We start from the raw sequence: 115,343 nt of genomic DNA on the forward strand, positions 1-115,343 counted from the left end.
CTTTTGCAATGTTTTTGCGAATTTCTGGATAGCCAAGAGTTAGGCGATTATCACAATAGATTGGAGATTTGATTCCTGATGCCCAAGTAAATGGATTTTCAGGTTGAAGGCTTACTGCCCCAATGCTTAGTAAGTTTGCTGCGATATTTTTTTTCATATTGTTACGCCCTCCCATTGTGCTACTATTTCTTCATATGCTTCTACTGGATTTTCGCTTTTTGTAATACTGCGTCCTACTACAATATAGCTACTTCCTAATTGTCTAGCTTTCGCTGGTGTTGTTACACGTACTTGATCGTCTACACTATTGTCTGCTAGACGAATGCCAGGTGTTACAGTGATAAAGTCGCCTTCTACTGCTGCTTTTACTAACTCTACATCTAGTGGAGAGCAGACTACACCATCTAGTCCACTTTCTTCTGTAATAGCAGCATAAAGTTTAATTGAATCCTTTAATGATGAAAGTCCTTGTTCGTGGATTACTTGCTCTTCTGATGTGCTTGTAAGTTGTGTTACAGCAATTAGTAGAGGTCTTTTTTTACCGGCAGGCGTGCCTTCTTCTAGTCCTTCTAATGCTGCTTTCATCATTTTCGTTCCACCAGCTGCATGGACATTCGTCATATCGACTTCTAAAGATGCGATATTTTTCATTGCATGTTTTACTGTATTTGGAATATCATGAAGCTTCAAATCTAAGAAGATTTGATGTCCTAATTCTTTTAGTTCCGTAATGATCGCTGGACCCTCTTTGTAAAATAACTCCATCCCTACCTTTACATATAGAGACTGTTGAAATTTTTTTACAAAATTCATAACTTCATCTTTTGATGAAAAATCAAGCGCGATGACCACTTGTGATGACATGTTGTTTCCAGCTCCTTCCAATACATTCTTCAATCGACTGATATCCATATTTGTGTAGTACTTCTGGTAGTTCTTCAATGATAGTTGGACAAGCGAATGGATCAACAAAGTTTGCCGTTCCTACACCGATTGCACTTGCTCCTGCTAGGAAAAATTCTAGTGCATCTTCTGCGTTCATAACGCCACCCATTCCGATAATCGGGATGTTTACTACTTGACTTACATCATGAATCATTCGAATTGCTACTGGTTTAATTGCAGGACCAGATAATCCACCAGTTTTATTTGCAAGAATCGGTTTTCCCGTTCTTAAATCTAGTCTCATTCCTAGTAATGTATTGATCATTGTTAAACCATCTGCACCTGCATTTTCAATTGCTTTTGCGATCTCAACAATGTTCGTTACATTAGGTGATAATTTTACGTAAAGCGGAACTTCGCTTACTTCTTTAACTTTCTTTGTCACTTCTGCCGCTGTTGCTGCATCTGTTCCAAATGCAATCCCACCACATTTTACATTTGGACAAGAGATGTTTAATTCTAATGCTTTTACATTACTTACTTTTGATATTTCTTTAGCAACTTTTACGTAGTCTTCTATAGTAGATCCAGCAATATTTGCTACGATCGGTACATCATAATTTGATAACCATTTTAATTCTTCGTTAATTACTTTTTCTAAACCAGGGTTTTGAAGTCCGATTGCATTTAACATCCCCGCTTGCGTTTCAGCTACACGAGGTGTTTCATTTCCGTATCTTGTTTCAACTGTTGTTGCTTTTATCATAATCGCTCCAAGAATGCTTAGATCGTATAGATTTGCAAACTCTCTACCAAAACCGAAGCAACCAGAAGCTGGCATAATAGGATTTTTTAAATCTAAGCCAGGAAGTTTTGTTTGTAATGAAATCATAGTACTACCTCCTCAGCTTGGAATACTGGTCCATCGCTACAAATTTTACGATATGAACCGTCTTCAGTATGGCATACACATGCGAAACAAGCGCCAATTCCACAGCCCATGCGTTCTTCAAGTGATATAAAGCCATCTTTCATACCTTTATACTGCTGTTGTAATGCTTTTAACATTACTGTTGGACCACATGCAAAGTATTGATCAAATTGAAGTCCTTTTTCACGAATTACATCTGTTACGAATCCTTTCGTACCTAAAGTTCCATCTACTGTTGCCATGTAAGTTGGACCTAATTCTGAGAACTCTTTTTCATAAAAAGCTACATTGCTTGATGCAAATCCTAGTACATGAATGACATTTACACCACGTGCTTTAAATTGCTTAGAAAGTTCATACATTGGAGGTACTCCAATTCCACCACCAACAAGTAGTGCTGTATCTCCTTCTGAAAGAGTTTCAACATCATACCCATGACCTAGAGGACCTAATACATCAACCTGTTGTCCAACGCTTGCTTCTTTTAAAAGTTTTGTTCCTTCACCTTCTGCGCGGAATATCATCGTGAACTCACTTTTCTCTTTGTCGATCGAACATATACTGATTGGTCTTCTTAATAGTGGTGTTAGTCCACCAGTCACTTTTATATGGACGAACTGCCCAGGAGAGTGCATCTCCTGAACAAGTTCACCTTTTAATGTCATTTCGACAATTTGATGGGCAATTTCTCTGTTTGAGACAATTGTCATGAGTTCTTTTTTTATCATACTAATACGCCAGCCTTCATTTCTTTGTTTGTTAGAGCAGCAGTTGAGAATGTTAAGCTTTCAATTACTGATAGAATCGCAGTTGCTGTATCTAGTGAAGTTAAGCAAACAACTCCATTTTCAACTGATTCACGGCGAATTCTGAAACCATCACGAGCTGGTTTTTTACCTTTTGTTAAAGTGTTGATAACAAACTGTGCATCTCCGCGCTTAATCATGTCTAGCATATTGTCTTCATGCTCATTAATTTTATTTACTGCTTTAACTGGTACACCGTGGTTTTCTAAATGATTTTTAGTTCCTTCTGTACCGAATACTGTAAATCCAATTTCATGGAAGCGTTTTGCGATATCTACTACTTCTTCTTTATCTTTATCAGCTACTGTAATGATAACTGATCCGTGAGTTGGGATTTGCATTCCAGCAGCTATTAATGCTTTGTATAATGCTTTTTGAAGACTTACATCTTTACCCATTACTTCTCCTGTTGATTTCATTTCAGGGCCTAATGTTATATCTACTGAGCGTAGTTTAGCGAAAGAGAACACTGGTGCTTTTACATAAACTTCATTTCCTTCTGGGTGATAGCCTGTTGCATATCCGAATGATGCTAATGTTTGACCAAGAATTACTTTCGTTGCAATATTCGCCATTGGTACATTTGTAATTTTACTTAAGAATGGTACTGTACGGCTTGATCTTGGGTTTACTTCTAGTACGAATACTTCATCTTTATCTGTTACAACAAACTGGATGTTTAGTAACCCTTTGATATTTAAGCCTTTTGCTAGTTTAATTGTGTATTCGATTAATTTTTGTTTCGCAGCATCTGATACATTTTGTGTTGGATATACTGCGATTGAATCTCCAGAGTGAACTCCAGCTCGTTCGATATGCTCCATAATACCTGGGATGTATACATCGATTCCATCTGAAATTGCATCTACTTCAATTTCTTTACCAGTTAGGTAACGGTCAACTAGTACTGGGTGTTCTGGATTAATTTTTACTGCATTTTGCATGTAGTGAAGAATTTCTTCACGGTGATATACAATCTCCATTGCACGCCCACCTAGTACATACGATGGTCTTACTAATACTGGGTAACCAATTTCATCAGCGATTGCCGCTGCTTCTTCAGGTGTCATTGCTGTTTTACCTAGAGGTTGTGGTACACCTAATTGTTGAAGTGCCTCTTCAAACTTGTCACGGTCTTCTGCACGATCTAAATCTTCTAGTGAAGTTCCAAGAATTTTTACACCACGTTCTACTAATTTAGCTGCTAGGTTAATTGCTGTTTGACCACCGAATTGTACGACTACACCCATTGGTTTTTCTAAATCGATAATGTGCATTACGTCTTCAATCGTTAAAGGCTCGAAATAAAGTTTGTCTGAGATACTGAAGTCAGTTGAAACTGTTTCTGGGTTGTTGTTGATGATGATTGCTTCGTATCCAGCTTCTTTAATTGCTCTTACACAATGTACTGTTGCATAGTCAAATTCAATACCTTGACCGATTCGAATTGGACCAGATCCTAGTACTACTACACTTGTTTTATCCGTTACGATTGATTCGTTTTCGATTTCATATGTTCCGTAGAAGTATGGAGTTGTAGATTCAAACTCAGCAGAACATGTATCAACCATTTTATATACTGGAACGATTTGATTTTGTTTTCTAAAGTCGTAAATTTCTCTATTTGTTGCATTCCATTTCGCTGCGATGTAATCATCACTGAAGCCCATTTTCTTAGCTTTTAAAAGTACATCTAGTTCAAAATGGTTTTCTTCAATTTGTTTTTCCATTTTAATGATGTTTTCAATTTTGTGTAGGAAGAAGAAATCAATTTTTGTAATTGAGTGTATTTCTTCTAATGTCATACCAGTTCTCATTGCTTCAGCAACAATGTATAATCTTTCATCGTCAGCTTTTGCCATGCGAGCAATCTTTTCTTCTTTAGACAGTTCTTTTACTGCGTTAAGTTCGATGTGACTTACTCCTAATTCTAGTGAGCGAACCGCTTTTAATAATGACTCTTCAAGTGTTCTACCGATCGCCATTACTTCTCCAGTTGCTTTCATTTGTGTTCCTAACTGACGGTTTGCAGTTTCGAACTTATCAAATGGCCAACGTGGAATTTTTGATACAATATAGTCTAATGCTGGCTCGAAGCAAGCATAAGTTTTCTTTGTAACTGGGTTAATCATTTCATCTAGTGTTAAGCCTACTGCGATTTTCGCTGCTAATTTTGCAATCGGGTAACCTGTTGCTTTTGAAGCTAGTGCACTTGAACGTGATACACGTGGGTTTACTTCGATTACATAGTATTGGAAGCTATCCGCATCTAGTGCAAGCTGTACGTTACATCCACCTTCGATTCCTAGTGCACGAATGATTTTTAATGATACATTTCGTAGCATTTGATATTCGCGGTCACTTAATGTTTGAGATGGAGCTACTACGATTGAATCTCCTGTATGAACACCAACTGGGTCGATGTTTTCCATGTTACATACTACAATCGCATGGTCATTTGCATCGCGCATTACTTCATACTCAATTTCTTTGAAACCAGCGATACTTTTTTCTAATAAACATTGTGTTACTGGGCTATTTTTTAATCCACTTGCTACGATTTCTTTTAAATCTTCTTCATCATTACAAATTCCTCCGCCTGTTCCTCCAAGAGTAAAGGCAGGTCTTACGATAACTGGGTAGCCAATTTCTGCTACGAAGTCATATGCTTCTTCTAAAGTATGGATGATTACACTTTCTGGTACTGGCTCGTTTAAGTCGTTCATTAACGTTCTGAATAGATCGCGGTCTTCTGCACGGTTAATCGCTTCTAGAGTTGTTCCTAATATTTTTACTCCACACTCTTTTAATACGCCAGATTTATCTAATTCTACCGCTAGATTAAGTCCTGTTTGACCACCTAATGTCGGTAATAGTGCATCTGGGCGTTCTTTACGAATGATTCGACTAACGAAATCTACTGTTAGTGGCTCGATGTATACTTTATCTGCTGTTTGTACATCTGTCATAATTGTTGCAGGGTTTGAGTTTACAAGAATTACTTTGTATCCTTCTTCTTTCAATGCCTGACAAGCCTGAGTTCCAGCATAGTCAAATTCTGCTGCTTGACCGATTATGATTGGTCCTGATCCGATTACTAAGATTGTTTTTATGTCTACGCGTTTTGGCATTGTAAGTTCCCCTCTCTCTTCTGTGCTTCCATCATGCTAATAAATTCGTCAAATAAGTAGTTTGCATCTTCAGGTCCTGGTGATGCTTCTGGGTGATATTGTACTGTGAAAGCTGGGTATTTCTTGTGTTTAAGTCCTTCTACTGTTCCATCATTTAATGCAACATGTGTTACTTCTAAGTCAGTTCCTTCAATTGACTCTGTTTCTACAGCATAACCGTGGTTTTGTGAAGTGATTGCTACTTTTCCTGTTTCTAAATGCTTAACTGGATGGTTAGCTCCACGGTGTCCGAATTTAAGTTTTGAAGTATTTCCTCCATTTGCTAGAGCGAATAATTGGTGACCTAAGCAAATTCCGAATAATGGTACTTTACCAACTACTTCTTTAATCATTTCGATTGCTACTTGAACATCTTTTGGATCTCCAGGTCCATTACTTAACATAATTCCATCTGGAGCTAGTAAGAATATTTCTTTTGCCGATACATTATAAGGCACAACTGTAACGTCACATTTACGATTTGTTAATTCTCTTAAGATACCGTGTTTCATACCGAAATCTACTAAAACCACTCGGTGTCCTCTACCTGGACTTCTATATGGTTTGTGTGTAGAAACTCGCTCTACATGATTTGTGAATAACGGTGTGTTTGCTAATTCTGCAACTACTTCATCAACATTTGCTTCCATGCTGCAGAACTTACCTTTCATCGTTCCAACTTCACGTAACTTTTTCGTTAACATACGTGTATCGATTCCTGCTAGACCTGGGATTCCTTTGTCTTTACAGTATTGATCTAAGCTCATTTTGTTTCGGAAATTTGATGGGTGCTCAGCATATTCCTTTACAATTAAGCCGTGAACTGCTGGTACGATACTTTCAAAATCCTCTAAATTGATTCCGTAGTTACCTACTAATGGGTAAGTGAATGTTACGATTTGTCCACAGTAAGATGGGTCAGTTAATACTTCTTGATATCCTGTCATACCTGTTGTAAATACTATTTCTCCTGTTGTTTCAACTTCGCTACCAAATCCTTCTCCTACAAAAACTGTACCGTCTTCTAATATTAATTGACGCATCATACTGTTAGTTCCTCTCTTTCATATACTAATTTGCCATTTACCATTGTCATTACCGGCCAACCTTTACAATTCCAGCCATCAAATGGTGTGTTTTTACCTTTTGAAAGGAATGTTGTTGAATCGATTTCCTCTTCTAACTCTAAGTCGATTACAGTTAAGTCTGCCACCGCTCCAACTTCAATTTTTCCTCTGTTTAAGTTAAAAACTTCAGCAGGTTTAGTTGTTAAAAAGTTGATTAATTGCTGTAATGTCATTTTCCCTGTTTCAACAAAGTGTGTGTTTAATAATGGAAATGCTGTTTCTAATCCTACAATTCCAAATGGTGCTAATTGCATTCCTTGTGCTTTTTCCTCAGCTGTATGAGGTGCATGATCTGTTGCAATCATGTCGATTGTTCCATCCATTAATCCTTCAATTAATGCGTCTCTGTCGATTGCACTTCTTAAAGGTGGATTCATTTTGAAATTTGTATCTAAGCCTGGGATATCATCTTCACAAAGAATTAAATGGTGTGGAGAAACCTCAGCAGTTACATTTATACCAGCTCGTTTAGCATCGCGTACTACTCTTACTGATTCTTTTGTACTGATATGGCAAACATGATAATGACATCCTGTAGCTTCAGCTAGTAAAACATCTCGAGCAATTTGAACACTTTCACAAATTGAAGGGATTCCATTTAAGCCATTTTCTTTTGAAAACTTGCCTTCGTGAACACAACCTTTTTGAATTAGTGTGTTTTCTTCACAGTGTGCAACGATTGATACGTTTAGCTCTGCAGCTTTTTGCATTGCTTTGTACATCATTTCAGCAGATTGAACTCCTACACCATCATCTGTGAAAGCAAATGCTCCATTTTCTTTTAAGCCTTCAAAGTCTGTTTGCTCTTCACCAGCTTGTCGTATTGTAATTGATGCATATGGTAATACGTTTACAACTGCTGTTTCTTCTATTTTCTTATTTAAAGCTGTTAAGTGTTCGATTGTATCTGGTACTGGACGAGTATTTGGCATTGCTGCAATTGATGTAAATCCACCTCTTGCTGCTGCTTTGGTACCTGTTTCGATTGTCTCCTTATGTTCACCACCTGGCTCGCGAAGATGAACATGAACATCTATTAAACCGGCTGAAAGTAATTTGCCGTTTAACTCAATTTGTACTGCATCTTCATCAACGATTGTTTCAGCGATCACTGAAATTTTTCCATTAACGACTAATACGTCTCTATTTAGAAGTTCACCATTTTCTTGTAAGATGACACCGTTTTTAAACAAGTACTTCATTTTTCATCTCTCCCCATACTGTTGGTAAGGCTCTTTTTAAAACAGCCATTCGTACATATACACCATTTTCCATTTGCTTAAAGATTCTTGATCGCTCGCACTCTACTAATTCACTCGCAATTTCTACATCTCGATTAAATGGAGCTGGATGCATGATGATACTATTAGGTTTCATTTTTGCTTCTCTTTCAATTGTTAGTCCATGGTTTTGTAAGTAATTTTCCATTATGTGATTAGTTTTTCCGTCATGCCTTTCATGCTGTACTCTCAGTAGCATCATCACATCAACTTCTTCAACTAATTCGTCTAAATTTTTATATGTTCCATAAGTATTTTTATCGTCTTTCCATTCATCTGGACTTGCGAAGTATACTTTTGCTCCAAGTCTCGTTAGTGCTTCAGCATTAGAGCGAGCAACTCTTGAATGTCTTAAGTCCCCAGCTATTGCTACTTTTAATCCTTCAAAGCTACCAAATTCTTGTTTGATTGTTAGTAAGTCAAGTAAGCATTGTGTTGGGTGATTTCCACATCCATCGCCGGCATTCAGGATTGGCATTCCAGCATCTTTAATTTCTTGAAAATACTCGTCTTCAGTGTGACGTATTACAACTGCTTCAACTCCAATTGCTTGAAGTGTTTTAACTGTGTCATATAAAGTTTCACCTTTTTGAATACTTGAGCTTTCAACAGCTAAGTTAATGACCTCAAGACCAAGTTTCTTCTGTGCTACTTCAAAACTGAAGCGAGTTCTCGTACTATTCTCAAAAAACAAATTTGCAACAAATGTCTGACGTTTCAGGCTACTTATTTCTCCATTTGCAAAGTTTTGAGCTTGGTTTAGCAAATCTTGAATTTCTTCTATTGTTAAATCAGACATGGTTAATAAATGATTCATCCGTCTTCCCCCTAAATGAATTTCATCCGTTTTATTTCTGGAGCACTCTATTCTTTGTAAGAATGCCCCACTTAATTGTCATTTATGAAGCTAAGCTATTATCGTTTTGATCTTTTTCAATTTTACGATCGCCACCAATATTTTCTGGTAGTACTAAATTTAGGACTACTCCGATTAGAGCTGATAATGCCATTCCTTCTAGTGCGAATGTCTTACCAATGTGTATTGCTGCTCCACCAATTCCTAGTACTAAGATTACTGAAGCGATGATTAAGTTACGTTGTTTCGAGAAATCTGTTTTGTTTTCTACAAGTACTCGTAATCCGCTTGAAGCGATGATTCCGAAAAGTAGGATTGAGATACCACCCATTACAGGTGTTGGTATTGAGCTAATCACTGCTGATATTTTTCCGATGAATCCGAATACCATGGCGAAGGTTGCAGCACCTATGAACAGGTATACGCTGTATGCTCTTGTAATTGCTAGAACTCCGATGTTTTCACCGTAAGTTGTTGTTGTAGGTCCACCGATTAGACCTGCAATCATTGTTGAAACTGCATCCCCGAATAATGACTTATCTAATCCAGGATCTTTAATTAAATCTTTATTTACAACACTTCCAAGTACTACTTGGTGTCCTATATGTTCTGAGATTGTCACGATTGCTACTGGTACAAAGATCATTAGTAACTGGAATGTGACATGTGGTGTGTAGTTAACAAACGGTACCGAGAAATCGGGTACTGCTATCCAGTGTGCTTTTTCAATTCCTGTGAAATCTACTACTCCAAAGAAGATTGAAGTAATATATCCACCGATAATTCCTACTAGTATTGGTATGACTGATAAGAAACCCCTTGTGAATAATGCTGTTATGATTGTGATTGCTAGTGTTATTAATGCGATTGAGATTGATGTTGAGCTGTATTTATGATTTGCTCCGTTCATTGCCATTCCAACTGCTACCGATGATAAGCTTAAACCGATTACGATGATTACCGGTCCAACAACGATTGGTGGTAATACTCTGAACAACCATTTCACGCCTACTTTGTTTATGATCAGTGCGATGACTGCGTAAATAATACCTGTAATGAAAACTCCTACGAACGCTGCACCAGGTTCTAAATTTGTTTTCGCATAAATCATTGGAGCTATGAAAGCGAATGATGACCCTAGGTATGATGGCACTTTTCCTCTAGTGATTAGGACGAATACGATTGTTCCAATTCCACTTGATATTAGTGCGATTGAAGGATTAATTCCGATTAAGATTGGCGCTAACACTGTAGAACCAAACATTGCGAATAAATGTTGTAAGCTCAGGAAAAACCATTGACCTAAATTCGGTTTTTCATTTATCTCAAGTACAGGTTTTTGTTTTATCATGTTGATTCCTCCATTTTTCCCAATAAAAAAACTCTTTGTGATTATACACAAAGAGTCCAATACGTTGCTTAGAAGGCAGCAACTAACTAGACCCTTTGTTAGCCTCTCTGGACCAAATTTAAAAGGGACTTTTATTTTTCAAATATACTTACTTTATCGTGGTCATCTGTTTCCTTTAAAGCTACGACTACTTTTTCATTACTCGATGTTGGAATATTTTTACCAACATAGTCAGCTCTTACTGGAAGTTCACGGTGTCCTCGATCTACTAATACTGCTAATTGAATTTGTGCCGGTCTACCTAGGTCCATAACAGCGTCCATTGCGGCACGAACTGTTCTACCAGTGTAAAGCACATCATCAACTAAAATTACTTTTTTGTTTGTTAGGTCAACAGGAACATTTGAACCCCTCACTAATGGTTCTTTGTTTTCTGTCTTTGTTGATAAATCGTCTCGATAAAGTGTAATATCTAAATCACCCATGATTACATCTTTACCTTCAATTTGTTTAATTCGATCTGCAATTCGTTTTGCTAAATAAACACCTCTTGTTTTAATTCCTACTAAAACAATGTTTTCAATGCCTTTGTTATTCTCTAGCATTTCATGTGCAATTCTTGTTAGACCACGTCTAATTGCAAGTTCGTCTAAGATGATTGCTTTTTCAGTCATTTACCTTACCTCCTACTTTTAATTTGTAGAAGCAAAAAACCCTCTTGCCCGATGGACAAGAGGGTAGCGTAAAAGGATACAATTATCCCTTTTCATTTTTTCCGCTTCCTTCTCAACCTCACGGGGTTGTGTTAAAGGTTCATTCAACTGTCCTCATTATGACCTATGCCACAATGATTGTCAACAGTTATCTACGTAAATGTTCAATAATATTTTCTAGTACTTTTGGAATAGGTGATGAGAACTCTAAATACTCATTTGTTCTAGGATGTTTAAATCCTAACACAGCTGCATGTAGAGCTTGACCATCAATATCTAATGTTTTACGTGGACCATATTTAGGATCACCAGCTAATGGGAATCCAATGTATTTCATATGAACGCGAATTTGATGCGTACGACCTGTTTCAAGCTGACATTCTACTAATGTAAACTCTTCAAAGTGCTCTAAAACTCTAAAATGAGTAACTGCTTCTTTACTATTTTCATCAGTAACTGTCATACTTTGACGATCACTCTTATCTCGTCCAATTGGTGCATCAATTGTGCCTTCCTCATGAGGAATAACGCCATGTACAATTGCAATATATTTACGTACAGTCGTTTTTTCACGTAATTGCTCTGCAAGCTTTTCGTGAGCTACATCATTTTTGGCAACCATTAATAATCCTGAAGTATCTTTATCAATTCGATGAACAATACCAGGTCTTAATATACCGTTAATACCAGACAAATCTTTACAATGATACATTAGCGCATTAACTAAAGTACCCGTTTCATGACCTAATGCAGGATGCACAACCATACCACGTGGTTTATTTACAACGATTACATCAGAATCTTCGTAATAAATTTCCAGTGGGATATCTTCAGCTATCACTTCTAATGGCTTCGGATCAGGTACTGAAACTGATATTTCATCGCCTTGTTTTACTTTATAATTACGTTTAATTTTATCACCGTTCACTAATACAAAATCTTCTTTTAACCATATTTGAACCTGCGATCTTGACCACTCATCATTTTTGGCCGCAATAAATGTATCGATTCTTTCTAAATGTTGATCCTCTTGAACTGTAAAAGCAAAAACTGTCATTTCTTAACTCCTCTTTTATCTTCCAATAAAGTAATAATAAATAATAAAATAACTCCTACACAAAGAGCTGAATCTGCGATATTAAATACTGGGAAATCATAATTGAAAATATAAACATGAATAAAATCAACTACTTCTTTTCTAAAGAAACGATCAATGAAATTACCGATTGCTCCTCCTAATACCAATCCTAACGATAGACCTAGGAAACGATGTCCCTTTGCGTGCTTTTGAATAAAATAAATCACCGCTACTACAAAGACTAATGTGATTAAATAAAAGAATCCCATTTTACCTTGGAGCATTCCCCATGCCGCCCCACGATTGCGATGTGAAGTTATGTAAAAGAAATTTTTAATAATTTCAATATTTTCTCCATAATACATCTTCTTTAAAACCGCAAGTTTTGTCAGCTGATCAATTAAAATGACAATGAATGCAATAATATATGCCATATTTATCCCCTACCTTATTAGATATCTCATAAAATTTTAGCATAGGGGAAACTTTTATACAATGAATAGTATTAGTAATGATTTCTCACAAAACTAAAATCCTCCATGGTTCGACCTGTTGGTAGGATTTTTAACTTATCAATTGGAATAGATTGCCCAGTTACTTCACAATAACCATACAATCCATTATCAATTTTTTGTAAAGCAATCTCAATATCATATAAGTCATTTTGCATATCTTCAACTAGCATAAGATGCTTATTTGTCTCTTCATAAATAGAATGGTGATACTCAATCACCGAAGAGCTTATTGGTTCAGAAAATAAACGATGCAGCAATTCATTTTTAATTACTTCGAGCTCTTGTTTAATATAGAAAATTTCATTGCTCCTCATCTTCTTCACTCCCAATTATTAATGTACCAATACTTTTCCCTCAAATCGAAATCGATAATAGGTGAAACTTTTTCCTGTAAAGGAAATTGAAAAAGATATTTCCATTAATAAATGAAATGTTAGTAAGATTTTCTTTTAAATTAAAAGCTCAATCATAAGGGAGTATTGTTTCTTACTTCTTTAGAAACTTAATTAGAATGAAGGATGAATTTGACAAAGAATATTTTTCGTTCTATGAACAAAGATAAAACTAATTGTGTTGATATTAATGTTTAGGAGAATTTAAATTGAAAGGTAAACGTAGACTATTCATTTTATTTACTTTCATATTTGTTATTTTCTGCATTAGCGAGGTATACCCATACCATAAAAGAGCTTATTCATATACGATAAAACAAAAAACCGAAACTCTTGAACAAAACAATAAACATACAAATCCATATGATTGGGTAGAAGGTAACAAATTCATAGCACATGGGTTAGGTGGTTTAGAAGGAACTAAACGAGTTACAAATAGTAAAGAAGCTTTAGAAAACAGTTACAAAAATGGTTATCGAATTGTAGAAGTAGATTTTGTTATTACAACTGACGGTCAATTAGTAGCAAGGCACGATTGGAAAGAATATATGTTTGCATTTTTAGGTCAACATGTCACAACTGATAAACTTGGTAAACCATTAAATTTGAATGAATTTAAATCCCTAAAGATTCATAAAAAATATCATCCACTTACACTTGAAGAAATAGTAAGATTAATGAAAATCTACCCCGATCTTTATCTTGTAACTGATACAAAAAGTAATTCGAAAGATGAAGTCATAAAGGTTTTTTCTAATATCGTAAGTACAGTTAATCAAATCGAACCTTCTGTTTTAGAACGTATCATTCCTCAATTATATACAATTGAAATGTATGACTTTATTAATAATATTTATCCATTTAAAAGTTATATTTTGACGCTTTATCAAGGTAATATTACAAATGATGAAGCAATTGAATTCGTTAAAGACAAAGGAATAAAGGTTGTCACAATGCCTGAGACTTTGGTAAATAAAGAATTTATTAGTCGTTTAAGACAAAATAATGTTAATGTTTATGTAAATACAATAAATGATAAATTTATTTATCATCACTATCAAATAATCGGAGTTCATGGGGTCTATTCTGATTATCTAATTCCGAATGAATATAGGACTGATTTTCTTTTTCCTCACGAATTCGAAACTAAAATAAATCCATAAGGCTAATAGATAGTCGAGATGATAAAATACACTTTTACAAATCCCTACGATAAAAAGAAAACCCACACAGGAATTAAATCCTAGTGTGGGTTTTCTTTTCTAACTAACTCTTCCTACCAACAAATCAGTCTGTAAATTGTTGTGTCCAATAAGTTCCTACTTTACCTACACCAAGTTGTTTAAAGTTAGCACTCATAATATTCGCTCTATGTCCTGGTGAGTTCATCCAATCAGTCATAACTTCTTTTGCTGTCGTTTGACCTTGTGCAATGTTTTCACCTTTATAGCCACCTTTAAAATCTAAAGTGGAATGATACATACTGTGTGCATTACTCATCGTTTGAGACCAGTTTTGTGCTGTCCCGTTTAAATAGCTCGATAGTGTTAGTGGCTTTAATCCGCCTTTACCACGCTCGATATTTACTAAATCTAAAATTTGTTGTTCGATCGAGGCATTCGTACTTGGTGGTGTGTTTGGTTTAGATGACGTTGTTGAGTTAAGAGGTGTAGTTGATGTTGATTTTACTGGTGGAACATATTTTACGTATTTTTTAAGGATGTATCTTGTTTTACCTTTGTAATTAACTTTTACATAAGTGCTATTGTAGCCTGAATAGTTTATTTTTTGATTTTTAGCAAGGTATCCAACTGTTTTTGAACTATTTGATGGTCTTTCTTTTACTGACAATTTTGTAGCTGTAACTGCTCCTGAAGTTGCACCTGCATTTGTCGCTCCTATTCCAATAACCATTGGTAATGCTACTGCGATTCCTAAAACTGTTTGAGTTACCTTTTTGAATGTATTTTTCAAATTGTTTTCCCCCAATTCGTTTTTTGTGTGCCGCTTACAAAACCAATAATACATCAATACATACATACACAATAAATATTTTAAAAAGGAAGATTTTACTATCAATCTTCCTTTTTCTTTTCTAATTTCACAAAATTACTTGAATTTCACTTTTGTTATTCATCAGTCCGTAAATTGTTGTGTCCAATATGTTCCTACTTTACCTACCCCAAGTTGTTTAAAGTTAGCGCTCATAATATTCGCTCTATGTCCTGGTGAGTTGATCCAATCAGTCATAACTTCTTTTGCTGCCGTTTGCCCTTGTGCAATATTTTCCCCTTTATAGCCACCTTTAAAGTCTAAAGTGGAATGATACATACTGTGTGCATTACTCATCGTTTGTGACCAGTTTTGTGCTGTCCCGTTTAAATAGCTCGATAGTGTTAGTGGCTTTAATCCGCCTTTACCACGCTCGATATTTACTAAATCTAAAATTTGTTGTTCGATCGAGGCATTTGTACTTGGCGGTGTGCTCGGTTTAGATGACGTTGTTGAGTTAGGAGGTGTAGTTGATTTTACTGGTGGAACATATTTTACGTATTTTTTAAGAATATATCTTGTTTTCCCTTTATAATTAACTTTTACATAAGTGCTATTGTAGCCTGAGTAGTTAATTTTTTGATTTTTAGCAAGGTATCCAACTGTTTTTGAACTATTCGATGGTCTTTCTTTTACTGACAATTTTGTAGCTGTAACTGCTCCTGAAGTTGCACCTGCATTTGTCGCTCCTATTCCAATAACCATTGGTAATGCTACCGCGATTCCTAAAACTGTTTGAGTTACCTTTTTGAATGTATTTTTCAAATTGTTTCCCCCAATTCTTTTTTTGTGTGCCGCTTACAAAACTAATAATACAACAACACATACATACATACAATGCAAAAAATAAAAAAGGAAGATTTTACTATCGATCATCCTTTTCTTCATCTAATTCTTTTTTAAATTCTTCTTTCAATATTTCTTTTACATCATCTCTTTTGACGATTTCTTTTATAAATTCTCTTATTCCTTGTTTATTAAATTCCTCAAGCATTTGATTTCGAATACCATCAATATCAACGGTCTTGTCAATTTCTTTTTTAAGGATCCCTTTAATATCCGGTTCCTTTATACCTAAAAGGAAATATGAACGTTTAATACTTTGTTGAATACTTGATCGACTTTTATGCTCTAGGTCTGCTATTTCTTGATAGCTATATCCTTTTTCTCTTAATTCAATTCTTTTTTTCATTAAATCAGTTAATTTATCCCAATTCGGATTATTTTTATAATTCATAATATATCCCTCATTTGATTTTTTCAACTAACTATACATACAATACACTAATACACCCACATTTACAAATTTGTAAAACATTATTTATGGTTGAGGTAATCGACAAATAGATAAAAAGAGCCGAAAAAATTCGACTCTTTCATTAAGTGCCTCAGGCAACTCTTCTTTTTACATATCTTTTACAACACTTGCACAACGTAAGCATAATGTAGGATGAGCTTCATCTTTTCCTACTTCTTCAGTTACAACCCAACAACGTTCACATGTTTCACCACTAGCAGGTGTTACTACAATACTTAATGTATCGAATTTTTGTGCTGATTCAGGTGCTTGTTCGTTTTGATCTGCAACTTCTACATGAGAAACGATTAATAATTGTTTGAAGTCTTCATGAATTGAATTTAATAGCTCAGCTACTTCTGCATTTGGATAAATTGTTACTGCAGCAGTTAACGATTTACCGATTACTTTTTCGTTACGAGCTACTTCTAGTGCTTTTAATACATCATCACGTAAATCCATGAATTTTTCCCACTTAGCTTCTAAGCTTTGAGTGTCTCCAAAATCTTTAACATTTGGCATTTCAGTTAAGAAAATACTATCAACTGTTGTACCTGCCATATGAGACCAAACTTCTTCTGCTGTATGAGGTAAAATTGGTGCCACTAAACGAGTTAGTGCTTGTAATGACTCATGTAACACTGTTTGAATTGCTAAACGATCTTTATTTGATTTTGGCTCAATATATAAAACATCTTTCGATAGATCAAAATAGAATGAGCTTAAATCTGTCGTACAGAAGTTTTGAATTGTATGATAAACGTTAGCGAATTCGTATTTCTCATATGATTCACGAACAGTTTTAACTACATTGTTTAATTTAACTAACATATATTGATCTAATTCACGTAGTTCTTCATATTTTAAAGCATCTTGGTCTGCGTTAAATCCATCTAAGTTTCCTAATAAGAAACGGAAAGTATTACGGATTTTACGGTATACTTCAGCTACTTGCTTCATTAATGCATCTGAAACTCGTACATCTGATTGATAGTCTACAGAAGCTACCCATAGACGTAAAATATCTGAACCATATTGATTCATAATTTTTGATGGTAAAACGATGTTACCGATTGATTTACTCATTTTACGACCTTCACCGTCTAAAACGAAACCATGGCTTACTACAGCTTTATAAGGTGCTTGACCTGTTACAGCAACACTAGTACTTAAAGATGAGTTAAACCAACCACGGTATTGGTCAGATCCCTCTAAGTAAATATCTGCTGGGAAAGATAATTCTTCACGAGTATTTAGGACAGCTTGATGTGACGAACCACTATCGAACCATACATCCATGATATCTTTTTCTTTAGTAAATTTACCATTCGGTGAACCAGGATGTGTAAAGCCTTCTGGCAATAATTCTTTCGCTTCTTTTTCAAACCAAATATTTGAGCCATTCTCTTTAAATATGTTCGAAACGTGTTCAATTGTTTCTTCAGTAATAATTGCTTCTCCATCTTCAGCATAAAATACTGGAATTGGTACTCCCCATACACGTTGACGTGAAATACACCAATCTCCACGATCACGAACCATGTTGAATAGACGAGTTTCCCCCCAATTTGGGAACCATTTAGTATCTTGAACAGCTTGCATTAATTGATCACGAATTGCTTCAATTGATGCAAACCATTGTGCAGTTGCACGGAAAATGATTGGTTTTTTCGTTCTCCAGTCATGTGGATATGAGTGTGTGATAAATTGTAATTTTAATAAAGCGCCTTTTTCTTCTAATGCATTTGTAATTTCTTTATTTGCTGCATCATAGAATAAACCTTCAAAGCCAGGAGCTTCTTTAGTTAGAACACCTTTTTCATCTACTGGACAAAGTACATCTAGACCATATTGCTGTCCAACACGGAAGTCATCTTCACCATGACCAGGAGCTGTATGAACACAACCCGTTCCAGCGTCAGTTGTTACATGATCCCCTAAAATTACGACTGAATTACGATCATATAAAGGATGTTTACATACGATGCCTTCTAGCTCAGAACCTTTGAATGACTTTTCAACTACCGCATCTTCCCATCCTAATTCTGTTGCTACAGATTCTCTTAATTCACTAGCAACGACAAATTTATCACCGTTTACAGCAACTACATCATAGCTTAATTCAGGGTGTAAACATACAGCTAAGTTAGCTGGAATTGTCCAAGGTGTTGTTGTCCAAATAATGAACTTCTCTCCACCATTTAAAACATCTTTACCATTTTCAACAGCAAATGCAACATAGATTGATGCAGAGCGTTTATCTTGGTATTCGATTTCTGCTTCTGCTAATGCTGACTCACTAGAAGGAGACCAATATACCGGTTTTAGACCTTTGTAGATTAATCCCTTAGTAGCCATTTTACCAAATACTTTAATTTGTTCAGCTTCATATTCTTTTTCAAGAGTAATATATGGGCGGTCCCAATCTCCTAAAATCCCTAAACGTTTGAATTGCTCTTTTTGGCGTTCTACTTGCTCGTAAGCATATTCCTCACAAAGTTTACGGAATTCTGCTACTGACATTTCTTTACGATTTACTTTTTTATTTGCTAAAGCTTGTTCAATTGGTAAACCATGTGTATCCCAACCTGGAACATAAGGAGAACGATATCCATTCATATTATAAAAACGAACAATGAAATCCTTTAGAACTTTATTAAGTGCATGTCCCATATGAAGATCACCATTTGCATAAGGCGGTCCGTCATGTAAAATAAATGAAGGCTTTCCTTCGTTATGCTTTTGTACAGTTGCATAAAGATCTTTCTTGTTCCATTCGTCTTGAATTTGAGGCTCACGTTGAGGTAAATTTCCTCTCATTGGAAATTCAGTTTTTGGCATAAGTAACGTATCTTTGTATTCCATTTGCTTTCCTCCATTATTAACTATTTCAAAGTTGTATCTAAAAGCTAGTTTATTAATATATTTCCTAATAGGTTTTACTAGCTTGTTTAGCATTTTAAATTCCACATTAACGCATTGTATCCATCTTACCCGCCTTTTATTAGTGGAATCATCTATTTATGAAAGCTTCAAATGTATTAATTTAAAGCTTTCGTTTCAATTTGATGGATTTTAAATATGTAAAATAAATCGTTGATGAATACAAAAAAACCTTTCGCATCCCAAAAAAGGGACGAGAAAGGTTTCCCGTGGTACCACCCTAATTGACAATAAAAAATTATTCTTTATTGTCCTCTTAGCATCCGTAACGTGAATGACACGTCTTTTCTTACTTAAGTTCAGAAAAGCACTCTAGGGTGATTTTCCTCCTAAATTCTAGATCAAGCTTACACTGTCCTTGACTCGCTAACTAGTTTTATAGAAGTACTCTTCCCTATCACCGATTTACAATTAATATCTAATAAATTATATGTAAAACTTTAGAAATCGTCAAGGCTTATGAGACTAGTTTGCAATTTCTTCTGTTTCTTTTTCATCTAAAATATGATCCCAATCTTCATGACCTAACATTTCTAATTGAGTTTCAATTGCCATTCTTAAACGTGTTCGGAAAACTTTCGATTGTTTTTTAAGTTCTTCAAACTCCATTGTGACTTTTCTAGATTTAATTAAAGCTTCATTGATAATACGATCAGCATTCTTTTCTGCTTCTTTAATAATCAATTTAGCTTCTTTCTGAGCACTACCTTTAACATCTTCAGCAGCTTCTTGGGCAATCAAAATCGACTTATTTAAAGTTTCTTCTATCGTAGAAAAATGCTTTAATCTTTCTTTCATATCAAGAATTTGTTCATCTAACTGTTTCTTCTCACGAATAACTAATTCATAATCTTTAATAACTTGATCTAAAAACTCATTCACTTCGTCTTCGTCATAACCACGAAAACTTTTGCCAAATTCTTTATTATGAATATCAAGTGGTGTTAAAGGCAATTAAGCCACCTCCATGTAAGTTCTTTATTAATAGGTTATAATAAATTTTCGACAGTTTCTACGTTTTTCCTTCTACAATTTCTGAGCTATTTTTTAACCCCGTAGTTTATCCGCCATTTTTCCTTTTTTGACAAGCCGTCAATTGATTGTAACATGCCTCTTCCAAAGCCTTTAACTGAAAACAAATCTCCTTCTTCACATATGAATGATGTAGAATCAATGATTCGCTGATTTACTTTTACATGCCCAGCTTTTATAAGCATTTGAGCTTTTTGCCTTGATATATTATAAAACTCACTTAATAAAACATCTAATCGTAATGACGATACAGTTCCATTACTAGTTTGCCAATTATCATCTGATTCAATCAGCTCTTTAAATGAAATTCCCATTAATTTAATCGGCGACTTTCCTACAGAATTAAAGTTATTTTCTACAAAACTTGCAATTTCTTCCGCAACTATTAATTGGATTTTATCATTTTTTATTAAAATATCACCAAATTTCCCTCTAGTTATCCCTAATGACATTAATGTACCTAGTACTTGTCGATGGGATAATGTATGAAATTTAGTTGCATAATTTAACTCAAATGCTTCTAAAGAATAATCTTCTTCTTCTGGCGTGTAGTAGCTTGGGTAAATAATTGCACGTTTTCGTTCACTATCTAAACGTCCACCATAAAATGCGACATGACAATCTGCTTGGTTTCCAATAACTGATTGCAAAATCGCTTGTTCCCTTAAATCGAGAAAATCGGTTAACTTTATTGAATAGCGTTCGATTACTTGTTCTTTCCAACTTAGCACTTGGTCTACGAAAACATGTTCTTCTTTGCGATAGTGATCATAAATACTCATAAATGTGATCCTCTTTTTCATTAAACTGTCATTATTAATAAAAAAAGAGAACCTGTTAGATTCTCTTTTTAGAAGAATGCTTGAATTTGTCTTATTCCGTCAATGGCAAAATTAAGCGCTATAAATGCCACAATTGGAGAAAAATCAAACATTCCAATTGTAGGTATTATTCGACGGAATGGCTCTAAATAAGGTTCTGCTAACATTCCGATAAATCTTCCAAAACCAGTTTGTCTAATTTGAGGAAACCATGAAAGTAGAATATGAATTATGATAATAATTCTATATAGCCCAATTAACTGTATTACTATATTTAATACAAAGTCCATTTAATTACCACCTTTTAATGGAATTGTCTTCCTCAAATAACATATCTGTAATTGTTCCAGAGATATCAATATTATCAGGTGTACAAATAAATGTATTCGTTCCTATTTTTTTAATATCTCCGCTGATCGCATAAACTGTACCACTTAAGAAATCAACAAAGCGTTTAGCTTGATCGATTTGCATTTGTTGTAAATTTATTACAACAGCTTTTTTAGCTCTCAAATGATCTGCAACATCTTGTGCTTCTGCATATTCACGAGGTTGCGCTAATACAACTTTTGACGTCAATGAAGCTCCTCCTGGTAAACTTACTAATTTTTGCTTTGATGCATTTCGATCATGATTAAAGTCCTCACGCGCATGTTTAGACGTTTGTTGTTGGTTTTGCTGCTGTTGTTGGTTTTGCTGCTGCTGTTGTTGTTGCTGTTCTTCGTATTCATAATCATAATCATCTTCATATTCTTCTTCCATTGCAAAAAAGTTTTTTACTTTTCCAATAATACTCATCTCTTTATCTTCCCTTTCCTACTAAATCAGTACCAATTCTTATGAATGTAGCACCTTCTTCGATTGCTATTTCAAAATCATTAGACATACCCATTGATAATTCAGAACATGGAATATTAGTAATATGTAAATTTTGTACTTTTTCCTGTAATTGCTTTAATCCTTTGAAACTACTTCTTATGATACCTTCATCCTCAGTGAATGGTGCCATTGTCATTAGCCCTACAACTTGGATTTTATCAAATTCAGAGAGTTGCCTAGCAAAATCAATCACATCACCTGGCGCAATACCATGCTTTGATTCTTCTCCTGATACATTTACCTGTAAAAAGCATTTTAATGGTACAGTTGCTCTTTTTTGAATCTCTTCTGCTAAAGATAAACGATCTAAGGAATGTAAGTAATCGATAGTATGTATGATATCTTTTACTTTTCTTGTTTGAAGAGAACCTATAAAGTGCCAAACAACGTCATTTTGGATTTGATCCTGTTTATCTTGCAGACCTTCAAAACGGTTTTCTCCTAATTGATGAATCCCTGCAGCGATTGCTTCCTTAGCTACATCTGCACTCACTTGTTTCGTCACTGCAATTAGCGTGACTTCATCGTTTCGATTAGCTCTAGCCTTAGCTGCATTTATTTGTTCGCTAATGCGTTCATAATTTTGTTTGACTGTCATGATGTTATTTCCTCCAACCAATATAACTCATCATTCTTCCAGTTTTCCCACCATCTCTACGATGTGAAAAAAAAGTGTCCGGGTTACAGCTTGTACAATAATTCGTCATACTAATATTCTCTTCACTAATGCCCGATTTAATGAGTAATTGTTTGTTTGCTTCTTTTAAATTCAATTTAAATTTCCCGTTATGTAAAGTGGTTAAAATATTACCTGGTATATTTTGTTCAAAAGCATCATTAACTTTATTCATTACAAAATCATCCACTTCATAACAACAATCACCTATTGATGGACCTATTGCAACATGGATATTTTTTAGTTGTATGTTTTCTTCAGTGATCCATTTTTCAATTAAACGACCGCCAATATTTTGCACTGTGCCTTTCCATCCTGCATGTGCTAAACCAATAAATTTACTTGTTGGATCAAGAAAATATAATGGTACACAATCTGCATAGCAAGAAGTCAATAGTATATCTTCTTCGTTAGTATAAAAACCATCAGTCGTTGGTATGCCGCTTTCGTAATCAGTAACGCCTTTACCACAATCGTTTTTTGTTACTTTTACAACGTTGTTCCCATGGACTTGTTCCGAACAAACCCATTTCGTCGTTGAAAGTTTAAGTTTTTGCGCAAGGATTTCTCTATTTTCAACTACTACATCCTTTACGTCATTTACATGTAACCCAAGATTAAAAGAAGAGAAACAACCTTGGCTAACTCCATCATTTTTTGTTGTAAACCCTGCAACTAAATGTTTATATGAGTCTTCCCAAGGTTGAATCTTAAAAGTACCTTCAGTTGATTGAATAAAACTCTCTCTCATATTATTAAGACCTCACAAAACTATTTTAGTAAATATATATGTAAACCACTTAATGGTTTCCTATATTTTACCATAGATTTCACAATTTTGATTGTTTTTGAGAAAACACGCTTATTTTTTTATGTGAATTTTACCGGACTTTCTAGATTTTCTTCTAAATCTACAGTTGAACGGTATTTTACTAGAATGACATCTTCGCCAATCTTTACAATATCTTTCCAATAAATGATCATTTCTTCTTCTTTACTAAAAAAATTCAAACCTTTTCCCGGCTTTGTTAAAACAATCGAAGTAATTTTTCCATTCACCTGATCGATATCTAAATCAACAATATTACCTAGTTTCTTTCCATCAGCAACATTCACTACATCCTTAACTTGAAAATCTGAAATTCTGGCCATTTTACTTCACCATCCTTTTTATAAATATATGAGGTAAAGGCCAAACATCATGATAAATTTAAAATAAAAATGTGTTAGACAATGTTGTTTTTAGGCTCATTCATTGTCTAACACATTAATATCTTAAAATCAGTCTTCCAGCTTAACTAATTATTTAGTTATTGGATTATTGAGATTTTATTATTGATTGGAATAGTATTTCATTAAGTATTATTGCTAATTTTTTCTAAGAAAAAGATGTATTTACGATGTCTAGCTACGGCTCCTAGCCCCTCGTGGTCATTAGTCGAAGCCCGATGAAAGTAAAAGGCAACTTTCCTCGGTCTTTGACTTATGCTTTTCGGGGCTGAACAGTCGCCTCCGCTTTTCGTTATCCTTGAATATTTTTATTCATTTGTTTTATCGCTGATTTTTCCAGTCTTGAAACTTGTGCTTGTGAGATTCCTATTTCTTCTGCGACTTCCATTTGTGTTTTTCCTTGGAAAAATCTTTTACTAATAATCATTTTTTCGCGATCGTTTAATCGCTTCATTCCTTCACGTAGTGCTAGTTCTTCAACCCATTGCTCGTCCTTATTTTTATCATCACTTAGCTGATCCATTACAAAAATAGGATCTCCGCCATCATTATATATAGGTTCAAATAACGAAACTGGATCTTGAATTGCATCTAGTGCGAATACGATTTCTTCATGTGTTACGCCTAATACTTCTGCAATTTGAACAGGAGTTGGTTCTTTTGAATTCTCTGCTAATAAACGTTCTCTTACTTGTAATGCTTTATAAGCAATGTCTCTTAATGACCTAGACACTCTTATTGGGTTATTATCCCTTAAATATCTTCTAATTTCACCAATAATCATCGGTACAGCATACGTCGAAAATTTTACATTTTGGCTTAAATCAAAATTATCAATAGACTTCATAAGGCCAATACAACCTACTTGAAATAAGTCATCCACAAATTCTCCGCGATTATTAAAACGCTGAATTACACTGAGTACCAGTCGTAAGTTTCCATTTACGATCGTTTCTCTTGCGCTTCTGTCACCGCTTTGCATTGCATGAAATAACTTACGCATCTCATCATTCTTTAAAACTGGAAGCTTTGATGTATCTACACCGCAAATTTCTACTTTGTTTCGTGTCATGATGTTCCCTCCTACTTGGAGTTGCTGTACTATAGGTAAGTATCTCCTTCGGTGGAAAATTTATGCACGAAAAAAAATATACAAAAATAATAAATTTTTGTTTAAAATGATTATTATTAATCGTCACGATCATCGCTAAAAAACCGATTAGAATGAGTATAGACTCATTCTAATCGGTTTTTACTTTAAACCATTTTATTAAACTCTTTTCGAAGTCTTTTAATGATTCGTTTTTCTAATCTGGAAATATAAGACTGCGATATCCCAAGCATATCAGCTACATCTTTTTGTGTTTTTTCTTCGGTTCCATCCAGTCCAAATCGTAATTCCATTATTTGTTTTTCGCGATCATTTAATTGATCTAATGCCTTTGTTAATAATGACTTATCAACATTCGCTTCTAAATCCTTCGTAATTATATCGTCTTCAGTCCCTAATACGTCTGAAAGTAATAATTCATTTCCATCCCAATCGATGTTTAATGGTTCATCAAACGATACTTCAGAACGATTTTTATTGTTTCGGCGTAAATGCATCAATATTTCGTTTTCGATACATCTTGAAGCATATGTTGCTAATTTAATTTTCTTTTCTGGATTAAAAGTATTTACGGCTTTTATAAGTCCAATTGTACCAATACTAATGAGGTCTTCGATATTAATGCCAGTATTTTCAAATTTTCTTGCGATATAAACAACTAATCTTAAATTTCTTTCAATTAATAGTGATCTTGCGCCTAAATCTCCATTTGGAAGTTTCTGCAATAGTTTTTCTTCTTCTTCTCTTGTCAATGGAGGTGGTAATGCTTCGCTTCCTCCAATATAGTAAACTTCATCTGCTTTCAAACCAAGTTTCACTAAGAGCTTATAAAGACCCAATTTAAGTTTTAAGAAAAATCGATTCATTTTCTACCTCCTATGCAATTTCATTAATTGTTCCTTGCATCATTTTTGGATGAAGGATACATTCATATAAATTGTCTGATGACAAAGTAACATGACTCAATCCAACTAAAACCGATCTTGTTGAATACCATTTCCCATTAATTTTCAATTTTACAACTGTAGGTTTAATAGCGATGAGGAATTGATTACTTTGACCGATACTTTTGTAAGGTATATAGGTTCCTTGAAAGAAACTTAAAACGTCTAGTGCTTCAGTATTATGTAATGAACTTGCAGAATCTCTTACTAATTTCACTAACTCTGTTGGTAGGCCATAATCATTTGTTGAACAATCTAAAATGATGACTGGTTTCCTTGATAGTGGTTCATGAAGTGAATTCCCACTATCCATTAATCCTCTTATTTTGATCGAAGTATTGCGCCATACAATTTCCATTTCATACATTTCATTCAATTTCCATTTTGTAAACGAAATTTGATTAATTGATTTCCTTGCGTAAAGTATTACGATTGGTAACATACCAATTACAAAATACCAACTTACTGGATCACCGTAAAAAGATGTTTTCGTTAAATTGGAAGAATTAGTTGCAAATAAATAATGCAGGCCTAGCAATACACCACCTAATACGAATGTAGAAAAATAGAAGATACTCAATAACTGTAAAAATGTAATAATTCGTTGACGCCCGAATGCAGAAAATACGATGAAAAATGATAATAATATTTTCATAAAGGGTGAACCTACTACATATGCATATTGAGTAAACGTCATTAAAACAACGATGGACCCGAGTAATGCCCCTAACAGTGAACGAAAAATAGATACATTTCTTTTTAGAATTAAGCCTGTCAACTGAATAATCAAGAAGTCCATTAACAAGTTTAATAACCAAACAAGATCACCATATATCACCAATTTTGTTCGCCATCCTCTATAGAATATTCATTATATGTAAGTATAGGATGAGCACGGTAAGAAGTCTGTCAAAAAAAGGAATATTCATTGAAGAGTTTTTCGACAATAAAACTACGAAATCTTGATTAGAACGGCAAGGTGAAATATGATATTCTTTGCCTACTTATCCCCTATACACGTTCTTTCTCTTAAGCCTGCCTGATAAAGGAGTGAGGATTTGGTTAAATGGATATTTAATTCTCCAATGTTCGAGTTTAATCAAACTAATCCCGCAATTAGAGAACACTCAGCTTGGAAAGGCCATGCTAAATTTGCTTACGATCTAGTCCAATTTGTAAATCCTAAAAAAATTGTAGAATTAGGGACTCATTACGGTTTTTCTTTTTTCTGTTTTTGTCAAAGTGTGAAAAACAATAATATATCAAGTGAATGTTTTGCGATTGATAGTTGGCAAGGTGATTTGCATAGTGGTTTATATAATGATGAAGTCTATAATACAGTGTATGAAGTCGTTCAAAATTATTATCAAAAAGAAGCTAAAATGCTACGTTCTTCTTTTGATACTGCAATAAAAAATTTTGAAGACGAAACAATTGATATTCTCCATATCGATGGATTTCATACTTATGAGGCTGTATCACATGATTACACAACTTGGCTTCCAAAGTTAGCGAAGGAAGGAATTGTACTAATACATGATACAGAAGTTAGATTACAAGATTTTGGTGTTTATAAATTTTGGGAAGAGATAAGACAACAGCATCCCTCTTTTGAGTTTACACACTCTCATGGTCTCGGTGTATTATTCCCTAAAGGGTGTAGCGAGAAGTTTAAAAGTGTCTTTAGTGATGTAAATACTTTACAGTTACACTATTCGAAAGAATAAAAAAAACCAAGATAAGAGATTGATCTTATCTTGGTTTTTTATTGCTTTTATTAGCGTCTTTTACGGTTACGTAAGAACGCTGGAATATCTAAGTCATCAAGACTAGTTATATTTTTAGTCGTTTCAACAACTGGAACTTCTTCGCGAATTGGTTCACGTTTAATAGTAGGCTGAGAAGTTTGAGTTGGTGTTGAAATTGTTGGTCTTGCCATTGGTTTTGGAGTAGGCGTTGTAATTACACCTTCAAAGCCAGTCGCAATTACCGTAACGATAATTTCATCTTTTAAGCTTTCATTGATTACAGAACCGAAAATCATATTTACTTCTGCATCACATGCAGTTGATACGATATCTGCAGCTTCTTGTACTTCATATAAACTTAAGTTCGAACCACCAGTAATATTCATCAATACACCTTGTGCTCCATTAATCGAAGTTTCAAGTAATGGACTTGAAATAGCTTTTTTAGCTGCTTCAGCTGCACGGTTTTCACCACCAGCAACACCGATTCCCATTAATGCAGAACCTTTATTTGACATAATTGTCTTAACATCTGCAAAGTCAAGATTGATTAATCCCGGAACAGCGATTAAGTCAGAAATACCTTGAACCCCTTGACGAAGTACATTATCCGCTTCGCGGAATGCTTCTAGCATTGGCGTGTTGCGGTCAACGATTTCTAATAATCGGTCATTAGGAATAACGATTAACGTATCAACGCTTTCTTTCATTGCAGCGATTCCTGTAGCTGCTTGAGTTGAACGCTTTCTACCTTCAAATGTAAATGGACGAGTAACTACACCTACAGTTAATGCACCTAATTCTTTTGCTACTTGTGCAATTACTGGAGCTGCACCTGTTCCTGTACCACCGCCCATTCCAGCAGTGACGAATACCATGTCTGCTCCTTTAAGAGCTTCTTGTAATTGTTCTCTACTTTCTTCTGCCGCTTTTTTACCAACCTCTGGATTAGCACCAGCACCTAAACCACGAGTAAGCTTGCCACCAATTTGCATTTTAACTTCAGCTTTTGATAGATTAAGAGCTTGCGCATCAGTATTAACTGCAATAAAGTCTACACCTTGTACTCCATGTTCAATCATTCGGTTTACAGCGTTATTTCCGCCTCCACCTACACCAATTACTTTTATTTTTGCTAAAGCATCTACATTTGTATCAAAATCTAACATGATTGATCCCCCTACTTTTCAAATTCATCACAAATTTAATCCCATAAATATTTAAAAATGCTTTTAACTTTACTCATGACGCGCTCTTCATCCTGCTGTTTTGGTTTTGTATTTGAATTTGAAACAGCCACAGGTTTTCGTTCATTTGATTCAAATGCAATATTAGAGCTAAGTTTTTTGCCACGCATTTTTGATTTATAAAAAGCATACTTAATTAATCCAACACCAGTAATGTATTGTGGTTCTCTAACACCGATATAGTCTGGTGTAGCTACCCTTACATTATTTTTAAATACTTTTTGAGCTAGATCGATTACACCTGTCATTGTAACAGTTCCTCCAGTTAGTACAAAACCACCTGGTAAATTGTTACCTCTCATTCTTACAAGTTCATTTTGAACCATTATGAAGATTTCTTCTAATCTAGCTTCAATTATGTCAGAAATTTCTTGCTGACTGAATTGTTGATGCTGCTCACTGCCCATGATTGGTACACTAAGTACTTCTTCGGATAATGCAGTATCATAAAAAGCATGTCCGAATTTCACTTTAATTTTTTCAGCATCTTCTGTGGATGTCTTAAGACCGATTGATATATCTTTTGTAATATGTTCTCCTCCAACTGGTAAAACCGAAGTCGCTATCAAAACGCCTTCTCTAAAAAGAGAAATTGAAGTTGAACCTCCACCAATATCAACTAGTGCCACACCTAAATTTTTCTCATCCTGCTTTAATGCGATCGTACTTGCAGCCATAGGTTGTAGACATATATCAGTTACTTCTAACCCCGCTCTTTCGACACAACGAAGTATATTATGTACAAGTGTTCTCGAACCGGTAATTAATGTACCCTCCATCTCAAGTCGTACACCAATCATTCCTCTTGGGTCTTTTACCTCAGAAAGGCCATCTACAATGTATTCATGTGGAACAACATCGATAATTTCTCTTTCAGGTGGTATTGAGATTACTTGAGCCTGATCCATTACCCTTAAAACATCTTCATTGTCAATTTCTTTATTTTCCTTCGAAACTGCGACTACGCCGTTAGTACTAATTAACTGCACTTGATTAGCACTAACCCCTACAATTACTTTGTCAATATGAATGCCAACCATTCTTTCTGCTTGATCAATTGCTTTTTTGATTGATTTGACTGTTTCATCTATATCAACTATTGATCCACGTTTTAATCCAGAAGATTTAACATTCCCCACTCCAATAATATTAAGAGTGTCGTTAACTAGTTCTCCTATGATTACTTTTATTGTTGAAGTTCCAACGTCAAGACTCACATAGATCTCATTGCTGTTCATGATGGCACCTCCTTTTTCTCTCTATCTATTATAATCGAACATCAATTCATTCTTTAATATCATATATGACATCTATTCAACATTTACAGGGTTTTTCCTCTTTTTTAATTTTGATTTTTCATAATCTTTTTAATTTTTTTCATCATTCTTTATTAACTACTAGTCTACACTAACATAAAAAGATAAAAAAGACTTGAACGTACATTTTACTAATTATAAAAGGCTAATTTGAGCCATTTTCACTATCTGCACTATAAGGTGAAAAGTACGCTCCAACTTCTAAGTGTATTACCCCTTTTTGATCTTTAGGTATTGACTTTAAAATTAGTGGGTAGTTTGACATCTTATTAGAGAATTTTCTTATGGTAGTTTTGACTTCATACCCTTCATTCGTAAAGAGTGTAATTAATAATGGGTCATCACTACTTGGCGTATAATCTATTTCAGAAATTGAATGAAATATGCTCGATGGCATTTTTTTCAATTCTGCAGCCATTTCCTGTAGTTCATCACCTTGTTTCCAACCAATTAATTCGGGAACGATCGTATTTCCTAGTGAATTTTTTGCTTCAATAAGTACGCCACTTTCTAATAACAAATGTTTTTTCCCGTTGAATATAGCCTGTCCTACTGGTTGAAATTCTTTTACGTCGATTTCAACTTTGTTTGGGAATCGCTTATGCACGACAACTGTTCGAATTGTATTTTGGCTTTCAAGTCTTTCTTCAACCAGCCTAGATCTAATTGTCAAAAAGTTATCATTAATGCTTAAATCGGCTAATTTTTCAATTTCTTTATCAGAATAGAGATGATTACCATTAATGACTAAATTAATTTTTGAACCAATTGATGTTTGGAAATACAATACACATAAAAGCAAAGAAAAAAACAAAAGAATTGTCACAAGTAATCGCATATTAACTTTTTTACGTTTTTTATTACGCAAAACAGGCACACGGTCTTCTAAACTAATAATCTTATTTTCCTGCATAATTATGCCTCCATTATCAATGTTCAACTAAAAATTCCTTTTTCATTACGTTTGCTTTAGAAGTAATTCAAGAATAATAAAAAATAGAACAGCAAATGAATGCCATTCTATCTTGGTCATCATATGCTATTGTAAATTATAGCATATAATTTGGTTAGTTTAGAAGAAACTTACAATTTTTTCCCAACTATTTCTACTTCTGTTTCAAGTTGGACATTAAATTTTTCTAATATAGTTTTCTTGATGAATGCTATTAAGTCAAGAACGTCTTTTGAAGTAGCATTTCCAGCATTAACGATAAAGTTGCCATGCATTTCTGAAACTTTAGCTCCACCAATTTGATAACCTTTTAACTCTGCACGTTCAATTAAATTTCCAGCGTACTGAGGTAGTGGATTACGGAAAATACTACCAGCACATGGATAATTCCAAGGTTGCGTTTCTCTGCGATAGTCTTTATTTTTTTGCATTAATGCAGTTGAAGCTTCCTTCGAACCTTCTTGTAGTTGAAGTTCTGCTTCGATAACGAAACCTTTACGTTTATGTTGTAAAACTGAAGTTCGGTAAGAAAAATCTAGTTCTTCATTCGTTAACCATTCAAATTTTCCATCAGGAAATAAAATATGAGCTCTAGCTGTAATTTTCGAGAAATCCGATTGGTGTGCGCCAGCATTCATATAGACTCCGCCACCAACGCTACCTGGAATACCACTTGCAAATTCTAATCCAGATAAACCTTTTCTACTTAATTGAGTAGCTAAACGAATAACGGAATACCCCGCACCAACAATTACTTTTGTTCCATCTACTTCGATATGGTCTAAGCAATCACTTACTTTAATTACGACACCTTCAATACCTTGATCTGAGACAAGTAAATTTGATCCTCTTCCGATCACAGTCACATTAATTCCATGTTCATTTGCAAGGTTGATAATCTCTTTAATTTCATTCACAGTTTTTGGAATCACCAAATACTCCGCTGGTCCTCCAATTTTCATCGTCGTATGATTTGCTAAAGGCTCATTTATTAGAAGACTCGAGTCATTTAATACTTCCTTTAATTTTGATTCAAACATTCGCTCTATTTCCCCCTTTAGCTTATAGTTTCCTCTGATACATTTTTATTTTTTTTCGAACTTGTTCGTGCAAGTTCTACTTACTTATTTCCTCTAATACGTTAACAAGTTTTTTTGCAGCATCCGGTACACCAATTTGTAAAGATGCATTTTTCATCTCTTCAAGTTTAATAGGATTTAGTAATACTTTTTCAATTTCATTTACTAAATATTCACTATTAAAGTTTTTTTCCAATATAACAATTGCCGCACCGTTTTTCTCAAGTGACCTAGCATTTACTTCTTGATGATTATTCGTTACATACGGACTTGGTATTAATATACTCGGTTTTCCTAATGCGGTTAACTCTGCTAAAGTAGTAGCTCCTGCTCTTGAGACAACTAAGTCTACTTCTCTCAAAACTTCCGGCATATTATGTAAAAATGGTTTAACGACCACATTACTTGGATTTCCGACTTTATTTACTTCCTCAATAACAGAATCATAGTGTACTTCTCCAGTAACATAAATCATTTGATAATCTTTTTCACCTAATTGATTTACACTTTTTAGGAAAGCTTGATGAATCGGTCTTGCTCCTCTAGAACCACCAACAATTAGAACAGTACGTTTACCTGATTCTAATCCTAACGATTCCAGTACTGTAGGGTTCGAGTTTCCAAGTACTTCAGAAGCTCTTGGGTTACCTGTGAATACTACTTTTTCTTTATCAAAGTATTCAGCAACCTCTTCAAAACAGATCGCAACTTTGGTTACATAACGATTTAAGAACTTATTTGTTAACCCCGGTATACTATTTTGTTCATGGATTACTGTTGGAATACCGAGTTTTGCTGCAGCATAAACAACAGGTCCACAAACGTATCCTCCCGTACCAACAACCACATCCGGTTTAAATTCACGAATTATTTTTTTACTATCTGATACACCTTTTAAGAATCGATAGATTGTTTTAAAGTTCTCTAGTGATAAACTTCTTTTGAATCCTGTAATTACAATAGATTTAAAAGGTATGTTTGCTTTAGAGACAATTCCTTTTTCTAATCCATTTTCTGTACCAACATATAAACATTCTACATTGGAATCTTGTTTTTTTAACTCTTTAATTAGCGCAAGTGCTGGATAAATATGACCACCAGTACCCCCACCACTAACTAAAATTTTCATAAAGATCCTCCTAAATTACAAAACATAAAATTACTTAAAACAGTTTAAGTAGTTATTATACCAATATTATCACTATCATTCTAATTGTTTTTTCTTTAAAAATAAAGAAACTCACGATTCAATGGCAGAAATCAAATGTTATAGTGATGAATTAATAAAGGATCCGCAAGAAAATGAGGATTAGTTGTGGTTTTTTTACTTTTTATTGAATAGAGATAACTTTATTCCAAAGTTTACTGCGTATTGCATGGATAATTGTTTGGTTTGAATATAGAATCACCTTAAAAAGTACTATAGCAACCTATTTTAGTATTATATCAACGAGGATTTGTGATATATCAACGAGAACTTGTAATATATCAACGGGAATTAGTGATTTATCAACGGAGTTCACAGCTTTATCAATATAGTTCACTTAGTGTTCGGGTTTATCAATAATCTGTTAATCACTTACACTTGGAGATCTTTTGCAATTCGCTCTACCAAATAAAAAGAGGTTGTCTCATAAGTGCTTTGACTTATGGGACAACCCCTTTTTCCAATTTTTAGTCGGTCTTATTAAGAGCGAGCATGTCTACTAATATTCAATAATACTCCAACTGCTAATAACATTAAGGTTAATGACGAACCACCATAGCTTAAAAATGGTAATGTAATCCCTGTAACAGGCATTAAACCAATTACAACACCTATGTTAATCATTACCTGTATCGCAATCATTGAGACAATTCCTACCGCTAAAAAAGTACCGAATAAATCAGGTGCACTTAAGGCAATTCTAATCCCTCTCCAAAGTAATAAAGAGAATAATAAAATGACAAAAGATCCACCAATAAATCCTAACTCTTCTGATAGAATTGCGAAAATAAAGTCAGTTTGTGGCTCTGGTAAGTACATAAATTTCTGTCTACTTTGTCCTAATCCTAAACCGAATAATCCACCTGGCCCAATTGCATAAAGCGATTGGATAATTTGAAATCCCGTACCTAATGGATCTGACCATGGATCTAAAAATGAAGTAATCCTTTTAATTCGATAAGGAGCAGAGGCAATCAAGGCAACAAAACCTGCAACCCCGACAATACCTAAACTCATAAAATGAGATATTCTTGCTCCGGCTACAAATATTATAATTACACATGTTCCTACCATTACAGTGCCTGTTCCTAAATCTGGTTGTAGCATAATTAAACCAAATGCAAGGAATACTAGTCCTAATGTCGGTACTAGTCCTTTTTTAAAGGAAGTAATATTCTTCTGATTATCAGCTAAATATTTTGATAGAAATACCATCATACCAAGCTTCATAAACTCAGAAGGCTGAATAGAGAATGCACCAATACCGATCCAGCTTCGTGCACCACCTCGTACTAAACCAATTCCTGGAACTAGTACAAGTACCAACAAGATAAAACAAGCGATTAATATTTTTTTTGCATGTGTTCTGAAAAGCCAGTAGTCAATATTTGAAACTACAAACATCCCCATTACTCCAACCCCAGCAAATAGTAATTGCCGCTTAGCAAAAAAGAACGAATCATGAAACTTATAAGATGCCCATATTGCACTAGCACTGTAAACCATAATCATACCTACTGTTAATAATGATAGCGTAACTAGAACAAGAATCATGTCAGGACTATTTTTTTTCTTTGTTGGCACTTTAAATACACCTCAACTTTTGAATTAAACAAGCCTTACATTAATTTATGCACTGCTTGTATAAATTTATTACCACGTTCTTCAAAAGTCTTAAATTGATCCCAGCTTGCACAAGCAGGTGACAGTAAAATAATATCTCCAACTTCTGAATGAGCGAATGCTTCATTTACAGCATCTTCAACATTATCAACCGATTTTACTACTTTCATTCCTGCTTTTTCTGCGGATTCAATTAATTTCTTAGCTGTTTGACCATAAGTGACCATTTTTTTTACATTTTTAAAATAAGGAATTAAATCATCAAAGCTATTTCCACGATCTAATCCACCAGCAATTAATATGACTGGTTTTTCAAAAGAAGAAATTGCTTTTTGTGTTGCTAAAATATTTGTAGCTTTTGAATCATTATAAAATTTTCGCTTATCTATTTCAGTTACATACTGAAGTCGGTGTTCCACACCAGTAAAAGTTGTTAAAACCTTTTCAATCGCTTCATTTTCAACATCTAGAAGCTTTGAAATTGCGACTGCAGCTAATATATTTTCTAAATTGTGTTTACCAGGTAAGACAATTTTTCCAAGTTCAATAACTTTTTTCTCTTTAAAATAAATAAAGCCATTTTGAACATATGCGCCATCTTGGACGATTTTTGTTGAAGAGAATGGAATTATTTTCGCTCTAATTTGAGAAGCCATACCCATTACATGTTCATCATCAAAATTAACGACTGCAAAATCGTTCTCAGTTTGATTTTTAAATATGTTAGCTTTTGCTTTAATATACTCATCTTTTGTACCATGATAGTCCAAATGAGCTTCAAATATATTTGTAATTAATGATATTTTCGGACGGAAAACTTCGATCCCCATTAACTGAAATGAGGAAAGCTCGGTAACAATGATATTATCTTCATTTGCTTTTTCTGCAACTTCACACGCAACTGTCCCTATATTTCCTGCTACTAATGGTTTCTTATTTCCTTCTTGTAACATATTTAATGCCAAAGTTGTAGTTGTTGTCTTCCCATTAGATCCTGTAATTCCAATGAATGGTGCTTCACTTATTAAATAAGCAAGCTCTATTTCTGTATAAACCGGAATATTACGCTTTAATGCTTCAATTAATAATGGATTTGTATAAGGAATTCCTGGATTTTTAACGATACAAACTGGTTGATCATCTAGTAATGATGCAGGATGTTCTCCGCAAACTACGTTAAATCCTTCACTTTTTAATTTTTGAGCAATTTCATTTTGTTCAAATGGAGTACGGTCATTTACTGTGACCGTTGCTCCTAACTTTTTTAATAAATGACTTGCAGCATAGCCGCTTTTGGCCATACCTAAAACTAATACTTTTTTATCTTGAAAATTCTTCACGTTTTTCAATTACATCCACACCTCGATATAGATTCCTAATAATGCAAAAAGCAATCCAACAAACCAAAATGTTACAACTACACGCCACTCAGTCCATCCAGATAATTCATAATGATGGTGCAAAGGACTCATCTTAAATACTCTTTTACCAGTTGCTTTAAAAGATGCAACTTGGATCATTACTGAAAGTGTTTCAATAACAAAAATACCTCCAATAACTACAAGTAAAATTTCTAAATGAGTAACGATCGCGATTGCAGCTAATGCTCCACCTAATGCTAATGAACCTGTATCACCCATAAAAACCTTCGCTGGGTGTGCATTAAATACTAAGAAACCTAATACAGCTCCTACAACTGCAATTGAAAATATTGCAACATCAAGCTGGTGTTGGTTGTAAGCAAGAACTGCATATGCACCAAACGCGATTGCAGCCGTACCTGATACAAGGCCATCTAATCCATCTGTTAAATTTACTGCGTTTGAAGTACCAACCAACATAAAGATGATTAATAAAACATAAATAAAGCCTAAATCAAATGAATAATTCGTCCCTGGGATCGAAATAGATGTAGAGACTCCCATTGCACGGATTGCGAAAAATACAATGATAGAGACAATTACTTGGCAAATGAATTTTTGTTTAGAAGTTAATCCTAGATTTCTTTTTTTAACAACTTTGATATAGTCATCTAAAAATCCAATTACTCCAAAACAGATTGTGACAAATAATAATACATATGTACGTGTTGATAAAACATCAAAATACATAGAAATTAAAAGTGCAGATAAACTTAAAGCAATTAATATGATAATCCCACCCATTGTTGGGGTTCCGGATTTCTTTTTATGAGATTGTGGACCTTCGTCACGGATACTCTGTCCAAATTTAAGTTTTCTTAAGTACGGTATAAAAATAGGCGATAAAATGACTGCAATGATAAATGCTGTAATCATAGCAACTAAAATTGACGGTTCTAGCATTATGCGCCCTCCTTTCTAAAGCTGTGTTTGTTTACTTAATAGTTTAATTCTTTTATACGGAATTATGAAAGCAATTTTTCACATTACAAAGAAGAGGATACTATCCTCTTCTTTGTAAAATTGCTTCTTTAGCTTCTTCAACATCATCAAAATGTGAAACATTCGTTCCAATTATTTGATATGTCTCATGACCTTTACCTGCAATAACTATAATATCATGTTTTTGCGCATTTTGAATCGCAAATGTTATAGCTTTTTTACGATCTTCTATTACCGTTATATTATTATGCTCTAATCCACGTTTCATGTCTTCTAAAATTAAATTTGGATCTTCAGTTCTTGGATTATCTGATGTAAAGATTGCTTTTGTTGAAAGATCTGCTGCAATTTTACCCATTAGAGGGCGCTTTGTTCGATCACGATCTCCACCACAACCTACAACAGTATAAATATCATTTTTTGCAAATTGTTTTACGGTATTTAATACATTTTCTAAACTATCTGGTGTATGAGCGTAATCTACAATAACTGTAAAATCTTGACCTGCGTTAACTGCTTGAAAACGTCCAGGTACACCATCAATTGTTGAGACTGCGTCTAAAATCGTGCCCATTTCTATATTTAATGCGATACCAGCACCAATTGCTGCTAACACATTATATACATTAAAAGTACCAATTAACTTCATTTCTACAACATATTGTTTATTTAAAAAGTGTAGAGTGAATCTAGTTCCAGCATTCGTTAATTCAATTTCATCTGCAAATAGATCCGCTTCCTCACTTAAGCCATAAGTTATTAGATTTGCTTGCGTAAACTTCATATATTCATCCGAAGCAGGATCATCATTATTTAGAATTGCAAATTTAGTTTTTTGTGCTACAAAGCTATTACCTAATTGAGAGAATAATAAGCCTTTAGCCTTTTTATATTCTTCCATCGTTCCATGATAGTCTAAGTGATCTTGTGATAGATTTGTAAAAACAGCGATATCATATTCACAACCATGGACACGACCTAAATGTAGTGCATGTGATGAAACTTCCATTACTGCAGTATCAACATCAGCCTCTACCATTTTGGCAAACATAGATTGTAGAGTTAAACTATCAGGAGTTGTGTTTTTTGTTTCAAAAACTTCTTCTCCAATTTTCATGCCAATTGTGCCGATCACACCCGTTTTTTTCTTATTATTTTTTACAATTTCTTCGATAATATATGAAGTCGTTGTTTTACCATTCGTACCAGTAATACCAACTAAATTTAATTTATTTGTTGGATTTCCATAAAATGCATTCCCAATTACAGCCATTGAGCGATTAGTGTCTTTTACATATGCAACCGGGACACTTGATTCGATTGTTTTTTGTGCAAGTATTGCTACTGCTCCCTTTTCAATCGCTTGATTAACATATTGATGTCCATCAACTGTATATCCTTCAATACAGATGAATAAATAACCCGGCTTAACATTTCTTGAATCCATTTCAACTCCAGTGATCTCCGGATTTTCCGATGGAAGATTCACTAAAGGATTTAATCTTGATAGTAAAGTGTGAAGTTTCATAGTAATTCCTTTCGTATTAACTAAATCAATTCTTATCTTTAGATTTAGATTTAGTTTCTTCTTTCGTTCCTAAATAAATTCTAATTTTAGAGCCTTCTTTCAGTTTTACACCTGCTTTTGGTGCTTGGTCAATGACATAATTTCCAGTGCCACTATATTCAAGTGTAAAAGTATCTAGCAAAGGTTGCAAATCTTTTTTCTCTAATCCTTTTAAATTTGGTACTTCATATGTTGGTGTATCGCCGTATACGAATTTCTTTTCAATTTGATTTTTTCTAGGTGGAACACCTAGTACTTGCATACTATCACGAATGATATTCCCTACTATAGGAGCCGCTACAACTCCACCAAATTGAACTGTACCTTTTGGATTATCAACTGCGATATAAACGACAATTTGTGGATCGTCTGCTGGTGCAAAACCTACGAATGATACAATAAAGCTACTATCGTCATATCGTCCATTTTTTACTTTTTGTGCTGTTCCTGTTTTACCACCTACACGGTATCCTTCAACAAAAGCACCTTTACCAGTACCTTGTGCGACAACACTTTCTAGTGCCAATCTAACCTTTTTAGACGTATCAGGAGTAATCACTCGCCTTTTTGCTACTGGTGTTTTCCGGCTCACGACTTCATTTGTAACGGGATCTACAAATTCTTTCGCGATATATGGTTGATATAAAATACCTCCATTTATTGCCGCTGAAACTGCCGCAACTTGCTGAATTGGTGTAACTGATACACCTTGACCGAAAGCAGTAGTAGCTGCTTCTACTGGACCAACCCTATCCATACTAAATAAAATCCCTGAAGCTTCACCTTGTAAATCAATTCCTGTTTTTTGGCCGAAACCAAAATTACGGATATATTTAAATAATCGATCTTCTCCTAGTCGATTACCTAATTCCACAAAGCCTGGGTTACATGAGTTTTGTACAACTTCTAAGAAAGTTTGTGAGCCATGTCCACCTCTTTTATGACAACGCAAACGTGCTCCAGCAACCTCAGCAGCCCCATCATCATAAAAATGATCTTTATTCAAATCAACTAAACCTTCATTTAATGCAGCTGCAAGTGTAATAATCTTAAATGTTGATCCTGGCTCATAGTTTGACCAGACCGGTAAATTTCGATTATATACTTCGGGAGAAACTGTTTTAAAATCTGTAGGATTAAAGCTTGGACGACTACTCATTGCAAGAATTTCACCAGTATTAGGATTCATTGCAATTCCAATCATTGAATCTGGATTATATTGAGCTGTTGCATTGTTCATTTCACGTTCAAGAATTGTTTGAATACGTGAATCTACTGTTAATTTTAGATTTAAACCGTTAATTGGTGGAGTATAGTCATCTGCAATATTTGGCATTCTTTGACCTTTAGCATCAGAATAAAATTGAACACTACCTTCTTCACCACTTAATTGCTTGTCATAATAAAGCTCTAAACCGTTTAGTCCTTGATTATCAATTCCAGCAAACCCTAAAACGTGAGAAAGATAATCTCCAAATGGATAATATCTTTTAGAATCCTCTGCTATGTAGACGCCTGCTATGTTTAGGTCTCGAATTTGTTTAGCTTTCTCATTTGTAATTTTAATGCCTTCAGTACGAATGTGTTCCATTCTCGATCTTTTCGTTAAAATTTTATAAAGTTTTACTTCGGAGATTTTTAAGATTGGGGCTAGTTTTTCAGTTGCTTCCTTTGGATCTTTAATTTGCCTAGGGACGACTAACACAGACGGAGCACTTTTATTCGTAGCAAGAGCAACGCCATTACGATCTAATATTTCTCCACGCTTTGGTTCGAATGGGATATCTCGACTCCATGAATTTTTTGCTCGTTCAGTTAATAGATCCCCCATACCAAACTGTACATAACCAAGCCTAGTAGCAATAATAGAAAAGATTAATAAACCACCAATAAATACAAAAAATAATCGTTTTCGAACTGTTACATTAGATACTCGCATCGAAACGAACACTCCTCTACATTATGTTCGTTTCAATATATGCTTGTACCAATTACAATAGACCTTCTAGCTTGTTATTGTCCTAGAATGGCCTATTGTGTTTTTTATTTAATTAATTGTCATTTCAGCATTTTTACTCTTGTACATCAACTTTTACATCTTCTTCATTACTCGATGATTCATTTGGTTTACTTAATTCAATACTTAAAAAGTCATTATTACGTAGCTCCGAATCTTGCTTAATACTTTGACTCGTTACAAATCCAGACCCATTTGAAGTAATTTTCAGTTTAAATAATTTACCTAAACGATCAACATCAGTTTTTGACCATCCTATGATTGAAGGCATCGTATTCGTACCGTCAGTCTTAAGATAAATATTCGTACCTCTTACAACTTGTGTTTTCGACTTAATAGATTGACCAGTAACTTCCAGTCCATTACCTAATAACACAGGTTTTAATCCAGTAGAAGTCGCCAATGATTTCGCTTCATCCAAAGTTAAACCTTTCATATTAGGGATTTCTACACTTTCTTTATCTACTAATTTATCAACATTCGCATTTTCAATTGGTTCAACCTTCATATATTCAAGTGCGCCCTTAGTAACTGTTCTAAATATTTCAGATACTCCATCAGAACCTAACTCAGTTGCTTCTAATTTTGGACGAAGCATCGCTACATAAACGACTAATTTCGGATCGTCCGCTGGCGCCATACCGATAAATGAAAATAGGTTTTCACCACGACCTTTTAAATACTTACCATGATCATCTACAACTTGGGCAGTTCCTGTTTTACCTGCTACTGTGTAACCATCAATTGCATAGTTATGACCAGTACCATGTGGCGCAGTTATAACTGTTTCTAATAGCGCTCTTTCTCTTTTAGCCGTTTCTTCAGTAATTGGATGACCAACAACTTGAGATTTATAATCTGCTACTACTTTTTTCGTATCAGGGTTAACAATCTTATCGACTATATATGGCTTCATCATTTTCCCATTATTGGCAATCGCACTAGCAGCTTGAATAATTTGAACTGCTGTAACTGTAGATCCTTGACCAAATGCCGTCGTCGTTTTTTCAAGAGGATAATTATAAACTAGTTTCCCACTTGATTCACCTGGCAAATTAATATCCGTTTTTTTAGTAAAACCAAAGTTTTTATAATATTGTAAGTATCGATCGGCACCTATTTTTTCATTTAAAAGGATTGAAATACCTACGTTTGAAGACCTTTGAATCCCCTCATCAAATGTAATAGAACCCCACCCATTTCGGTTTACGTCATGGACAGTTCCTCCTCCTGGTACTTTATATCGTCCAGATTGGAAGTATTCCCCTCCATTATAAACTCCTTCATTCATTGCAGCACCTAATGTGAATATTTTCATAGTTGAGCCTGCTTCAAATGCATAGGAAATCGGATCATTTGTATAGTTTGTAATGTCGTGAATATTAGGATTGAAGCTAGGACGATTACTCATCGCAACTATTTTTCCTGTTTTCGGGTCAGAAACGATTGCCATAATCTTTTCTGGATCATATTTTTTTTCTACGCTAGTCATTGCATCTTCTAGTAAACTTTGAATCTTTGTATCTATTGTTAAATAAATATTATCCCCATTATGTGGAGGAGTAACCTTTTCATTAACATAAGGCAAGATATTACCTTTTCGATCTCGTAAAAAGCTTCTTTTACCATCTGTTTCAGTTAACTCTGTATTCAATGATTTTTCTAATCCCATTTCTCCGATTAAATCGCCATTGTCATTACTATTTGTGTAACCTAAAGTATGAGATGCAAAGATCCCATTTGGGTAATAACGTTGTTGTGATGGAGTAAAAACAATACCAGGTAGATTTAATTTCTCAATTTGTTCTTTTTTACTTTGAGAAATGTTTCTTCCACCTGGTCCTAATTCAACTTGATATTTTGGTTTACCTAATTTTGCTAGAAGTTCAGATTCATCAATATCTAAAATTGATGATAATTCTCTTGCTGTTTTTTCTTTATCCACAACATGCCTTTTTACTCTTGAATTTTTTGAAGCACTTGGATCTAGAACTGCAGACACAGTGTAGGATGTCACTTCTTCTGCAAGAGGAACTCCATTTGAATCATAAATAGTTCCTCTTTTTGCAGGGATTTTTTGAGATGTATTATAATTCTCATCTGCATATACTTTTAAATTTTTACCCTCAACTGTATCTGATAATTGTATATAACCAAGTCTAGCTACAAGTAATGTAAAAAGGATTAAAGTACCAATAAAAAACCAACGAATACCATAGTTAGTGTACTTATTCTTTTTCTTACTCATATCACAATCTCCTACTTACTAGTATCTGTAAACTTTACATTGTTACTATCAATATTTAAGCCTAATTCTTTAGCTTTTTGCCAAATTCGGTCATATGTGCTTAATTCATCAATTTTCATTTTTAGCTCTGAGTTATGCTGTTTTTCCTTTGCAACTTCATTTTTTACATTTTGAATTTTTAAATTGGTATCGTAAATGGTTGCTTGAGTTCCAATAATTTTTGTACCCATAATGAAGCATACAATTAGAAATGAAAAGTAAAGTAGTTTTTCAAAAGGTGTGATTTTCGATACTTTCTTTTGTTTTTTCTTGTTAGAAGGTCCTTGTTGTAAATCAGTAACTTGTTTTTGTTGTAGCTTTTTTGCCAAATTACTCATTCTTTCCCCTCCTTATAATTTTTCTGCAACCCTTAACTTTGCAGATCTAGCTCGTTTATTAAAATCGAGTTCTTCTTCAGTTGGTAAAAGAGGCTTTCGTGTAACTAGCTTAAACTTCGGCTTAAACTCATCCGGAATAATTGGTAATCCAGGTGGTAAAGGCGGAAGTGAACTAGCTTCTTTAAAAATTGTTTTACAAATTCGATCCTCTAATGAATGGAATGTGATTACACTAATTCTTCCTTTTGGTTTTATAAGTGTAATTGCATCTTTTAGCGCTTCTTCAAAAACACCAAGCTCATCATTTACGGCAATACGTATTGCTTGAAAAATTCTTTTTGCAGGATGACCACCAGTTCTTCTAGCTGGTGCTGGAATAGCATCTTTAATGATATCAACTAACTCAAAAGTTGTTTCAATCGGTTTCTTTGCTCTTAACTCTTCAATTCTTCTAGCAACTTGTTTTGAGAATTTTTCCTCTCCATAGCGAAAAAAGATTTTCACTAACTGCTCGTAAGTCCACTCATTAACAACTTCATATGCAGATAGTGATTGCTCTTGATTCATACGCATATCAAGTGGAGCATCTTGATGAAAACTAAAACCACGTTCTGCTACATCTAATTGAGGTGAAGAAACACCTAAGTCAAATAAGATTCCATCAACTTCATTAATGCCTAATTGGTGAAGCTCTTCTTTAATATGTTTAAAATTACTTTTTACGATTGTTAATTGATTTTCATATTGTTTTAGTCTCTCTTTAGCGTGTTTAATTGCCGTTTCGTCTTGATCAAAAGCGATTAATCTACCTTTTGACGAAAGTTGGGATAGTAAATATTCACTATGACCTCCACCGCCAAGTGTACAATCTACATAAATTCCATCTTCGTTTATTTCCAAAGAATCAACAGTTTCCTTTAATAAAACCGTAATATGCTCAAACATGATGACTCACTACTTTCAATTTGTAAATTTTTTACAAGTCAAATCCGATTAAGTTTTCTGCCAACTCACCAAATGACTCTTCTGATTCTTTCATATATGTATTCCAAGTTGATAAATCCCAAATCTCAATCCGATTCGTAACTCCAACTACTACACATTCTTTTTCTAATTTTGCATAGCTTCGTAAATTAGGTGTTATATTAATTCTCCCCATCTTATCCATCTCACATTCCATTGCCCCTGAGAAGAAAAAACGGGTGAATGCTCTTGCATCTTTCTTGGTTAGTGGTAGTGTGCGCAGTTTATCTTCAATTACACTCCATTCGTCCAATGAATAGCCAAATAAGCATTGATCTAACCCCCTTGTAACAATGAAGGTTTCACCAAGCTTGTCTCGAAATTTAGAGGGTATAATCAGACGTCCTTTTACATCGATATTATGTTGATATTCACCGATAAACATCCTACTCCCCCACTTTCTAACACAAACTTACCACATTCCCCCACTTCTTACCACCTTTTCTAAAAAATTCTTTATAAAAACAAAAAATCCTGCTATCCATCTAGCAGGATTTCACTTTTTGTTATAAAAACTTCAGTCTTTTTCGATGCGTTGTTGTTTTTATATAAGCTATTTTAGAGTAAGTAGAATAGCGAATGGACCATCGACATATTTCCGTCCTTAAATTTTTACGATTTGATGTTCATAATCCCATGATACCTCTAAACTACAAAGCTCATGAACGAAATCAAAACCATATTTATTTAGATAGTAGAAAATATTAAGTACTCGCTCCTGAGGTTTTCCGTTTGGAGAAATTGAACAAATAATTCGATTCCATTTTTCAAGCTGCTCTTCATGTTGTTTTTCTATTGATTCATCTATTTTTCGTTCTAATAATAAAATTTGCTCTTCTATTTTTACATAGTTCTTTTTAGAGAAATCCTTTAAGTTAGGTGTAACTTCAGTCGTTACATCTTGAAGTGGTTTGTGCAGTACCTCTAATGACTTTTTTGCTTGACTAAATACTGCTTTATAGTCTAGTTTCACTTGACCTTTTACCCACTCCGACTTCATATCCTCAATCGAAGTTTGCAAAACGTCTTTTATGTTTAATGTAAAATCTTCCATTGCTGATACTATATTTCTTTCAAAAATCGTAAACATATGTCTTAAAAACACAGGAGGCATTTGCAAGTTAAATACGTTAAATATATCCTTTAATTCTGCCCAATAAGCAATTTCACCGGGTCCACCTACAAACGCTAAAGTAGGGAATAAATATTCTTGCATCACTGGTCGAGTAACAACATTATTACTTAAAAGCTCTGGTTGTTCTTGAGCAATTTTAATCAACTCAGCTTTGGAAAATTGGTAATTCTTATTTTTCGTTTGGAAAACCTCTTCACTTTCAGACAACTCTAGTAGTTGTCTACCTTCATTACTGTGGTAAAAAAGATGAATACTCTGTTCAGAAATTTGAAGAGCTTCTTGATATCCAGCTTTATTAAGTTTACTCTTTGTATCTTTAAAAACACTTCGTACGATATCTTGCTTTTGAATCATTTCTTCAAATAAAGAGGATTCTAGCTTCCTAACATTAGGGTCATCTGCATCAATTAAGACAAGACCATCGTATTTGAACAGTTTAAAAATAATTTTCGCAAAAAAATCTACATATGTAGTAGATTTATCAATGATCAAATGAAGTTCCTCTAGTAATTCCTTTGAATAATTTGTTTCTTCAAAAGTCTTAACTATTTTTTCAACCCATTTTCTCATTTCCAATTTATCGATTTCAGTTCTAGAAGCAGCATGAGCGTATGTTGTTTTTTGATAAAATGTTTGTTTTTTAACGATATTGTTCTCAATTGTGTGAACATGATTTATTTCATCGATATCGTGATCTTCTCCAGCAATCCAAAATACTGGGATAACAGTAATGTTATGCTCTCTTTCATACTTCTTAGCCAGCTGAATAATCGAAATAATTTTATGTATCGAATACAACGGTCCAGTTAATAAACCAGCTTGCTGGCCTCCGATCACAACAAATGTTTCTTTATTTAGTAATTTTTTTACATTTTCAATTGATTCATTACTTGCTTCATGTTTGTTGTGGAACTCCTCAAGCGCTTTTACTAATCCTGTGCGATTATAAGAACGTTCCATCACATTTTTTATTCTATATTCCATTTCTTCCTTCACTAATGGATTTTGACCAAAGAAAGAAGAAATTGTTTCTTTTCCATTTACAAAATCATTCAGCAAGTTATTTTGCCCGGCTAAATGGACTTTACTAATTTGCATTACGAACTTCCTCTCTCGCTCTTCAAGTTAAGCATTGTACTCAGATATTTTCAATGCTAAACCAGCCATCATAGTTATAAAATGAAGAATAATAAACATAATGCAAGACATTCTCCAAAAACCTTTAACTAGCTTAGAAAATTGTATATCCCTTTTAGCTTTCCATTGAAGAATAATACTAATAAATAAGATAACCAATAATAAATTAATTAATATCCAACCAGTTGCAGTCGGAAAAAACATACTTAATATAAAGTAAAATGAACTAATATATAGAATTGTAGATAAATCTAACGTAAAAAGCAAAAGTTTACGCTTGTTATTTTTAAAAAATATCTTCAAAAACATATAAATAAAGATTGTAGAAAAAAATGGAAATTCAATTAACAGTGAAATGAAGAAAATGAAAAATTTTTCCAAAAAGAATTACCCCTTTTTCTTTTCAAGTCCTTTTATACTATTGTACACAAGTTCAATTGTAGGTACATTTATTTTTTTCTGAATTGCCATTTTTTTAACAAACCCTAGCATACTCTCGATCTCCGTTTGTCTACCATGAAATAAATCTCGATTCATTGATGAATAGTTTTGTGCAGTTTTTTCACAGATCTCTACTACCTTTTCCCATTCTTTTTGGAGACTTAATTCTAAAACAGTTGCAACCTCGTTAAATAATAATTTACAAATTGGTAAAAAATACTCATTGTTGATTAATTCACCATTTCTAACATTAAAGATTGACGTTAAAGGGTTAATAACGCAATTAATTAAGCATTTTTGTTTAAGTATATACTCCCAATCATCTTGACTTTTGATTGGAAAATCATTTGTATGTAAACTTGATATTGCCCTTAATGCTTCTAGATTACCTTTTAAACGACCAAGTCGAATAATCCCTTTACCAGTATGCGTTATTTCATTTCCAGAAGTTTTTAATGCACCATGTTCAACAATACCTATGAAACAATTTGATATGTCTAAATTGTTAACAATATCAATATGTGACATGCCATTCTGTAAAAACAATATATTTTCACCTTCATATTGGGTTAACGTGTTTACTATTTGATCTAAGTGATATTGTTTTACACAAACGATTAATAGATCAAACACACTGATTTTAGACATTATTTTTTTGGCGTTTATACACATTTGCTTCTTTTTTTCATCTACTGATAATATAATACCTAATTCATTAATAAGATTAGCCTGCTCTTGTGTTCTTGTAAACAATGTAACATTGTGTTTATTTTCATGTAAGTATGATGCAGTTAATAGTCCGACAGCACCACCACCAATTATTCCAATTTCCATTGTATTCTCCATTCATACATTCTTTTTCCATCATGATTCTTTTGATTATAAATTTACACTGAATCTATCTTTTTTTAAATTTAATTGTACGATATAATTATATTTAAAATATTTAAAATTTACATTCTTTTTAAGGGGGAGCTTTTTTTGAACATCAAGATCGAACGTTTACAAATAAATTTTAAAACACTTGAACAATTTCAGCAATTTTCTGGTTATGGTCTACAAGAACTATCAATGTTAGAAGACCTTGAATCAAATTTAATTGACAACGAATTCCAATCTCCTTTTTATGGAATTTATTTAGGTAAAGCACTAATTGCCAGAATGAGCTTATATACACATAATGAAAATAATGAAGAAATTATCGAGATCAATAAGATGGAAGTACTTCCTTATTATCAAAAGAACGGTTACGGAAAAGAATTAGTAGAATTCGCTAAATCCTTTAATAAAACGATCAAAACGATTCCAAGAGCAAATTCAAATGAGTTTTGGAAAAAGCTAAACTTCATAGAATCTGATTCTCAATTTGTTATTTGGAAGCCTGAAACCAACTAAATACAAAAGATATTACAATTAATACTTACTTAATGAAAAAACTCAACATCCCCGATTTGGAGATGTTGAGTTTTTTATTTTACTTTTGTGTCATTTTTAGAACTCACACTTACTAATTTTCTTTTTTGATCTAAGAAATCAAATAAATGTTCATATTCATTTTGAAGTTCACTTAATTTTTCAGTTAATTGTTGTTTTTCGATTTTCAACTGCTCATTTTCTTGTTTATATTTCAATAGTTTTTTCTCTAAAGATTGAAGATCTTTTATTTTACTACCTGCATCAACTTTTAATCTTAAATACTCAAGGAATTTATAAACTGATTCAAACGTTATTTCTGATTGAACTCTTTCTGTTGTTGGTTCTACTACTTCTACATCATTAGTCTGATTAGTTATTTCTTCTACTACGAGTTCTGTTTCAGATTCAGATACAGGTTGTTTTTTACTACTATTTTTTGCATTTTCAATCTCTTCTTTATAAAACTTTCTAACAAAAGAATTCCATCGATAACCACAAGCAGCAGCTGTCCTTGATAAACTCTTTGCAACAATCTTAAATGCCATTAATTGAGTTGACCCTTCATTTATCGATTTTAAAACTACTTCAGCTAAGTAGTTATCCTCATCTTTTGTCCATGCATCCTGGCGATTTGCAACCATTTGCAATCCCCTCCAATTTCTTATGCATTAAGCAGATTTTACTAATTCATATGCACAAAAAAATGAAGGTAGAAGATTACTTTTCCAATTTTTTTGTAAATTGTTCAATATTTTTTATATGTTCATCTGAAAACCATAGTGGCATTGCGGAAATAACTTCTTCTTCCATTCGCTTCTTAAGATTTTGTTCAGTCCATTTACGAATAAGTATTTTCTTATTTTGATGATGAATTTGTGCTGGAATACCTTTAGATAAATTGATAAAGCTTTCATTATGTAAACTAGTTAAATCTTTTGATAGTTCATGTATAAAACCTATTTTCTTAGCTTGATATGCTGTGTATATATTTGAGGATGATAATAGCGTAATCCAATCTTGATGGTTCATTTTTTCTTGAAGTATAGTCCCTCCACCCCAAGATGTTGGGATCCCCATTCTACCTTGTATAAAACCTATTTTTGCATTGTCATTTGCGTATCTAAAGTCGAATGCACTTGCAAGTTCGCAACCGCCACCTAATGCATACCCATTAATAAAACAGATTGTAATTTGAGGTAACATTGCAATTTGATAAATTACTTCACACATTTTTAAATTAAAGGACTCTAATCCTTTTATATTATTTTTAAATTTCAAAATTGTATTTAAATCTCCACCGGTACAAAAATATTTCATACCTTCACCAGTTAATATAACTAGTTTACTTTGAGATTTCATTCGTATCTCTTGGATAATTTCAGAAAGTTTTTCAACAGTATCTTCATCAATGCAATTCCCGTAATTTGGCCTATTTAAAAAGATATAATCTATTTCATCACGTTGATATGTAATTACTTCAGACATTGCAATCTCACTTCCTATTCCTAATTTTCTGATAGTTTATATTATACTATACAGCAATTAAAAAAGGGCAGGTTTTCAGGAAAGGGGGATTATGGTAAATGAAATTTTTTGACAAAAGGAAAAGCACATAGTTTCCTATGTGCTCTTGAAAGACTAGCTTATTTGCTAAGTACTTGTTTTCCTTTGTAGTGACCGCATGATTTACATACGCGGTGTGCTAATGTTAATTCGCTACAGTTTGGGCATTCAACCATTCCAGGTACCGCTAATTTGAAATGCGTACGACGCTTTCTTTTTACAGTTTTGGACGTTCTTCTTGCAGGTACTGCCATTGATCCCACCTCCTTAAAGTGAGTGTTTGTTATGAAGCCGGTTATCCGGTACTTCTCAATTATCTTGTTTGTCAAAAAATTTTGCTAATCCAGCAAGTCGAGGGTCAATTTTTTGCTCTACTTCGACATGTTCCCTAACTTCCCAATCTGTTCCTGATGTTGGAGCTGTTTCTTTCCCTTCAATATCCTCAGCAAAAACTTGCATTGGAATTTCAGCTAAGATACATTCCTCAATCACTGGGGTTAAGTCTAACACATCACCCTCTAGGATGTGAAAATTCTCATCTTCACTTTTCCATTCAGTTGTTGTAAAAAATGTTTCTGTTGTGGTAATCGACAAAGGATATTTTACATCAACTAATGTTCTTACACAAGGTAAAATTAAATATCCAGTTATTGTTAAATGAAACGTATATCGGTTCGTTCCAAAATCAACTCGTCCAGTAACTTCAATTGGAGAAACTTCTCGAATCTCAGGATTACGTTCCTTTATTTGATTAATATCAATTGTCTCATCTAAATCTAAACCTTTATGTCTTAATTTCTGCAACTGGTGCACTGACCATTTCATAAATAACCACCTCAAGGCAACAATGAAAATTATATATTCCTTAAAACCATTTGTCAATATTTTTTCTTTACACATCGAAATGTGGAGCAAGCTTGCCCAGCTCTGAAAGGAATATCTCCATTCAGCTGAAGAAGTGGTGTACTTTCCACTTCAAAGATTAATGGAATATTACCGAAGAGCTAGCTTGCGGAACTAGACATCATAAAAAACTTTTGTTACTAATTTTCTCGATAAGCATAAGCCTATTTTTGTAGTTTAATCTTTAACGAAAATTGGCTTATGATCTATGGGAAGCTAGTCATCGTACATACTTCTTTTTACGACAAAAGTGCTAACTTTTTATCCAACAAAACATTTTAGTTATGGTTCCACTTCCTGATTTCTAGAGCAGGCGCAATACATCATAATAATTTTAAGTAACTGATTGCCCCGACATGCATTTAGAGGTTTCCCTTCTAAGATTGCAATAAATCATCTACTGAAACATTATTAATTGTCCGCCCATTCCCTAAAAATCGTGTATCTTGCTCTTAATATGTAACCTATCTAATATATTATTTTCTACAACAAAATTCAATACAATTCACACTAGGTTGCGATTTATTTCTCGAAACTGGTATTCTTAGTGTATAAATTCGTGAAATTAGTAAATATTGGAGGTGCATTTTTATTGCGTTCAGTTGGTGTAGTAGTTGAATATAACCCTTTACATAATGGTCATGTTTTTCACTTAACTAGTTCAAAAAATACAACAAATGCAGATGTTGTCATTGCTGTTATGAGTGGGCAATTTTTACAAAGAGGCGAACCCGCTGTCGTCCCAAAGCATGTGCGTACTAAGTTAGCTTTACAAGCCGGGGCAGATCTTGTTATTGAGCTACCGTATAGCTATTCAACTCAACATGCTAGTATTTTTGCAAAAGGAGCTATTTCAATTCTTGATTCGCTAAAATGCGATTACGTTTGTTTTGGTAGTGAAGAAGGAAAAATTGAAACTTTTTATGAGTTAATTAAGCAAAAAAAACAACTCACTTCTTCTATTAATTCAAGTATTCGTACTTATCTTGATCAAGGTTTAAGTTATCCTGCAGCATATAGTACTGCATTACAAACAAATCTAGAAACAGCTAACTTAGATGTCTCACTGCCAAATAATATTCTAGGTATACATTATTTGGAGGCAATAGAACATTTTAAAAGTAAAATGGAAGGTAGTACAATTCAACGTATCGCTGCCAATTATCATGACGAGGAAACGAATCATCAAAGTATCGCTAGTGCCACGGCAATTCGAAAAATACTAAAAGGAAACAACCAAACAATTACTGATTTTGTCCCAAGTTTTACGAAAGATTCCATTGAAGACTATATTAATGAGTTTGGGAAAATACATACCTGGAATGAATATTTTCCATATTTAAAATACAAATTAACTACAGCAAAAAAAGAAGAACTTGAAGAAATTTACGAAGCTGTTGAAGGATTAGAAAGAAGAGTTTTAAATTCAGTTTTAAACTGTCTTGATTTTGAAGAGTTAATGACAGCGATTAAAACAAAAAGATATACTTGGACTAGAATCCAGCGATTGTTAACACATCTATTAACAAACACTTCCAAAAACGAAATGTCCGCAATATTAGAGAAAGATCGTGTACCATATATCCGCTTACTTGGGATGAGCTCTATGGGTAAAACTTATTTAAATAGCAAAAAGAAGCTAATTGATGTGCCAATTTATACGACCATTAATCAACAAAATCAAAAAGAATTAAGTACTGATTTAAAGGCAACTTATGCTTACTCATCAATTCTTTCTATAAGCAATCAGCAAAAATTAATAAAAACAGAATACTCTATGTATCCGATTATATACGATGAAACTACAAATCAATTTAGTAGATCATAGAACATATGAAAAAATGAGGCAGGAATTAAGAGATCCTGCCTCATTTTTTTGTTTTTAGCTTTTCTAAATAAGTTATAGCATCGCTGTAAGTATTGATCGGTACAATTTTCATTTTTAACTTATGTTTTTTTGCACTTTTAACAGCTTCATTATAATTCGAATTCTTTTTACCATTTTCATTTGGTGCAAAAAATATTTCTGCTCCAGCATTAGATGCAGCTATTATTTTTTGAGAGATCCCACCAATTGGACCGACGACCCCATCTATATCAAGTGTCCCTGTACCAGCTATTTCATGTCCTTTGGCAAGATGCTCATCTTTTAATTGATCATAAATTTCTAACGCAAACATTAGTCCCGCTGATGGCCCCCCTATTTCTTCAGAGTTTATTTTAACTTTTGGATTTGTAGTTAGCTCTAAATTTCCGGCAATCGAGACACCAATTCCAGCACGATTTGGTTCGTCCTTAAATGTTTTTGTTTTTATATTAAAATTTTCGATTTTACCTTCACGGTTTACTTCCAAATTAAAATTAGTACCAGGCTTACTAGCTTGAACCGTATTTGTAAAATCAGTTAAAGTACGGATTTCTTTTCCGTTTATTTTTGTAATGACATCTCCTAGCTTTAAAACATGAAATGCAGGCATATCATGTATTACTGAAACAACCACAATCCCATTTTCCGTAACTTTATAAGTTTTATGAGCCTGTTTATATGCATTTAATATTGCAGCTTGTTTTGATTCTTCCATATATCGTAATTGACGAAATTGATAATCTTCATCGCTTTCACCTTTTACTTTAATTTCATCGATTTTGTACAGATGATAATTATCATTCACCTTTGTAGCTATATAGGAGTATATATTTGCCTTTCCCATTGCTACGGTAGTTAGCATGAATTCACCTTTATCTTTCTTCGCACCATCAACCTTCACATAAGGTCTAAGAGGCTCAGCTAAGCCAGGTTTTGTCACATAATAATGTAAAGGTATGAAATACAATAGAATTAGTGTAATTCCAACTACTAATAGTACATTAAGAATTCTTATCCTTTTTTTCACTATTTTTCTCCTTCCATTGCTCAATCTTTTCAATAATTTCTGGAATTAATGCTTCTGTAGCTTCTTCTCCGATTTTCATTACATTTTCGAGATCTGTAAAGTTTCTAGAATTAATATGATCTAATTTAGGCCTAATCATGATATTCGATGCGATTTCTCTATTTCTGACGAGCTCATGTTGCATTATTTCAATACTCTGCATGATGACATCATAAATTGTTGAAACTTCACCACTAACCTTAATTGGTGACGCATCTACTCCAATAATAAAATCCGCTCCCATCTCTTTTACAACCGAAACAGGGATACGGTCAATTACTCCACCATCAACCAAAAGTTTACCATTCCAGGTTTCGGGTACAAAAATTCCAGGTATCGAAATACTTCCGCGGACCGCAGTAGCAATATCGCCTTGTTGAAATACGATTTTTTCTCCTGTTAATAAGTCTGTTGCGACAACTGATACTGGTAAATCTAAATCTTCAAGCTTTCTACCAAAAGAAAGCACCTTGATTAGTTCTTTTACCCTGTTTCCAGAAATTAACCCCATCTTCGGAACAACATAGTCAATATAATATTTTGATTGAAATACTCTCGCAATTTTATACAGTCGCTCAACATTCGTACCAGCCCCGTATAATACAGCAACTAAAGCACCTATACTGCTCCCTGCAATCAAATCTATAGGAATATTATGCTTTTTTAAAACCGAAATTACACCAACATGCGCAAACCCCCTAGCTCCACCTGAACCTAATGCTAAACCAATTTTCGGTTCCAAGTTGTTTCCCCTCCAATTAAACTCTTTGGTCTAAAATTGAATTCCATCAACGTATATTAAATTGTACAAGTTTTTTTTATACATATATTACTATCTTATTTATTTTTTATTGGTCCTACTACAATTAGACAAAAATCTAAATGTTTTTTGAGTCTATCTTTCTTTGGAGGTTTATATGTGAAAAAAAGTTATTTCATTACTTTTCTAATTTTTTTAATACTCATATTTCTAACAGCCACGATTATTTTGCATCCAGATGTTGCGTTTAAAGGTTCGGTTAGAGGATTAAATATGTGGTGGGGAATTGTGTTTCCATCTTTACTTCCATTTTTCATATTAAGTGAACTGCTAATTTGCTTTGGAATTGTTCAATTTATAGGTGTATTTTTAGAACCTATTATGCGGCCTCTATTCAGAGTTCCTGGGGTTGGAGCTTTCGTTTGGGCGATGGGGATGGCTTCTGGTTTTCCTTCTGGTGCAAAACTTTCTGCTAAACTATATAAAGATGGGGAAATAACAAAATTAGAGGCCGAGCGACTTAATTCATTTACAAATTCTTCTAATCCATTATTTATTTTTGTAGCAATATCTGTCGGTTTTTTTCATAATGCAAAAATCGGAATCGTACTTGCCGTAAGCCATTATTTATCTAACGCGATTGTTGGCCTCATCATGAGGTTTTACGGTAGCAAACAACCTAACTACTCCCGCGCAGAAAGAATCCATTCTAACCGCTTTAAATACGCTTTTAAAGTAATGCATGAGAAACGGTTAAGCGAAAAACGACCGATTGGAAAAATACTTGGCGATGCAATTGCTTCTTCCGTGCAGACATTATTAATGATTGGTGGATTTATCATTGTTTTTTCTGTTTTAAATATGCTTTTATTAAAAATTGGATTTATTACGAATGTAGGAAAAATAGTCGCGTATTGTTTTTCAAATTTAAGCGTTAATCATAATTTATCTACTCCTTTTTTATCTGGATTATTTGAAATTACTTTAGGATCTAAATTAGTAAGTGAACTAAACAATAGTACTTTATTACAGCAAGTAGCTTTAACAAGCTTCATTTTAGGATTTGGTGGATTTTCAATACAAGCACAAGTAGCAAGTATCATTTCCGAAGTAAAGATGAGTATGAAACCTTATTTAATCGGTCGATTACTGCAATCAGGTATCGCACCAATATTAGCAATTATTTTTTGGAAGCCACTTTATCTTAATCAGCTAACTGCTCATGTTACGAATAATACTTTACCTGTAATTAAAATTTTTACGGAGAAACATCTTAACATTGAATCAATGATTTCAATAGGGTCAATGATTACACTAATCTCGCTCTACATTTATGTCATCATGTTAATTTATAAAACACTTAACAAAAGATATGATCTTAAATAAAAATTGCAATTATTTAATCAACTATAGAAAAAAAAGAAACCTCAGTTTAAATTAAACTTGAGGTTTCAAAAATTTATCTGTTAATGCATTGTTCACACATTCAGGAACTAAATCTTTTACATTACCACCATATTTAGCGACTTCCTTCACAATTGAAGAACTTAAAAATGAATATTGATTATTTGTCATGACAAAAAAAGTATCAATTTCATCTACTAGTTTTTTGTTCATCGCTGTAATTTGCATCTCATATTCAAAGTCTGATACTGCTCTAAGACCTCTTAAGATCGCAGAAGCATTTATTTTTTTCGCGTAATCCATTAATAATCCACTAAAAGAATCAACACGCACATTTGGTATTGATTTAGTTGCTTCTGCAATTAATTCTGTTCTTTCTTCTAAAGTAAATAAAGAATTTTTAGCAGAGTTATTTAATACAACAACGATGACCTCATCAAATACTCTAGCTCCACGCTTAATAATATCTAAATGTCCTAAAGTAATCGGATCAAAACTCCCAGGACAAACTGCAACACGTTTCATCTTTTACCCCCTAAAATTACTCCATACAAGTATGATACACTGATACGCCACAAATTCCATATTTTTCTGCTTTTGTTCGTTCAAATTTCCCTATTTTTTCCGGTAATTCGATATCAGTGGCATGTTCTACTAAAATAGTCCCATCTAAGGCAAGTAGATTTTTATCGTCAAAAGTTTCAATTAATGAAACAATTTGTTGCTTTTTATATGGTGGATCTAAAATAATTAAATCGAATTGAATTTCTCTTTTAATAATGGCTTTAACAGCTCTCTCAGCATCATTTCTATATACTTCCGCACGATCTGACAGATTGCAAGTTGCTAAATTTTCTTTAATCGTTTTAATAGCTTTCATTTCGCGGTCAACGATAATTGCTTTTTCCATCCCTCTACTTAGAGCTTCGATCGATAGCCCACCACTTCCACCAAATAAATCTAGTGCTATACCACCTTCAAAATATGGACCAATAATATTAAACATTGCTTCTTTTACTTTATCGGTTGTCGGTCTAGTACTCATTCCTGGAACTGCTTTTAAACTTAAACCTTTATTTTTACCTGACACTACTCTCATAAATTTACACCTACTATTTATTTCTTTTACGAAAATATCCTATCACAATTTTCCAGAAACAAAAACATTTCTTTCCATATTCTCCTACTAATGTATAAAATCATTCACTTTGGTAATAACTAACTTTAACAACATCTCAGTTGATGTTGTTGCCAACCGCGGAGAAGACTTACGTTTCCCCATAAGTTCTTCCTCCGGTTTCTCCTCTCCCTTTGCCTTCTTTTTTAGTGATTACACTTTAATAAGAGGGGCCCTGCATTTGCGGGGTTTTTTTTTATGCCTGAATCCTGTAGAATAAATGTTGCATTTGTCATCATCACTATTTTAGACACACATAATCGTATTTATGTTTTAAGGGGGAGCACTCATGATTCAACGCATGATTGAAATTGGAGAAGGATACTCAGATCTATATGAACTTTTTGAAATTGCTACATCACAAAAAGATCGAGTTAAACATCTTCTTAAATTAACATCAGAAAACAATGGCACAAAATGCTGCTCATTTGCAGTTATATTAAACCCTACTTCTATTGGGGAATTTCAACCAATATATTATTGTAGAGAGGGTATTACACTAAAAGAAGAAAAAATAACGAAGCGAGAAGAGCTTTGTGAAGAATTAGCTACAACCTTAAACAAAGAGATTATTACATTACACATTAGACACTCTAGCTCATTTCATGAAAATGATTTATTCCATCAATACATTATCGGTATACTCCGATTAAACCACTTAATACCACCGATGAAGTAAAAGGCTTAAGGCAACTAAAAGAAGGCATGCAAGAATAGGATTTAAGGCCCTTATCCCTGCCTAAAAAAAACGATTGAACGGTTTTTTAATTTAAGTTTGGGATTACCCTTCCTAAATTAATCAATACCATTCAATCGTTTTTAATCTACTTGATAATCATATTCCTTTGCTTCATCTGGTTTTGAGTTCTCGTACTCAGTCTTAATAAAAGGTTTATATGATAATTCAATTCGTTTTACAAAATGAAATTTTTTCAATCTCTCTACAGTTCGATCTATATCATCCATATTGCAATATAGGACTACGTATTTCAAACGTTTAGAGACAAAGTGAATATTTCCAAATTTACGTAACATTTTTGCTTGTTTTAATGATTGTAAATAAATAATAATACCTTGTCTTTGCACGAACATAGCTTTCTCCTTTAAAAATCCGTTAAAAATAGAATATCATATCCCAAATTTCTTTTGCAACGAAACTTTCATAAATAGTTTTTAGAAAGGATTGAAAATTATGTTAGATGATGTTTGGGAGCAATTTTTTAGCTGTATTTCAAATTATAAACAAATTACCCACTATTCAAACAAACTAATTTGTGGCACAAATTTTTTATATATCCAATCCGACAATTTACTTACTGATGAATCCATAAAAAAACACCTTATTTCTTGCTCGAAAAAAATCACTGAACAGTTCAAACTAATTTATCGAGTCGAGTTTGTCAGAAAAGACAATAACAATTATGTTTTTAGTCATCGATTTTACGTTCCAAATAAAAAAATGTTTTGTTGTGGAAATAATTGTGCCAATTGCACTAGGTTTCGTAAATAAAAAAAGACTCACTATTTTAAATAATGAGCCTTTTAAATGTTATTACTTCGTTTTACATCCACACTTTCCACCTGTACCACAGCCACCTGTACTACATCCTCCACCTGTGTTTACAAAGAATGGATTTCCCGCAGGTACTTTTACTGATGGTGATACAGACTGAGCAATTAAATAACTTGTCTCATCTAAAAGTAACTGAACTGCATCTTCCGCTTGCTTAAAAGCAGCGATAGTATCATTTAATTGTAGCTCTCTTTTCACTTCACTCATTTTTTTACGAATTTCTTTATAATCTGGATGATATTTTCCAAATCGTTGGACATCCTCGTATAAATCTTTCATTTTCGTAAAACGGCTAATGATCTCTTGAGCAGTTAGATCATTATTTAAAGCAATATATGAAGCCCGATATTGATCTGCAACATCTGAGTGTACGATCATTGAAGCAAGTTCTTCTGAGACTGAAATAAGTTGCAAGGTTTCCATTGTTGCATACATTTCCTTACACCTCCAAGAGTAAACTATATCACATTTAAATCCTTAAATAAAAGAACTTGACCTAAGCTTTTATATGATCAGAAATATTAAATTCATTTATCTTCCATTTTCCATCTTTGAATTCTATAAAATTCGCACATGCATTTTTTAAAGTTGTCCTAAAAGTAACTTTTTCAGGATCAATTGCATGTAAAATTGCTTTGATAGTATGTGAATGGGCAACAATTACAACACGCTTTCCTTCATTGGTTTGAGCAATTTCTTTTAATGCGTTAAATGCTCGTTCAATTAATTCCTCGTTTGTTTCCATTCCTTCTACATTATTATTATAAATGTTTTCGTGATAATCGGAAACAGGTTTTCCACTTGCTTCACCAAATTCTCTTTCCAAAAATCGCTCATCTTCAATTATTTCATCTATTTTAGCAAACTCCGCAATTGCCGCTGCAGTCTGCTTCGCTCTAACTAACGGACTTGTTATAACTGTGTCCCACTTTTGATTACCTAAGTATAGTGCGCTATCCTTAGCCTGCTGCTTACCAATCGTATTTAAAGGAATATCTTCTCTTCCTTGAATAATATTGTTAAAATTCCAATCAGTTTGTCCATGTCTTACTAAACAAATTTCTGTCATAACTACTACTCCTTTCGAAACTTGCTTTCTCCATTGTAGCAAAAAGCTATGACAGATTGAACTATTAATCCTTTTTATCTTCCTTCGGTTCATTATCCGAAGTTTCGCTACTTACATCTTGCTGTTCTTTAAATACTTGGAACATGTCAATCATAAATGATGCCATTTGAACTTGATTTGACAATTTATCAACTCGTTGTGGAATTGTTTTACCAAAGAATTCAAGTGATGCCAGTCTAAATTCATTTGTTAGCTCAGGATTTCTAGCAAGTTTACGATACCATTTAGGCTGTTGTCTAATATATTTAATATAATCTTCTTCACTCTGAAGAAATTCTAAAATATCTTTTCTCATTAGAGATCTCCTCAATCCTGTCTAAAATTAAATTGTTGTGACGCTGGCTTTTCTTCTCTTTGACTCGTTGAAGTAGCTGGAGATTTAAATTGCGAAATTAGTTGTTGTATATTAGTTAATGTTGAATTTACATTTGATAGATGGTCTTGTATTTGATCTGGATCTAAATTTTTTACAAATGAAATGACCTTTCCAACATACCCTTCTTCTGATTCTTCTTTTTTGGCAGTTTTCTTTTCGGACTTTTTGTTACCATCATTCCTAAAATCATCCCACATCTCATGAGTTTCACCTTTATAGTACCAGTCCTCAAAATATTGCTGCCATGTTTTATTTCCAGTTTTTACTTCTTCTCGAAGTTTCGGATGCTCCATAACGAATTGCCTAAATTGTTCGATCGATGGACGACTATTTTCATTTCCCATTCGTATCACTCCAATTAAAAGCATTTACTACAAAATTATGTCTAATGAATAATTTTGTGCTTGTATGGAAATAAAAAAATCAAGCACCAACTTTCGCTTTTGCTTGATTTTAGTCATTATTTTATAAAATTTTGAGTGTAATATTTATCAAAGGCACCAACACCAAGTGTAGAATATTCTTTCTTATACATATTCTCTCGATGGCCTTTACTATTGATCCATCCATAAACAGATGCAATACCATCTACATAATTAGCTGAAATATTTTCACCAGCTAATCTATATGGAACATTTGCATCGTTTAAGCGATCAGATAAACTGCCATATAAATTTGAGTAGTGATCAAAATATTTATTTTGAACCATATCTTTACTATGACCTAGAGCTACTTTAGCAGCCTCATTATTCCATTTTAAAGTACTTAAATTCATTCTTTTTCGATAGACGTTCGTCAAATTAAATATCTGTTTTTCCTCTTCACGATCTACAATTGCTTCTTGAAGTGTATTTAATTTTTTGGCGTTTATTAAATTTCCACTATAAATTAGCTCGTACGGTTTTTGTTTAACTAAAGTTTCAGGTGATAAATAACGAATACCTAATAAACTGCCAGTAAAACGGTCAAAATAAAGTTGAGCAAAACAATTACTTAATGATACTAGAGGTCGTTCATGTAAATCTGACGGTGTTAATTTAAAAGTATATTGATTATTTAAAATCGAAAATGAAACTTTATCGTGGACTGTGACATTGTCCATTGTTTCTTCATAGTGGCTTCCCATTACGAATGGTGAGATATCTACATCATTACCGGCAACAAAAATTGTTACTACTTTACCGTTGAGTACACCAAATTGAGTATACTTTAAAGCATTTGAATCATAAACTAACCAATCATAGTCATATTGAGAGGGAACTTTTCTTGACGGTTTTCCAAAATTTTTTATGATTTCTTGTTCGCTTTTACCAATATACTGAGATACAGAATATTTTACATTTTTAGTACTTGCGTTTTCAATCATTGGCATATTCACATCTTCAACTCTTTGATAATGTTTTAACGAGGATACATTGGTAATCCACTCTTTAATAAGTGGGCTGAACATAAAAACCGTTATAAAACTTATTGTAAAAAAGAAAAGTTTTATAAGTTTTTCCATTAATATCTTCCCTTCCCAATTGTTAACTCTAACTTTATATATCCATTGTAGCCAAATTATTCAAAAAAATATATAAATTAGTTAAAATACATTTATCAGCTTTTCATTGCTAATTATTGTCATTGATAATATTATATTAGTAGGGATTTTTTCTAAGTAATTTAGGGGGTAATAACATGAAATTTGAGAATACAAATTTAGAAAATCATGTAGTAAATGTAAATTTATTAACTGAAATCATGGAAGAACTAGGCTTTGTCCTTGCAGGTCAATGGGATTACCAAAGAGTAACTTACGATTATAAATTTGAACAACGTAACGAAATATACTACCTACGTGTTCAAGGGTACGCTGTTGAAGGACATGTTGAGTCAAGTAAAGGTAAAATCCAATTACTTACTCCACTTTTAGGTAAATACTATTATCCGCACGGTGTAGAATACGGTGAAGGTGAGAACTTCCCAGAAAGTATCGTTGAAAAAAGTGAAAGCTTACTTAAAAAAGCAGAAGAGCAAATTTCTCTTGTAAGTAAGTTCATTATTCTATAATTATTAAAAAGAGTGAGTAAAAAGAAGTACAACTTCCATTACTCACTCTTTTATTTTTTTAAAATCCTAAAACAGCTTTAATAACTGAAGTAGTATCTCCGCCTTTGTAGAATACGTACAGTAAGCAATAAACGATCACACCTGTAATTGCTGTAAAAAACCAAATAATACTTGTAATTGGACCAATTTTTTTATGAAGCTTCAATTTGTTTTTATACCCTGAAATAATTGATACTAGTCCAAATACACCGCCTGTTGTAGCTAAGAATATATGGAAAACTAAAAATATGTGGTAATACAGTTTTAAGCTTTTTGGTCCCCCAAAAGAAGTATTCCCAATAAAGATTGTTCTTGATGCGTATATAATGAAGAATGCAAGTGCAAATACTCCACCGAAGAACATGACTTTCTTATGTGCCTCTACTTTTCTTTTGGCAATAAGATACCAGCCAATTGCAACAAATATAGCACTAATGACAATAAAGCTTGTACTTATTGTCGGTAAAATTGGTAACGAATTCAAAATTTCCACCCCTACGATTTTTTAAGCAATAATGGATTACTACTGATTGGATCAATTTTATTTCCATTTTGTTCTCTTCTAGCCCACTTGAAAAAATTATAACCTATAACACAGCCATAAACTATTTCCTGGATAATTTTCATAATAACTCCACCAACCTGCTGATCTTCTCTAGCAGACATAAAGTTAAATACTTCTGGACCAGAAATATTTAACGATTTTAGTAAATCAGGTGATACGCACAATTCCATCGCCTTACTCCACACTGCCGGATCATTATAAGTTGCGTAAAATGGATGACCTGCAAATATGATAAGTGCACATGCTGGAGTTAATAAAATACCATTTCCGAACATATAACCGATCTTTTGAATATCGGATAAAGTTTGTCTATCTGGTAAGTTATTAATAACAGGAAACCACATAAATACTGCCATGAAAAATAATATATTTGTAAATAAGAAATGATAAACTGTATTCGTTTTTACAGTATCAAATACAAGTGGGTAATGATAAATAGAAAATACTACATTAAAAATAATTAAAGCAATTAATGGTTTCGTAGCAATCGTAAAGAAAATGTTAACGATCTTTGGTTTAAGTATGTTTCTCCATAACCAATTTGGAATACCAATAATTAAAAAGATCGGTGCAACTAAATATAAAACAGCCATTTCAGTCATATGTGCACTAAAAATAATATGACCTATTAAATCAATTGGACTACCTTGGGCAATATAAACTAACAAAATTCCAAGAATAAAATACACTTTTTGCTTAGTTTCAGTTATGTGCTCTTTATCTTTGTATTTATTAATTATGTAAAAATACCCCAAAGTGACTAAAACTAAAAACACAAATAAATACGGACTCCAAAGTGCTTTAAACCCGAACATCCCTAAGTTAATCATGAATGCACACCCTTTATTTATTCTATTCACACTTACTATTTTTACCTAATGCTTAAATTAATATTGGACTATGTAAAATTATTGTAGATTTTGGGGCTTTTAACAAAAACCTTTACAAGGCAAAAAAAATTTATGCATTATGACTATCATATAATATTTGATGTAATTATCCAAACTATTATACTACTAAATTATAACAGTAATAACGTTTTATTCAAATTAAAATACTATGTGAAAACGTTATGCTTATTTAAATGATTTTTATTGTATCTTGCTAACCATGTTATATTACATATCTTGAACAAACTTCGTTAGATGCAATTTAGTCTTCAATAAATTAAATACATTATGGCTAGTTTGACTTGAAAAATATTAATTAAAACAATAGACACGAATCTGTTCGTATCTCTTAAGTGATGAAATATATAACAGTCAATAGTTAAATCTTTGTTTCTATTATCTTTTTCAGATTTTAAAATATTCAAGAAGATAAATGTTAGAAGGCTACGTTCAATTTATTAGTTTATTAGATAGAGTGGTAACAGACGGAGTAATAAAATATTATAACGAAAGGGTGCCCGGCTCCTATGGGTAATGCGGGAAGCCTAAGACCCCGCAGGCGCGCTAAAGGAGGCCCAAGGTCTCACCCCATGGATAACGAGCAGTAGCGGAAATCAACATCATATAGCTTCCTTTAAATTGATAAATATTGTTGATTAATTGCCAAGCTCTTTTTTCAACAACTTGAGCCACGTATCATTACGTGGCTATTTCTTTAACGATTTCGATAAATATTTTGCTTATGTCAGTAAGTTTTTTATTTTTAGGATAGATGACCCACAAATCTTTAAAAACGAATTCATTGTTTTCTTTGTAAGGTATTGATTTTATAATCCCACTGATAATGTCCGGATGAAATTTAGCTCCTGACTCATTTGAATAGACAAATACATTATGTTCTTTAACAGCCTCTGTAAGAATACTCATGCTGTTTGTAGTAAACTTGATTTTATTTTTATTCTTTTTAATTAACTTAGAATAATAATAATTAGAATAGATGGTATAGCATGCTGTTTCCATGTTTAATACATCAGCTTGTGTTACGAATTCAAAATGATAGAGTGGGGAGTTTTTACTAACAATAACATGAACTTGATCAAACTTGATCAGTCCGAATTAAATCATAGTTAATATTTTTTTCACTCTCTAATATTTCTAAATCTTGAGGGAAAAAGCAAAAGTCATACTCAGTGTGTTTAATCGTTTCCATTATTAATGCTGGATCTTTTTCCTCGATATCAATTGTTACGTTAGGGTGCTCAACATTAATTCTGTTCAATGCACGTTGAAGTACTGTTGAAAAAGTAGGAGTAGCTACTATTTTCAAATGTACCTTTTTGTTGTTTTTATAATCAAATAACTCTTCATTTAACTTACTAATTAATTGTAAGACTTCACTAGCTCTATTAATTAAAATCTTTCCTTCTTCAGTAGGAAATGTTCCTTTTCTTGATCGGTTAAAAATAGTTATTCCCAATTCGTTCTCTAATTGAGAGATTGATTGACTAAGTCCCGAACTTGTTATATGTAATTTTTCTGCAGCTTTAAGTATAGATTTCTCACTTGCAACTTTCACTATATATTCCATTTGCTCAAAATTCATAATTTCTCCTCGGATACTAGTTTACACATTTATTTTTTCACTCAATTGAAACTGTATACATTCTCAACAGGAAAAAGTGGTGTATTTTAAATGGACACATTCATTATGCAACTAAAGTTGGAGTAGGTCAATCAACAAGAAAAACGATTAAATCATGAAGTCCTTCATTTAAACTTAAATATAGTATTAAAAAAATCTTCTTTAAAAATCTAAAAATAAAAAAGGAAGTGAATAAAATTCACTTCCTTTTTTTTCATCATAACCAGATAAGTGTTAAGAATGTCAATAGTGTAATAACAGCAACAGTAAGTCCTGAATATAGGAAGAAAGCTTGTGTGCTGTGACCTTTATTTTTCATGTGCATGAAATAGTAAAGTTGGAACACTAATTGAACAACAGCAAGTAATAAAATAAATGGTACTGTAAAATATGGATCCATTTTATCACGGTAAAGTACTGCTGCAAATGATGCTAGAGTTAATATAATCATTAAAGCGAATGAAATTAATTGTTGCTTCATTTCTTCTGCATGTTTACGACGATGATACTTTAATTCAACTTGATTTCGTTCTTGATGAGAGCTTGCACCCATATTCTTATCCCACCATTCCCATTAAGTATACTACTGTAAAGATGAAAATCCACACTACGTCGATAAAGTGCCAGTATAAACTAGCTACATAGAACTTTGGAGCGTTGTGTAAATTTAAACCTCTTCCGCCATTTCGAAGCATTAAAGTAGTGATCCATAGTAAACCAACAAATACGTGGGCACCATGCGTTCCTACTAAAGTATAGAATGAAGAACCAAATGCACTACTCTTAATTGTAAAATGATATTCGTGCATATAGTGTCTAAATTCGTAAATTTCTAATAATAAAAATCCTAGACCTAATAAAACAGTAATTCCTAACCATAACATCATTTTTTTGTGTTCAAAGTTTTTCATGTGGTACATTGCGTAAACACTTGTAAGTGATGATGTTAAAAGTAACATAGTTGCAATGAATACTAATTTAGGTTCGAACATTTCTGAAGCACTAGCTCCACCAGCAGTAGAGTTTCTTAATGCTAAGAAAGTACCAAATAATGATGCGAATAATACAGTTTCTCCACCAAGAAATAGCCAGAATGCTAAGAATTTATTTTTACCTTCTTCTGTAGCTTTTTCAGGGTTATGAGGAAACGTTTCAGCTGTAAACTTTTGCATTTCCATTATGCCTCAACCCCCTCATCTGCTATATCTTCTTTATGGATATGGAATCCATGATCATCAATCCAAGAACGTAAGAACATTGAACCGAAAGTGATGAATAAACCAAGAGCTAATACTCCAACTGCTGTATGGTTCTTTAATTCATCATTATACATTGCACCAAATGCTGCAATAAATAAGCCTATAGACATAACGAACGGTAGAATAGATGAGTTTGGCATATGAATATCACCTAGTGGTTCAGCAGGTGTCATTTTGCCATTCCCTTCCATTTTCTCTACCCATAGAGCGTCTAATCCACGTACATATGGAATTTGAGCAAAATTATATTCTGGTGGCGGAGAAGAGATTGTCCATTCAAGGGTACGACCTACACCCCAAGCATCTGCATCTGCCTTCTCACCTTTAATTGCTGTATAAACTACATTGATTAACATTACAATTGTCGCAAGACCCATGAACATAGCTCCGATTGAGCTGATCATGTTTCCAGTATCTAAACCTTGTCCTGGTAAGTATGTAAAGTAACGACGAGGCATACCCATTAAACCTAAGAAATGTTGGATAAAGAATGTTAAATGGAAACCGATAAAGAATAATGCGAATGTTAGTTTACCTAATTTTTCATTTAAAATTTTACCAAACATTTTTGGCCACCAGTAGTGTGCACCAGCAAATAAACCAAATACTACCCCACCTACGATTACGTAGTGGAAGTGAGCTACTACGAAATAACTATCATGGAACTGATAGTCAGCAGGAGCTGCTGCGTTCATAATACCTGTTACCCCACCTAGTACGAATGATGGAATAAATGCCACTGACCAAAGCATTGGTGTTGTAAAACGAATTTGTCCGCCCCACATTGTTAATAACCAGTTAAAGATTTTAACACCTGTAGGAACTGCAATTGCCATTGTTGCAACAGCGAATATTGCATTTGCTACTGCGCCAAGACCATCAGTAAACATATGGTGAGCCCAAACCATGAATCCTAAGAAACCGATTAATACTGTAGCGAATACCATTGAAGAATATCCGAATAATCGTTTCTTTGAGAAAGCCGGAATGATATCAGAGAAGATACCAAATGCCGGTAAAATAAGAATATATACTTCCGGATGTCCGAAGATCCAGAATAAATGTTCAAAGATCATTGAGTTACCACCTAATGAAGCATCAAAGAATGCTGTTCCAAATAGGCGATCAAACATTAATAATGCTAACCCGATTGTTAATGCCGGGAACGCGAATAAAATAAGTGCTGATGTTACAAATACAGTCCAAGTAAATAGTGGCATACGCATGTATGTTAACCCTGGAGCACGCATGTTAATAATCGTTGCTAAGAAGTTAATACCACCTGCTAATGTACCAATACCTGAAATTTGTAGACCTAATAAGTAGAAGTCTACACCATGAGATTTACTTTGTAGAGCGAGTGTCGCATAAGATGTCCAACCTGCGTCAGGTGCTCCACCTAAGAACCAACTTAAGTTTAAGAATACTCCACCTACGAAGAATAACCAGAAACCTAAAGAATTTAAAAACGGGAATGCTACGTCACGAGCACCTATTTGTAGAGGTACTACCGCATTAAAGAAAGCAAAAATCATCGGCATCGCCGCTAAGAAAATCATTGTTGTACCATGCATTGTTAATACTTGATTATAAGCATCACCTACTAAAAAGGTGTTGTCTGGCTTAATTAATTGTATACGAATAAATAACGCTTCCATTCCACCAACTAAGAAAAAGAATCCGCCTGCGATTAAATACAGGATAGCAATTTTCTTATGGTCGACTGTCGTTAAGTAGTCCCACAATAGTGGTTTCTTTTTCGCTACAGAACTCACAGTATTACCCCCTTTGCTTCATATCCATTAAATTATTTTGCAATTTTCAAGCTAGTTAAGTATGCAGTTAACTTATCAATCTGATCTGAAGTTAAATCACCATATTTACCTGCCATAAGGTTACCTGGTTTCATTGATTCTGGATCAGTTAACCATTTTTTGATGTTTGCTTCGTTATTTTTAGCAATACCAGCAACCATATCACGATCACCGAAGTTCGCTAAGTTTGGAGCAAGTCGTGCAGCTGGTGGTCTAGTATCATTTGCATCTGCAGCATGACAACCAATACAGCTTTGTTTGAAGATTTTTTCACCTTCTTGAGCATCTGCTGTTACAGCTTGACCTTTTTGATTTTTCATATCAGCCAACCATTTATCGTAAGCAGCTTGACTTACAACTTTAACTTTAAATTGCATTAATGAATGTGAAGGACCACAAAACTCTGCACAGAATCCATTATATGTACCTTCTTTATCAGCTGAAAGCCACATTTTGTTTACACCTTCAACGTTTGTATCAAGTTTACCTGCTAATGATGGTACCCAGAATGAGTGTTTGATATCTTGACCTTTAAGGTTTAAGATAACTTTTTTCCCAACCGGAATATACATGTCTTGAGAAGTTACAAATTTTTGATTAGGATATTCAAATTCCCACCAGAAAAGATGAGCGTTTACATTTATAACAATTGCATCCTTTTTCTTCTCATCTTTTGTAATTTGCTTCTCATCTGAAAGCTTAAACGTCTGTGATACTGTTGGTACTGCTAATACGATAAGTAAAATAACAGGAATAATAGTCCAAAGAAGTTCTAAAATATGATTTCCTTCTACTTGCTTTGGAATAATATTTTCTTCTCCTTTACGGTGACGATATTTCACGATCACGTAAAGGAAAAGTACTGTTACAACAGCAACAACGAATACCATGATAATCGTACTTAGCTTCATTAGATCGTATTGCATTTTTGCTACTTCACCTTGAGGATTCAGTGTAGATTGATTTGCATGTCCACATGCACTCAAAATAACTGCTATCAAGGAAATTAGCGAGACTAATCGCCAATGTTTCATAAGTATACTTCCCCCTCTTTCAATTTAAAGTGTTTCACTCTTATTTTAAAAATAAGATTAAACAAACAATAAAAAAATCCCCCGTAATACCCCTAATTAAAACGAAATTGTAAACACAATCATTGACATAAATAGAAGAGTTAAATAGTTAATCGAGTATATAAACATTAATTTCGAGAACTTTTGATCGTCCTTTTGTTTATAACAATATAATCCTAAAATAACCCATCCAATATTCAATATTGTTGCAAAAATAATAAATGGTAAACCTAGAGCTTGCATGTAAAATGGCAGTGGTAATAAACATAATACCCAGATCATCACTTGACGTTTCGTCATTTCAAATCCGTAAACCACTGGTAGCATTGGAATTCCCGCTCTTTTGTATTCTTCAGAACGTCTCATCGCAAGTGCTAAAAAATGCGGTGGTTGCCATATAAACATGATTAAAAACAGCATCCAAGCAATTGGATGCAAGTTCGCATCGATTGCTGCCCATCCAATTAATGGGGGTGCTGCACCAGATATACTACCTACTACTGTGTTTAACGTGTAATTACGTTTCGTCCAAAGAGTGTATAGTACGATATATGTAAATGCACCAATAAATGCATATACAACAGCCATTAAAGTTGTGAAAGCCATACATGTGAAGCCAAGAATTAATAAAATAATACCAATAGATATAGTAACACTTGGTTTGATGTTACCAGTTACAGTTGGTCTATTTTTAGTTCGCTCCATATACGGGTCAATATCGCGATCAATATAGTTATTGATTACACATGATCCTGCAATAATCAACGACGATCCAATTACTGTTAAAATCGCCTTTGGTAAAGAATCCAATATATCTAATCCATTAATCTGGATTGCTAACCAAATACCTGTAAACGTTGTAAGTATATTAGAGTTTACGATCCCTATTTTCATTAAAGAAAGTAGATCTTTCTTTAGTGAACTAGAAGGATGATTAGTTTCTCCGTTGTTAGAAACATTATTAGCTAATTGTTCCAAGTCAATCCTCCTCTTTTTTTCAAAACTTCATTTTTCATACCCATTTTTTTATGGTTAAAATGAAATATTAATTTAAATATACTTCTATTAAACTAAATTGAATGAAATTTTTGTGATAAATATGTGACAAAATTGTGTACGTTTCAAAAAAATTTTAACGTAAACAGCATATCTTTTCAATACTAAATACTATTTAATTATAAAATTAATTATTTCTATATTTTAGAAATGAATACATTCAAAGCGAAGAAAAAACAAATATTATGTCTAAATATGAAGGTTACCTTTGAATTTTATGTCGGAATCTTATATGATATAGAAGTATTATTTGCAGAATAATTTTTTTAATAAATAAATTTTAAAATTATTATTATTTTATAAAAGTGGGTGTGTATACTTTGCTACGTGTTTTAAAAGGGGTATCATTAATAACCTCATTCATACTTTTAATTGTTTTATTGGGTGGGGCACTCGTAACAAAGACTAATTCTGGACTTGGCTGTGGTAGATCATGGCCGCTATGTAAAGGCCAAATTATTCCTGATCATTTAACGATTCAAACTGTAATTGAGTTATCTCATCGAGCTGCATCAGGCCTTGCCGGAATATTTGTTTTATTATTGGCAGTGCTTGCTTGGATTACGATTCCTCATAAAAGAGAAACAAAGTTTTTAGCAATTATATCTTGTATTTTTTTAGTAGCTCAAGCATTAATCGGAGCTGCTGCTGTAGTTTGGGGACAAATCCCTGCAGTTAAAGCAATTCATTTTGGTATATCTCTAATTTGCTTCGCAGCTGTAGTTATGTTGACTTTATTAATTTTCGAACAAGACCGTAATTACCAAAGAAATACTTTTTATGTCGGTAAAAAAATGAAATTTCATACTTATGGATTGTGGATTTATTCATACTTAGTAGTTTATACAGGGGCTCTTGTTCGACATGAAAATGCTAGTTTAGCATGTCCTAGCTGGCCGCTTTGCAGTAAAGTAAACAATGGTATTCCAACTCAACTCCACGAATGGATTCAAATGGGACATCGTTTTGCAGCCTTTCTTCTATTCGTATGGATTGTGATCGCATTTGTACATGCATTTAAGTACTATCGAAACGAACGTGGTATTTATCTTGGATGGGTTGTTTCTCTTATCCTAGTTACGCTTCAAGTGATTTGCGGAGCTATGATTATCTATACAAATCTAAACATTTATGTAGCTTTAACACATGTTATTTTAATTTCCTGCTTATTTGCGATTTTCAGTTTCCAAAGTTTAGTTTGTACTAGAAGTAAAAGTTCAGATTCACATTTACTTCAAAATAAAAACATCTCATAAAAAAGGTATTTCTTCTACAGCTACGTAGAAGAAATACCTTTTTTCATTCATTTCAAAAATTAACAAAGCAAAGAGTACTTGGGTGTAAAGTTCCTGCCCAAGTACTCTTAAACTCGTTCGTTAATTATCTTTGTTCTAACTCAATTAATAGATCACCTGTAGAAATACCTTCTCCAGAAGCGATTAAAATGTCTCTTATAACGCCTGTAAATGGTGATTGTACAGTTGTTTCCATTTTCATTGCCTCAGTTATTGCTAATGTTTGACCTTTTTCAACAACATCGCCTTTTTTAACAAGTACATTTAAAACAGTACCTGGCATTGTTGCATTAATATGGTTCGGATTACTAGCATCCCCTTTTCGTTTTTGAACGACAGTTGATTTAATTGAATAATCTTTAATTACGATTTCACGAGGCTGACCATTTAATTCAAAATAGATCACTCTTGTTCCATCAGGCTGTGCTTGTCCGATTGAAACTAATTTAACGATCAGCGTTTTACCACGCTCAATATCAACTTTAATCTCTTCATCGAGTTTCATGCCATGGAAGAAAGTTGGTGTATCTAGTACGGATAAATCACCATAGCTTTCTACATTTTTTTGATAATCCATAAACACTTTCGGATATAAGCAATAAGCCAATATATCAAAGTTTGTAACTTGACGATTTAGTGAACGGAATAAATATTCCTCAACATCTTTAAAATCAATCGGCTTTAATGACTCCCCAGCTCGTTCTGTTAACGGTTGTCTACCTTTTAAGATAATACGTTGTAAACTCTTTGGAAATCCACCATGAGGTTGTCCTAATTGACCTTCAAAAAATTCAATTACAGAATCTGGGAAATCAATGTTTTCACCTTTTTCGTAAACTGAATCCTCATCTAAATTATTTTGAACCATAAACAACGCCATATCTCCAACTACTTTAGAAGAAGGTGTAACTTTAACTACATCTCCAAATAGTTGATTTACTCTACCATACAGATCTTTAACGTCTTCAAATCGATCTCCTAAGCCAACACCTTTAGCTTGTTGCTTTAAGTTAGAATATTGACCACCTGGCATTTCGTGTTGGTATACCTCTGTATGAGGGGAGACCATTCCACTTTCAAAGCTAGTGTAATATTTACGTACGCCTTCCCAATACGTTGATAATTGTTCTAAACCATTAATATTTAAATTCGTCTCATGATTTGAACCTTGAAGAGCATAGTATAAACTATTTGCACTTGGCTGAGATGTTAATCCAGACATGCTTCCAATTGCAACGTCTACTACGTCAACGCCAGCTTCTATTGCTTTAACGTAAGTATATAAACCATTTCCACTCGTATCGTGTGTATGTAAGTGGATTGGTAAATCTACTGTATCTTTCAATTCACTAATTAGATTGTAAGCTGCCTGAGGCTTTAATAAACCAGCCATATCTTTAATAGCAAGTATATGCGCACCAGCTGCTTCTAAATCCTTTGCAAGCTCTTTATAATAAGCTAGATTATACTTTGTTCTTGTTGGGTCTAATATATCACCTGTGTAACAAATTGATGCTTCAGCAAGCTTTCCGCTATTGCGTACTGCATCGATCGCAACTTCCATACCTTTAACCCAGTTTAAACTATCAAATATTCTAAATACGTCAATTCCAGCTTGAGCTGATGCTTCAATAAATTTTCTAACAAGATTATCTGGATAATTTTTATATCCAACTGCATTCGATCCACGGAATAACATTTGGAATAAAACATTCGGTACTTGATTTCTTAAATTTAATAGTCTTTCCCATGGGTCTTCGTTTAAAAATCTGTAAGCAACATCAAAAGTTGCGCCTCCCCACATTTCCAGAGAGAATAAGTTAGGTAATAATTTAGACGTTTGTTCTGCTATTGTAGTTAAGTCCTTTGAACGAATTCTCGTTGCCAGAAGCGATTGATGAGCATCCCTAAATGTAGTGTCAGTAAATAACACATTTGATTGATTTTTTAACCATTTTGAAAATTCATCTGGACCTAATTTGTCTAATAATTGTTTCGTTCCAGCTTCAGGTACTTTAATATGCTCTACATTTGGTAAGATAATCTCATCAAAAGTAGGTTTTTCATTAACAGATATTCCAGGAAATCCATTAACAGTCACGTTACCAATATAATTTAATAATTTTGTTCCACGGTCTCTTCGTTTTGCAAATACGAATAATTCAGGAGATGAATCGACAAATGAAGTATTATATTCACCAGACAAGAAATCTGGATGTGTCGTTACATTCTCTAAAAATGGAATATTTGTTTTAATCCCACGAATACGGAACTCTTTTAAGTTTCGATTTAACTTTGCAATAGCACCATCAAATGTTAAAGCATGTGTAGTTACTTTTACTAATAACGAATCATAATATGGTGTAATAACAGCACCTTGGAAGCTGTTACCAGTATCTAAGCGTACTCCAAATCCTCCACCTGAACGATATGCCATAATCTTACCTGTATCTGGCATAAAATTGTTTAGTGGATCTTCTGTCGTAACACGTGCTTGAATGGCAAATCCAATTCTTGGAATATCTTCCTGTAATGGAATGCCAATTTTATCACTATGTATACCATTTCCTTGTGCTATTAAGATCTGAGTTTGAACAATATCAACACCTGTAATCATTTCAGTAATTGTATGTTCAACTTGAACACGAGGATTTACTTCAATAAAATAAAACTCATTACCCGAAACTAAAAATTCTACAGTTCCAGCATTTACATAATCTACTTCTTTCATCAGTTGAACTGCTGCATCACAAATTCTAGTTCTAAGCTCTTCAGTAATAGAAGTACAAGGTGCAACTTCAACTAATTTTTGATGTCTTCTTTGAATAGAACAATCGCGTTCAAATAAATGAATGATATTCCCCTGATTGTCCCCAATTATTTGAACTTCAATATGTTTAGGGTTTTCAATAAATTTTTCAACATAAACTTCATCATTACCAAAAGCAGCTTTTGCTTCAGATTTTGCACGTTCATATGCATCCTTTACACCAGCATTTGTACGTACAATCCTCATACCACGACCGCCACCACCTAAAGCAGCCTTAATGATAATTGGGAATCCAAAAGTCTCACCAAATCCCTTAACATCATCCAATGACTCAACAGGACCGTTACTACCTGGAATAATTGGTAAATTTGCTTTAAGTGCTTGCTGCTTTGCTTTAATTTTATCGCCAAAAATATCTAAATGTCTTGAGTGTGGTCCAATAAAAGTAATTCCTTCTTCTTCACATCTCTGGGCAAATTTAATATTTTCAGATAAAAATCCATAACCTGGATGGATTGCATCAACATTGTTTTTCTTTGCTATTTCAATAATACCTTCAATATCTAGATAAGCATCAATTGGCTTTTTACCTTTACCAACAATATATGCTTCGTCAGCTTTATAACGGTGATATGACCCTTCATCTTCTTTAGAATAAATACCAACTGTTCTAATACCTAACTCAGTACATGCTCGAAATACTCGAATTGCTATTTCTCCTCTGTTAGCTACTAGAACTTTTTTAATCTGTTTCGTGTAAGTCATTTTTAAGCCTCCTGTATTATATGAAAGATAATTATCAATAAATTAAGAATAAACTTTTTAAAAATGCATGATTAAAGAATTTATAAAGTTTCTTTGTTAATCTTATTACGTATTGAAATATTCATTAAAATACCAACCATAGAGAGCATAACGATTAATGAGGTTCCCCCGTAACTTACAAATGGTAAAGGAACACCAGTAAGTGGAATTAACGATGTAACTCCTCCAATATTTACAAATGATTGAATCACGATGCTCGCACTAATTCCTGTAGCTAATAATGAATCAAATGAATCATTTGATTTATGAGCAATTAGCAACCCTCGCCAAACAATCATAAATATACATAAAATAACAACAATAACGCCTATTAAACCTGTTTCCTCGCCGATAATCGCTAAAATGAAATCAGTGTGTGGTTCAGGTAAATAGCCTAATTTTTGGATACTTTTTCCTAATCCAACTCCTGTAAATCCACCATTTGCAAATGCAATTAACGAATTTACGATTTGAAATCCAATCCCTTGAGCATAATCAAAAGGATTTCGGAATGCTAAAAATCGGTTAACTTGTACATCAGTTAATCCAATACCTAAACTAATACATATACTAATTAATGGATAGAGTAATCCAATCCCGCCTACAAATAAGAGAATTAGTCTTTTAACAATAAAACCGCTACAAAACGATACGACTGCACAAGTTCCTATAATTAATAAAGCTGTACCCGTGTCAGGCTGTAATCGTAATAAAATAATATACAATGCTACAATTACCCATGGAGCAAATAGCATCTTCCAGTTTTTTGTTATTCTCTTTTGTCTTTTTGAGTACCAACCGGCTAATAGAATAATAGAGCCTAATTTTATTAACTCAGCTGGTTGTATACCAAAAACCCAGCTTTTAGCGTTATTTCTAACTTCACCAAATAGTAAAACAGCCACAAGAAGCGCAATACTTATTACTACATTTAAAATCATCACAATACGCTTTCTAAAGAAAGTTGCAGGTACAAACATTAAGAATAAACATACAACCATCCCTACTTCAAAAGCTATTAATTGCTTTTTAAAGAAATAATCATCTGGCCAATGTTTACTTTGATACTTAATAGATGGTAACGGTGAACTTGCACTGTACACCATGATTAAACCAAATAAACATAAAATTATTAATGGCACAAAAATCATATAATCAATATTTTTCAAATATTTTTTTAACATTATTTAATCATCCCTGCTTTGATTAATTATACTTTATGTATTCAACTATTTTCCTAAATTCCCTTTATAAATAAAAACATTGTAACATAGATTAATAGATTTAATACTTATAACAATTAAAAAAATTCACAAAAAAAAGCCCAAACATTAATTGTTTGAACTTTTGTTACAAATATTATTTATTCCTTTGATCTGTAAACGCTTCATGCAAAGCAGATAGTCGTCGCTCAAGTTCAGAAAGAAGTTCTTTACCTTGTTCTACCTCAATTAAACCTAATCGAGAAGCAAAGTCAATTTCCCTTGATAAACCAAACATTTGAGTATCTAAAACCTCTTCATATAGAGGGCATTGTGGCATTGTTAAATGATCAAGTTGCACATTTATTAATTTTAAAATCTTTTCAGCATCTTTTTTTAATAATTCAAATGCTTTATCTTTGTAATCTGTTACAGCATCAGACCTCAATTTTCTCCCTCCGCTTCCGTACAAGCTATCTATTTAATATTATAGTTCTTTTAAGGAAAAATCAACTTAAATCATAAGTTTTGCAAATATGTAATTTAGATAATTTTATTATTGCAACAGTTTAATTATTAAAGTTTTCTTAGATAATAAAACGCTGAATTTATAATTAGCTAGTTTTCTGAAAAGATGTATTTTGATTTCCGCTCCGGTTGTTCGCTTTTTATGGGGCTAGAACAGGGTCACAAGGCATTCCTGCGAAGTCTTTAGTTTTCCCGTAATCCTCATAGAAGTCGAGTAACTTACGCTCCAATCAACCTTCTTATTAATCTCTATTTTATCTTTTATTCAAATTATTATCTCTACTAAACAAATATGTTGATCTTTATGACTAAATTAAGGTTAATTAACTAAGTATCTTAGCGACAATATTATACTGCCCTTTACCTCAATAGAAAAATCGACTATAAGCTGACTATGTTGCACAACTAATACATGCATTTAATGAAAAAGATTTAATTGTAATTAAGTATTAATGTGTCAACATCTTGGCATACAACTTTAATAGTAACACCATCTATTAGTTGAATATTTACTTGTAACCATTCACCTTGAAAATCACGTTCATTTCCAATAGTATTAGGTTGATCTCCATAATTACTTTTTATTTTGGATAATGATTTTTCTATTAAATCTCCTTCTGTATCAATATTAATGTCTTCAATAACAGCCTCGTCCCAATGACCAATATAATCAAATCCGATATGATTCTTACAAATTATAATAACCACTGTTTTATTTGTACTTGAACTTTCTATTACTATTGTTACGTTACTGTAATCTATTTTTATTTCTTCAAATTCCCAGTCATGCCAATCACTCTCGTTTATTTTAGTAATGATGGAATTCATCATGATCCCCCTTATCTACAATCTAAGTAAGTATATCTCCTAACAAAAACGTAAATCTTTTTTACATATTGGGAATTAATTTGTCTCATGATGTTCATCAAAGCTTGAAGAACAAATAATTTTTAATTCCATCGAATCCTTTAATGATCATCTATGTTGTTAATACATTGAAACATTTGATGAATATGGAATTCCCTTAAAATAGGTAACTTGGATTTTATGCTCCTGAATATTTAATTAGTTAAATGAATTTAAACGAATTTCAGTCCTATTTCCGTTCATTTGATTGTCTTTTTTCATTGAATAGTCGTACACTATAAAGAGACTTAGTACATAGAAGGGGTTTTATAGTATGAGTGAAGTTTTTCAATTAACTGGTAACGTGGAATTTCCGTTGACGATTGATCCAAGTGTTTGGATTTTTGATGAGAGAAAAGTTAAATTAGAGAGTTTGTTAGCTGGTGAATTAAAAAAGGTTGATGAGCTTGAACAATATACTAAAAGTGTTTCAAAGCATTGGGATCGTGAAATTGTTGAAGGTGCGAAGGTTGATAATAGTCCTTTATTTGCTACTCAGAAAAAAGAATGGCTTAAGGAATCGTATGCGATGCCATTTTCGTATTTTATCGATAATAGTAAACCTAAAAGTCGCGATTCAGAAGTTACAGTTGAAACAGATCGTGGAGTAATCAAATTACCTTTTGAAGTGCTATATGAAAGTTATTTAGCCTTTTCATACAATGGTAAACGAATTTCTGAAAATGGGCCAGTTCACTTGTATTTTGTTGATGGTTCAAATAAGGATAACCCGATTACTTCAATAGTGAAAATTATATTGTAGCAAAAATAACATCTTACCAAATATAACTGGTAAGATGTTTTAGTTTTTATTCTTGTGGTTCTACAAAAGATCAGCTGCAAGCTGTGCGATTGAAGAACGTTCACCTTTAATTAATTTTACATGGCCACTTATTTTTTGATCCTTAAATTTTTCAACTACATATGTTAATCCATTATTGTATTCATCTAGATAAGGATGATCAATTTGTTCAGGGTCTCCCATTAATACGATTTTACTCTTATCACCAACACGAGTTAAAATCGTTTTTACTTCGTGTCTTGTTAGATTTTGTGCTTCATCAATTATAATAAATTGCTCTGGGATACTTCTCCCTCTTATATAAGTTAAAGCTTCTACTTCAATTGAGCCCATTCCAGCTAAGATAGCATCTAGTTCACCAGGTTTTTTAGTATTAAACAAATATTCTAGATTATCATATATTGGTTGCATCCAAGGCCTTAGTTTTTCGTCTTTTTCACCTGGTAAATAACCAAGATCTTTACCTACTGGAACGATCGGCCTAGCTACTAATAATTTTTTATAACTTTGTAGGTCTTCACTTTGCATTAATCCTGCCGCTAAAGCTAATAATGTTTTTCCAGTACCAGCTTTACCGATTAATGTTACAAGTGGGATATCGTCGCGTAATAGTAATTCTAATGCCATTGATTGTTGAGCATTTCTAGGTCTAATACCCCAAATATGTTCGTTTGAAAAAACGAATTTCTTAATTTTTGTTCCCGTTTTATCAACAACGCCAAGTGCTGAACTTTTACCGCCTAGAGCATCCTTTAATACGATAAATTGATTAGGATAAAATGGATGATTTGCAATATCCGAAACCGGAAGCTCAGTCTTCTCGTAAAACTTATTTAATAAATCTGTATTTATGTAATACTCCAAATACCCGGTATAAATATGGTCGACTTCGACGACTCTGTCGCTTAAATAATCTTCTGCAAATAAATTAAGGGCATCCGCTTTAACACGAACTAATGTATCTTTACTTACTAAGATGACAGTTTTTCCATTTTCTTTTGCCTCTTCTTCAAGAGATAAATTTTTCGCTACAGCTAAAATGCGATTATCATTCGTTTTCTCAACAAATATCTCTTGTAATTGCTGAAACGAACGATGATTTAATTCAATTCTAAACGAACCACCATTTTCAAGAGGAATACTTTCATGTAATTTCCCTAGTTCTCGAAAGCTATCAATTAATTTGGATACATACCTAGCATTACGACCTACTTCATCCATATATCTCTTCTTTGAATCAACTTCCTCTAATACAACAGCTGGTACAACTACTTCGTTATCTTCAAATGAAAAGATTGCTAGTGGATCTTGCAATAGTACATTGGTGTCGAGAACATATATTTTACTCAATCCTTAACCTCCTGACTCAAATAACTCAGAATAGAATCATTAAATTTATTTCTAAATTGATTGTTCTTACCTTTTGTTAATTGTCGAAGAATGGACGAACCGTTTATATATTATATGAAACTCTCTCTACTTTAGAATAGTTTTTAATGTTCAAAGGATCTTAGTCCGTTTAAAACAGCTACATCTAACTTTTTTGCCGCCCTTTCATCGTATGTTTTTGCATATTCAGGTTCGGCTGTTATTTTAGATCCATAAAACAATATATTTTTCACTTCATTAATATCTACTTCTATACAAGCTAATTTCAACGGTATCCCAGGCATTTGCTTCGTTAGAATTTTTGCGTTACCAGAAATATTGTAAACTGCCTCATTTGAAAATAAGCTGAATGACACTCCATTAACTGCTTCAATATTCGATAAAATTGCGGATCTTTGATCTACAGCAAAACGAATTGTTTTTTCATCTAAAGCAGTAAACCAAGAAATTGCATTCATAATTGGAACTTTCTTTTCGGTGTTAAATGTACTTAAAAAAACAATCTTTTCTTTATTGCAGTCTTCAAACAAACCCGGTGACAATGTTTTCTCAATACTGTTTGCCATCACTATTTCATCTCCTTTAAATAAAGAGTATACTAATATAATTCAAAGTTTTTTTAAAACTTCCTGCTAAAACCACTGTTTTCTAAAAATATATTCTAAAACCTGTTATAATTATGTTAACTTAAGTTACATATATAAGGAGAGAAATTTCACATGAGAGTTAAATGCATGATTTGTGATAAAAGCGAATCAATTAGCGACGAGTCCCCTATTGCTAAAAAACTAAGAAATCGTCCGATCCATACATATACATGCTCCGAGTGCCACGATCGAATTAAAATTAAAACTGAACAAAGAATTGCAACAGGAAAGTTCCGTTTCTTAAAACCTGTAAAGGATAATGACGAGTGGTAATCAGAATATGAAAAAAGAAACCTATTGGGTTTCTTTTTTTTTGTGAGTTGCTGTATTTGTGCATAAATGAGTGAGTTTTGTTCATAAAACGGTGAGTTTCGTGCATAAACCGGTGGATTTCGTTCATAAACCACAGCATTTCGTTCATAAAAGCCTTTCAGGGCTGAATTATGATGGCAATCTAATGAAAAAATATGCCCATCATTGATTCAGGTATGAACTTTATTCGTGAAGTAACTGTCTTTGTGCATAAATGGGGTAGTTTGGTTCAAAAACTGGTGAGCTGTTGCTATTTTGGTTGGCGAACCAAAAATAGTTTAGCACCTCAGGGAAATTTTTATAATACCACGCTGTAAGCTTTTTGGACCCATAGGCCTAGCCTAGGGTTTTCGCTTCCACAACAAAAAAAAACCTAGATAAACATCTAGGTTTTTAATACTTTTCCGGATTTACTTTTACTTGATCTAAAAAACAATCAATCATTTCAATTGGAAAACGAGTTGTACGTTCTTTTTCTGCTTGAGTAAATGTAATTAAATAAAAATCTTCCATTTTATCAATTTTTACGTTTGTTACTTGGTGATCCTCTTTTAAAATCGAATCAAACATCTCATACGTCTCTTTAGCAGCTTCATCAGATGGTCTGCCTTCATAAATTACTTTAATCGTTAACCAATTATATAAAGCGTCCTGAACAGATTTCATCTTATACCAACTTTCTATAACTTGTTACGTTATGTAGTAGCTTTACTCTTTTTTGATTGATGTAGACGAATCTTATAAACACCTAATACAAAAACACTTGCTAGTAGTGCCTCTACAATTGGTATTCTAAGAGCTAGAAAAGTTAGCAAGCTACATCCAAGCATTAGTAAAATATAAATGACCAGCATTTTAAGGATACTTAATTTTTTGGCAAATCCTAAATGATATACTACAATACAAAGCACTACGATTAGAGCATATAGTATCCACATTGAAAGTCGTACATCATGAGTTGTATTTATTAGTTGTGTGATGACAAATTCGAATCCCTTTGGAGCTTTTTCCAAATCCATATCCCCCTATTAAATGACAAAATAAAACCGACTAAATAATAGTCGGTTTTATTATATCATAATTATTTTAAAATTTAATTATTCTTGTTCAGCGAATTTTTTCTTTTTCGCTGCACGCTCACGCTCGTTTTTATCAAGAAGCTTTTTACGTAAACGAATTGATGTTGGTGTAACTTCACAGTACTCATCATCATTTAAGTATTCTAAAGATTCTTCAAGCGTCATAATACGTGGTTTTTTCATTGTTGTTGTTTGGTCTTTGTTAGCTGAACGGATGTTAGTTGCATGTTTAACTTTTACAACGTTTACTGATAAATCATTTTCACGGTTGTGCTCACCAACAATCATACCGTCGTATACATCTACACCTGGCTCAAGGAAAATTACACCACGGTCTTCAAGACCCATAATTCCGTAAGTTGAAGATTTACCAGTTTCCATTGAAACTAATACACCTTGACGACGTCCACCAACTTGACCTTGAATAGCTGGTTGGTAGCTATCGAATGAATGGTTAATGATTCCATAACCACGAGTTAATGTTAAGAACTCAGTAGTGTAACCAATTAATCCACGAGCTGGTACCATAAATGTTAAACGAACTTGACCGCTACCATTATTAACCATGTCTCTCATTTCACCTTTACGTGCACCCATTGATTCCATGATTGAACCAGTATATTCTTCAGGAACGTCAATTTGTACATGCTCAACTGGCTCACATCTTACACCATCAATTACACGAATGATAACTTCTGGTTTTGAAACTTGAAGCTCATAACCTTCACGTCGCATATTTTCAATTAAGATTGATAAGTGAAGCTCTCCACGACCACTTACGATCCATACATCAGGAGAATCTGTGTTTTCTACACGTAAACTTACGTCAGTTTGAAGTTCTTGTAATAATCTTTCTTCAATTTTACGAGAAGTTACAAATTTACCTTCACGACCAGCAAAAGGTGAATTATTAACTAAGAAAGTCATTTGAAGCGTTGGCTCATCAATACGTAAGATTGGAAGTGCTTCTTGTTGTTCAGCAGGACATACTGTTTCACCAACGTTGATATCTTCCATACCAGATACAGCTACTAGGTCACCAGCTTTTGCTTCTTGGATTTCAATACGCTTTAATCCAATAAATCCAAACATTTTCGTAATACGGAATTGTTTAACTGATCCATCAAGCTTCATTAATGCAACTGATTGACCAACTTGCATAGTCCCACGGAAAATACGACCGATTCCGATACGACCTACATAGTCATTGTAGTCTAATAATGTTACTTGGAATTGTAATCCCTCTTCACTATTATCAATTGGAGCTGGGATGTGCTCAATAATTGTATCAAACAAAGCATTCATATTTGATTCTTGTTTAGCAGGATCAGACTCTAAACTTGAAGTTCCGTTGATTGCTGACGCGAATACAACTGGGAATTCTAATTGATCTTCGTCTGCACCTAATTCAATAAATAAATCGATTACTTCATCTACTACTTCATCAGGACGAGCGAAGTCACGGTCAATTTTGTTTACAACTACGATTGGTGTTAAATGTTGTTCTAAAGCTTTTTTCAGTACGAAACGAGTTTGAGGCATACATCCTTCATATGCATCAACTACTAAAAGAACACCATCTACCATTTTCATGATACGTTCTACTTCTCCACCAAAATCGGCGTGTCCAGGTGTATCCATGATGTTAATACGTTTACCTTCGTATTGAATTGCTGTGTTTTTAGCTAAAATTGTAATTCCACGTTCACGTTCTATATCATTTGAGTCCATTGCACGCTCATTAACGTTTTCGTTTGAACGGAATGTACCTGATTGTTTTAATAATTCATCAACTAACGTTGTTTTACCATGGTCAACGTGAGCAATAATTGCGATATTGCGTAAATCTTCTCTTTTTTTCAAAATATATTCACTCCTAAAATGTATACACATCTGTTTTCATTATTAACTAAAACATTATAGCACATGCATGGCGAAATTTATCAATAAAATGTTTAATCAAAAATATAAATTATTAATAAAAATTTATTAAATATTTATTTTTTTCAAATTTACATCCGATTCGACAGAGAGTAAAATAAGATATGAACAGGAGGATTCATCATGTCTAACACTAAGTTTCGGCTTTTCTGCGTAGCACTTTTATCCGTAATCTTCTTAATTCTAGTTGGTATTATGCTAGCAGAACTAAGTATTATAGGCGCAGTCATTTCACTAATCATTTCAATTTCATTAGTTGGTTATGGTTTTTCATTACGTGCTAAATTAAAAAGAGAAGGTAAGTTTTAATATCTTACCTTCTCTTTCTTTATTGTAAAAATTCGATGTAGTCGCTCATTAATTCTTTTTGAATTGAAGGATTACTTATTAGTACTGAGCTTTTTTTCAATATCGAAAGTTTTTCATTTTTTAGCGTTGTACATATTCCACCAAGCTCTTCAACTATAATCTTACCCGCAGCAAAATCCCATGGAGATAATCTTGGTGTAATATATGCATCGATTCGCCCCATTGCAACATAGACCATTTCGATCGCAGCAGTTCCATAAGATCTACTTCCTCTAACTCTACGAACAAGCTCTCCTAATTTTTCATGGTTTAAATAACGATTTTTTGTTAACCAAATCGCATTTACAGCTACTATAGCCTCTTCGATTACAATATTTTTCAAAGGAGTTATTTCTACATCGTTTAAAAATGCACCTTCTCCTTTTTTAGCGAAGTATAGTTCGTTATGTATTACATCCAATATAAATCCCATTTTACCGATTCCGTTTTCATAAATACCTAATGAAATTGCAAAATTACGTTTTTGATGGACAAAATTCATCGTTCCATCAATCGGATCAAGAATCCATACAATTCCATCTACTTGATCCAATTCATCGCCTTTGCCTTCTTCACCGAGCAAGTAATGATTCGGAAACTTCTTTTTTATTTTTTCATAAAAGAATTTTTCAATTTCTTCATCTTTATTTGTTACTAAATCATTTTCATTCGATTTCGTATTGATTGTAATCGAGTCATATAGAGAGCTTTTAATATTTTCAGCTGCCTCTTGAAGCAAGTTTCTTGCGAATTGTTCAATTTCTTTCCAGTCTTCATTCATCTTTAACACTCCAAACTCTCGTGCTGAACTATTTATATTATGGTCCTGTATATCAGTTTACCAATTTTATCCTAAAAAAACCTAATGAAATGATTTTTATTTAATTGAGGAACTTTTTTAGAGGGTGGGCATACGATAAATCATTGGGCGGGCGCTTAGAAGAATGTGCACACAGAAAAACGAACCTATTTAAAGGTTCGGTAAATAAAATTCGCTAAGCTTCTAGACGAATTAATTCTAATCTTAATAATTCTAATTTCTTCTTTGATTCAATCATTGCATCACTGTCATTCACTGTCATAGCATCAAATAAAGTAGCTAATTCGTAATCTAATTCTAATCTAAGTACAGGTATTCTCTTTTCAGCATCAGTTCTTTTTAACGCATTAATCACTTGTCTCATCGTTATCCCTCCATAGAATATAAGTTGCAAAACAAATTGTAAAAGTTAATTAACAAAATTTTCTGATTTTTATCTTGCTACTAATATATGTTATTTAAGCTTATAATGTAACTAAATTATACAGAAACATATTACCCATTTGTTTTGGACAAACATGGTATACTAATCAGAGAAATAAAGCTAGGGGGTTCCAATATGGTTCAAACTTTTTTTAAAGAAAGTGATTTTGAAATATTTACAACTGACTCAACATTAGAAACTAGAATGAGTGCTATACAAAATGAAATTCAACCAAAGTTTAAAGAAATTGAAGATGAAATATTACCATTTTTAAATGTACAATCTGATCAAACTTTTTTTGGTCATATCGCTAAGCATGCTCGTCGAACTGTGAATCCTCCAAAAGATACTTGGATTGCGTTTGCTACAAATAATCGTGGATACAAAATGCTTCCTCATTTCCAATTTGGACTGTGGGGTACACATCTTTTTGTCTATTTTGGCATTATTTACGAAAGTCCAAATAAGCAATCGATTGCAATTAATTTTGAAAAAAATAAAAATAAACTTTACAAAATAATTCCAAAAGATTTTGTTGTTTCATACGATCACATGAAGCCTGATGTAATTCAAAAAAGTAAAATGAAAAAAGATGATTTCAGTGCGGTTATAAAAAGATTTCATGATGTAAAAAAAGCTGAATTTCTTTGTGGAATAACGATTCCTAAAGATGAAGCGATTACACTTACAAAGGATGAACTAATCCAACGTATTATAGAAACATATAATACTTTAATTCCATTATACAATATAAGTGTAAAATGAATTAATATAAGTGTTGTTTAATTATACATATGTCAAAATCAAAAGTCTATGCCCATTCTTTACACATTTTTCGACAGGACGAATTATGAAATTAATTTCAAAAGTCTAGGGATGTACATTTAAAGCCCATTTAAGGTAGCTAATAAACCTTTAATGGGCTTTTATTTTTGTTTTAATATATTATGTTTTATCTAGATTGCATTTTAATCTTATCGCCAGGTGCACCCTTTTTAGCTTTTTGTATTACTCGATATGCAGAATAGCCCGATAGCTCCTCTAATTCGTTACATAATTTTTTTTCTTCAGCAATGCTAGGTACGATTGACTTAAACTGTTTATACGCAGTCATTAGTTCTTCACGTTCTACTCCCTTTTCATATGCTTTTTCTACTGATGTGTAGAACGCTATTACTTCGATTGTCTCATTTGTTGACCAATCATATGAAATTGGGTATTGGTAATCCATTCAATTCACTCCTACTTTTATGTAATTAATTCCATTTTAACACATTTTTCAAATTTCATTCTTTATTTAAAAATTGATATAATTTCATCTCAATGAATAAAATTTCATAAATTTGTAATATTTTTCTATACAGAAAATTCATAGAATGATATAATCTTTTTGTTTTTCAAATGAAGGTAAGACAGTTTTTAACTTAATGAGAGTAAACAGTTGAATTGTTTACAAACATATCACTTCCGAAAAACACTATTATTCATTAAATGGGGTGTATGTTAAATGAAACAAAATGAAACACCGTTATTTTCTTCTTTATTAGAACATGCAAAGAAGAACCCTATTCAATTCCATATTCCTGGACATAAAAAAGGAAATGGAATGGATCCTACTTTTAGAGAGTTTATTGGTGACAATGCATTATCAATCGATTTAATCAACATTGCTCCTTTAGATGATTTGCATCATCCAAAAGGTAAAATAAAACAAGCACAAGATCTTGCAGCTAAAGCTTTCGATGCAGACCACACTTTCTTTTCGGTACAAGGCACAAGCGGTGCTATTATGACAATGGTAATGAGTGTTTGTGGACCTGGCGATAAAATAATCGTACCAAGAAATGTTCATAAATCTGTTTTATCCGCAATCATTTTCTCAGGAGCGACACCAATATTTGTTCATCCTGAAATTGATAGTGAATTAGGTATTTCTCACGGTATTACAACAAATGCAGTTAAAGAGGCTATATTAAATAATCCAGATGCTAAAGCAGTTCTAGTCATTAACCCTACATACTTTGGATTTGTAGCTGACTTAAAAAGCATTGTTGACTTAGCACATTCACATGGCCTTGCCGTTTTAGTTGATGAAGCTCACGGTGTACATATTCATTTCCATAATGAATTACCAATGTCTGCGATGCAAGCAGGGGCTGACATGGCCGCTACGAGCGTACATAAGCTTGGAGGGTCAATGACTCAAAGTTCCATTTTAAATGTAAGAGAAGGCCTTGTAAATGTTCACAGAGTACAATCTGTTTTAAGTATGCTGACAACTACGTCCACATCCTATTTATTACTTGCTTCATTAGATGTTGCAAGAAAAAGATTAGCGACTGTTGGTGAAGAATTACTTACAAACACTATTAGACTAGCAAATAATGCACGAAATAAAATTAATTCAATAAATGGTCTATATTGTCCTGGTTATGACTTAGTTGGTAATGAAGCAACATTCAATTTTGATCCTACCAAGTTATTAATAAGTGTAAAAAAATTAGGTATTACTGGTCATGATGTTGAAGTTTGGTTAAGAGAGCGTTTTAATATTGAAGTAGAAATGTCTGATTTGTATAGTGTTCTTTGCATTTTAACTCCTGGAGACAGCGAAGAAGATATTCAGCAGTTAATACACGCACTTGAAATATTAGTAACTGAATTTGAAATTTCAGAGCGTAATACAAATTTAAATGTTGAGATTCCTACTATTCCAAATTTAGCAGTCTCACCAAGAGATGCATTCTATTCAGAAACAGAGTCTGTTCCATTAGAGGATTCTGTAGGAAGAATTATCGCTGAGTTTGTAATGGTTTATCCACCTGGAATTCCAATCTTCTTACCTGGTGAAGAGATTACACTTGAAAATCTCGTTTATATTAAAAAGAATATTGAAGCAGGACTACCTGTTCAAGGTCCAGAAGATGAAGAATTATTAACATTAAAGGTATTAAAATAAATAAACTCACAAAAAGAAACTAAGGATTTTTAGAATATGTCTTCACACTAAAACTAGGAAATGAAACCTAGTTTTTTTGTATTATAAATCACATCTAACTCATATAGGCATATGATAGGTAAGGTAATTATACTGATGCGTATTAAAAATTGTTTTTATGTTAGGATGTGGACTCATTGATAGTCGTGAATAATAAAATTGTTCATGCTTCATTAAAAAATAGCGAAGACTCAAATAATAAGCTTTATCAAGAAATATTGTCTAATTTAACATCTAGTAAAAAGTCACATATTTATAAATCAGAGAAAGAATTATCATTTGATGTAACACTTCGAACTTATGTCCTTCAGGCGTCTAAAGAACTCTTAACAAGTGGTATGCAATTTAGAGTTTTTAGAAGAGCTTATTGTAATCCAATGTTTTGGATTCGTACACCAATGGGAGGATTCAGACTTAGGCCAGGCATAAGAGCTTCAATGGGAATTTATGATATATTTCGAAACGGACAATTTTATGCAACTGAATGTGCTACTGCAATCATAATGGTCTTTTACAAGGCCCTATTAGATTTATACGGCTATGAAATTTTTGACCAAATTTTCGATAACGGTTTTTACTTATACACTTGGAATTATGACCCTAAATTAGCTATATTAACGGCTGAAGTTGATCGCCCAGCACCAGGCGATGTAGTTTATATAAAAAATCCAGAAGTCGATCCAATGACTCCAGAATGGCAAGGGGAAAACACAGTATGTATGGGTAGTGATTATTATTATGGGCACGGAATCGGCATACGGGGGCTTCGAGAAATCATTTACCATTTAAATATGCATAGATATCCTTTTGCAATGGTTTCTGCTTATTTAACAAATTTGAATACAAGAATTGACTCTAATGAAATGGCTCAATATTTAAAAGACAATTCAAAATTGATACCAGTTAAAACGCGAGAAGTTTCATCTGATGTAGTAACAGCAAGAATTGGAGATCAAACTCAAATTGCATAATTAATAAAAATGGCGACTTTTAAGTCAAAGGACTTTTGAGTAGCCTTTTTTATTTACGTTTATAAAAGTACGACACGGACAAACGAACACATTGTGAACTTTATTGATAANNAAGCATAATTCTCGTTGATATCTTGATAAATTCCGTTGATAAAAGCCTAATCACGATGAAATAGTGATTAATTTCATAGGTAAAGCCGTAAGTCTCATTGAAATATCATAAAATTTTACTTAATTTTAAAAGATTAATAGTAATTGCCTATTATTAAGAAGATAAATACATAAAAACCCACAAGAAAAAAATACCTCCTTGTGGGTTTTGCTTCATTATATAAATGCCTTTTTAGTTCGACTCATAGACATTAATTTTATATTATTATTTATCAACCTTCATTTTCTGCTGATTGACACTCTTCGCAATCTTTTACATAAAGTGTTGTTACTTTTTCATCCTCAAAATGACCTACTGTTTTATCACAACATTTGCACACGAACGTTCCCATGATGTAACCCCTTTCATAATGTTGTATTAATCAACTGATTTCATTATAAAGTGTTATACTTATTTACGCAACAGGTAAATAAGTATAACTTTATTTTTCTAATACCACATTATTCAAAAGGTTTGGGAACGTGTAAATGTTTTAATTAGTATAACACATTTATTTTTTATTCATAACTCTCCTCTATACTTGGTGACGGAAGCCAGTCGGCTAAATAATCTGCAAGCTGCATTGCTTCTTCTTCTGTTTTTAGTTTACACAAAAATTTTAATTGATTAGGAAACGATACATCTTGGCGATCTAATACGATACATTGCCTTGATTGCATACAAATGACGAGTGGCTTCCCAAAGAACATGTTCGTATATACAATGCCAATATCGTATCGTACATCATGAGCGACAAACCCTACAAATCTTACTCTTGCATTTTCATGATCATCATATAGTTTTTCAAACATAGTATCACCCACTCCTCTTCTTAAGTGTTGTAAATTAATACATATGAAGAAAAATTTAAATTAATACCGAATACTTGTCTAAAAATTTGAAATAATGTTATGATAAAAATGATTAAAAGTGATGTTTTTCTCAAAAAACGTCTTAGGGGGAAATATAAAAATGGTTCAACAAGCTACTATTCAATTAGTGGATAAATCAAAATACGAAGAAGCAAACTTAGAATTATTAAATACTTTAATAAATGATTACATACAATCTTCTACTAAAATCGGTCAACAAGTTGACTGGAATTATGAAAGGGCTTCATTTCCTTATTCTATTTCCAATAAAAAATTAGATGACCAAGATGCTCTTTATTTACAAAGTGAAGATTCACGCTATAAACATTTTGTTGTTTCAATTCAAGACAATAAAAACATAGTGATTACACTATTACCAAACTCAACTTATGGAGATAAAGGTAAAGCAAATGAACTTTGCAGATATTTAGCTCAAAAAATTGAAGCAAAGCTTGAACTATTTAACAAACGAATCATGTATTTTTATAAAAGATAATTTAAAATAATTTAACGATTGCTTGACAAAAGAAAAAGATCGAAGCGTAAAAGCAAGTAATAACAATACTTGCTTTTCTTGTATTCCCAACATATTTTGCAATTAAATACAGCTGGTAGAAAAAGACTATAAACAAAATGACTTTCGAATAAACTTGATCTCTTTTAGACAATAACAATACAAATGAAAAACCTACCCAAAAAAATTGATGGATCATTAATACGATTAATTGTTTCCTCATCTATACTCCCACCATTCAATCATCAATTACTAGAAGTGTTTTCTAAAAGTTATGCTAGACATGCCTTAATCATGCAAAAAAACCTCCTATCTAATAAAGAGGATCCAGGCAATTGAATGATGATAATTTTCACTTAAGGATATTCAATTTTCATGGTGCGAAACCTTGACCTATAGCGGGCCATTTGTCTCTTTAACCTCCCCTCAATTCCAATAGGTGTCGAGCACTGTCCACTCCCATCAAGCCCTTCTACATAAAAGAATACGAGAAAGAGTTTTATTACTATTTTTCGTTAAGTGAAACATATCATTTAATTCAACAGTAGGATTGCCAATCATAATCATCATCATCCCATCTCAAACTATCATTTAAAGCTATCAAAATAACTTCTCAAGCTTTATAGGCCGAACTAGTTTTAGAATTCGCAATTGAAAATCTACCTGTACTTTATCTCAGTGGAGAAGCATGTATCGGACCAGATATTCTTGGCTTACGTACATGTACGGGACTATCTCGCACAAGAATTGGGTTTTAACTAAAACTCTTTACTAGTTAATTTTTTACAAACTCTCGTTAAAAAACATATTTCTAACAAAAAAAGAAGACCTCCAATTAATGAAGGTCTTCTTTTTATATTATTTTTAGAAGCATTACTTTAGAACGTGGATTGGATGACCCATCGCTAATTCAGCAGCTTCCATTGAGATTTCACCTAATGTTGGGTGAGCATGAATTGTTTGAGCAATATCCTCAACGCTCATGCAAGCTTCAATTGCAAGGCCTAGTTCAGAAATGATATCTGAAGCATTTACACCTGCAACTTGAGCACCAACTAGTACTCCATCTTCTTTACGAGAAACTAATTGTACGAATCCGTCAGTTGAATTAAGTGATAATGCGCGACCATTTCCACCGAATGGGAATTTTGCAACATTTACAGCTAATCCTTCTTCGTCCGCTTGTTTTTTAGTATAACCAACAGTTGCTAGTTCTGGATCAGTGAATACTACTGCAGGGATTGCTAAGTATTCAATTTGACTAGGCATACCGCTAATTGCTTCAGCAGCTACTTTACCTTCATAAGAAGCTTTGTGAGCTAATGGAGGTCCAGCAATTACATCACCAATTGCAAAAATATTTTTAACTGTTGTACGAGCTTGTTTGTCAGTTGTAATTACACCACGTTCGTTAATTTCAACACCAACATTTTCTAAGCCCATATCGCGAGAGTTAGGGAAACGTCCAACTGTTACTAATACGTAATCAGCTTCGATTTCTTTCATTTCGCCATTTGATTCAAATTTAACAGTAACGCCATCAGCAGTTTCTACAACACCTTTACCGAATGCTTTTGTTTCGATATCAACATTGCCTTTTTTCTTTAATCCACGTTTTACAATTGAGCTCATTGATTTTTCGAAACCATTTAAGATTTCATCACCAGCTTCAAGAATTGTTACGTGAGTACCGAAGTTAGCATAAGCTGTACCTAATTCCATACCGATATAGCCGCCACCAATAACAACTAATTTCTTTGGAATTTCTGGTAAGTTTAATGCACCAGTTGAATCGATTACACGGTTACTCCATTTGAATCCTGGGATTTCGATTGGAGTTGAACCTGTTGCGATGATCGCATTGTTAAATGTATATGTTTGAGCTGAGTCTTCTGTAATAACACGAAGTGTGTTTGCATCATTAAAGTAAGCTTCACCTTTAATTACTTCAACTTTGTTTCCTTTTAATAAACCAGCTACACCGCCAGTTAATTTATTAACAACACTGCTTTTCCAAGCTTGAACTTTTGTAAAATCAACTTTTACATTTTCAGCTGTAATACCGATATCTTCAGAATGCATAGCAGTCTCATAACGATGACCAGCTGTAATTAATGCTTTTGAAGGAATACAACCTACGTTTAAACATACTCCTCCAAGATTTCCTCTTTCAACTACCGCAACTTTTTGTCCAAGTTGTGCTGCACGAATTGCTGCAACATAACCACCAGGACCGGCACCGATAACGACCGTATCTAGTTCAATTGCAAAATCTCCTACTACCATTTATCTTACGCCTCCATTAATAATAATTCTGGATCATTTAATAATCGTTTAATGTGGTTTAAAGCGTTTTGAGCTGTTGCACCATCGATAATACGGTGGTCAAAGCTTAATGATAACGCTAATACTGGAGCTGCTACGATTTCTCCATTAATAACTACTGGTTTCTCAGCGATACGACCAATACCTAAAATAGCAACTTCAGGGTGGTTAATAACTGGAGTAAACCATTGTCCACCAGCTGAACCAATATTTGTGATTGTGCAAGTTGCGCCTTTCATTTCTGCAGGAGCTAATTTACCATCACGTGCTTTTGTAGCTAACTCGTTAATTTCAGCAGAAATTGAGAAGATAGCTTTACGATCAGCATCTTTAACAACAGGTACTAATAAACCTTTATCAGTGTCTGCAGCGATACCGATGTTATAGTAATGTTTGTGTACGATTTCGCTAGTAGCATCATCGATTGATGTATTTAATGCTGGGAATTTACGTAATGCAGAAGTTAAAGCTTTAACAACATAAGGTAAGAATGTTAATTTGATACCTTGTGCAGCTGCAACATCTTTATATTTTTTACGGCTAGCAACTAGTTTTGCTACATCTACTTCATCCATTAATGTAACGTGTGGAGCAGTGTGTTTAGAGTTAACCATTGCTTTAGCGATTGCTTTACGAATTCCACTCATTTTTTCACGAGTTTCAGGGTATGCACCTTCTGGAATTGGCATAGCTTTTGGAGCTTCTTGAGTAGCTGGAGTTTCAGTTACAACTTCAACAGCAACCTCAGTTTGTGCAGCAGCAGCTGGTGCTACTCCACCTAATAAGAATGCATCTACGTCATTTTTAGTTACACGGCCATTTTTACCTGAACCTGGAACAATGCGTAAATCAACATTTTTCTCACGAGCATATTTACGTACAGATGGCATTGCAATTACATGAGCTTTTGGCTCAATTGCAGCAACTGGTGAAAGTGGTGCAGCATCTGTTTTTGGTTCAGCTTGCTCATAAGATTCTTGTACTTTTGCTTGAACTGCTTCAGCAGCTTCTGGTACTGGAGTAGTTGCTGGAGCTTCTTCAGCATGTTGACCTTTAAAGCTAATGTTTTCATAACCAGGAGCATCTAAACGTACTAATACGTCACCTACAACTGCAACTGTTCCTTCTGAAACTAATACTTCTAATACTTTACCTTTAACAGGTGATGGAATTTCTACTACTGATTTATCGTTTTGTACTTCACAAATGATATCATCTTCATTTACTTCGTCGCCTGCTTTAATAAACCATTTTACAATTTCACCTTCGTGAATACCTTCACCGATATCTGGTAATCTAAATTCAAATAGACTTGCCACTGAGTTTGACACAGATTTCTACCTCCGAACAAAATTAAATTAATTTTTAAATTTTATCTATCTATAATGTAAGAAAGGTATTGATGAATTCATCAAATACCTTTCTCTATTTTTGTTAAATAATCATTAGAAGTTTAAAACTTTTTGAATACCTTCAACTACATCTTTATGGTTTGGTAACCAAACAGTTTCTGCTTCTGAGAATGGGTATACAGTGTCAGCTGCAGTAATACGTACAACTGGTGCTTCTAATGAAAGGATACAACGATCATTAATTTCAGCAACAATATTTGCAGCAATACCAGCTTGTTTTTGTGCTTCTTGTACAACAACTGCACGGCCAGTTTTCTCAACAGACGCAACGATTGCAGCAGTATCTAATGGGTGAATAGTACGTAAGTCAACAACTTCTACTGATACACCTTCTTTTTCTAATTCTTCTGCAGCTTTTAATGCAGTGTGAACCATTGCACCGTAAGCAAATACAGAAACGTCTTTACCTTCACGTTTAACATCAGCTTTACCTAATTCGATTGTGTACTCACCTTCAGGTACATCTTCACGGAATGAACGATATAATTTCATGTGCTCTAAATAGATAACTGGATCATTATCACGAATAGATGAAATTAAAAGACCTTTCGCATCTTTAGGTGTTGAAGGAATAACTACTTTTAAACCTGGAGTTTGAGCCATTAATCCTTCTAAACTATCCGCGTGCATTTCTGGAGTATGAACCCCACCACCAAATGGTGAACGGAAAGTAATTGGAGAAGTAAAACGACCACTTGTACGGTAACGCATACGAGCAGCTTGGCCTGCGATTGAGTCCATGATTTCGAATAAGAATCCGAAGAATTGAATTTCTGCTACTGGACGGAAGCCTTCAATACCAAGACCGATTGCTAGTCCACCAATTCCTGATTCAGCAAGTGGTGTATCGAATACACGCTCTTCGCCGAAATCTGCTTGTAAACCTTCAGTTGCACGGAATACACCACCGTTTACTCCAACGTCCTCACCGAATACGATTACAGTAGGATCGTTTTTCATTTCAACGCGTAATGCATCTGTGATAGCTTGAATCATTGTCATTTGCGCCATGACTTACTTCGACTCCTTCTCTTTGAAAATTGCATATTGCTCTTCAATATTACTTGTTTTAGTTTCGAACATATTTTCCATTAAATCAGTAACTTTTTGTTTTGGTTCTTGGTCAGCAAGTTTAATGCCATCTTTAATCGCTTCTTTTGCTTCTTCGATAATTGCATTTTCTTCTTCTTCAGTCCATAGACCTTTTTTCTCTAAGAACTTACGGAAACGAACGATTGGATCTTTTGCTTCCCACTCATTTTCAGTATCTTTTGTACGGTAACGAGTTGGATCATCACCAGCCATTGTATGTGGACCATAACGGAATGTTAAAGTTTCGATTAACGTTGGACCTTCACCATTTACTGCACGTTTACGAGCTTCAGAAGTAGCTGCATAAACTGCTAAAGGATCCATACCATCAACTTGAATACCTGCAATACCTACTGCGATTGCTTTTTGAGCAATTGTTCTAGCTTTTGATTGCTTAGAAACTGGAGTTGAGATTGCGTATCTGTTATTTTGTACAATGAAAATTGCAGGAGCGTTATAAGCACCAGCAAAGTTTAATCCTTCGTAGAAATCACCTTGAGAAGAACCACCGTCACCTGTATATGTAATAGCAACAGAGTTTTTACCTTTTAATTTCATACCAAGCGCAACACCAGCAGCTTGAATAATTTGAGCACCAATAATAATTTGAGGGAAAATTACGTTAACATCTTGAGGAATTTGACTTCCAACGAAATGTCCACGTGACCATAAAAATGCTTTATATAATGGTAAACCGTGCCAAATCATTTGAGGCACATCACGGTAACCAGGTAGGATAAAGTCTTCTTTTTCAAGAGCAAATTGACTTGCTAATTGAGAAGCTTCTTGTCCAGCAGTAGGAGCGTAGAAACCTAAACGACCTTGTCTGTTTAATGAAATAGAACGTTGATCAAGGACACGAGTCCATACCATACGCTTCATTAATTCTTTTAATTTTTCATCAGATAATTCTGGCATCGCTGCTTCGTTAACGATTTCGCCCTCTTCGTTTAAAATTTGAAGAGTTCCAACTGAATCACCAAATTGAAGCATATGATTCATTAATTCAGAAACAGTTTGTGTATTCTTCATTTCTTTTGTTTCCTTTCCATCTACTTTCTTAGTAGTAGTTGCCACTTAACCCACACCCTTCTTTAATTATCGAGGATTTATTTACTATATCCATCATGTGTATTTTCTTAGGAATAATTACAAGTAATGAAAACTTATAATTAAAAACTGTACTTATACGATTTGTGTATTACACTAGTACAACATTGAACACTAGTACAGTTTATAACACGTTCACAAACACGTCAAATATTTTGTTGTATTATTTTATTCATGATTTTTCGGAAAACTTTTCTCATTTTTCTTACCCTGTACTACCTTTGAAACAGCAATCTGTTATACAATAACAGAAACTCTTTAAAATTATACTTAAATAGCTAATAACTTAAATTTTTTATCGTAAATTCCAAACTGTACTACAACGATTTTTATTGAATATATCTAGGTAATTCCATTTATTTACCATATTTTTCATATATGTCTTTTTGTAGATCATTTAATTTTTGAGTATAAAGATTTAATTGATCATTATATTTAATGACATCTTTATAGTTCTTATTTGTATTCTTTGTCTTACTCTTAACATTTTTTAAATCAACTTTTTTCTGAGATAATAACTGATAAATTGAAAGATCTGTTTCAATCGCTTCTTTATATTTCGAATTCAATTTATCGTATAAATTTGTTCTGTCTCTCCAGGTTTTAATGAAGTTATTTACTTCATTGCGAAACTTTTCATCTTTAGTTTCAATGTTTATTGTTTGAAGTTCTTCAATTTTTATGTCTATATCGTGAATTAATTTTGACTCCTCTTTTACTCCTTCTTTCCGCTCATTTAATAAATTAATCGCAAGTTTAGCCGACTCTTGTCTTTTATTTACTTCATTAATTTTATATAAATAAATTTTTTCATAATACTCCAGCTCTTTAATTTCTAATTTTTGGATTTTCTCACCAGCTTTTTGAAACTTTTGCTCCATTTTCGCAATTTCACTTAATTTATTTATAACTAATTTTCTTTGATTTGCTTGAGAAGTACAGCCCATACAAAAGATTAATAAAAGACTTACTATAAGAAATAAAGAATAGATTTTTTTATACATAATTCCACCCAATTTTTTGTCATGATTAGTTTCATATTGCATCTTTTCATACTTTTTATACGTCCTCAAAAATAATATGGTCACATACCCACACACTTTATGTACTTTTTCATAATTTGTAGTATCCGCTATATGCGGAAACAGTTTAAAGGGAGGTTATTATATGTACGGTTACGGATACGGAAAAGGTGGATACCCTGGTTATGGCGGCGGATGCGGATGCGGTTACGGTGGTTTCGCATTAATCGTTGTTCTATTCATTTTATTAATTATCGTTGGTGCAGCTTTCGTTTTATAATTCACACTAACACAGCCTCTATTATTAAATGTATAACCACAAACTTTAGGAGCGATTTTATATCGCTCCTTTTTCAATTTCAATCTTCGCCCCTTTACTGACAATTTAAAAAAGATTTGTTAGACTAAACTAATAATACTAGTCAATAGTACATATTTATTTTTTGAAAAAATGAAGGAGTGAAGTTCATTTGATTACAATGACAAATATAATTCGAGAGGGCGACCCTAGATTAAGGGAAGTATCGAGCGAAGTAATTTTACCACCATCGGTTGATGATATAAATTTAGCTAATTCATTATTAGAGTATGTTATTAATAGCCAAAACCCAGAAATTGCTACAGAATACGGATTACGTTCAGGTATTGGTTTAGCAGCACCACAAATAGGCATTTTAAAAAGAGCGATTGGTGTTCATGTAACTGACCAACAGGGCAATTTATTTAGTTATGCTTTATTAAATCCAAAAATTATTAGCCACTCTGTAGAACAAGTTTACTTATCCGGTGGTGAAGGTTGTCTATCAGTTGATCGTGATGTTCCTGGATATGTTCCTCGTTATGCAAGAATCACTGTTAGTGGTTTTGACACTAGACTTGGTGAAGTGAAAATCCGTTTAAAAGGTTTACCAGCAATTTGCTTCCAGCATGAAATTGACCATTTAAATGGTGTAATGTTCTATGATCATATAAATAAAACGAATCCATTCTCTCCTCCAGAAGGTGCAGCACCCTTAGAGAGAAATTCATAAAAAAAACAGGGGTCGTCCTAAAAGTCAGCTAACTGACAATTAGGTGGCCCCTATTTATGTATAAAAAATATTGTTAAAGCCTATTAAAGACATTCTTGCGGGTTTTTCAATAAAAAAAGAGGATGTCATTAAGACATCCCATTTTTATTAAAGCAATCCTGCCCATTTTAAACCGTTTAAAATACCGTCTTCATCAACATTCGTTGTAATATGATTTGCTAGCTTTTTAAGAGGTTCTACTGCGTTCCCCATAGCAATACCAGTGCCGACCTTTTCAATCATTTCTAGGTCGTTTAATCCATCACCAAATGCGAATACATTTTGCATATCAAACCCAAGATGATTTACCATTTGTAAAATTCCATTTGCTTTTGATCCACCGATTGGTAAGACATCTGATGAGTAATCATGCCAACGAATGAAATTAAACTGATTAAAACCATCTGTTAATAAAGATTCTTTATGCTCTTCGCAAAATAATAACACTTGATAAATTTCACGATTTTGATAAAAATCATGTTGTATTTCAGGATGAACCATTTTAATTGTAGCCATCGCTTCTTTAATATGGAGATTCGTATCTGTCGATGCTCTCATCGTCTCATTGTTTAAATAAATAAGCGGAATATCAAGCTCTTTTGCTTTTTGAGTAAATAGATGAAGTTGTTCTTCATTTAATGCATGGCTGTGAATTCTTTCACCTTCAAATTCAGCATATTGTCCATTTAAACTAACAAAAGTATTTATGTTTAATTCTTCACGAATTTCTTTAAACATAAATGGTGCACGACCAGTAGCGATCCCAACATGAATATCTTTATTTTGTAGTTCTGAAATAGCTTTCTTTGTACTTTCTGGAATTTCTTTATCATGATTTAATATCGTTCCATCTATATCGAAAAAAACAATTGGTTTAGTCATATCTTACTCTCCTCACTCACTAAGATGCTGCATTTGCTTTTGAGTTACTAATTTTTGACTTCTTCTTACTATTTGTAATAAATACTCCTAGAAGTACGATTAATAATCCTATAACCATTTTATATGTTAAAGGTTCGTCTAAAAAGAAAAATCCCCAAACTGAAGCAAAAACAGGAACTATATAAGTAACCATAGTTGCAAATTCTGCACTACCTTCTTTAACCATATAATAAAATAGTAAATATGCCAACCCCGAACATAAAACACCAAGTCCAAATACACCACTAAAAACTTCTAAATTTACAAAAGGTTTAAGCGTCCCTTTCCCTACAATACACATATAAATAAAACTGAAAACACCAGATATAGCAAGTGTTAAAAAGGAAATAGTTAAAACATCAATTTTTTGTAAATATTTTTTCGTTAAATGTGAACCAAGCCCATAACAAAATGTAACAAATAACATTAATACTGAATAAATTATATTATTGGAGAAAATTGTTGATGGGTTAATATTCATCATAATCATAAGTCCGATAATCCCAATAAAAAGCCCGATTCCTTGCATCCTTTGAATTCTTTGAGAAAAGAAAAAATAACCGATTAGAAGTGTAGCTATTGGAGTAAACGCATTTAAAATTGCAGCTTCATTACTTTGTAGATGTGTTTCACTAAAAGAAAGAAATAACCACGGAATTGCGTGATTAAATAATGAGATGATAATAATTAAACTCATTTTCGGTAAATTTTTAAAATCAATTTTCACCTTTTTTATTAGCATAATGATTAATAAAGTAACCGCACCAAAGAAACAACGATAAAACACTATTGCTTCAGGGCCGATGTCATTTAAAAGGAGTTTAATAAATAAAAACGATGTACTCCAAATAATACTTAATAAAAACAAGGCTGTGTATAATTTTTTCACATATTTCTCCCCTATCCCTTAAAAGATTCCCTCTATTTTAACGTCTTTTCTGAATATATTGTATGAAAATGCCTTTTCGATCAATACTACACATAAATATACCATGTCCGTGTTGTTTATAAGCAAGTTTAATTTCGTGTATAGGAGGTAAAACTAATGTTACGTAAACTTAGAAAAAAATTAAAAAAACGGCTAAAACTATTATTAAAAAAGAAAAAATACATCTCAATAATTTCTAATATATTTTTAAATTAAACCGTATTTTAGGTAATCTTCAATAAAAAGAATGAAAATATATAAAAAATCACTTATAATATTGAGAAGATAGTGAATTGACAAGGAGAGATTTAAATGATTTTTAAAGTATACTATCAGGAATTACCTTTAGAGGTACCTGTAAGAGAAAAAACTAAAACAGTTTATGTAGAAGCTGAAAGTGAAAGAGAAGTTCGTGCGAAATTATTACCTTTCAATTATAATATTGAGCTTGTTCAAGCTTTAACTGGTGCTCATCTTGAATTCGAAAAACAAAGTGAAAGCTTTAAAGTTCTGGAGCTAGCGTAAACATATGAAATTTCTTAAAAATGATCAAGCTGCCGTATTCGCACTAGGTGGCTTAGGGGAAATTGGAAAAAATACATACGCAGTACAATATCAAGATGAAATTATATTAATCGATGCCGGAATCAAGTTCCCTGAAGATGAACTATTAGGAATAGACTACGTAATACCTGATTATTCTTATTTAGTTCGAAATGAGGAAAAAATAAAAGGTTTATTTATCACTCACGGACATGAAGACCACATTGGTGGTATTCCATATTTATTAAGAGAATTAAATATTCCAATTTATGGTGGTAAGCTTGCTCTTGGTTTAATTAAAAACAAACTTGAAGAACATGGTCTTCTAAGAAAAGCTAAATTAATTGAAATTAAAGAAGACGATATCATCAAATTTAGAAAAACAAGCGTAACATTCTACCGTACTACACATAGTATTCCAGACTGTTACGGAATCGTTGTAAAAACTCCTCAAGGACAAGTTGTTCATACAGGAGACTTTAAATTCGACTTTACTCCAGTTGGAGAAACAGCTAATTTAACAAAAATGGCTGAAATTGGTAAAGAAGGCGTTTTATGCTTACTTTCAGATAGTACAAATAGTGAAGTATCACATTTTACAATGTCTGAGAGAAAAGTTGGCGATACGATTAATGAAATTTTCCGTAAAGTAGACGGTCGAATTATATTTGCAACATTTGCTTCAAATATTCATCGTCTTCAGCAAGTAGTTGAGTCTGCTATTGCAACTGGACGTAAAATTGCTGTTTTCGGAAGAAGTATGGAAGCAAATATCGAGATTGGACATGACTTAGGTTATATTAAATGTCCTAAAGATACATTTATTGAAGCTTCTCAAATTAACCGTATACCTGCAAATCAACTTGTTATTTTATGTACAGGTAGTCAAGGTGAACCAATGGCTGCATTATCACGTATTGCTAATGGTACACACCGTCAGATCCAAATTATCCCTGGAGATACAGTAGTATTCTCTTCTTCACCAATTCCAGGTAATACAATGAGTGTAAATCGTACGATCAACTTATTGTATCGTGCTGGCGCAGAAGTAATTCACGGATCATTAAATGACATTCACACTAGTGGTCATGGTGGTCAAGAAGAGCAAAAATTAATGCTTAGACTAATGAAGCCAAAGTATTTTATGCCAATTCACGGTGAATATAGAATGCAACGTATGCACGCTAAACTTGCAATGGATTGTGGAGTTCCGGAAGAAAACTGCTTTATCATGGATAATGGTGAAGTATTAGCTCTTCGTTCGGATGAAGCGATGGTTGCAGGAAAAGTACCTTCTGGCAATGTTTATATTGATGGAAGCGGTATCGGTGATATTGGTAATATCGTATTAAGAGATCGTAGAATTTTATCTGAAGAAGGTCTTGTAATCGTTGTCGTAAGCATCGATATGAAGGAATTTAAAATCTCTGCTGGTCCAGATATTATTTCACGCGGATTTGTTTACATGAGAGAAAGCGGCGATTTAATAAATGAGGCACAAGCAATGATTTCTACTCATTTAAACAAAATCATGGAACGTAAAACGTCTCAATGGTCTGAAATTAAAAATGAGATTACAGATACTTTATCTCCTTTCTTATACGAAAAAACAAAACGTAAACCAATGATCCTTCCAATTATCATGGAAGTTTAATGACATAATTTAAAGGAGTTGTCTTTAAAGTTAAAATACTTTTAAGACAACTCCTTTTTTCGATTATTTTTCAAGAAGTTCCTCTTATTTCACGCCCATACTTATCATTAAATCCTTATGTATATTCTGTTAAATTTAATTTAGACAACGTTCGCATGCGTTAGTTGTAGGGTGATTCTAGTACATCAATATCCAGAATCATCAACTCTCCATTTACCCTTTTTACTATCTCTAATCAGAGTCCAACTAAAATCAGACTGAGTTGAATTTGGCTCCCAACTTCCATCTCCCCCAGTAGAATCGACTTTAAATGTAGAAAGTAAAACAAGTACATTTTTTTCGTTTACACCATTATTCATACCCCCACCATATTGCATATAATCTTTGGAAATTGAATGCGATTCTGTTTCTGAATACCATATATCTGTCATTGTGCATCCTTCATAATCCTTGAATTCTTTCTTTACAGTTTCAACTGCTGCATTTAGTTCATCTTTAGAGTACTGCTTAGATTGTCCTATTTTTACTTTTACTTTGTCAGCATCCATATACGTATACGCACTAGAATTTGAATTAGTATTAGCATCTGTTTGGCGCTGATAGATTAGAATGAATACTCCAACAACTAATAATAAAAAAAGAGGTAAAAAGATTTTCTTGTTTTTCATAAACTTTACTCCTGTTATTTTGTTTTTTAGTAGACGTTTCTTCCAGTAACTTCCACAATTAACATTATACAGGTACATTCCATTACTCTAAACAAGGCTAATTACTCATTCTTTCTTAGAAATTAAATTTATCCTTATGCTACTAAACTGTCATTTACTTAATTAAGAAAATAACGAACGAAGCAACTTACAAATTGTTGAGATTTTAATTTTGCAAAATAGACTAATGCCATTTTTTCGAATTAAACTACTATACAGCAAAATAGAGGATAATCAATCGATTATCCTCTATTTCTTATTGGTCTAATGATGTATATGTTAGCTATGATACACCTTTAAATTAATTTAATAATCCATATCAATCCAGAAAATCATTTTTATCATTATTTTTCAAGAAAACTTTTATAAAAAAAGGTTTATTAAGAACTAAAAATATAAAATACACTGTAAATACGACGAAGAATATGACAAATAGGATAATCAATACAATCGCCAAAGTACTCTTAGCAAAACTTGTTTCGATTCTTAAATAAGGATATAAAATAAATGGTAAATGGCTGATTCCATATCCAAAAAATGCGAAGAAATATTGTAATAATACAAGTATGAACGCTAATCCATATCTCTTTCCTTTTATAACAAAATAAATAGCTAAACAAAAGCAAATGAACGAGATAAGGAAAAACTCCCACACATTATGCATTCGATCAAAATGAACTTTATTATGTAACTTCATTGAAGCAAAAACAATAATACTCGATATGATTGTCGGAGCCGACCAAACTAGTACATACTTTCTTAATTTTACTTCTGACTCAGAATCATTTATTAGTTTTGCAGAGTAGATTAAAAACATTGCACTTATAAATAAAACTGAACATACTGCTAAAAGCATAACGGATAAAGAATAGGAATTCGTTATCAATTTAAATGGATAAAATCGTATATCCGTACCATTTTCGATAATAAATCCACCCTCAGATATTGTTAATACAGTAGATAAAGTAACAGGGATTAGCAAACTTGTAGCACCATATAAAATTAGAAATAACTTACTTCTATTTCCTCCATATTGCTGAAAGGTATAAAACGATCCCCTAACCGCTAAAAAAATCATTGCTACACTACCAGGAACTAATAAAGGGACTCCGTAATAATATGCAACCCTTGGGAATATGCCAACTACACCAACAAAGAAGAAAATGAAGAATAATGTAGCTAACTCCCATATAGATGAAAGATGTCGATTTATTAAGCCAATTAATTTTGGTTCCTCTTTCGTTGAAATAGCATAAAACGCGTAAAACCCTGCACCAAAATCAATTGAAGCAATAATCATGTAGGCATATAGAAACAACCATAATATAAAGATTGCGACCGTTTGAATTTCCAAACTTATTTCCTCCTACAGAAATTTCATAATCTAAAGCTTAGTTTTCTTCATTATACCGATAAAATACTGTTTCTACTAGTTTCTATATGAAGATTATGGAAAATTAAAAAGAGACTTTATTTAAAGTCTCTTTAGTGGTTTGAAATTATTCTACTTTCGCAGCTTCGTCTAGTACTCGATTAACACGTTTTTCTAACATTGGCATTCCGCCTTCTCCAGCTTGGAAATGACGTAATACACCAGTTTTATCAAATACGTAATATGAAGGTACATATTTATTTTCAAATGCATCTGTAATTGAATGTTGATTATCAACTAAAATTGTTTGGGTAATTCCGTGTTCCGCTGCAACTTCTTTTATTTTTTCAATATCTAAATCATCTTCAGATCTTGGCATATGAACACTAACTACGTTTAAACGATCTTTATACTCATCTCTAAATGCATTAATATTTGGCATTGCTACTTTACATAAATGGCAACTAACAGACCAAAAATGAATTAATGTTGGTTTGTCACCGATTAAGTTTTCTTTTTGGATTTCTCCATTTAATACTGTTGTTGCGCCGTTTAATTCTGGCATTGGAGAGCGAAGTCTCATTTATTAGTCCTCCTATTTCGTTTCTTTAGCCCTACTTTTTTAACTAAAAGGGCTTGTTCAATTTTCAAAAGTGTTTCGTATTGTGTTTAAAAAGGCCTAACTTTATGTTAGACCTTTTTTCATTACTTAATTTTATTAAAAATTATAAAGTTGCTTGACCGGGTTTCCAGTTAGCTGGGCAAAGTCCACCAGTTTGTAAAGCTTGAAGTACACGTAATACTTCATCAACTTCACGACCGATATTATTGTGGTGTACTACTTGGTACATTAATTCACCTTCTGGGCTGATGATGAATAATCCACGTAATGCAATTCCTTCTTCTTCAATTAATACGCCATAATCACGAGAAATAGCGTGGTTTGTATCTGCACCTAATGCATATTTTAATTGGCCTAAACCATTGTCTTTACGGTCAGTGTTGATCCATGCTAAGTGAGTGTGAATTGTATCTGTAGAAACACCTACAACTTCTGCATCAAGATCTTCAAACTCATCATAACGATCAGAGATTGCTACGATTTCAGTTGGACATACGAAAGTGAAGTCCATTGGATAGAAGTATAATACTGTCCATTTATCATTTTTCATGTTTTCTTCTAAGCTTACTTTACCAAATTCTTTATTTGGTAAAACTGCTTCCATTTCAAAGCGTGGTGCTTGTTTTCCTACTAAACGTTCTGCCATCGTTATTACCTCCAATATTTATGTAACTATTTATCATACAAGTGATATTATAGTAAACTACTTATTTAAAGTCAATATTAATTTATAATAATTATTAACTGAAAATCATTTTCACACTACTTTTTCATAAAATCCGTAATAAATTGAATCATTATTGGTATAACATTTTCATCAGGATTTAATTTTTGGTTATGTAATCCAAATTCAGAATTTACACCAATCCAAAACATCAGACCAGGTATTTCCTTTGTCATATAACCAAAATCTTCACCTGTCATAGCAACATTACATTCAACTGCATTAATACCGTCATATTGTCTCGCAAAATTGAAAAATTCATTCGTTAACGATTCATCATTTATTACGCCATAGTAATTACTTCCAAAATCTACATCTATTTTACACTGAAAGCTCTCTTGAAATCCATTCACAAGGCTTTGAATTCTATTTTTTAATTTTATCATTGCTTCTACATTTAGAGCTCTCATAGTACCTTCTAGTCGAACGTGATCTGCAATAACATTTTGAACTGTTCCACCAGTAATTTTTCCAATTGTAATTACCGCACTGTCTAACGGATTCACATTTCGAGAAACGATTGATTGTACTTGAGTGATAAAATGACTAGACGCAACAATCATGTCATTCGTTAAATGCGGGAATGCAGCATGTCCACTTAAGCCATGAAAATCAATAAATAGCTCAGAAGTATGCGCAAATAACATACCAGGTTTTGTCGCGATTGTTCCAACTGGATATTCAGGCGCAATATGTAAAGCATATATCTCATCAGGTTTAAATGATGTAAACTCTTCACTTTTTAGTAAAGGCTCAGCTCCACCTGGACCTTCCTCTGCTGGTTGAAAAATAAACACAACATCATCATTTATAGGCTCATTAACTAGATTAGTCAGTACGCCAAGTGCAATGCTCATATGTAAATCATGGCCACAAGCGTGCATATTGCCTTCATGTGTTGAAGAAAACTCTAGGCCTGTATTTTCTTTCATTGGTAATCCATCAATATCTGTACGGTAGCCAATAGTTTTAGTAGGCTTTATTCCTTTTACTCTAACAAAAATACCAGTTCTCCATGTTTCAATTACAAGTCTTTCTTGATTTAAACTAGATAAGTACTCTAGCAAATATGCTTGTGTTTTAAATTCTTGAAAACCAAGTTCAGGAATTAAGTGTAGATCTCTTCTAATTTGAATAAAAGAATCCATTGCGGCTCCTCTCTAAAAAAAAGCGTAGAATATATTCTACGCTTTATTTGTTATTATTGATTTAATTGACGTAAAGCCTGAATAATTTCAGTCTTTGAAATTGTTTTATCATCGATATCTTTAATTTTTCTAGCTGGAACACCAGCAACTACAGTATAAGGAGCAACATTTTCAGTAACGATTGCGCCTGCAGCTACTACTGCACCTTCACCTACTTTAATACCTTCTAAAACTACTGCATTAGCACCAATTAAAACATTGTCTTCAAGAATAACTGGGTTTGCTGATGGTGGCTCAATTACACCAGCTAAAACAGCACCTGCGCCAACGTGACAGTTTTTACCAGTAGTAGCACGTCCACCAAGTACTGCATTCATATCGATCATAGTGCCTTCTCCAATTACAGCACCGATATTAATTACAGCACCCATCATAATTACAGCGTTATCGCCAATTGTAACTTGATCACGGATAAATGCACCTGGCTCAATACGAGCTTTAATACCTTTAGAATCTAAAAGTGGAATAGCTGAATTACGACGATCTGATTCTACTACGTAATCTTCTATGTATTCTTTTTGCTCTTCAAGGATTACTTTAACATCGTCCCACTCACCAAATAAAACTCCAGAATTTTGAGAAATAAATGATTGAACTGACTCAGTGATTGTAAGCTTGTCTAGCTCACCTTTTACATATACCTTAACAGGTGTTTTTTTAGTACTATTTGCGATAAATGCGATAATTTCATTTGCGTCCATTAATTTCATAATGTATTGCCCCCTTTATTATATCAATAAGAATACTCTATCAAATCTAGTAACTAACAAGCAACATTTTGTCGATTAATCTTTTGTTTTTTTTCTAATTGATTCGATAAATCCAGCTACTTGTTTTAATTTCATGGCATCTCGATTATAAAGTAAGTATGTATCTCGATTTAACCCAGCATCTTCTTTTGTCATTATAGGTGTTTTTATAACACTTTCGTCATTTACATCATGCAACACGGAAGAAGGTAAAATTGCAAAACCTAGACCATTTAATACAAATTGCTTACACGTTTCTATTTGATCAACAACTATTTCGTGTTTAGGTAATGAATTAAAATGCTCATACCACCATGATTGGATCAATTGATAGTAATTTGAATTACTTTTAAACTGGATAAATGGTCTTTGTATATTCTTATAATCCAAAAGATTATGTTTCTTTGTATCGACTAATAATAGTTCATCAGAAAAAAGCAATTCCTTTTCTCCGAACCAATTTTGATTCCCTCTTACAATTGCCAGGTGTACCTCATTTTCATATAAACGATTTGTAATTTCACTACTCCATCCAGTAAAAAGAGAAACCTGAACTTCAGGATAACTTGAAACATATTTTTTTAATACTGGCGGTAACCAGTACTGAGCAACGACAGACGAAACCGCAATTTTTAAAGTACCAGAAATATCTGATTTTAAAATTTGCAATTGCTCTAACATCGTTTGGTATGTTTCTTCCATTTTCCTTGCATAGTTTAAAATAATTTCCCCAGAAGCTGTAATAATCAATCCCTTTTGAGACCGAATAAACAATTCACTGCCAATCTGCTTCTCTAAATTTTGTAGCCTTTGACTAAGAGCCGGTTGAGAAACAAATAGTCTCTCAGACGCTTTCCTCATATTTTTCTCTTCAGATAAAGTAATTATTAAACGAATATCATCAATCTGCATTTAATCCCCCCTTAAGTAGTGCAGGAAAATCATTAAGAGCTCTATTTTTGGCTTTCTATGATCTTTAAGATAAATCCATATGCTTCATATTTAATTCTTTTAAAATCTTTTTCTAGCCCCTTAACTATTCTACCTTACTACTGTACTACATGAATAAAAAAAGTAAGCCAATATTCAAATGACCTACTTTTATCAATTAATGTTTATTGTATCTTCTTACATTTTTATTCAATTGTTTTAAAATCGCTCTTCTAGTTAGTATACCTTCAAACGTATTATTCTCATCTACTACACATACAAAAGGATGATCAACTACAGTTTCAAGCCCTTTAGCTAGCGTATCTGTTGTTTTTAATAGAGGAATTTCTGTACACATTACCTCTTGAACTTTCATATTACTTAAACGATCAAATTCAATTCTTTCTAGTCCAAGTATTCCATCTAATATCATTGAAGTGCTAATTAAGCCAAGTAATTGAAACTTTGGATTTAGAACAGGAATTGATGAATATCCTGATTTTGTAAGTACTAATAAAGCATGCTCCAAACTGTTACCACTTTGTACGTGAGCTACCTTTTCACTCGAAATAATTACTTCTTCTACTTTATGTTCAAAAAATTGTGAACCATCAATACTAATCAAAAACATCGTCCCCCAGGTAGTAAAGTATTAGTATTTAAAAAATGGTTAAACTAGTAAGTCCATCCAAATAACCATCAGTTAAATAGGCTAGTTACTTCACTAATCATTTGTATAAATTAAAACTTATACATTATTCTATTCTTTAGGACTATGTCCCCTTCCCTATATTATCAGATTTGTAACCCCTTTCCAATTTAACTTTTCCTAATAAATTGCTTTATTATTTTAATTTATTCATGAAAACAAAAAAACGTTTAGATAAATAATTTATTATCTAAACGTTCATCTATAATTGATATCATAAACCCAAATCCCTTAATTTTTGATATAAATGTATTAGTCTTTCGTATTGATCTTCTCCTGCATCCATTAATCCGTTTTCTATATCAGTAATTTGCGATGAAATTAGTTCAATTGCATAATTTTGTTTCATCACTGTATCGACTAATAAAGATAATTCATCATTCGTAAAGTTTTGTTCACTTAGCATCCATCAATCCCTCCTAGTCCTCATTTTAATCAATGTTTATTTAGTTTAAACTACTTATTTTGTAAATTTATTTGCATAACTAAATGCCGTATAAGAATCTGGTTTAATCTTAGGAATGATCCCCATTGCACTTACTTTAGATGTCATTTCTTGTATAAACTCTTTCGTCAGTCCCACAGTACCAATATCTAAATGAATTTCAAAACTAAAATTATTTGAATTAGCATTCTCATGCAGAGGACTAAAAATTTTTTCCAAATGAAAAGGTGATAATAAAAATGCTATTTCCTGACTATACATTGTTTCTAGAAATATTTTCTCTTTTAAATTACGGATTTTCTTGTGATGCCAACAAGTATGTAAACATCCCCAAGCTCCATTTCCTACTCTATGCAAATGAAGCGCTGTAATAAACTTAGTCCCATTACTATGAACCTGAGAATCAGTTCCGATAGAAAGTCGATATTGTTTATTAGGATCACTTTTTACAAAGTGATATAAACGATCAACTACCTGATCGAAACTCATTTTTCGTTCACTAACATTGTAAAATCGATACTGATCTTTATTCACATATATGACCTCCCTTTTCATAAACGTTACATAATAATGTATTCATTACGAAAAGGGATTAGCACGACCTTACTATTTTGTAACTAAATCTTCAAAAAAAAAAAGAAAAAACAAGCTTAAGCCTGCTTTTTCTTTTCTTTTCTTAATCTAGTGAAGAAATAATTTCGTATATTTCAATTGCAACCATATCGATATTATCGAATGGAAACGTTTGTGGTTTTTCACCTTGTTGAAATACTTCTAATTCAAAAGTTTCATTTTTCTCAGAATACTTTACGCTACATTTTCTTTCGCCATTAACCTCAAAATATCTTTGAGCAACCTCACCATTCGTAGCTTGTTGTTTTAAACTTTCTAAGCGTTCTAAAATTCCTAGTAATAAAGACATATTAGAACTCCTTTCTACCATGTGTCATTCCCTAAATATAGGTTATACTTTCTTACAATTTCTATCCATAAAACTTCTGATAGATTTAAGCTATGTAAGTGTCCATTAATAAGAATACTTGTATTCCAAGATAAATACAAGTGAAATAGTCGTTTCAGCTGAAAAAACAAATTTCTTTAACATCGCAATTTTTCTATGTCATAATAGTTTTATACAAATTGCTTTTAGAAATTAATATAGAAAGGATGTAAATTTATGAAAATTGAATTATTCACGCAAGATGGCTGTCCACCATGTGAATTTTTGAAAAATTATTTAAAAGAAATGAAAGTTACTTATACCGAATATAACGTTTCAAAAGATGAGTTTGCGAAAAAAAGAATGATGTTTGAGTTAGATTCCTTTTCAACACCGACATTAATTATAAATGAAGAGATCATTAGAGGCGTTCAAATGGATCAAATTGAGGCTGCGCTTCAAAAAAGTTAATCTTTTTAAGATTTATATTTTAACATTAAAACACCTAAATGAATGTTCGATCATTTAGGTGTTTTTTTATTCCTATTAACTTCAACTATTTATTATAATGTTTTCAAGGGCTTGTCCAAAAATTTAGTTCATCCAACTCCTATAAAATGAAAGACAAAAAACATGACGGACGATACAAAAAGAACTTTCGAAATAAGTCCCCTCAAAATTTCATCCTCCCTCAACTAAACTTTTACTTATCGTATCATTCTTTTAATTATTTATACTATACCAATCGTTCTTATCTTTTTTACATTAGCTGACATCGAAATAGCACTATTTCATTGAATATGTGCCTTTTTAAGTGAAATAGTCGATTCTTGATAATAGACTTTCCCTAATATTTTAAAACCGGAAGATAGGTATAAACTCTCTTTTTTCATATCAAATTTGATGTTAAAGTTAGTTAATTTGTGTCAACTTTTATAAATATTTCGGACAATAAAGGAGCGGTAAAATGGAGTATCGTGGTTCAACGGTTTACAATCAGGATGATTTTTTTTCAGAATATATGAAACGCAGAAATCGAATAGATAGTCCTAACAATGCGATAGAAGGTCCGATTATCCATGAATTAATAAGAGATGTTGATCAAAAAAACATATTAGATTTAGGTTGTGGTGACGCAAGCTTTGGAAAAGAGCTTTTGTTACTTAGCGCAAACAGCTATTTAGGTATTGAGGGATCAGAGCAAATGATTAAAGTAGCCGAAACTAATTTAAAAGACACCGTAGGCTCAATTTGCTACTCTTCAATTGAGGATTATAACTTCCCAACAGATTCATTTGAACTTATTACATCACGATTTGTATTACACTATATTTCAAATATAGAGCTAATATTTCAAAAAGTATTTAACTCTTTAAGGGAGAATGGCCAATTTGTATTTAGTGTTCAACACCCATTAACTACAGCCTCCAATGAAAGTAAACAGTCTGGTGATCGAAGAGAAAGTTGGATAGTGGACGATTATTTTCTAACAGGTGAGAGAAAAGAACCATGGATCAATAAAATAGTGGTCAAATATCATCGTACAATCGAACAATACTTTACTATTTTAAGGAAAACCGGATTTCGAGTTGATCAGCTACGAGAAGGGACACCTAAACGAATCCATTTTAAAAGTGAAGAAGAATTTTTACGAAGACAAAGAATTCCAGTTGTACTTGTTTTTTCTTGTTTTAAAATGGAGTGATAACATGAGGATGTCAAAGTAGATGAAATAAAAATTTGAAGTGAAAATAAAGCTTTGAATCCCCAGCATATTTTGATGCTAGACAGCCTTAGATCATCAAATAGAGGCCACCTAAAGGTCAGTTACGCAGACTTTTAGGACGGCCCCTTTTTTACATACCTAATTTCAAATTAAACATTTTCGTTAAAAAAGCAATTCATTATGTTTAAATAAAAAATCATAACTTAGATCAATATATAAATAGTTCCCGCTATTCATCGGATAAGAAAATGTCCGAATCTTCTCACCGGTTTCAATATCTCTATACATATCGGATAAAAGTCCTTGATCATTTGATTGCATTTTTAATACGGTTTCTAAAAAATATGGCCTCCAGCTCCAGTTCCTACCTTTATATTTTTGCTGAAGTTCCCACCTTTCACCATTAACTTTAAACATGTTAGCAGACTGCTGAAAACCATCCTCATCACATATATACATTCTAAAACAAATTGTATTTAATTCATTTGAAATATTTACTAAAAATGAATTTAAATCCTCTTCTAATTTATACTTATTAATCGTTGATTCGACTTTTCGCTGAATTAAGTTTGTCATATCTCTAAGTGCAATTAATTTGTTCTTTTCGCCTCGAATATATTTTAAGATGTCATTCTTCAGTGGTTCACATTCATGATTTAACTGATTAATTGAAGGCTGCGGTATAGACAAGTATGCACCTTGATAGAATCTCCCACCATTTTTCCATGCATTTCTTAATTGGATCGAATCAATGATCCCATCATAGTACATCGATGCCCCTACTTTTCCAGCTACATAAATTACGGAATTTAATAAATCTTGAAACGATGAGGTATGAAGTTGTTGAACCATTTTAAAATCGATTTTAATGATGTCGGGAGATAAAAATCGAAGTTTTTCTAAATTAATTAATTTTTCATTTACGCTATTAATCGCAAATTTAATACCGTATGTTTGATAATATGTAATTAAATTCTTTAATTCCTTCTCAAAACCATAAAAAAGTTGGTGTTGAAGAATAATAACAATTTTATTAAGGTGTATCCCTTTTTCTTCATAGGATTGTAAAATTGTTAAAAGACTTTCAGGATCATCTGAAAGTAGTGCTGAAGGATGACGATTGATAAAAATTCCACCATCAAATTTTGATTGTAAAACTTCATCGAGG

122 protein-coding genes and 1 other annotated feature (2 of these 123 running past the window's edge) are annotated in these 115,343 nt (G+C 33.0%); of the genes, 21 read left to right on the top strand and 101 right to left on the bottom strand.

Annotated elements, in window-relative coordinates; translation table 11 throughout:
• The 13 genes from pyrE to CN692_RS03125 all read right to left on the bottom strand — a co-directional run.
• Positions 1-157 carry the 5' end (the start) of an orotate phosphoribosyltransferase gene (pyrE, locus tag CN692_RS03065; RefSeq protein WP_098117581.1) on the bottom strand. 482 nt of this gene lie to the left of the window's left edge, so only the first 157 of its 639 coding nucleotides appear in the window; it begins with the start codon at positions 155-157; the stop codon falls past the left edge of the window.
• Positions 154-864, bottom strand: coding sequence for an orotidine-5'-phosphate decarboxylase (gene pyrF / locus CN692_RS03070; protein WP_098117583.1), 711 nt, complete (start codon positions 862-864; stop codon positions 154-156). The genes pyrE and pyrF overlap by 4 nt, the downstream gene beginning before the upstream one ends.
• The gene (locus CN692_RS03075) at positions 836-1,777 is read right to left on the bottom strand and encodes a dihydroorotate dehydrogenase (RefSeq protein WP_098117585.1); all 942 of its coding nucleotides are present in this window, start codon (positions 1,775-1,777) and stop codon (positions 836-838) included. Before CN692_RS03075 ends, pyrF begins: the two co-directional genes overlap by 29 nt.
• On the bottom strand, positions 1,774-2,544 hold the full coding sequence (locus CN692_RS03080; protein WP_098117587.1) for a dihydroorotate dehydrogenase electron transfer subunit: 771 nt from the start codon (positions 2,542-2,544) through the stop codon (positions 1,774-1,776). The genes CN692_RS03075 and CN692_RS03080 overlap by 4 nt, the downstream gene beginning before the upstream one ends.
• Positions 2,541-5,753, bottom strand: coding sequence for a carbamoyl-phosphate synthase large subunit (gene carB, locus CN692_RS03085; RefSeq protein WP_098117589.1), 3,213 nt, complete (start codon positions 5,751-5,753; stop codon positions 2,541-2,543). The genes CN692_RS03080 and carB overlap by 4 nt, the downstream gene beginning before the upstream one ends.
• Entirely contained in the window at positions 5,738-6,838 is a 1,101-nt protein-coding gene (locus tag CN692_RS03090; RefSeq protein ID WP_098117591.1) for a carbamoyl phosphate synthase small subunit, read from the bottom strand. Before CN692_RS03090 ends, carB begins: the two co-directional genes overlap by 16 nt.
• Positions 6,835-8,121, bottom strand: a complete 1,287-nt coding sequence (locus tag CN692_RS03095) for a dihydroorotase (protein WP_098117593.1) — start codon at positions 8,119-8,121, stop codon at positions 6,835-6,837. The genes CN692_RS03090 and CN692_RS03095 overlap by 4 nt, the downstream gene beginning before the upstream one ends.
• Complete coding sequence (locus CN692_RS03100) at positions 8,105-9,016, bottom strand: aspartate carbamoyltransferase catalytic subunit (RefSeq protein ID WP_098117595.1); 912 nt, start codon at positions 9,014-9,016, stop codon at positions 8,105-8,107. Before CN692_RS03100 ends, CN692_RS03095 begins: the two co-directional genes overlap by 17 nt.
• A gap of 82 nt (positions 9,017-9,098) precedes the next feature.
• On the bottom strand, positions 9,099-10,403 hold the full coding sequence (locus CN692_RS03105) for a solute carrier family 23 protein (protein ID WP_142317350.1): 1,305 nt from the start codon (positions 10,401-10,403) through the stop codon (positions 9,099-9,101).
• A 134-nt stretch (positions 10,404-10,537) separates the two neighbouring features.
• Complete coding sequence (gene pyrR, locus CN692_RS03110) at positions 10,538-11,080, bottom strand: bifunctional pyr operon transcriptional regulator/uracil phosphoribosyltransferase PyrR (protein WP_098117599.1); 543 nt, start codon at positions 11,078-11,080, stop codon at positions 10,538-10,540.
• A gap of 187 nt (positions 11,081-11,267) precedes the next feature.
• Positions 11,268-12,176, bottom strand: coding sequence for an RluA family pseudouridine synthase (locus CN692_RS03115; protein WP_098117601.1), 909 nt, complete (start codon positions 12,174-12,176; stop codon positions 11,268-11,270).
• The gene (gene lspA, locus CN692_RS03120) at positions 12,173-12,631 is read right to left on the bottom strand and encodes a signal peptidase II (protein ID WP_098117603.1); all 459 of its coding nucleotides are present in this window, start codon (positions 12,629-12,631) and stop codon (positions 12,173-12,175) included. Before lspA ends, CN692_RS03115 begins: the two co-directional genes overlap by 4 nt.
• 71 nt (positions 12,632-12,702) lie before the next feature.
• Positions 12,703-13,026, bottom strand: coding sequence for a TraR/DksA family transcriptional regulator (locus tag CN692_RS03125; RefSeq protein WP_098117605.1), 324 nt, complete (start codon positions 13,024-13,026; stop codon positions 12,703-12,705).
• 287 nt (positions 13,027-13,313) lie between these two features.
• Here CN692_RS03125 and CN692_RS03130 point away from each other — a divergent pair, with 287 nt between their 5' ends.
• Positions 13,314-14,267 (top strand): phosphatidylinositol-specific phospholipase C/glycerophosphodiester phosphodiesterase family protein, encoded by a 954-nt coding sequence (locus CN692_RS03130; protein ID WP_098117607.1) that lies wholly within the window; start codon positions 13,314-13,316, stop codon positions 14,265-14,267.
• 124 nt (positions 14,268-14,391) lie between these two features.
• On the opposite strand, the gene CN692_RS03135 is transcribed toward CN692_RS03130, so the two are convergent.
• The 14 genes from CN692_RS03135 to spoIIGA all read right to left on the bottom strand — a co-directional run bounded on the left by CN692_RS03135 (position 14,392) and on the right by spoIIGA (position 26,927).
• Positions 14,392-15,078 (bottom strand): CAP domain-containing protein, encoded by a 687-nt coding sequence (locus tag CN692_RS03135; RefSeq protein ID WP_179874358.1) that lies wholly within the window; start codon positions 15,076-15,078, stop codon positions 14,392-14,394.
• Positions 15,079-15,240: 162 nt separating this feature from the next.
• Entirely contained in the window at positions 15,241-15,921 is a 681-nt protein-coding gene (locus CN692_RS03140) for a CAP domain-containing protein (RefSeq protein ID WP_098117611.1), read from the bottom strand.
• A gap of 100 nt (positions 15,922-16,021) precedes the next feature.
• Positions 16,022-16,393, bottom strand: a complete 372-nt coding sequence (locus CN692_RS03145; RefSeq protein WP_098117614.1) for a hypothetical protein — start codon at positions 16,391-16,393, stop codon at positions 16,022-16,024.
• A 168-nt stretch (positions 16,394-16,561) separates the two neighbouring features.
• Complete coding sequence (ileS, locus tag CN692_RS03150; protein WP_098117616.1) at positions 16,562-19,318, bottom strand: isoleucine--tRNA ligase; 2,757 nt, start codon at positions 19,316-19,318, stop codon at positions 16,562-16,564.
• Positions 19,319-19,582: 264 nt separating this feature from the next.
• Positions 19,583-19,806: a binding site (T-box leader), on the bottom strand.
• A 55-nt stretch (positions 19,807-19,861) separates the two neighbouring features.
• Positions 19,862-20,350, bottom strand: a complete 489-nt coding sequence (locus tag CN692_RS03155) for a DivIVA domain-containing protein (RefSeq protein ID WP_098117618.1) — start codon at positions 20,348-20,350, stop codon at positions 19,862-19,864.
• A gap of 86 nt (positions 20,351-20,436) precedes the next feature.
• A complete protein-coding gene (locus CN692_RS03160; protein ID WP_098117620.1) occupies positions 20,437-21,210 on the bottom strand; it encodes a YlmH family RNA-binding protein in 774 nt (257 codons plus the stop codon).
• Between the two features lie 68 nt (positions 21,211-21,278).
• Positions 21,279-21,539, bottom strand: a complete 261-nt coding sequence (locus CN692_RS03165; RefSeq protein ID WP_098117622.1) for a YggT family protein — start codon at positions 21,537-21,539, stop codon at positions 21,279-21,281.
• Positions 21,540-21,543: 4 nt separating this feature from the next.
• Positions 21,544-22,047 carry a cell division protein SepF gene (locus tag CN692_RS03170; RefSeq protein ID WP_098117623.1) on the bottom strand — a complete coding sequence of 168 codons (504 nt, stop codon included), beginning with the start codon at positions 22,045-22,047 and terminating at the stop codon, positions 21,544-21,546.
• 4 nt (positions 22,048-22,051) lie between these two features.
• Positions 22,052-22,726, bottom strand: coding sequence for a YggS family pyridoxal phosphate-dependent enzyme (locus CN692_RS03175; RefSeq protein WP_098117624.1), 675 nt, complete (start codon positions 22,724-22,726; stop codon positions 22,052-22,054).
• A gap of 4 nt (positions 22,727-22,730) precedes the next feature.
• The gene (gene pgeF / locus CN692_RS03180) at positions 22,731-23,555 is read right to left on the bottom strand and encodes a peptidoglycan editing factor PgeF (RefSeq protein ID WP_098117625.1); all 825 of its coding nucleotides are present in this window, start codon (positions 23,553-23,555) and stop codon (positions 22,731-22,733) included.
• 119 nt (positions 23,556-23,674) lie between these two features.
• Positions 23,675-23,956 (bottom strand): YlmC/YmxH family sporulation protein, encoded by a 282-nt coding sequence (locus tag CN692_RS03185; RefSeq protein ID WP_098117626.1) that lies wholly within the window; start codon positions 23,954-23,956, stop codon positions 23,675-23,677.
• A 370-nt stretch (positions 23,957-24,326) separates the two neighbouring features.
• Positions 24,327-25,106: an RNA polymerase sporulation sigma factor SigG gene (sigG, locus tag CN692_RS03190; RefSeq protein ID WP_056471070.1), complete on the bottom strand. Its 780-nt coding sequence runs from the start codon at positions 25,104-25,106 to the stop codon at positions 24,327-24,329.
• A gap of 185 nt (positions 25,107-25,291) precedes the next feature.
• Positions 25,292-26,011, bottom strand: a complete 720-nt coding sequence (sigE, locus tag CN692_RS03195; protein WP_056471072.1) for an RNA polymerase sporulation sigma factor SigE — start codon at positions 26,009-26,011, stop codon at positions 25,292-25,294.
• Positions 26,012-26,021: 10 nt separating this feature from the next.
• A complete protein-coding gene (gene spoIIGA / locus CN692_RS03200) occupies positions 26,022-26,927 on the bottom strand; it encodes a sigma-E processing peptidase SpoIIGA (RefSeq protein ID WP_257131712.1) in 906 nt (301 codons plus the stop codon).
• A gap of 247 nt (positions 26,928-27,174) precedes the next feature.
• Here spoIIGA and CN692_RS03205 point away from each other — a divergent pair, with 247 nt between their 5' ends.
• Positions 27,175-27,816 (top strand): class I SAM-dependent methyltransferase, encoded by a 642-nt coding sequence (locus CN692_RS03205; RefSeq protein ID WP_098117774.1) that lies wholly within the window; start codon positions 27,175-27,177, stop codon positions 27,814-27,816.
• A 50-nt stretch (positions 27,817-27,866) separates the two neighbouring features.
• Here the strand turns inward: CN692_RS03205 and ftsZ are convergent, their stop codons facing one another.
• The 17 genes from ftsZ to CN692_RS03290 all read right to left on the bottom strand — a co-directional run bounded on the left by ftsZ (position 27,867) and on the right by CN692_RS03290 (position 48,403).
• Positions 27,867-29,006, bottom strand: a complete 1,140-nt coding sequence (ftsZ, locus tag CN692_RS03210) for a cell division protein FtsZ (protein ID WP_098117628.1) — start codon at positions 29,004-29,006, stop codon at positions 27,867-27,869.
• A gap of 35 nt (positions 29,007-29,041) precedes the next feature.
• Entirely contained in the window at positions 29,042-30,322 is a 1,281-nt protein-coding gene (ftsA, locus tag CN692_RS03215; protein ID WP_098117630.1) for a cell division protein FtsA, read from the bottom strand.
• A gap of 223 nt (positions 30,323-30,545) precedes the next feature.
• Positions 30,546-31,313: a cell division protein FtsQ/DivIB gene (locus CN692_RS03220; RefSeq protein WP_098117632.1), complete on the bottom strand. Its 768-nt coding sequence runs from the start codon at positions 31,311-31,313 to the stop codon at positions 30,546-30,548.
• 170 nt (positions 31,314-31,483) lie between these two features.
• On the bottom strand, positions 31,484-32,392 hold the full coding sequence (gene murB, locus CN692_RS03225; RefSeq protein ID WP_098117633.1) for a UDP-N-acetylmuramate dehydrogenase: 909 nt from the start codon (positions 32,390-32,392) through the stop codon (positions 31,484-31,486).
• A 76-nt stretch (positions 32,393-32,468) separates the two neighbouring features.
• A complete protein-coding gene (gene murG, locus CN692_RS03230) occupies positions 32,469-33,560 on the bottom strand; it encodes an undecaprenyldiphospho-muramoylpentapeptide beta-N-acetylglucosaminyltransferase (RefSeq protein WP_098117634.1) in 1,092 nt (363 codons plus the stop codon).
• A 558-nt stretch (positions 33,561-34,118) separates the two neighbouring features.
• Positions 34,119-35,192, bottom strand: coding sequence for a stage V sporulation protein E (spoVE, locus tag CN692_RS03235; protein ID WP_098117775.1), 1,074 nt, complete (start codon positions 35,190-35,192; stop codon positions 34,119-34,121).
• A gap of 65 nt (positions 35,193-35,257) precedes the next feature.
• Positions 35,258-36,610, bottom strand: coding sequence for a UDP-N-acetylmuramoyl-L-alanine--D-glutamate ligase (gene murD / locus CN692_RS03240; RefSeq protein ID WP_098117635.1), 1,353 nt, complete (start codon positions 36,608-36,610; stop codon positions 35,258-35,260).
• Complete coding sequence (gene mraY, locus CN692_RS03245) at positions 36,611-37,585, bottom strand: phospho-N-acetylmuramoyl-pentapeptide-transferase (RefSeq protein WP_098117637.1); 975 nt, start codon at positions 37,583-37,585, stop codon at positions 36,611-36,613.
• Positions 37,586-37,685: 100 nt separating this feature from the next.
• Positions 37,686-39,152: a UDP-N-acetylmuramoyl-L-alanyl-D-glutamate--2,6-diaminopimelate ligase gene (locus CN692_RS03250; protein WP_098117639.1), complete on the bottom strand. Its 1,467-nt coding sequence runs from the start codon at positions 39,150-39,152 to the stop codon at positions 37,686-37,688.
• A gap of 25 nt (positions 39,153-39,177) precedes the next feature.
• Positions 39,178-41,130, bottom strand: coding sequence for a stage V sporulation protein D (locus tag CN692_RS03255; protein WP_098117640.1), 1,953 nt, complete (start codon positions 41,128-41,130; stop codon positions 39,178-39,180).
• A 133-nt stretch (positions 41,131-41,263) separates the two neighbouring features.
• Positions 41,264-43,456, bottom strand: coding sequence for a penicillin-binding protein (locus CN692_RS03260; RefSeq protein WP_098117641.1), 2,193 nt, complete (start codon positions 43,454-43,456; stop codon positions 41,264-41,266).
• Between the two features lie 11 nt (positions 43,457-43,467).
• Positions 43,468-43,833, bottom strand: a complete 366-nt coding sequence (gene ftsL, locus CN692_RS03265; protein ID WP_098117643.1) for a cell division protein FtsL — start codon at positions 43,831-43,833, stop codon at positions 43,468-43,470.
• Positions 43,834-43,845: 12 nt separating this feature from the next.
• Positions 43,846-44,778 (bottom strand): 16S rRNA (cytosine(1402)-N(4))-methyltransferase RsmH, encoded by a 933-nt coding sequence (gene rsmH, locus CN692_RS03270; protein ID WP_098117644.1) that lies wholly within the window; start codon positions 44,776-44,778, stop codon positions 43,846-43,848.
• 31 nt (positions 44,779-44,809) lie between these two features.
• Positions 44,810-45,241, bottom strand: a complete 432-nt coding sequence (gene mraZ / locus CN692_RS03275) for a division/cell wall cluster transcriptional repressor MraZ (RefSeq protein WP_098117645.1) — start codon at positions 45,239-45,241, stop codon at positions 44,810-44,812.
• Between the two features lie 219 nt (positions 45,242-45,460).
• Entirely contained in the window at positions 45,461-47,089 is a 1,629-nt protein-coding gene (gene bshC / locus CN692_RS03280) for a bacillithiol biosynthesis cysteine-adding enzyme BshC (RefSeq protein WP_098117647.1), read from the bottom strand.
• Between the two features lie 27 nt (positions 47,090-47,116).
• A complete protein-coding gene (locus tag CN692_RS03285) occupies positions 47,117-47,509 on the bottom strand; it encodes a DUF3397 family protein (protein ID WP_098117649.1) in 393 nt (130 codons plus the stop codon).
• A 6-nt stretch (positions 47,510-47,515) separates the two neighbouring features.
• Positions 47,516-48,403, bottom strand: a complete 888-nt coding sequence (locus tag CN692_RS03290) for a 2-dehydropantoate 2-reductase (protein ID WP_179874359.1) — start codon at positions 48,401-48,403, stop codon at positions 47,516-47,518.
• Positions 48,404-48,550: 147 nt separating this feature from the next.
• Here CN692_RS03290 and CN692_RS03295 point away from each other — a divergent pair, with 147 nt between their 5' ends.
• Positions 48,551-48,964, top strand: coding sequence for a GNAT family N-acetyltransferase (locus tag CN692_RS03295; protein WP_257143957.1), 414 nt, complete (start codon positions 48,551-48,553; stop codon positions 48,962-48,964).
• A gap of 74 nt (positions 48,965-49,038) precedes the next feature.
• Here the strand turns inward: CN692_RS03295 and CN692_RS03300 are convergent, their stop codons facing one another.
• From CN692_RS03300 to CN692_RS03315, 4 genes are all read right to left on the bottom strand, one after another.
• Positions 49,039-49,626: an RsfA family transcriptional regulator gene (locus CN692_RS03300; protein WP_098117652.1), complete on the bottom strand. Its 588-nt coding sequence runs from the start codon at positions 49,624-49,626 to the stop codon at positions 49,039-49,041.
• Positions 49,627-49,702: 76 nt separating this feature from the next.
• Positions 49,703-50,470 carry an enoyl-CoA hydratase/isomerase family protein gene (locus CN692_RS03305; RefSeq protein ID WP_098117653.1) on the bottom strand — a complete coding sequence of 256 codons (768 nt, stop codon included), beginning with the start codon at positions 50,468-50,470 and terminating at the stop codon, positions 49,703-49,705.
• Positions 50,471-50,628: 158 nt separating this feature from the next.
• Positions 50,629-50,802, bottom strand: coding sequence for a 50S ribosomal protein L32 (rpmF, locus tag CN692_RS03310; RefSeq protein WP_025672195.1), 174 nt, complete (start codon positions 50,800-50,802; stop codon positions 50,629-50,631).
• 55 nt (positions 50,803-50,857) lie between these two features.
• Positions 50,858-51,373 (bottom strand): YceD family protein, encoded by a 516-nt coding sequence (locus tag CN692_RS03315; RefSeq protein ID WP_098117655.1) that lies wholly within the window; start codon positions 51,371-51,373, stop codon positions 50,858-50,860.
• Positions 51,374-52,010: 637 nt separating this feature from the next.
• Between CN692_RS03315 and CN692_RS03320 the strand changes: the two genes are divergently transcribed.
• Positions 52,011-53,279 (top strand): nucleotidyltransferase, encoded by a 1,269-nt coding sequence (locus CN692_RS03320; protein ID WP_257143958.1) that lies wholly within the window; start codon positions 52,011-52,013, stop codon positions 53,277-53,279.
• 40 nt (positions 53,280-53,319) lie between these two features.
• Here the strand turns inward: CN692_RS03320 and CN692_RS03325 are convergent, their stop codons facing one another.
• A complete protein-coding gene (locus tag CN692_RS03325; RefSeq protein WP_098117658.1) occupies positions 53,320-54,345 on the bottom strand; it encodes a SepM family pheromone-processing serine protease in 1,026 nt (341 codons plus the stop codon).
• Positions 54,320-55,126: a patatin-like phospholipase family protein gene (locus tag CN692_RS03330; RefSeq protein WP_098117659.1), complete on the bottom strand. Its 807-nt coding sequence runs from the start codon at positions 55,124-55,126 to the stop codon at positions 54,320-54,322. The genes CN692_RS03325 and CN692_RS03330 overlap by 26 nt, the downstream gene beginning before the upstream one ends.
• 177 nt (positions 55,127-55,303) lie before the next feature.
• Here CN692_RS03330 and ylbJ point away from each other — a divergent pair, with 177 nt between their 5' ends.
• Positions 55,304-56,530: a sporulation integral membrane protein YlbJ gene (gene ylbJ / locus CN692_RS03335; protein WP_257131704.1), complete on the top strand. Its 1,227-nt coding sequence runs from the start codon at positions 55,304-55,306 to the stop codon at positions 56,528-56,530.
• Between the two features lie 51 nt (positions 56,531-56,581).
• On the opposite strand, the gene coaD is transcribed toward ylbJ, so the two are convergent.
• Together coaD and rsmD are read right to left on the bottom strand one after the other, a co-directional pair.
• Positions 56,582-57,073: a pantetheine-phosphate adenylyltransferase gene (gene coaD, locus CN692_RS03340; protein WP_098117662.1), complete on the bottom strand. Its 492-nt coding sequence runs from the start codon at positions 57,071-57,073 to the stop codon at positions 56,582-56,584.
• Positions 57,074-57,089: 16 nt separating this feature from the next.
• Positions 57,090-57,647 (bottom strand): 16S rRNA (guanine(966)-N(2))-methyltransferase RsmD, encoded by a 558-nt coding sequence (gene rsmD / locus CN692_RS03345; RefSeq protein ID WP_098117663.1) that lies wholly within the window; start codon positions 57,645-57,647, stop codon positions 57,090-57,092.
• Positions 57,648-58,014: 367 nt separating this feature from the next.
• Between rsmD and CN692_RS03350 the strand changes: the two genes are divergently transcribed.
• Entirely contained in the window at positions 58,015-58,404 is a 390-nt protein-coding gene (locus CN692_RS03350; protein ID WP_098117665.1) for a DUF7147 family protein, read from the top strand.
• A 140-nt stretch (positions 58,405-58,544) separates the two neighbouring features.
• Here CN692_RS03350 and CN692_RS03355 read toward each other — a convergent pair whose 3' ends face one another.
• From CN692_RS03355 to CN692_RS03380, 6 genes are all read right to left on the bottom strand, one after another.
• Positions 58,545-58,817, bottom strand: a complete 273-nt coding sequence (locus CN692_RS03355) for a YlbG family protein (protein ID WP_098117667.1) — start codon at positions 58,815-58,817, stop codon at positions 58,545-58,547.
• 460 nt (positions 58,818-59,277) lie between these two features.
• A complete protein-coding gene (locus CN692_RS03360) occupies positions 59,278-59,733 on the bottom strand; it encodes a YlbF family regulator (RefSeq protein WP_098117668.1) in 456 nt (151 codons plus the stop codon).
• Positions 59,734-59,794: 61 nt separating this feature from the next.
• Positions 59,795-60,367 carry a histidine phosphatase family protein gene (locus CN692_RS03365; protein ID WP_098117670.1) on the bottom strand — a complete coding sequence of 191 codons (573 nt, stop codon included), beginning with the start codon at positions 60,365-60,367 and terminating at the stop codon, positions 59,795-59,797.
• Positions 60,368-60,431: 64 nt separating this feature from the next.
• The gene (locus tag CN692_RS03370) at positions 60,432-60,722 is read right to left on the bottom strand and encodes a YlbE-like family protein (protein ID WP_098117671.1); all 291 of its coding nucleotides are present in this window, start codon (positions 60,720-60,722) and stop codon (positions 60,432-60,434) included.
• 11 nt (positions 60,723-60,733) lie between these two features.
• Complete coding sequence (ylbD, locus tag CN692_RS03375; protein WP_179865546.1) at positions 60,734-61,147, bottom strand: YlbD family protein; 414 nt, start codon at positions 61,145-61,147, stop codon at positions 60,734-60,736.
• A gap of 116 nt (positions 61,148-61,263) precedes the next feature.
• A complete protein-coding gene (locus CN692_RS03380; protein WP_098117674.1) occupies positions 61,264-62,307 on the bottom strand; it encodes a CAP domain-containing protein in 1,044 nt (347 codons plus the stop codon).
• Positions 62,308-62,483: 176 nt separating this feature from the next.
• Here CN692_RS03380 and CN692_RS03385 point away from each other — a divergent pair, with 176 nt between their 5' ends.
• On the top strand, positions 62,484-62,855 hold the full coding sequence (locus CN692_RS03385) for a YugN family protein (RefSeq protein ID WP_098117676.1): 372 nt from the start codon (positions 62,484-62,486) through the stop codon (positions 62,853-62,855).
• A 58-nt stretch (positions 62,856-62,913) separates the two neighbouring features.
• On the opposite strand, the gene CN692_RS03390 is transcribed toward CN692_RS03385, so the two are convergent.
• The 9 genes from CN692_RS03390 to cyoE form a co-directional block, all read right to left on the bottom strand.
• Positions 62,914-63,378: a DUF420 domain-containing protein gene (locus CN692_RS03390; protein ID WP_098117678.1), complete on the bottom strand. Its 465-nt coding sequence runs from the start codon at positions 63,376-63,378 to the stop codon at positions 62,914-62,916.
• Positions 63,379-63,389: 11 nt separating this feature from the next.
• The gene (gene ctaG / locus CN692_RS03395; protein WP_098117679.1) at positions 63,390-64,289 is read right to left on the bottom strand and encodes a cytochrome c oxidase assembly factor CtaG; all 900 of its coding nucleotides are present in this window, start codon (positions 64,287-64,289) and stop codon (positions 63,390-63,392) included.
• A 759-nt stretch (positions 64,290-65,048) separates the two neighbouring features.
• Positions 65,049-65,369 carry a hypothetical protein gene (locus tag CN692_RS03400; protein ID WP_098117680.1) on the bottom strand — a complete coding sequence of 107 codons (321 nt, stop codon included), beginning with the start codon at positions 65,367-65,369 and terminating at the stop codon, positions 65,049-65,051.
• Between the two features lie 76 nt (positions 65,370-65,445).
• Positions 65,446-65,952, bottom strand: coding sequence for a LysR family transcriptional regulator (locus CN692_RS03405; RefSeq protein ID WP_098117682.1), 507 nt, complete (start codon positions 65,950-65,952; stop codon positions 65,446-65,448).
• Between the two features lie 256 nt (positions 65,953-66,208).
• On the bottom strand, positions 66,209-66,544 hold the full coding sequence (gene ctaF, locus CN692_RS03410; RefSeq protein WP_098117684.1) for a cytochrome c oxidase subunit IVB: 336 nt from the start codon (positions 66,542-66,544) through the stop codon (positions 66,209-66,211).
• A gap of 4 nt (positions 66,545-66,548) precedes the next feature.
• Positions 66,549-67,169: a cytochrome c oxidase subunit III gene (ctaE, locus tag CN692_RS03415; protein ID WP_098117685.1), complete on the bottom strand. Its 621-nt coding sequence runs from the start codon at positions 67,167-67,169 to the stop codon at positions 66,549-66,551.
• Entirely contained in the window at positions 67,169-69,025 is a 1,857-nt protein-coding gene (ctaD, locus tag CN692_RS03420; protein ID WP_098117687.1) for a cytochrome c oxidase subunit I, read from the bottom strand. Before ctaD ends, ctaE begins: the two co-directional genes overlap by 1 nt.
• 32 nt (positions 69,026-69,057) lie before the next feature.
• Positions 69,058-70,098 (bottom strand): cytochrome c oxidase subunit II, encoded by a 1,041-nt coding sequence (gene coxB, locus CN692_RS03425; RefSeq protein ID WP_098117688.1) that lies wholly within the window; start codon positions 70,096-70,098, stop codon positions 69,058-69,060.
• Positions 70,099-70,194: 96 nt separating this feature from the next.
• Complete coding sequence (gene cyoE, locus CN692_RS03430) at positions 70,195-71,115, bottom strand: heme o synthase (RefSeq protein WP_098117690.1); 921 nt, start codon at positions 71,113-71,115, stop codon at positions 70,195-70,197.
• A gap of 398 nt (positions 71,116-71,513) precedes the next feature.
• Here cyoE and CN692_RS03435 point away from each other — a divergent pair, with 398 nt between their 5' ends.
• The gene (locus tag CN692_RS03435; RefSeq protein WP_098117691.1) at positions 71,514-72,449 is read left to right on the top strand and encodes a COX15/CtaA family protein; all 936 of its coding nucleotides are present in this window, start codon (positions 71,514-71,516) and stop codon (positions 72,447-72,449) included.
• A 124-nt stretch (positions 72,450-72,573) separates the two neighbouring features.
• Here the strand turns inward: CN692_RS03435 and pyc are convergent, their stop codons facing one another.
• The 4 genes from pyc to CN692_RS03455 all read right to left on the bottom strand — a co-directional run bounded on the left by pyc (position 72,574) and on the right by CN692_RS03455 (position 78,620).
• Positions 72,574-76,023 (bottom strand): pyruvate carboxylase, encoded by a 3,450-nt coding sequence (gene pyc, locus CN692_RS03440; protein WP_098117692.1) that lies wholly within the window; start codon positions 76,021-76,023, stop codon positions 72,574-72,576.
• A gap of 80 nt (positions 76,024-76,103) precedes the next feature.
• Positions 76,104-77,246, bottom strand: a complete 1,143-nt coding sequence (locus CN692_RS03445; RefSeq protein WP_098117693.1) for an FtsW/RodA/SpoVE family cell cycle protein — start codon at positions 77,244-77,246, stop codon at positions 76,104-76,106.
• A 175-nt stretch (positions 77,247-77,421) separates the two neighbouring features.
• Positions 77,422-77,712, bottom strand: a complete 291-nt coding sequence (locus CN692_RS03450) for a YlaN family protein (RefSeq protein WP_098117694.1) — start codon at positions 77,710-77,712, stop codon at positions 77,422-77,424.
• Between the two features lie 512 nt (positions 77,713-78,224).
• Positions 78,225-78,620 carry a hypothetical protein gene (locus CN692_RS03455; protein WP_098117696.1) on the bottom strand — a complete coding sequence of 132 codons (396 nt, stop codon included), beginning with the start codon at positions 78,618-78,620 and terminating at the stop codon, positions 78,225-78,227.
• 352 nt (positions 78,621-78,972) lie between these two features.
• Here CN692_RS03455 and CN692_RS03460 point away from each other — a divergent pair, with 352 nt between their 5' ends.
• On the top strand, positions 78,973-79,461 hold the full coding sequence (locus CN692_RS03460; protein WP_098117697.1) for a hypothetical protein: 489 nt from the start codon (positions 78,973-78,975) through the stop codon (positions 79,459-79,461).
• A gap of 60 nt (positions 79,462-79,521) precedes the next feature.
• Here the strand turns inward: CN692_RS03460 and CN692_RS03465 are convergent, their stop codons facing one another.
• Both CN692_RS03465 and CN692_RS03470 read right to left on the bottom strand, forming a co-directional pair.
• Positions 79,522-80,850: a PhoH family protein gene (locus CN692_RS03465; RefSeq protein ID WP_098117699.1), complete on the bottom strand. Its 1,329-nt coding sequence runs from the start codon at positions 80,848-80,850 to the stop codon at positions 79,522-79,524.
• Positions 80,851-80,993: 143 nt separating this feature from the next.
• Positions 80,994-81,455, bottom strand: a complete 462-nt coding sequence (locus tag CN692_RS03470; RefSeq protein WP_098117700.1) for a pyridoxamine 5'-phosphate oxidase family protein — start codon at positions 81,453-81,455, stop codon at positions 80,994-80,996.
• A gap of 153 nt (positions 81,456-81,608) precedes the next feature.
• Here CN692_RS03470 and CN692_RS03475 point away from each other — a divergent pair, with 153 nt between their 5' ends.
• Positions 81,609-81,809, top strand: coding sequence for a YlaI family protein (locus CN692_RS03475; protein ID WP_098117702.1), 201 nt, complete (start codon positions 81,609-81,611; stop codon positions 81,807-81,809).
• Between the two features lie 432 nt (positions 81,810-82,241).
• Here CN692_RS03475 and CN692_RS03480 read toward each other — a convergent pair whose 3' ends face one another.
• From CN692_RS03480 to typA, 3 genes are all read right to left on the bottom strand, one after another.
• Positions 82,242-82,514 carry a hypothetical protein gene (locus tag CN692_RS03480; RefSeq protein WP_098117703.1) on the bottom strand — a complete coding sequence of 91 codons (273 nt, stop codon included), beginning with the start codon at positions 82,512-82,514 and terminating at the stop codon, positions 82,242-82,244.
• Positions 82,515-82,543: 29 nt separating this feature from the next.
• A complete protein-coding gene (locus CN692_RS03485) occupies positions 82,544-82,861 on the bottom strand; it encodes a YlaH-like family protein (RefSeq protein WP_216854188.1) in 318 nt (105 codons plus the stop codon).
• An 84-nt stretch (positions 82,862-82,945) separates the two neighbouring features.
• Entirely contained in the window at positions 82,946-84,790 is a 1,845-nt protein-coding gene (gene typA, locus CN692_RS03490) for a translational GTPase TypA (RefSeq protein WP_179865545.1), read from the bottom strand.
• A 201-nt stretch (positions 84,791-84,991) separates the two neighbouring features.
• On the opposite strand from typA, the gene CN692_RS03495 reads away from it, so the two are divergent.
• The gene (locus CN692_RS03495) at positions 84,992-85,177 is read left to right on the top strand and encodes a DUF5325 family protein (RefSeq protein ID WP_098117706.1); all 186 of its coding nucleotides are present in this window, start codon (positions 84,992-84,994) and stop codon (positions 85,175-85,177) included.
• Between the two features lie 19 nt (positions 85,178-85,196).
• Here the strand turns inward: CN692_RS03495 and CN692_RS03500 are convergent, their stop codons facing one another.
• Both CN692_RS03500 and CN692_RS03505 read right to left on the bottom strand, forming a co-directional pair.
• Positions 85,197-85,997: an inositol monophosphatase family protein gene (locus CN692_RS03500; protein WP_098117708.1), complete on the bottom strand. Its 801-nt coding sequence runs from the start codon at positions 85,995-85,997 to the stop codon at positions 85,197-85,199.
• A 214-nt stretch (positions 85,998-86,211) separates the two neighbouring features.
• The gene (locus CN692_RS03505; RefSeq protein ID WP_098117709.1) at positions 86,212-86,400 is read right to left on the bottom strand and encodes a hypothetical protein; all 189 of its coding nucleotides are present in this window, start codon (positions 86,398-86,400) and stop codon (positions 86,212-86,214) included.
• A 195-nt stretch (positions 86,401-86,595) separates the two neighbouring features.
• On the opposite strand from CN692_RS03505, the gene CN692_RS03510 reads away from it, so the two are divergent.
• On the top strand, positions 86,596-87,225 hold the full coding sequence (locus tag CN692_RS03510) for a YktB family protein (RefSeq protein ID WP_098117710.1): 630 nt from the start codon (positions 86,596-86,598) through the stop codon (positions 87,223-87,225).
• Between the two features lie 187 nt (positions 87,226-87,412).
• On the opposite strand, the gene CN692_RS03515 is transcribed toward CN692_RS03510, so the two are convergent.
• Positions 87,413-87,691 (bottom strand): UPF0223 family protein, encoded by a 279-nt coding sequence (locus tag CN692_RS03515; RefSeq protein WP_098117711.1) that lies wholly within the window; start codon positions 87,689-87,691, stop codon positions 87,413-87,415.
• A gap of 276 nt (positions 87,692-87,967) precedes the next feature.
• On the opposite strand from CN692_RS03515, the gene CN692_RS03520 reads away from it, so the two are divergent.
• Positions 87,968-89,419: an aminotransferase class I/II-fold pyridoxal phosphate-dependent enzyme gene (locus CN692_RS03520; protein ID WP_098117712.1), complete on the top strand. Its 1,452-nt coding sequence runs from the start codon at positions 87,968-87,970 to the stop codon at positions 89,417-89,419.
• Positions 89,420-89,604: 185 nt separating this feature from the next.
• Positions 89,605-90,429, top strand: coding sequence for a protein-glutamine gamma-glutamyltransferase (locus CN692_RS03525; protein ID WP_257131711.1), 825 nt, complete (start codon positions 89,605-89,607; stop codon positions 90,427-90,429).
• A gap of 383 nt (positions 90,430-90,812) precedes the next feature.
• Here CN692_RS03525 and CN692_RS03530 read toward each other — a convergent pair whose 3' ends face one another.
• Both CN692_RS03530 and CN692_RS03535 read right to left on the bottom strand, forming a co-directional pair.
• Positions 90,813-90,932: a GapA-binding peptide SR1P gene (locus tag CN692_RS03530; RefSeq protein ID WP_098117715.1), complete on the bottom strand. Its 120-nt coding sequence runs from the start codon at positions 90,930-90,932 to the stop codon at positions 90,813-90,815.
• A 166-nt stretch (positions 90,933-91,098) separates the two neighbouring features.
• Positions 91,099-91,392 carry a DUF3055 domain-containing protein gene (locus CN692_RS03535; RefSeq protein WP_098117716.1) on the bottom strand — a complete coding sequence of 98 codons (294 nt, stop codon included), beginning with the start codon at positions 91,390-91,392 and terminating at the stop codon, positions 91,099-91,101.
• 160 nt (positions 91,393-91,552) lie between these two features.
• Here CN692_RS03535 and CN692_RS03540 point away from each other — a divergent pair, with 160 nt between their 5' ends.
• Positions 91,553-91,948, top strand: a complete 396-nt coding sequence (locus CN692_RS03540; RefSeq protein WP_098117718.1) for a DUF1885 family protein — start codon at positions 91,553-91,555, stop codon at positions 91,946-91,948.
• Between the two features lies 1 nt (position 91,949).
• On the opposite strand, the gene CN692_RS03545 is transcribed toward CN692_RS03540, so the two are convergent.
• The 6 genes from CN692_RS03545 to CN692_RS03570 all read right to left on the bottom strand — a co-directional run bounded on the left by CN692_RS03545 (position 91,950) and on the right by CN692_RS03570 (position 98,909).
• Positions 91,950-92,189: a hypothetical protein gene (locus CN692_RS03545; RefSeq protein ID WP_257131703.1), complete on the bottom strand. Its 240-nt coding sequence runs from the start codon at positions 92,187-92,189 to the stop codon at positions 91,950-91,952.
• A 650-nt stretch (positions 92,190-92,839) separates the two neighbouring features.
• Positions 92,840-94,252: a dihydrolipoyl dehydrogenase gene (gene lpdA, locus CN692_RS03550; protein ID WP_098117720.1), complete on the bottom strand. Its 1,413-nt coding sequence runs from the start codon at positions 94,250-94,252 to the stop codon at positions 92,840-92,842.
• A gap of 5 nt (positions 94,253-94,257) precedes the next feature.
• On the bottom strand, positions 94,258-95,610 hold the full coding sequence (locus CN692_RS03555) for a dihydrolipoamide acetyltransferase family protein (protein ID WP_098117779.1): 1,353 nt from the start codon (positions 95,608-95,610) through the stop codon (positions 94,258-94,260).
• Between the two features lie 126 nt (positions 95,611-95,736).
• Entirely contained in the window at positions 95,737-96,714 is a 978-nt protein-coding gene (locus tag CN692_RS03560) for an alpha-ketoacid dehydrogenase subunit beta (protein ID WP_098117721.1), read from the bottom strand.
• A gap of 3 nt (positions 96,715-96,717) precedes the next feature.
• The gene (gene pdhA, locus CN692_RS03565) at positions 96,718-97,797 is read right to left on the bottom strand and encodes a pyruvate dehydrogenase (acetyl-transferring) E1 component subunit alpha (protein WP_257131710.1); all 1,080 of its coding nucleotides are present in this window, start codon (positions 97,795-97,797) and stop codon (positions 96,718-96,720) included.
• Positions 97,798-98,261: 464 nt separating this feature from the next.
• On the bottom strand, positions 98,262-98,909 hold the full coding sequence (locus CN692_RS03570; RefSeq protein WP_179865543.1) for a YkyA family protein: 648 nt from the start codon (positions 98,907-98,909) through the stop codon (positions 98,262-98,264).
• Positions 98,910-99,072: 163 nt separating this feature from the next.
• Between CN692_RS03570 and CN692_RS03575 the strand changes: the two genes are divergently transcribed.
• Entirely contained in the window at positions 99,073-99,207 is a 135-nt protein-coding gene (locus tag CN692_RS03575) for a YjcZ family sporulation protein (RefSeq protein ID WP_098117723.1), read from the top strand.
• 190 nt (positions 99,208-99,397) lie between these two features.
• Positions 99,398-99,958, top strand: a complete 561-nt coding sequence (gene def, locus CN692_RS03580) for a peptide deformylase (protein WP_098117725.1) — start codon at positions 99,398-99,400, stop codon at positions 99,956-99,958.
• A gap of 147 nt (positions 99,959-100,105) precedes the next feature.
• Here def and CN692_RS03585 read toward each other — a convergent pair whose 3' ends face one another.
• Positions 100,106-100,879, bottom strand: a complete 774-nt coding sequence (locus CN692_RS03585) for a Cof-type HAD-IIB family hydrolase (RefSeq protein WP_098117727.1) — start codon at positions 100,877-100,879, stop codon at positions 100,106-100,108.
• Between the two features lie 19 nt (positions 100,880-100,898).
• On the bottom strand, positions 100,899-101,807 hold the full coding sequence (locus CN692_RS03590) for a DMT family transporter (protein WP_098117728.1): 909 nt from the start codon (positions 101,805-101,807) through the stop codon (positions 100,899-100,901).
• 351 nt (positions 101,808-102,158) lie between these two features.
• On the opposite strand from CN692_RS03590, the gene CN692_RS03595 reads away from it, so the two are divergent.
• Positions 102,159-102,371, top strand: a complete 213-nt coding sequence (locus CN692_RS03595; protein ID WP_098117729.1) for a DNA-dependent RNA polymerase subunit epsilon — start codon at positions 102,159-102,161, stop codon at positions 102,369-102,371.
• A 4-nt stretch (positions 102,372-102,375) separates the two neighbouring features.
• On the top strand, positions 102,376-104,043 hold the full coding sequence (rnjA, locus tag CN692_RS03600; RefSeq protein ID WP_098117731.1) for a ribonuclease J1: 1,668 nt from the start codon (positions 102,376-102,378) through the stop codon (positions 104,041-104,043).
• A gap of 185 nt (positions 104,044-104,228) precedes the next feature.
• Here rnjA and CN692_RS26450 read toward each other — a convergent pair whose 3' ends face one another.
• The 11 genes from CN692_RS26450 to CN692_RS03655 all read right to left on the bottom strand — a co-directional run bounded on the left by CN692_RS26450 (position 104,229) and on the right by CN692_RS03655 (position 112,431).
• Positions 104,229-104,711, bottom strand: coding sequence for a hypothetical protein (locus CN692_RS26450; protein ID WP_218923533.1), 483 nt, complete (start codon positions 104,709-104,711; stop codon positions 104,229-104,231).
• Between the two features lie 358 nt (positions 104,712-105,069).
• Positions 105,070-106,104, bottom strand: coding sequence for a cytochrome d ubiquinol oxidase subunit II (locus tag CN692_RS03610; RefSeq protein WP_098117732.1), 1,035 nt, complete (start codon positions 106,102-106,104; stop codon positions 105,070-105,072).
• Positions 106,105-106,249: 145 nt separating this feature from the next.
• Positions 106,250-106,705 carry a TlpA family protein disulfide reductase gene (locus CN692_RS03615; RefSeq protein ID WP_098117733.1) on the bottom strand — a complete coding sequence of 152 codons (456 nt, stop codon included), beginning with the start codon at positions 106,703-106,705 and terminating at the stop codon, positions 106,250-106,252.
• A gap of 142 nt (positions 106,706-106,847) precedes the next feature.
• Positions 106,848-107,390, bottom strand: a complete 543-nt coding sequence (locus CN692_RS03620; protein WP_098117735.1) for a peroxiredoxin — start codon at positions 107,388-107,390, stop codon at positions 106,848-106,850.
• A gap of 116 nt (positions 107,391-107,506) precedes the next feature.
• Positions 107,507-108,616, bottom strand: a complete 1,110-nt coding sequence (locus CN692_RS03625) for an N-acetyldiaminopimelate deacetylase (RefSeq protein WP_098117736.1) — start codon at positions 108,614-108,616, stop codon at positions 107,507-107,509.
• Between the two features lie 53 nt (positions 108,617-108,669).
• Positions 108,670-109,386, bottom strand: coding sequence for a 2,3,4,5-tetrahydropyridine-2,6-dicarboxylate N-acetyltransferase (gene dapD / locus CN692_RS03630; RefSeq protein ID WP_098117738.1), 717 nt, complete (start codon positions 109,384-109,386; stop codon positions 108,670-108,672).
• Between the two features lie 75 nt (positions 109,387-109,461).
• Entirely contained in the window at positions 109,462-110,337 is an 876-nt protein-coding gene (locus tag CN692_RS03635) for a LysR family transcriptional regulator (protein WP_098117739.1), read from the bottom strand.
• 196 nt (positions 110,338-110,533) lie between these two features.
• Positions 110,534-110,980: a cyclic-di-AMP-binding protein CbpB gene (gene cbpB, locus CN692_RS03640; protein ID WP_098117740.1), complete on the bottom strand. Its 447-nt coding sequence runs from the start codon at positions 110,978-110,980 to the stop codon at positions 110,534-110,536.
• Positions 110,981-111,278: 298 nt separating this feature from the next.
• On the bottom strand, positions 111,279-111,470 hold the full coding sequence (abbA, locus tag CN692_RS03645; protein ID WP_098117742.1) for an antirepressor AbbA: 192 nt from the start codon (positions 111,468-111,470) through the stop codon (positions 111,279-111,281).
• Between the two features lie 54 nt (positions 111,471-111,524).
• Positions 111,525-111,998 carry a ribonuclease H-like YkuK family protein gene (locus CN692_RS03650; RefSeq protein ID WP_369700034.1) on the bottom strand — a complete coding sequence of 158 codons (474 nt, stop codon included), beginning with the start codon at positions 111,996-111,998 and terminating at the stop codon, positions 111,525-111,527.
• Between the two features lie 187 nt (positions 111,999-112,185).
• Positions 112,186-112,431, bottom strand: a complete 246-nt coding sequence (locus CN692_RS03655) for a YkuJ family protein (RefSeq protein ID WP_098117744.1) — start codon at positions 112,429-112,431, stop codon at positions 112,186-112,188.
• A gap of 255 nt (positions 112,432-112,686) precedes the next feature.
• Here CN692_RS03655 and CN692_RS03660 point away from each other — a divergent pair, with 255 nt between their 5' ends.
• Both CN692_RS03660 and CN692_RS03665 read left to right on the top strand, forming a co-directional pair.
• Positions 112,687-112,920, top strand: a complete 234-nt coding sequence (locus CN692_RS03660) for a glutaredoxin family protein (RefSeq protein ID WP_098117746.1) — start codon at positions 112,687-112,689, stop codon at positions 112,918-112,920.
• 496 nt (positions 112,921-113,416) lie between these two features.
• Complete coding sequence (locus CN692_RS03665; RefSeq protein ID WP_098117748.1) at positions 113,417-114,154, top strand: class I SAM-dependent methyltransferase; 738 nt, start codon at positions 113,417-113,419, stop codon at positions 114,152-114,154.
• Between the two features lie 183 nt (positions 114,155-114,337).
• Here the strand turns inward: CN692_RS03665 and CN692_RS03670 are convergent, their stop codons facing one another.
• Positions 114,338-115,343, bottom strand: partial view of an EAL domain-containing protein gene (locus CN692_RS03670; RefSeq protein WP_179874360.1) — the 3' portion only. 209 nt of this gene lie beyond the right edge of the window; the window shows 1,006 of its 1,215 coding nt (coding positions 210-1,215); its start codon lies off the right edge, out of view; its stop codon occupies positions 114,338-114,340.

Origin of the sequence: Bacillus sp. AFS002410, assembly GCF_002556365.1 — a bacterium.
In the GTDB taxonomy this organism is placed as follows: domain Bacteria; phylum Bacillota; class Bacilli; order Bacillales; family Bacillaceae_G; genus Gottfriedia.

What these genes read in the sequence shown, in the direction of transcription:
- CN692_RS03460 (WP_098117697.1), top strand. Translation starts at nt 78,973, where the DNA reads ATGAGTGAAGTTTTTCAATTAACTGGTAACGTGGAATTTCCGTTGACG.
- ftsL (WP_098117643.1), bottom strand. Translation starts at nt 43,833, where the DNA reads ATGAGTAATTTGGCAAAAAAGCTACAACAAAAACAAGTTACTGATTTA.
- CN692_RS03665 (WP_098117748.1), top strand. Translation starts at nt 113,417, where the DNA reads ATGGAGTATCGTGGTTCAACGGTTTACAATCAGGATGATTTTTTTTCA.
- CN692_RS03095 (WP_098117593.1), bottom strand. Translation starts at nt 8,121, where the DNA reads ATGAAGTACTTGTTTAAAAACGGTGTCATCTTACAAGAAAATGGTGAA.
- sigE (WP_056471072.1), bottom strand. Translation starts at nt 26,011, where the DNA reads ATGAATCGATTTTTCTTAAAACTTAAATTGGGTCTTTATAAGCTCTTA.
- CN692_RS03520 (WP_098117712.1), top strand. Translation starts at nt 87,968, where the DNA reads ATGAAACAAAATGAAACACCGTTATTTTCTTCTTTATTAGAACATGCA.
- CN692_RS03475 (WP_098117702.1), top strand. Translation starts at nt 81,609, where the DNA reads ATGAGAGTTAAATGCATGATTTGTGATAAAAGCGAATCAATTAGCGAC.
- ctaF (WP_098117684.1), bottom strand. Translation starts at nt 66,544, where the DNA reads ATGGGTGCAAGCTCTCATCAAGAACGAAATCAAGTTGAATTAAAGTAT.
- CN692_RS03400 (WP_098117680.1), bottom strand. Translation starts at nt 65,369, where the DNA reads ATGGAAACAGCATGCTATACCATCTATTCTAATTATTATTATTCTAAG.
- CN692_RS03160 (WP_098117620.1), bottom strand. Translation starts at nt 21,210, where the DNA reads ATGAGTATTTATGATCACTATCGCAAAGAAGAACATGTTTTCGTAGAC.
- ylbD (WP_179865546.1), bottom strand. Translation starts at nt 61,147, where the DNA reads ATGGGAAATGAAAATAGTCGTCCATCGATCGAACAATTTAGGCAATTC.
- CN692_RS03080 (WP_098117587.1), bottom strand. Translation starts at nt 2,544, where the DNA reads ATGATAAAAAAAGAACTCATGACAATTGTCTCAAACAGAGAAATTGCC.
- murB (WP_098117633.1), bottom strand. Translation starts at nt 32,392, where the DNA reads ATGTTTGAATCAAAATTAAAGGAAGTATTAAATGACTCGAGTCTTCTA.
- CN692_RS03385 (WP_098117676.1), top strand. Translation starts at nt 62,484, where the DNA reads ATGAAATTTGAGAATACAAATTTAGAAAATCATGTAGTAAATGTAAAT.
- CN692_RS03220 (WP_098117632.1), bottom strand. Translation starts at nt 31,313, where the DNA reads ATGCAGGAAAATAAGATTATTAGTTTAGAAGACCGTGTGCCTGTTTTG.
- rpmF (WP_025672195.1), bottom strand. Translation starts at nt 50,802, where the DNA reads ATGGCAGTACCTGCAAGAAGAACGTCCAAAACTGTAAAAAGAAAGCGT.
- CN692_RS03655 (WP_098117744.1), bottom strand. Translation starts at nt 112,431, where the DNA reads ATGTCTTTATTACTAGGAATTTTAGAACGCTTAGAAAGTTTAAAACAA.
- CN692_RS03570 (WP_179865543.1), bottom strand. Translation starts at nt 98,909, where the DNA reads ATGTATAAAAAAATCTATTCTTTATTTCTTATAGTAAGTCTTTTATTA.
- CN692_RS03470 (WP_098117700.1), bottom strand. Translation starts at nt 81,455, where the DNA reads ATGGCAAACAGTATTGAGAAAACATTGTCACCGGGTTTGTTTGAAGAC.
- CN692_RS03560 (WP_098117721.1), bottom strand. Translation starts at nt 96,714, where the DNA reads ATGGCGCAAATGACAATGATTCAAGCTATCACAGATGCATTACGCGTT.
- ctaG (WP_098117679.1), bottom strand. Translation starts at nt 64,289, where the DNA reads ATGATTAACTTAGGGATGTTCGGGTTTAAAGCACTTTGGAGTCCGTAT.
- CN692_RS03115 (WP_098117601.1), bottom strand. Translation starts at nt 12,176, where the DNA reads ATGACAGTTTTTGCTTTTACAGTTCAAGAGGATCAACATTTAGAAAGA.
- CN692_RS03455 (WP_098117696.1), bottom strand. Translation starts at nt 78,620, where the DNA reads ATGAATTCCATCATTACTAAAATAAACGAGAGTGATTGGCATGACTGG.
- CN692_RS03405 (WP_098117682.1), bottom strand. Translation starts at nt 65,952, where the DNA reads ATGAATTTTGAGCAAATGGAATATATAGTGAAAGTTGCAAGTGAGAAA.
- CN692_RS03495 (WP_098117706.1), top strand. Translation starts at nt 84,992, where the DNA reads ATGTCTAACACTAAGTTTCGGCTTTTCTGCGTAGCACTTTTATCCGTA.
- pyrF (WP_098117583.1), bottom strand. Translation starts at nt 864, where the DNA reads ATGTCATCACAAGTGGTCATCGCGCTTGATTTTTCATCAAAAGATGAA.
- CN692_RS03075 (WP_098117585.1), bottom strand. Translation starts at nt 1,777, where the DNA reads ATGATTTCATTACAAACAAAACTTCCTGGCTTAGATTTAAAAAATCCT.
- CN692_RS03170 (WP_098117623.1), bottom strand. Translation starts at nt 22,047, where the DNA reads ATGAGTATTATTGGAAAAGTAAAAAACTTTTTTGCAATGGAAGAAGAA.
- CN692_RS03305 (WP_098117653.1), bottom strand. Translation starts at nt 50,470, where the DNA reads ATGTCTGAAGTAATTACATATCAACGTGATGAAATAGATTATATCTTT.
- ctaE (WP_098117685.1), bottom strand. Translation starts at nt 67,169, where the DNA reads ATGGAAATGCAAAAGTTTACAGCTGAAACGTTTCCTCATAACCCTGAA.
- bshC (WP_098117647.1), bottom strand. Translation starts at nt 47,089, where the DNA reads ATGCAAATTAGTAAAGTCCATTTAGCCGGGCAAAATAACTTGCTGAAT.
- CN692_RS03175 (WP_098117624.1), bottom strand. Translation starts at nt 22,726, where the DNA reads ATGACAGTCAAACAAAATTATGAACGCATTAGCGAACAAATAAATGCA.
- CN692_RS03250 (WP_098117639.1), bottom strand. Translation starts at nt 39,152, where the DNA reads ATGAAACTTCACACTTTACTATCAAGATTAAATCCTTTAGTGAATCTT.
- CN692_RS03545 (WP_257131703.1), bottom strand. Translation starts at nt 92,189, where the DNA reads ATGAGGAAACAATTAATCGTATTAATGATCCATCAATTTTTTTGGGTA.
- CN692_RS03260 (WP_098117641.1), bottom strand. Translation starts at nt 43,456, where the DNA reads ATGAGTAAGAAAAAGAATAAGTACACTAACTATGGTATTCGTTGGTTT.
- pgeF (WP_098117625.1), bottom strand. Translation starts at nt 23,555, where the DNA reads ATGAGAGAGAGTTTTATTCAATCAACTGAAGGTACTTTTAAGATTCAA.
- CN692_RS03445 (WP_098117693.1), bottom strand. Translation starts at nt 77,246, where the DNA reads ATGTTAAAAAAATATTTGAAAAATATTGATTATATGATTTTTGTGCCA.
- CN692_RS03370 (WP_098117671.1), bottom strand. Translation starts at nt 60,722, where the DNA reads ATGAGAAAAGATATTTTAGAATTTCTTCAGAGTGAAGAAGATTATATT.
- CN692_RS26450 (WP_218923533.1), bottom strand. Translation starts at nt 104,711, where the DNA reads ATGAAAAACAAGAAAATCTTTTTACCTCTTTTTTTATTATTAGTTGTT.
- CN692_RS03575 (WP_098117723.1), top strand. Translation starts at nt 99,073, where the DNA reads ATGTACGGTTACGGATACGGAAAAGGTGGATACCCTGGTTATGGCGGC.
- CN692_RS03540 (WP_098117718.1), top strand. Translation starts at nt 91,553, where the DNA reads ATGGTTCAACAAGCTACTATTCAATTAGTGGATAAATCAAAATACGAA.
- CN692_RS03650 (WP_369700034.1), bottom strand. Translation starts at nt 111,998, where the DNA reads ATGAGTTTCGATCAGGTAGTTGATCGTTTATATCACTTTGTAAAAAGT.
- CN692_RS03100 (WP_098117595.1), bottom strand. Translation starts at nt 9,016, where the DNA reads ATGAATCATTTATTAACCATGTCTGATTTAACAATAGAAGAAATTCAA.
- ileS (WP_098117616.1), bottom strand. Translation starts at nt 19,318, where the DNA reads ATGGAATACAAAGATACGTTACTTATGCCAAAAACTGAATTTCCAATG.
- CN692_RS03515 (WP_098117711.1), bottom strand. Translation starts at nt 87,691, where the DNA reads ATGGATTACCAATACCCAATTTCATATGATTGGTCAACAAATGAGACA.
- mraZ (WP_098117645.1), bottom strand. Translation starts at nt 45,241, where the DNA reads ATGTTTATCGGTGAATATCAACATAATATCGATGTAAAAGGACGTCTG.
- rsmH (WP_098117644.1), bottom strand. Translation starts at nt 44,778, where the DNA reads ATGTTTGAGCATATTACGGTTTTATTAAAGGAAACTGTTGATTCTTTG.
- coaD (WP_098117662.1), bottom strand. Translation starts at nt 57,073, where the DNA reads ATGAAACGTGTTGCAGTTTGTCCTGGGAGTTTTGATCCGATTACTTTA.
- ftsZ (WP_098117628.1), bottom strand. Translation starts at nt 29,006, where the DNA reads ATGTTAGATTTTGATACAAATGTAGATGCTTTAGCAAAAATAAAAGTA.
- lpdA (WP_098117720.1), bottom strand. Translation starts at nt 94,252, where the DNA reads ATGGTAGTAGGAGATTTTGCAATTGAACTAGATACGGTCGTTATCGGT.
- pyc (WP_098117692.1), bottom strand. Translation starts at nt 76,023, where the DNA reads ATGACTTACACGAAACAGATTAAAAAAGTTCTAGTAGCTAACAGAGGA.
- CN692_RS03290 (WP_179874359.1), bottom strand. Translation starts at nt 48,403, where the DNA reads ATGGAAATTGGAATAATTGGTGGTGGTGCTGTCGGACTATTAACTGCA.
- pdhA (WP_257131710.1), bottom strand. Translation starts at nt 97,797, where the DNA reads ATGAATCATATGCTTCAATTTGGTGATTCAGTTGGAACTCTTCAAATT.
- CN692_RS03360 (WP_098117668.1), bottom strand. Translation starts at nt 59,733, where the DNA reads ATGTATGCAACAATGGAAACCTTGCAACTTATTTCAGTCTCAGAAGAA.
- CN692_RS03595 (WP_098117729.1), top strand. Translation starts at nt 102,159, where the DNA reads ATGATTTTTAAAGTATACTATCAGGAATTACCTTTAGAGGTACCTGTA.
- CN692_RS03355 (WP_098117667.1), bottom strand. Translation starts at nt 58,817, where the DNA reads ATGTTCGTGCAAAGACAAGGTATTATTATTTATTTACAATCATTAAAA.
- CN692_RS03615 (WP_098117733.1), bottom strand. Translation starts at nt 106,705, where the DNA reads ATGAGACTTCGCTCTCCAATGCCAGAATTAAACGGCGCAACAACAGTA.
- carB (WP_098117589.1), bottom strand. Translation starts at nt 5,753, where the DNA reads ATGCCAAAACGCGTAGACATAAAAACAATCTTAGTAATCGGATCAGGA.
- CN692_RS03300 (WP_098117652.1), bottom strand. Translation starts at nt 49,626, where the DNA reads ATGGTTGCAAATCGCCAGGATGCATGGACAAAAGATGAGGATAACTAC.
- CN692_RS03585 (WP_098117727.1), bottom strand. Translation starts at nt 100,879, where the DNA reads ATGACTAAACCAATTGTTTTTTTCGATATAGATGGAACGATATTAAAT.
- CN692_RS03350 (WP_098117665.1), top strand. Translation starts at nt 58,015, where the DNA reads ATGATTCAACGCATGATTGAAATTGGAGAAGGATACTCAGATCTATAT.
- dapD (WP_098117738.1), bottom strand. Translation starts at nt 109,386, where the DNA reads ATGAAATTAATGGACGCAAATGAAATTATCGCATTTATCGCAAATAGT.
- CN692_RS03635 (WP_098117739.1), bottom strand. Translation starts at nt 110,337, where the DNA reads ATGCAGATTGATGATATTCGTTTAATAATTACTTTATCTGAAGAGAAA.
- CN692_RS03185 (WP_098117626.1), bottom strand. Translation starts at nt 23,956, where the DNA reads ATGGCCAGAATTTCAGATTTTCAAGTTAAGGATGTAGTGAATGTTGCT.
- CN692_RS03125 (WP_098117605.1), bottom strand. Translation starts at nt 13,026, where the DNA reads ATGAGGAGCAATGAAATTTTCTATATTAAACAAGAGCTCGAAGTAATT.
- CN692_RS03145 (WP_098117614.1), bottom strand. Translation starts at nt 16,393, where the DNA reads ATGAATTATAAAAATAATCCGAATTGGGATAAATTAACTGATTTAATG.
- CN692_RS03365 (WP_098117670.1), bottom strand. Translation starts at nt 60,367, where the DNA reads ATGACAGAAATTTGTTTAGTAAGACATGGACAAACTGATTGGAATTTT.
- CN692_RS03090 (WP_098117591.1), bottom strand. Translation starts at nt 6,838, where the DNA reads ATGATGCGTCAATTAATATTAGAAGACGGTACAGTTTTTGTAGGAGAA.
- rnjA (WP_098117731.1), top strand. Translation starts at nt 102,376, where the DNA reads ATGAAATTTCTTAAAAATGATCAAGCTGCCGTATTCGCACTAGGTGGC.
- CN692_RS03620 (WP_098117735.1), bottom strand. Translation starts at nt 107,390, where the DNA reads ATGGCAGAACGTTTAGTAGGAAAACAAGCACCACGCTTTGAAATGGAA.
- rsmD (WP_098117663.1), bottom strand. Translation starts at nt 57,647, where the DNA reads ATGAGAGTAGTGTCAGGTAAAAATAAAGGTTTAAGTTTAAAAGCAGTT.
- CN692_RS03315 (WP_098117655.1), bottom strand. Translation starts at nt 51,373, where the DNA reads ATGAAATGGTCAGTGCACCAGTTGCAGAAATTAAGACATAAAGGTTTA.
- CN692_RS03480 (WP_098117703.1), bottom strand. Translation starts at nt 82,514, where the DNA reads ATGAAATCTGTTCAGGACGCTTTATATAATTGGTTAACGATTAAAGTA.
- pyrR (WP_098117599.1), bottom strand. Translation starts at nt 11,080, where the DNA reads ATGACTGAAAAAGCAATCATCTTAGACGAACTTGCAATTAGACGTGGT.
- mraY (WP_098117637.1), bottom strand. Translation starts at nt 37,585, where the DNA reads ATGCTAGAACCGTCAATTTTAGTTGCTATGATTACAGCATTTATCATT.
- CN692_RS03165 (WP_098117622.1), bottom strand. Translation starts at nt 21,539, where the DNA reads ATGGACTTTGTATTAAATATAGTAATACAGTTAATTGGGCTATATAGA.
- ftsA (WP_098117630.1), bottom strand. Translation starts at nt 30,322, where the DNA reads ATGAACAGCAATGAGATCTATGTGAGTCTTGACGTTGGAACTTCAACA.
- CN692_RS03380 (WP_098117674.1), bottom strand. Translation starts at nt 62,307, where the DNA reads ATGGAAAAACTTATAAAACTTTTCTTTTTTACAATAAGTTTTATAACG.
- CN692_RS03500 (WP_098117708.1), bottom strand. Translation starts at nt 85,997, where the DNA reads ATGAATGAAGACTGGAAAGAAATTGAACAATTCGCAAGAAACTTGCTT.
- lspA (WP_098117603.1), bottom strand. Translation starts at nt 12,631, where the DNA reads ATGGCATATATTATTGCATTCATTGTCATTTTAATTGATCAGCTGACA.
- CN692_RS03530 (WP_098117715.1), bottom strand. Translation starts at nt 90,932, where the DNA reads ATGGGAACGTTCGTGTGCAAATGTTGTGATAAAACAGTAGGTCATTTT.
- CN692_RS03660 (WP_098117746.1), top strand. Translation starts at nt 112,687, where the DNA reads ATGAAAATTGAATTATTCACGCAAGATGGCTGTCCACCATGTGAATTT.
- sigG (WP_056471070.1), bottom strand. Translation starts at nt 25,106, where the DNA reads ATGACACGAAACAAAGTAGAAATTTGCGGTGTAGATACATCAAAGCTT.
- CN692_RS03505 (WP_098117709.1), bottom strand. Translation starts at nt 86,400, where the DNA reads ATGAGACAAGTGATTAATGCGTTAAAAAGAACTGATGCTGAAAAGAGA.
- CN692_RS03255 (WP_098117640.1), bottom strand. Translation starts at nt 41,130, where the DNA reads ATGCGAGTATCTAATGTAACAGTTCGAAAACGATTATTTTTTGTATTT.
- CN692_RS03535 (WP_098117716.1), bottom strand. Translation starts at nt 91,392, where the DNA reads ATGTTTGAAAAACTATATGATGATCATGAAAATGCAAGAGTAAGATTT.
- spoVE (WP_098117775.1), bottom strand. Translation starts at nt 35,192, where the DNA reads ATGATTCTTGTTCTAGTTACGCTATCATTATTAACAGTAGGTATGATT.
- CN692_RS03205 (WP_098117774.1), top strand. Translation starts at nt 27,175, where the DNA reads ATGTTCGAGTTTAATCAAACTAATCCCGCAATTAGAGAACACTCAGCT.
- CN692_RS03625 (WP_098117736.1), bottom strand. Translation starts at nt 108,616, where the DNA reads ATGGATTCTTTTATTCAAATTAGAAGAGATCTACACTTAATTCCTGAA.
- CN692_RS03510 (WP_098117710.1), top strand. Translation starts at nt 86,596, where the DNA reads ATGGTTCAAACTTTTTTTAAAGAAAGTGATTTTGAAATATTTACAACT.
- murG (WP_098117634.1), bottom strand. Translation starts at nt 33,560, where the DNA reads ATGAAAATTTTAGTTAGTGGTGGGGGTACTGGTGGTCATATTTATCCA.
- abbA (WP_098117742.1), bottom strand. Translation starts at nt 111,470, where the DNA reads ATGCTAAGTGAACAAAACTTTACGAATGATGAATTATCTTTATTAGTC.
- coxB (WP_098117688.1), bottom strand. Translation starts at nt 70,098, where the DNA reads ATGAAACATTGGCGATTAGTCTCGCTAATTTCCTTGATAGCAGTTATT.